The sequence below is a fragment of the Sphingobacterium multivorum genome, assembly GCF_900457465.1.
In the GTDB taxonomy this organism is placed as follows: Bacteria; Bacteroidota; Bacteroidia; order Sphingobacteriales; family Sphingobacteriaceae; genus Sphingobacterium; species Sphingobacterium multivorum.
Window position 1 is genome coordinate 115,344 of record NZ_UAUU01000002.1, and the last position, 115,343, is coordinate 230,686.

General features: G+C 39.3%; 103 protein-coding genes and 1 pseudogene (1 of these 104 only partly in view). 31 read left to right on the forward strand and 73 right to left on the reverse strand.

Annotation, left to right across the window (positions count from 1 at the left end; genetic code table 11):
* Positions 1–1,246, forward strand: the 3' portion of a protein-coding gene (tnpC, locus tag DTA23_RS00665; RefSeq protein ID WP_112373524.1) for an IS66 family transposase. The gene continues 272 nt to the left of window position 1, outside the view; 1,246 of the gene's 1,518 nt are visible here — the last part of the coding sequence; its start codon lies off the left edge, out of view; the stop codon is at positions 1,244–1,246.
* Positions 1,247–1,804: 558 nt separating this feature from the next.
* Here tnpC and DTA23_RS00670 read toward each other — a convergent pair.
* From DTA23_RS00670 to DTA23_RS00720, 11 genes are all read right to left on the reverse strand, one after another.
* Positions 1,805–2,152, reverse strand: coding sequence for a hypothetical protein (locus DTA23_RS00670; protein WP_112373525.1), 348 nt, complete (start codon positions 2,150–2,152; stop codon positions 1,805–1,807).
* 54 nt (positions 2,153–2,206) lie between these two features.
* On the reverse strand, positions 2,207–2,449 hold the full coding sequence (locus DTA23_RS00675) for a colicin E3-like toxin immunity protein (RefSeq protein ID WP_112373526.1): 243 nt from the start codon (positions 2,447–2,449) through the stop codon (positions 2,207–2,209).
* A gap of 23 nt (positions 2,450–2,472) precedes the next feature.
* The gene (locus tag DTA23_RS00680) at positions 2,473–2,991 is read right to left on the reverse strand and encodes a hypothetical protein (RefSeq protein WP_146752978.1); all 519 of its coding nucleotides are present in this window, start codon (positions 2,989–2,991) and stop codon (positions 2,473–2,475) included.
* A 376-nt stretch (positions 2,992–3,367) separates the two neighbouring features.
* Positions 3,368–3,589, reverse strand: a complete 222-nt coding sequence (locus tag DTA23_RS00685) for a DUF7336 domain-containing protein (RefSeq protein WP_112373528.1) — start codon at positions 3,587–3,589, stop codon at positions 3,368–3,370.
* Positions 3,590–3,698: 109 nt separating this feature from the next.
* The gene (locus DTA23_RS00690) at positions 3,699–4,139 is read right to left on the reverse strand and encodes a tetratricopeptide repeat protein (protein ID WP_112373529.1); all 441 of its coding nucleotides are present in this window, start codon (positions 4,137–4,139) and stop codon (positions 3,699–3,701) included.
* Between the two features lie 320 nt (positions 4,140–4,459).
* A complete protein-coding gene (locus DTA23_RS00695) occupies positions 4,460–4,939 on the reverse strand; it encodes a cupin domain-containing protein (RefSeq protein ID WP_239468731.1) in 480 nt (159 codons plus the stop codon).
* Between the two features lie 38 nt (positions 4,940–4,977).
* Positions 4,978–5,388 carry a Dabb family protein gene (locus DTA23_RS00700; protein ID WP_070565284.1) on the reverse strand — a complete coding sequence of 137 codons (411 nt, stop codon included), beginning with the start codon at positions 5,386–5,388 and terminating at the stop codon, positions 4,978–4,980.
* An 11-nt stretch (positions 5,389–5,399) separates the two neighbouring features.
* Entirely contained in the window at positions 5,400–6,725 is a 1,326-nt protein-coding gene (locus DTA23_RS00705; protein WP_112373530.1) for a hypothetical protein, read from the reverse strand.
* Between the two features lie 87 nt (positions 6,726–6,812).
* Complete coding sequence (locus DTA23_RS00710) at positions 6,813–8,192, reverse strand: sensor histidine kinase (protein WP_112373531.1); 1,380 nt, start codon at positions 8,190–8,192, stop codon at positions 6,813–6,815.
* Entirely contained in the window at positions 8,189–8,878 is a 690-nt protein-coding gene (locus DTA23_RS00715) for a response regulator transcription factor (protein ID WP_112373532.1), read from the reverse strand. Before DTA23_RS00715 ends, DTA23_RS00710 begins: the two co-directional genes overlap by 4 nt.
* A 199-nt stretch (positions 8,879–9,077) precedes the next feature.
* Entirely contained in the window at positions 9,078–9,788 is a 711-nt protein-coding gene (locus tag DTA23_RS00720; RefSeq protein ID WP_146752979.1) for an SH3 domain-containing protein, read from the reverse strand.
* Positions 9,789–10,083: 295 nt separating this feature from the next.
* On the opposite strand from DTA23_RS00720, the gene DTA23_RS00725 reads away from it, so the two are divergent.
* Positions 10,084–11,010 (forward strand): hypothetical protein, encoded by a 927-nt coding sequence (locus DTA23_RS00725; protein ID WP_112373534.1) that lies wholly within the window; start codon positions 10,084–10,086, stop codon positions 11,008–11,010.
* A gap of 226 nt (positions 11,011–11,236) precedes the next feature.
* On the opposite strand, the gene ybiA is transcribed toward DTA23_RS00725, so the two are convergent.
* The 4 genes from ybiA to DTA23_RS00745 form a co-directional block, all read right to left on the reverse strand.
* Complete coding sequence (gene ybiA / locus DTA23_RS00730) at positions 11,237–11,995, reverse strand: riboflavin biosynthesis intermediates N-glycosidase (protein WP_112373535.1); 759 nt, start codon at positions 11,993–11,995, stop codon at positions 11,237–11,239.
* A gap of 308 nt (positions 11,996–12,303) precedes the next feature.
* On the reverse strand, positions 12,304–12,576 hold the full coding sequence (locus DTA23_RS00735) for a toprim domain-containing protein (RefSeq protein WP_112373536.1): 273 nt from the start codon (positions 12,574–12,576) through the stop codon (positions 12,304–12,306).
* Positions 12,577–12,746: 170 nt separating this feature from the next.
* A complete protein-coding gene (locus tag DTA23_RS00740; protein ID WP_112373537.1) occupies positions 12,747–12,971 on the reverse strand; it encodes a hypothetical protein in 225 nt (74 codons plus the stop codon).
* A 376-nt stretch (positions 12,972–13,347) separates the two neighbouring features.
* The gene (locus DTA23_RS00745) at positions 13,348–13,794 is read right to left on the reverse strand and encodes a nuclear transport factor 2 family protein (RefSeq protein WP_112373538.1); all 447 of its coding nucleotides are present in this window, start codon (positions 13,792–13,794) and stop codon (positions 13,348–13,350) included.
* Between the two features lie 244 nt (positions 13,795–14,038).
* Here DTA23_RS00745 and DTA23_RS00750 point away from each other — a divergent pair, with 244 nt between their 5' ends.
* The gene (locus DTA23_RS00750; RefSeq protein ID WP_239468732.1) at positions 14,039–14,842 is read left to right on the forward strand and encodes a type 1 glutamine amidotransferase domain-containing protein; all 804 of its coding nucleotides are present in this window, start codon (positions 14,039–14,041) and stop codon (positions 14,840–14,842) included.
* Between the two features lie 73 nt (positions 14,843–14,915).
* Here the strand turns inward: DTA23_RS00750 and DTA23_RS00755 are convergent, their stop codons facing one another.
* The 4 genes from DTA23_RS00755 to DTA23_RS00785 all read right to left on the reverse strand — a co-directional run bounded on the left by DTA23_RS00755 (position 14,916) and on the right by DTA23_RS00785 (position 21,430).
* Entirely contained in the window at positions 14,916–15,440 is a 525-nt protein-coding gene (locus DTA23_RS00755; RefSeq protein ID WP_146752980.1) for a hypothetical protein, read from the reverse strand.
* Between the two features lie 966 nt (positions 15,441–16,406).
* A complete protein-coding gene (locus tag DTA23_RS00765; RefSeq protein ID WP_112373540.1) occupies positions 16,407–18,791 on the reverse strand; it encodes a peptidase associated/transthyretin-like domain-containing protein in 2,385 nt (794 codons plus the stop codon).
* A gap of 21 nt (positions 18,792–18,812) precedes the next feature.
* The gene (locus DTA23_RS00770) at positions 18,813–19,628 is read right to left on the reverse strand and encodes a GLPGLI family protein (protein WP_112373541.1); all 816 of its coding nucleotides are present in this window, start codon (positions 19,626–19,628) and stop codon (positions 18,813–18,815) included.
* A gap of 1,091 nt (positions 19,629–20,719) precedes the next feature.
* Positions 20,720–21,430, reverse strand: coding sequence for an SH3 domain-containing protein (locus DTA23_RS00785; protein ID WP_146752981.1), 711 nt, complete (start codon positions 21,428–21,430; stop codon positions 20,720–20,722).
* Positions 21,431–22,055: 625 nt separating this feature from the next.
* Here DTA23_RS00785 and DTA23_RS00790 point away from each other — a divergent pair.
* Together DTA23_RS00790 and DTA23_RS00795 are read left to right on the forward strand one after the other, a co-directional pair.
* Positions 22,056–22,568 (forward strand): hypothetical protein, encoded by a 513-nt coding sequence (locus tag DTA23_RS00790; RefSeq protein WP_146752982.1) that lies wholly within the window; start codon positions 22,056–22,058, stop codon positions 22,566–22,568.
* 63 nt (positions 22,569–22,631) lie between these two features.
* A complete protein-coding gene (locus DTA23_RS00795) occupies positions 22,632–23,174 on the forward strand; it encodes a hypothetical protein (protein WP_112373546.1) in 543 nt (180 codons plus the stop codon).
* Positions 23,175–23,352: 178 nt separating this feature from the next.
* On the opposite strand, the gene DTA23_RS00800 is transcribed toward DTA23_RS00795, so the two are convergent.
* The 6 genes from DTA23_RS00800 to DTA23_RS00830 form a co-directional block, all read right to left on the reverse strand.
* Positions 23,353–23,607, reverse strand: coding sequence for a hypothetical protein (locus DTA23_RS00800; protein WP_112373547.1), 255 nt, complete (start codon positions 23,605–23,607; stop codon positions 23,353–23,355).
* 61 nt (positions 23,608–23,668) lie between these two features.
* Positions 23,669–24,223: a hypothetical protein gene (locus tag DTA23_RS00805; protein ID WP_146752983.1), complete on the reverse strand. Its 555-nt coding sequence runs from the start codon at positions 24,221–24,223 to the stop codon at positions 23,669–23,671.
* 317 nt (positions 24,224–24,540) lie between these two features.
* Positions 24,541–24,825: a hypothetical protein gene (locus DTA23_RS26855; RefSeq protein ID WP_146752984.1), complete on the reverse strand. Its 285-nt coding sequence runs from the start codon at positions 24,823–24,825 to the stop codon at positions 24,541–24,543.
* A gap of 529 nt (positions 24,826–25,354) precedes the next feature.
* Positions 25,355–25,738, reverse strand: a complete 384-nt coding sequence (locus DTA23_RS00820; protein ID WP_112373551.1) for a hypothetical protein — start codon at positions 25,736–25,738, stop codon at positions 25,355–25,357.
* A gap of 189 nt (positions 25,739–25,927) precedes the next feature.
* Positions 25,928–26,308, reverse strand: coding sequence for a hypothetical protein (locus tag DTA23_RS00825; protein ID WP_112373552.1), 381 nt, complete (start codon positions 26,306–26,308; stop codon positions 25,928–25,930).
* Between the two features lie 203 nt (positions 26,309–26,511).
* Positions 26,512–26,898: a nuclear transport factor 2 family protein gene (locus DTA23_RS00830; RefSeq protein ID WP_112373553.1), complete on the reverse strand. Its 387-nt coding sequence runs from the start codon at positions 26,896–26,898 to the stop codon at positions 26,512–26,514.
* 476 nt (positions 26,899–27,374) lie between these two features.
* On the opposite strand from DTA23_RS00830, the gene DTA23_RS00835 reads away from it, so the two are divergent.
* Positions 27,375–27,716, forward strand: coding sequence for a hypothetical protein (locus tag DTA23_RS00835; protein WP_112373554.1), 342 nt, complete (start codon positions 27,375–27,377; stop codon positions 27,714–27,716).
* Positions 27,717–27,999: 283 nt separating this feature from the next.
* Here the strand turns inward: DTA23_RS00835 and DTA23_RS00840 are convergent, their stop codons facing one another.
* Complete coding sequence (locus DTA23_RS00840; RefSeq protein ID WP_112373555.1) at positions 28,000–28,650, reverse strand: hypothetical protein; 651 nt, start codon at positions 28,648–28,650, stop codon at positions 28,000–28,002.
* 420 nt (positions 28,651–29,070) lie between these two features.
* Here DTA23_RS00840 and DTA23_RS00845 point away from each other — a divergent pair, with 420 nt between their 5' ends.
* Positions 29,071–30,024, forward strand: coding sequence for a hypothetical protein (locus DTA23_RS00845; RefSeq protein ID WP_146752985.1), 954 nt, complete (start codon positions 29,071–29,073; stop codon positions 30,022–30,024).
* A 277-nt stretch (positions 30,025–30,301) separates the two neighbouring features.
* The gene (locus tag DTA23_RS00850; RefSeq protein ID WP_112373557.1) at positions 30,302–31,120 is read left to right on the forward strand and encodes a hypothetical protein; all 819 of its coding nucleotides are present in this window, start codon (positions 30,302–30,304) and stop codon (positions 31,118–31,120) included.
* Positions 31,121–31,428: 308 nt separating this feature from the next.
* Here the strand turns inward: DTA23_RS00850 and DTA23_RS00855 are convergent, their stop codons facing one another.
* The 13 genes from DTA23_RS00855 to DTA23_RS00910 all read right to left on the reverse strand — a co-directional run bounded on the left by DTA23_RS00855 (position 31,429) and on the right by DTA23_RS00910 (position 54,932).
* A complete protein-coding gene (locus DTA23_RS00855; RefSeq protein WP_239468733.1) occupies positions 31,429–32,994 on the reverse strand; it encodes a DUF4832 domain-containing protein in 1,566 nt (521 codons plus the stop codon).
* Between the two features lie 44 nt (positions 32,995–33,038).
* Positions 33,039–34,253: a SusE domain-containing protein gene (locus DTA23_RS00860; RefSeq protein ID WP_204990806.1), complete on the reverse strand. Its 1,215-nt coding sequence runs from the start codon at positions 34,251–34,253 to the stop codon at positions 33,039–33,041.
* 123 nt (positions 34,254–34,376) lie between these two features.
* On the reverse strand, positions 34,377–36,017 hold the full coding sequence (locus DTA23_RS00865) for a RagB/SusD family nutrient uptake outer membrane protein (protein ID WP_075994669.1): 1,641 nt from the start codon (positions 36,015–36,017) through the stop codon (positions 34,377–34,379).
* Positions 36,018–36,034: 17 nt separating this feature from the next.
* Positions 36,035–39,031 (reverse strand): SusC/RagA family TonB-linked outer membrane protein, encoded by a 2,997-nt coding sequence (locus DTA23_RS00870; protein WP_112373559.1) that lies wholly within the window; start codon positions 39,029–39,031, stop codon positions 36,035–36,037.
* Positions 39,032–39,314: 283 nt separating this feature from the next.
* Positions 39,315–40,493 (reverse strand): glycosyl hydrolase family 28 protein, encoded by a 1,179-nt coding sequence (locus DTA23_RS00875; protein WP_172462281.1) that lies wholly within the window; start codon positions 40,491–40,493, stop codon positions 39,315–39,317.
* Between the two features lie 129 nt (positions 40,494–40,622).
* Complete coding sequence (locus DTA23_RS00880) at positions 40,623–44,687, reverse strand: hybrid sensor histidine kinase/response regulator transcription factor (protein WP_204990807.1); 4,065 nt, start codon at positions 44,685–44,687, stop codon at positions 40,623–40,625.
* 199 nt (positions 44,688–44,886) lie between these two features.
* Positions 44,887–45,657 carry a glycoside hydrolase family 35 protein gene (locus DTA23_RS00885; RefSeq protein WP_112373562.1) on the reverse strand — a complete coding sequence of 257 codons (771 nt, stop codon included), beginning with the start codon at positions 45,655–45,657 and terminating at the stop codon, positions 44,887–44,889.
* Between the two features lie 13 nt (positions 45,658–45,670).
* A complete protein-coding gene (locus DTA23_RS27365; RefSeq protein WP_218565281.1) occupies positions 45,671–47,272 on the reverse strand; it encodes a DUF8487 domain-containing protein in 1,602 nt (533 codons plus the stop codon).
* The gene (locus tag DTA23_RS27370) at positions 47,158–48,405 is read right to left on the reverse strand and encodes a glycoside hydrolase family 2 protein (RefSeq protein ID WP_218565282.1); all 1,248 of its coding nucleotides are present in this window, start codon (positions 48,403–48,405) and stop codon (positions 47,158–47,160) included. The genes DTA23_RS27365 and DTA23_RS27370 overlap by 115 nt, the downstream gene beginning before the upstream one ends.
* A gap of 128 nt (positions 48,406–48,533) precedes the next feature.
* Positions 48,534–50,321 carry a glycoside hydrolase family 2 protein gene (locus DTA23_RS00895; protein WP_112373563.1) on the reverse strand — a complete coding sequence of 596 codons (1,788 nt, stop codon included), beginning with the start codon at positions 50,319–50,321 and terminating at the stop codon, positions 48,534–48,536.
* Between the two features lie 28 nt (positions 50,322–50,349).
* Positions 50,350–51,738: a DUF4832 domain-containing protein gene (locus tag DTA23_RS00900; RefSeq protein ID WP_174890601.1), complete on the reverse strand. Its 1,389-nt coding sequence runs from the start codon at positions 51,736–51,738 to the stop codon at positions 50,350–50,352.
* A 645-nt stretch (positions 51,739–52,383) separates the two neighbouring features.
* A complete protein-coding gene (locus DTA23_RS00905; RefSeq protein ID WP_146752986.1) occupies positions 52,384–52,695 on the reverse strand; it encodes a tetratricopeptide repeat protein in 312 nt (103 codons plus the stop codon).
* 326 nt (positions 52,696–53,021) lie between these two features.
* Positions 53,022–54,932 (reverse strand): tetratricopeptide repeat protein, encoded by a 1,911-nt coding sequence (locus DTA23_RS00910; protein ID WP_112373565.1) that lies wholly within the window; start codon positions 54,930–54,932, stop codon positions 53,022–53,024.
* A 555-nt stretch (positions 54,933–55,487) separates the two neighbouring features.
* On the opposite strand from DTA23_RS00910, the gene DTA23_RS00915 reads away from it, so the two are divergent.
* The gene (locus tag DTA23_RS00915; protein ID WP_112373566.1) at positions 55,488–56,351 is read left to right on the forward strand and encodes a DUF6624 domain-containing protein; all 864 of its coding nucleotides are present in this window, start codon (positions 55,488–55,490) and stop codon (positions 56,349–56,351) included.
* Between the two features lie 40 nt (positions 56,352–56,391).
* Here DTA23_RS00915 and DTA23_RS00920 read toward each other — a convergent pair whose 3' ends face one another.
* Together DTA23_RS00920 and DTA23_RS00925 are read right to left on the reverse strand one after the other, a co-directional pair.
* A complete protein-coding gene (locus DTA23_RS00920; RefSeq protein ID WP_146752988.1) occupies positions 56,392–56,760 on the reverse strand; it encodes a hypothetical protein in 369 nt (122 codons plus the stop codon).
* Positions 56,761–56,965: 205 nt separating this feature from the next.
* The gene (locus tag DTA23_RS00925) at positions 56,966–57,412 is read right to left on the reverse strand and encodes a nuclear transport factor 2 family protein (protein WP_112373568.1); all 447 of its coding nucleotides are present in this window, start codon (positions 57,410–57,412) and stop codon (positions 56,966–56,968) included.
* Positions 57,413–57,817: 405 nt separating this feature from the next.
* Between DTA23_RS00925 and DTA23_RS00930 the strand changes: the two genes are divergently transcribed.
* Positions 57,818–58,192: an ABC transporter permease gene (locus DTA23_RS00930; protein WP_112373569.1), complete on the forward strand. Its 375-nt coding sequence runs from the start codon at positions 57,818–57,820 to the stop codon at positions 58,190–58,192.
* Positions 58,193–58,214: 22 nt separating this feature from the next.
* Here the strand turns inward: DTA23_RS00930 and DTA23_RS00935 are convergent, their stop codons facing one another.
* The 4 genes from DTA23_RS00935 to DTA23_RS27380 all read right to left on the reverse strand — a co-directional run bounded on the left by DTA23_RS00935 (position 58,215) and on the right by DTA23_RS27380 (position 61,979).
* The gene (locus DTA23_RS00935) at positions 58,215–59,537 is read right to left on the reverse strand and encodes a BNR repeat-containing protein (protein WP_112373570.1); all 1,323 of its coding nucleotides are present in this window, start codon (positions 59,535–59,537) and stop codon (positions 58,215–58,217) included.
* Positions 59,538–59,606: 69 nt separating this feature from the next.
* Positions 59,607–60,848, reverse strand: a complete 1,242-nt coding sequence (locus tag DTA23_RS00940; RefSeq protein WP_088160522.1) for a DUF2264 domain-containing protein — start codon at positions 60,846–60,848, stop codon at positions 59,607–59,609.
* Positions 60,849–60,861: 13 nt separating this feature from the next.
* On the reverse strand, positions 60,862–61,428 hold the full coding sequence (locus DTA23_RS27375; protein WP_218565283.1) for a glycoside hydrolase family 88 protein: 567 nt from the start codon (positions 61,426–61,428) through the stop codon (positions 60,862–60,864).
* Positions 61,429–61,448: 20 nt separating this feature from the next.
* Entirely contained in the window at positions 61,449–61,979 is a 531-nt protein-coding gene (locus DTA23_RS27380) for a glycoside hydrolase family 88 protein (RefSeq protein ID WP_218565284.1), read from the reverse strand.
* 430 nt (positions 61,980–62,409) lie between these two features.
* Between DTA23_RS27380 and DTA23_RS00950 the strand changes: the two genes are divergently transcribed.
* Positions 62,410–66,363 carry a hybrid sensor histidine kinase/response regulator transcription factor gene (locus DTA23_RS00950; RefSeq protein WP_204990811.1) on the forward strand — a complete coding sequence of 1,318 codons (3,954 nt, stop codon included), beginning with the start codon at positions 62,410–62,412 and terminating at the stop codon, positions 66,361–66,363.
* Positions 66,364–66,436: 73 nt separating this feature from the next.
* Here DTA23_RS00950 and DTA23_RS00955 read toward each other — a convergent pair whose 3' ends face one another.
* The 7 genes from DTA23_RS00955 to DTA23_RS00980 form a co-directional block, all read right to left on the reverse strand.
* Positions 66,437–69,619 carry a glycoside hydrolase family 2 TIM barrel-domain containing protein gene (locus DTA23_RS00955; protein ID WP_239468735.1) on the reverse strand — a complete coding sequence of 1,061 codons (3,183 nt, stop codon included), beginning with the start codon at positions 69,617–69,619 and terminating at the stop codon, positions 66,437–66,439.
* 87 nt (positions 69,620–69,706) lie between these two features.
* Complete coding sequence (locus DTA23_RS00960) at positions 69,707–71,461, reverse strand: family 43 glycosylhydrolase (RefSeq protein WP_070565246.1); 1,755 nt, start codon at positions 71,459–71,461, stop codon at positions 69,707–69,709.
* Positions 71,462–71,617: 156 nt separating this feature from the next.
* On the reverse strand, positions 71,618–73,615 hold the full coding sequence (locus tag DTA23_RS00965; protein ID WP_070565245.1) for a RagB/SusD family nutrient uptake outer membrane protein: 1,998 nt from the start codon (positions 73,613–73,615) through the stop codon (positions 71,618–71,620).
* A gap of 109 nt (positions 73,616–73,724) precedes the next feature.
* A complete protein-coding gene (locus DTA23_RS27385; protein WP_218565285.1) occupies positions 73,725–74,579 on the reverse strand; it encodes a SusC/RagA family TonB-linked outer membrane protein in 855 nt (284 codons plus the stop codon).
* Positions 74,580–74,625: 46 nt separating this feature from the next.
* Positions 74,626–76,830 carry a SusC/RagA family TonB-linked outer membrane protein gene (locus DTA23_RS00970; protein WP_218565286.1) on the reverse strand — a complete coding sequence of 735 codons (2,205 nt, stop codon included), beginning with the start codon at positions 76,828–76,830 and terminating at the stop codon, positions 74,626–74,628.
* A 726-nt stretch (positions 76,831–77,556) separates the two neighbouring features.
* On the reverse strand, positions 77,557–78,771 hold the full coding sequence (locus tag DTA23_RS00975; RefSeq protein WP_112373572.1) for an outer membrane beta-barrel protein: 1,215 nt from the start codon (positions 78,769–78,771) through the stop codon (positions 77,557–77,559).
* On the reverse strand, positions 78,768–79,346 hold the full coding sequence (locus tag DTA23_RS00980; protein WP_236586116.1) for an RNA polymerase sigma factor: 579 nt from the start codon (positions 79,344–79,346) through the stop codon (positions 78,768–78,770). The genes DTA23_RS00975 and DTA23_RS00980 overlap by 4 nt, the downstream gene beginning before the upstream one ends.
* A 162-nt stretch (positions 79,347–79,508) precedes the next feature.
* Here DTA23_RS00980 and DTA23_RS00985 point away from each other — a divergent pair, with 162 nt between their 5' ends.
* From DTA23_RS00985 to DTA23_RS01000, 4 genes are read left to right on the forward strand one after another with little or no spacing between them, the layout of a single operon-like run.
* On the forward strand, positions 79,509–80,366 hold the full coding sequence (locus tag DTA23_RS00985) for a hypothetical protein (protein WP_112373573.1): 858 nt from the start codon (positions 79,509–79,511) through the stop codon (positions 80,364–80,366).
* Between the two features lie 23 nt (positions 80,367–80,389).
* The gene (locus tag DTA23_RS00990) at positions 80,390–80,797 is read left to right on the forward strand and encodes a c-type cytochrome (RefSeq protein WP_070565240.1); all 408 of its coding nucleotides are present in this window, start codon (positions 80,390–80,392) and stop codon (positions 80,795–80,797) included.
* A 10-nt stretch (positions 80,798–80,807) separates the two neighbouring features.
* Positions 80,808–81,320, forward strand: coding sequence for a YceI family protein (locus DTA23_RS00995; RefSeq protein WP_172462284.1), 513 nt, complete (start codon positions 80,808–80,810; stop codon positions 81,318–81,320).
* A 56-nt stretch (positions 81,321–81,376) separates the two neighbouring features.
* Positions 81,377–82,306: a DUF5777 family beta-barrel protein gene (locus DTA23_RS01000; protein WP_070565318.1), complete on the forward strand. Its 930-nt coding sequence runs from the start codon at positions 81,377–81,379 to the stop codon at positions 82,304–82,306.
* Positions 82,307–82,458: 152 nt separating this feature from the next.
* Here the strand turns inward: DTA23_RS01000 and DTA23_RS01005 are convergent, their stop codons facing one another.
* Together DTA23_RS01005 and DTA23_RS01010 are read right to left on the reverse strand one after the other, a co-directional pair.
* Positions 82,459–82,644 (reverse strand): CsbD family protein, encoded by a 186-nt coding sequence (locus DTA23_RS01005; protein WP_046672091.1) that lies wholly within the window; start codon positions 82,642–82,644, stop codon positions 82,459–82,461.
* Between the two features lie 128 nt (positions 82,645–82,772).
* Positions 82,773–83,168, reverse strand: coding sequence for a hypothetical protein (locus DTA23_RS01010; RefSeq protein ID WP_070565238.1), 396 nt, complete (start codon positions 83,166–83,168; stop codon positions 82,773–82,775).
* Positions 83,169–83,590: 422 nt separating this feature from the next.
* On the opposite strand from DTA23_RS01010, the pseudogene DTA23_RS30125 reads away from it, so the two are divergent.
* Positions 83,591–83,647 (forward strand): annotated as a pseudogene (locus DTA23_RS30125) (hypothetical protein); the annotation flags it as partial.
* Between the two features lie 131 nt (positions 83,648–83,778).
* Here the strand turns inward: DTA23_RS30125 and DTA23_RS01020 are convergent.
* The 6 genes from DTA23_RS01020 to DTA23_RS01045 form a co-directional block, all read right to left on the reverse strand.
* A complete protein-coding gene (locus DTA23_RS01020; RefSeq protein ID WP_070565233.1) occupies positions 83,779–84,270 on the reverse strand; it encodes an SRPBCC family protein in 492 nt (163 codons plus the stop codon).
* 322 nt (positions 84,271–84,592) lie between these two features.
* Complete coding sequence (locus tag DTA23_RS01025) at positions 84,593–85,498, reverse strand: AraC family transcriptional regulator (RefSeq protein WP_112373576.1); 906 nt, start codon at positions 85,496–85,498, stop codon at positions 84,593–84,595.
* Positions 85,499–85,699: 201 nt separating this feature from the next.
* Positions 85,700–86,689: a DUF5007 domain-containing protein gene (locus DTA23_RS01030; RefSeq protein WP_070565228.1), complete on the reverse strand. Its 990-nt coding sequence runs from the start codon at positions 86,687–86,689 to the stop codon at positions 85,700–85,702.
* An 8-nt stretch (positions 86,690–86,697) separates the two neighbouring features.
* Entirely contained in the window at positions 86,698–87,381 is a 684-nt protein-coding gene (locus tag DTA23_RS01035) for a hypothetical protein (RefSeq protein WP_070565225.1), read from the reverse strand.
* A gap of 17 nt (positions 87,382–87,398) precedes the next feature.
* Positions 87,399–89,012, reverse strand: coding sequence for a RagB/SusD family nutrient uptake outer membrane protein (locus tag DTA23_RS01040; protein WP_112373578.1), 1,614 nt, complete (start codon positions 89,010–89,012; stop codon positions 87,399–87,401).
* A 4-nt stretch (positions 89,013–89,016) separates the two neighbouring features.
* On the reverse strand, positions 89,017–92,154 hold the full coding sequence (locus DTA23_RS01045; protein WP_112373579.1) for a SusC/RagA family TonB-linked outer membrane protein: 3,138 nt from the start codon (positions 92,152–92,154) through the stop codon (positions 89,017–89,019).
* Positions 92,155–92,393: 239 nt separating this feature from the next.
* Here DTA23_RS01045 and DTA23_RS01050 point away from each other — a divergent pair, with 239 nt between their 5' ends.
* Both DTA23_RS01050 and DTA23_RS01055 read left to right on the forward strand, forming a co-directional pair.
* Positions 92,394–93,560 (forward strand): purple acid phosphatase family protein, encoded by a 1,167-nt coding sequence (locus DTA23_RS01050; protein WP_112373580.1) that lies wholly within the window; start codon positions 92,394–92,396, stop codon positions 93,558–93,560.
* Between the two features lie 179 nt (positions 93,561–93,739).
* Positions 93,740–94,261: a GNAT family N-acetyltransferase gene (locus DTA23_RS01055; RefSeq protein WP_112373581.1), complete on the forward strand. Its 522-nt coding sequence runs from the start codon at positions 93,740–93,742 to the stop codon at positions 94,259–94,261.
* Here DTA23_RS01055 and DTA23_RS01060 read toward each other — a convergent pair.
* Positions 94,222–95,844 carry an ISL3 family transposase gene (locus DTA23_RS01060; protein ID WP_083296114.1) on the reverse strand — a complete coding sequence of 541 codons (1,623 nt, stop codon included), beginning with the start codon at positions 95,842–95,844 and terminating at the stop codon, positions 94,222–94,224. The two genes, DTA23_RS01055 and DTA23_RS01060, sit on opposite strands and share 40 nt — an antisense overlap.
* A gap of 69 nt (positions 95,845–95,913) precedes the next feature.
* Between DTA23_RS01060 and DTA23_RS01065 the strand changes: the two genes are divergently transcribed.
* The 4 genes from DTA23_RS01065 to DTA23_RS26865 all read left to right on the forward strand — a co-directional run bounded on the left by DTA23_RS01065 (position 95,914) and on the right by DTA23_RS26865 (position 99,182).
* Positions 95,914–96,381: a helix-turn-helix domain-containing protein gene (locus DTA23_RS01065; RefSeq protein ID WP_070569990.1), complete on the forward strand. Its 468-nt coding sequence runs from the start codon at positions 95,914–95,916 to the stop codon at positions 96,379–96,381.
* Between the two features lie 265 nt (positions 96,382–96,646).
* Entirely contained in the window at positions 96,647–98,191 is a 1,545-nt protein-coding gene (gene istA / locus DTA23_RS01070) for an IS21 family transposase (protein WP_204990975.1), read from the forward strand.
* Positions 98,192–98,217: 26 nt separating this feature from the next.
* Positions 98,218–98,949 carry an IS21-like element helper ATPase IstB gene (gene istB, locus DTA23_RS01075; RefSeq protein ID WP_112373582.1) on the forward strand — a complete coding sequence of 244 codons (732 nt, stop codon included), beginning with the start codon at positions 98,218–98,220 and terminating at the stop codon, positions 98,947–98,949.
* 44 nt (positions 98,950–98,993) lie between these two features.
* The gene (locus tag DTA23_RS26865; RefSeq protein ID WP_146752989.1) at positions 98,994–99,182 is read left to right on the forward strand and encodes a GNAT family protein; all 189 of its coding nucleotides are present in this window, start codon (positions 98,994–98,996) and stop codon (positions 99,180–99,182) included.
* A gap of 22 nt (positions 99,183–99,204) precedes the next feature.
* On the opposite strand, the gene DTA23_RS01080 is transcribed toward DTA23_RS26865, so the two are convergent.
* From DTA23_RS01080 to DTA23_RS27390, 4 genes are all read right to left on the reverse strand, one after another.
* Complete coding sequence (locus DTA23_RS01080) at positions 99,205–100,050, reverse strand: alpha/beta hydrolase (protein WP_204990974.1); 846 nt, start codon at positions 100,048–100,050, stop codon at positions 99,205–99,207.
* Between the two features lie 187 nt (positions 100,051–100,237).
* On the reverse strand, positions 100,238–100,459 hold the full coding sequence (locus tag DTA23_RS01085; RefSeq protein WP_070565219.1) for a methyltransferase type 11: 222 nt from the start codon (positions 100,457–100,459) through the stop codon (positions 100,238–100,240).
* 157 nt (positions 100,460–100,616) lie between these two features.
* A complete protein-coding gene (locus DTA23_RS28280; protein ID WP_256602545.1) occupies positions 100,617–100,745 on the reverse strand; it encodes a hypothetical protein in 129 nt (42 codons plus the stop codon).
* Between the two features lie 213 nt (positions 100,746–100,958).
* Positions 100,959–101,174 (reverse strand): hypothetical protein, encoded by a 216-nt coding sequence (locus DTA23_RS27390; RefSeq protein ID WP_070565216.1) that lies wholly within the window; start codon positions 101,172–101,174, stop codon positions 100,959–100,961.
* A gap of 321 nt (positions 101,175–101,495) precedes the next feature.
* On the opposite strand from DTA23_RS27390, the gene DTA23_RS28285 reads away from it, so the two are divergent.
* Entirely contained in the window at positions 101,496–102,302 is an 807-nt protein-coding gene (locus DTA23_RS28285; RefSeq protein WP_239468811.1) for a YncE family protein, read from the forward strand.
* A gap of 15 nt (positions 102,303–102,317) precedes the next feature.
* Complete coding sequence (locus tag DTA23_RS01095; RefSeq protein ID WP_239468810.1) at positions 102,318–103,955, forward strand: bifunctional YncE family protein/alkaline phosphatase family protein; 1,638 nt, start codon at positions 102,318–102,320, stop codon at positions 103,953–103,955.
* 71 nt (positions 103,956–104,026) lie between these two features.
* Here DTA23_RS01095 and DTA23_RS01100 read toward each other — a convergent pair whose 3' ends face one another.
* The 3 genes from DTA23_RS01100 to DTA23_RS01110 all read right to left on the reverse strand — a co-directional run bounded on the left by DTA23_RS01100 (position 104,027) and on the right by DTA23_RS01110 (position 106,093).
* Entirely contained in the window at positions 104,027–104,377 is a 351-nt protein-coding gene (locus DTA23_RS01100) for an HD domain-containing protein (protein ID WP_112373583.1), read from the reverse strand.
* 9 nt (positions 104,378–104,386) lie between these two features.
* Positions 104,387–105,733, reverse strand: a complete 1,347-nt coding sequence (locus DTA23_RS28290) for an IS5 family transposase (RefSeq protein WP_112373584.1) — start codon at positions 105,731–105,733, stop codon at positions 104,387–104,389.
* A 108-nt stretch (positions 105,734–105,841) separates the two neighbouring features.
* Positions 105,842–106,093 carry an HD domain-containing protein gene (locus DTA23_RS01110; protein WP_239468808.1) on the reverse strand — a complete coding sequence of 84 codons (252 nt, stop codon included), beginning with the start codon at positions 106,091–106,093 and terminating at the stop codon, positions 105,842–105,844.
* Between the two features lie 181 nt (positions 106,094–106,274).
* On the opposite strand from DTA23_RS01110, the gene DTA23_RS01115 reads away from it, so the two are divergent.
* From DTA23_RS01115 to DTA23_RS01135, 6 genes are all read left to right on the forward strand, one after another.
* Complete coding sequence (locus tag DTA23_RS01115; RefSeq protein WP_112373585.1) at positions 106,275–107,297, forward strand: LLM class flavin-dependent oxidoreductase; 1,023 nt, start codon at positions 106,275–106,277, stop codon at positions 107,295–107,297.
* 12 nt (positions 107,298–107,309) lie between these two features.
* The gene (locus DTA23_RS01120) at positions 107,310–108,431 is read left to right on the forward strand and encodes an NAD(P)-binding domain-containing protein (RefSeq protein ID WP_112373586.1); all 1,122 of its coding nucleotides are present in this window, start codon (positions 107,310–107,312) and stop codon (positions 108,429–108,431) included.
* A gap of 347 nt (positions 108,432–108,778) precedes the next feature.
* Complete coding sequence (locus tag DTA23_RS01125) at positions 108,779–109,378, forward strand: DUF6597 domain-containing transcriptional factor (protein WP_204990973.1); 600 nt, start codon at positions 108,779–108,781, stop codon at positions 109,376–109,378.
* Between the two features lie 13 nt (positions 109,379–109,391).
* Positions 109,392–109,550, forward strand: a complete 159-nt coding sequence (locus DTA23_RS27395; protein WP_239468807.1) for a helix-turn-helix domain-containing protein — start codon at positions 109,392–109,394, stop codon at positions 109,548–109,550.
* A gap of 330 nt (positions 109,551–109,880) precedes the next feature.
* Positions 109,881–110,246 carry an anthrone oxygenase family protein gene (locus DTA23_RS30130; protein WP_370445055.1) on the forward strand — a complete coding sequence of 122 codons (366 nt, stop codon included), beginning with the start codon at positions 109,881–109,883 and terminating at the stop codon, positions 110,244–110,246.
* A 349-nt stretch (positions 110,247–110,595) separates the two neighbouring features.
* Positions 110,596–111,099: a hypothetical protein gene (locus tag DTA23_RS01135; protein ID WP_070565311.1), complete on the forward strand. Its 504-nt coding sequence runs from the start codon at positions 110,596–110,598 to the stop codon at positions 111,097–111,099.
* 525 nt (positions 111,100–111,624) lie between these two features.
* Here DTA23_RS01135 and DTA23_RS01140 read toward each other — a convergent pair.
* Complete coding sequence (locus tag DTA23_RS01140) at positions 111,625–112,431, reverse strand: hypothetical protein (protein WP_053003475.1); 807 nt, start codon at positions 112,429–112,431, stop codon at positions 111,625–111,627.
* A 349-nt stretch (positions 112,432–112,780) separates the two neighbouring features.
* Here DTA23_RS01140 and DTA23_RS01145 point away from each other — a divergent pair, with 349 nt between their 5' ends.
* Positions 112,781–113,341, forward strand: coding sequence for a hypothetical protein (locus DTA23_RS01145; RefSeq protein ID WP_204990971.1), 561 nt, complete (start codon positions 112,781–112,783; stop codon positions 113,339–113,341).
* 150 nt (positions 113,342–113,491) lie between these two features.
* Here DTA23_RS01145 and DTA23_RS01150 read toward each other — a convergent pair whose 3' ends face one another.
* Genes DTA23_RS01150 through DTA23_RS27405 form a run of 4 tightly spaced genes read right to left on the reverse strand, consistent with a single transcriptional unit; the run spans position 113,492 to position 114,823 of the window.
* On the reverse strand, positions 113,492–114,007 hold the full coding sequence (locus DTA23_RS01150) for a hypothetical protein (protein WP_112373589.1): 516 nt from the start codon (positions 114,005–114,007) through the stop codon (positions 113,492–113,494).
* The gene (locus DTA23_RS01155; protein ID WP_046671699.1) at positions 113,964–114,341 is read right to left on the reverse strand and encodes a hypothetical protein; all 378 of its coding nucleotides are present in this window, start codon (positions 114,339–114,341) and stop codon (positions 113,964–113,966) included. The genes DTA23_RS01150 and DTA23_RS01155 overlap by 44 nt, the downstream gene beginning before the upstream one ends.
* Positions 114,328–114,561, reverse strand: a complete 234-nt coding sequence (locus tag DTA23_RS27400) for an N-acetylmuramoyl-L-alanine amidase (protein WP_218565287.1) — start codon at positions 114,559–114,561, stop codon at positions 114,328–114,330. The genes DTA23_RS01155 and DTA23_RS27400 overlap by 14 nt, the downstream gene beginning before the upstream one ends.
* Positions 114,554–114,823 (reverse strand): N-acetylmuramoyl-L-alanine amidase, encoded by a 270-nt coding sequence (locus DTA23_RS27405; RefSeq protein WP_218565288.1) that lies wholly within the window; start codon positions 114,821–114,823, stop codon positions 114,554–114,556. The genes DTA23_RS27400 and DTA23_RS27405 overlap by 8 nt, the downstream gene beginning before the upstream one ends.
* Between the last annotated feature and the right edge of the window lie 520 nt (positions 114,824–115,343).

The following is a 115,343-nucleotide window of genomic DNA, read 5'->3' on the forward strand; positions in this document are numbered from 1 at the left end:
TGTCCGTAAACGTCCCAATCATAAAGGACGCGCTAAATTACCTGCCCATCTCCCTGTAGTCGAGATCGAGATACACCCTGAAGGAGACCTTTCCAAAATGGTCTGTATCGGCAAGGAAATTACCGAGGAACTGGAGTGCGAGCCTGCAAAGTTCTATATCAAACGTTACATCCGTTATAAATATGCAGCTAGAAACGGAAATGGCGTATCCATCGCCGAACTGCCTGAACGGGTCATCGATAAAGGAATTGCAGGGCCGAGCTTACTGGCGATGATATTGGTAGGTAAATATCAGGACCACCTTCCGCTATACCGGCAAAAACAGATCTTCGCAAGGGAAAACATACAGATCCCATCCTCAACCATCGAAGGATGGACCAGACAGGCCCTGGAAAAACTGGAACCATTATATGAACAGCTGGTCTTCGATACCAAATCTCAGGGCTATCTGCAGGTTGATGAGACCCCTATAAAAGTACTGGACAGCGATAAAAAAGGAGCTGCCCATCAGGGGTACTTTTGGGTCTACCATTCGCCTTTGGATAAAACGGTACTGTTCGATTATAACCCTTCCCGTGGTGGTCATGTACCTAAATCCATGCTGGATAACTTTAAAGGATATCTGCAGACGGATGGGTATGCGGCCTACGAAAAGTTTGGCAAAAAGAAAGACATCACCCATCTGGCCTGCTGGGCACACGCACGCCGTGAGTTTGAGAAGGCCCTAAAGAATGACCCGGCAAGGGCCCAAAAGGCACTGCTGATGATACAGGAACTTTATAAAGTTGAGCGAAAAGCCAAAGAAGAAAAGTTATCACCCGATAAGATCAAGGAGCTGCGGCTGAAAGAATCGCTCCCGGTTATCAACGAGCTGGGCAAATGGATCTTTGATGAAATAAAGGACACCCTGCCCAAAAGCCAGATCGGGAAGGCTATGGCCTATGCATACGTACGTTGGGACATGCTCTCGGAATATCTGCGCGACGGGAATCTGCAGATTGACAATAACCTTATCGAGAATGCCATTCGCCCTGTTGCTCTGGGACGCAAAAACTGGCTGTTCGCCGGAAGCCATGAGGCAGCACAGCGATCAGCAATGATCTACTCTTTCTTCGCTATCTGCAAAAAGCATGAGGTGAACCCATTTCTGTGGTTAAAACATACGCTAATGAATATAGCGTCAATAAACCACAAGAATATAAAAGAGCTTTACCCACAGAACTTCAAAAAATCAACTGATATGTAGTTCATAGGCCGGATACCAATAGACAATCTGTCAGCGATAGGAACCCGCTAGCCATTATAAGCGTTAACTTGCGGAATATGGGCGAACAAGAATGACATTAGAATAACCAAGATGTTCATACAGTTTAAATAAGTCAACCCAATTTATAAAAAAAAATCACTCCGATAAAACTATTTGGAAATGGCAGTTGTTCTTACAATACAAAACGGCTACAAGCTACCTTTCAAATGAAAGGTTCAACATAAAAATTGGCGTCGTACAGTGAAAATCCAATAGTCTTTAAAAACATTGGATGACGAAACAAAAAAGAGGAAACGATAGGAAACATAAAGATTACTGTACAAATAAACGCTAAGAGAAAGGGTCTGATTTAACATCAGGCCCTTTTGACGTAAAAAAGCCACATCTCCCGACCTGGCTCTACAACATATATATTTATTTGAAATCGCTCTTATTTATACGAATTTATTGATTTAGATACTTTCCAATCATTCCCCACACGCTCCAAGATAACTAAATCTGTTTTGGTAAAATCTTCAAAACAAAAAAAGACCTTGATCATAGGTCCTTTAAGTCTTTTAAGAAGAAATTTTGAAAAACACAATCCCAATCGTTAGAACCATAAACGAATAGTTCCAAATTAACTAATTTAAAATTTTCAATATTTCCAATGAACCCAATCCCGATTTCCAATCCTTCTGTTATTATGATTTTATCAACTGAGAGAATATCTTCGGAAATTGGGAGAATATCATTTTCATCATAATATTTTAAGAATACGTATTGCCCCATACCGGTACATTCTCTTTCACCTACATATATTTTATCAATATGAGTATACAAAACCGGGTATTTCTCTGCTAAGGCAAAAAGCAGAGCCATTTCAAAAACTGTCAATTTGTTCATTACAATCCTTTTTTACTAAAAGCTGATATTTCTATGTGTAAAGTCTCCTAATTATCAAGCCTGAAAACAATCAATTTGATATATATATTTATCAAATTCGAATTCAATGTCTACATATTTTTTTAGAATTTCAGATTCCGCTATATTAATATCATAAGGATTGTACATTAAAGGATCTTCAATCGGAGGTCTAAAAGTCTCCTTCAAAAGATCTAAAGGTATAAAGTCTATATTAAATTCACCAATAAGCCTCTCATCTCTTCTATCAAACCAACTAATAATACGCCCTATTTTCATAAAAAATCAATTATTTCGCAATTTCAAAGTTCTTGTACATGAGTAAAATCTCGCTCTATAAGTCTAAATTTTGAATTATCTAGCTTGTATATGGAGTGTTTATAATCCGTTGGTGATGGAAAATCTATTAGCTCTTTATTTTTGTTTAACTTCCTCCGCTTTATAAATATCTTCGAAGCTAAAGCTACTTCCGGTTTTATATCTAATAATTTCTCAGCACTTTTATGTATTCCAATAATCCTACCTTTTATTTGAACTCCGAGGATCTCTTTTGAATTGCCCAACAGATAATCGTATAATAAATCCCTTCCCATGTAGAAGATATTTAAAGTAGAATCAGCTTTCTCAAAAGAGACAACCGCATCCAAATTGAAGATACTCGAATTTACTTCAGTTATTTCTTTAAAAAAAACTTTGTCAAGTTGATCATTGTTGTGCTCAATTACTGGAAAAATAACATTGGATTGAGATTTCACCATAAAGCATGAAAAGCAAAGCAAAACTAAGATGTGGATTTTAAGGGTATATTTTATCTTTATCATATTGCGCATAAACTTGGTTATAAACTCTGAATAATTTTAAAATGGTTCGTGGAAAATATCTGCTCATTGCTTTAGAATAAACTCCTCAATTTATTGCAAAAATGACAGAATTTGAAATACTATTTTGACTTTTCTGGATATTAATATTTCCTATATTTCAACAATAAGGGAAAGCTCAAGGAAACACATTTTTTTGCAATAAGAAATAGGCCTTCCATTTTTCGGAACCTGTTTGGGACAGTAAATATTGAACAAGATACTCTTAAAATTACTGAAATGGAAGCTATATTTAAATAGGAAATTACGGAAGGCAATGCAGCATAACATTAAAACTTATGCTGGGGACGGGTTTTTATTTATACAAAAGTTATTAAGTTCATTCGGTTATAAAGCCAGAAGTCCAGTTATCCTTATCTATTTTATATTCTGATATCTCAAAACCCGCTGTATGATCCCGGAAACCTTCTACTTTGGACATTCTTACTAACGCATTTTCAGCAAGTTCCTTGGTACTGTAAACTCCTATCAATTTCACGTCTTCTCCTCCATCTAATGATTCGTCAAAGTGGGTGTGCCATAGCAAAAATACATTCTCCATATCATTGATTATTTATTTTCATCATCATTTTTATTAACTCCAATGCTCATTTTGGCAACAATCCTCTAGATTACTTACAATATCAAAAAGAAAATCTTTACTATAGAAATTATAGCCTGTACTTCCCTTGTTTTATTTCCCTTTCAAATATTTTCAAATTTGCTTTTGCAATAATTGACCCGAGTTCAGCCCCTCTTTTATATAATGCGTAACTCATCTTTAAATCTTGCTGAATCCCTTCGCCTCTTTCATAAAAATCCGCTAGGTTATTATAAGCCTCTGCATAACCACCATTGGCCGCCTTTGTATACCAATAGATACATTTCTTTGGATTGTATAATGGATTATTAACACCTAAAAAATTAATTGAATCAAACTGTTGCGCATAATCATATTGACCTTCCGGATTACCGCTATAAGCACTTTTTTTTATGTGATCAAATGCCAGCCAATATAATTTGTACTTTTCTTCGGAAGAGAGAGAAGAAGGATATTCTTGTATCTTCCGACTAATTTCCTTCGCAATTTCAAAGTTCTTGTCCTTTCTCAAAATCTATGGTTTATTTCTTATTTCCCAATGGGCTCCCTCTGGATTATCAATAAGGGGATTCCTAATTTTAGGCCAACACAATTTATAAAAAAAATCACTTTGATAAAACTATTTCAAATTGGCTATCGTTCTTACAATACAAAACGGCTACAAGCTACCTTTCAAATGAAAGGTTCAACATAAAAATTGGCGTCGTACAGTGAAAATCCAATAGTCTTTAAAAACATTGGATGACGAAACAAAAAAGAGGAAACGATAGGAAAAAAGAAAAATTACTGGCAATGTTGTGCCACAGGTCAGACTGCGGCACAACATAAATGTTAGTTATTTTTTGTTACGAAAAGATCATCAGCCCCCTCATTGATAGGGATATACAATCTTTCCCAGCTTTTTGAATGAACCATTTCCCAGCTATGCCCAGTACCTTTCAAATCTTCAGCCAAAAGAATCGTTCCAGGTTCAATTAAAAAAGTTGAACCATCGCTGACTTTAAATTTGATTTTACCTTTCAGCGTAACCACGTATTGTCTTCTTGGAGCTGGATGAGCGTTTTTCTCCCATTCTTCTGTTTTATTGCTTGTCCAAAATGTACTCGTATTGGCGTGTTTCAATGTTGGAATAAAGCCTTTTTGAAACGAGCAGGTTCCATCCGGATTGTTGATCAATCGCACTGCAGGCATTTTACCTTCGGCTTCCACGTTGACCTCCTTAATTTTTCCATGACCTTCTTGCGCTTTCACAGCGGTTAAGCTTGATGCTGCCAATACGCAAGCAATAGTTAGTTTGGATATCATTTTCATTTTGTAATGTTTGAAATTATTATTTTGTTGTTTTAATTTTAGAATTCATAAACCGTGTCGTGCACCATCATCCGTTCAAAATAAGGTTTGTATTTAGCGACAAGGGCGAGATGTCCCGGCAGTTTACCATAAGCCTCTAGTTCCTCCAATGTCGCAAATTCCATGGACGCATTGTAGGTAAACGAGTTGTCCAATACCGCTCTTGGGGAAGAAGCAGCTGGCTTGCCATAACGTACATTTTTGACATAGGGAAGCTTTTTAAGACCTTCAAAAAACTGTTTAAACTCTTCTACCTGTTCAGCAGACAAATCAGGTTTTAGCCAAAAAAGCAAATAGTGGAAATACACTTTTTTTGTTTTCGCTTTTTTCTCTTTTGCCATCAGTGAGGTGGCCGCAAAGCTCATTACGCCAGCAGTACCTAGTGTAAGGATAAAATCTTTTCTTTTCATGTTATTGCTATTTAATTAAAATCAATTCTATATTTAAGCACAAATGCCCACTTGTGATCTGTTACCACAGCTTGATCCGCAGCATTTAAATTATAGATCGGACGATTTTGCGCATCAAAAGTCAGCCGGCTGCTATTACCGTGCATCAGTAGCGAGATACCTGCATCATAAATTAGACTTTTGTCTTTCAATGCCTTGTAGTCCCCTACTTGTACAGAAACCGCTGGCTGCAGCTGTAAATTATGTTTGGATGGATTGAAATAAGGGAGTGTACCGCCGACCTGTGCGTAAAATGTATTTCCCGTGCCAGCATTTGGCAAGCTATTTCCCGCACCATTCAGGCTTGCATTGGCCGCATCGATACCTGTCGCGGGGTTGTTTGTCCCTGCAAAGCGGAGATAGTTAGGACCATAATCGCTGTGCATGGCCATACCATAGGCACTAATCGAAGTTCCTTTCTCTTTGTCGATGGGCGCGTCATAGATGATATCCGCTGCAAAATTGCGCATATCGTCATTTTTGGTCATCTGCCGTTCATCCAGATGCCAAAGGGCATTGTGCATATACTCAAATCCAGCCCCTATGCTGAGCACATCTTTTTTACCGAGGTATGTACCCGAATTGAATGGCGTTTCGTTACTTTCTTTATCGTGAAATGCGTAGCGGAAGTAACCTGACACATCTTTGCGTGCTTCATTTTTGCTGAAGGTGGCTTTATTTAATTTTGGATCAGCACTGGCGGCGGAATATGGATCAGCCAGTACCACCCGATAGTCAAATTTTCCAAGCTGCCCTTTTGCATAGATGCTCATTTCACGCACGACCATATCAGTAGCTCCAGTATTGGATGTCGCATACAGGGGCAAGTCGTAAAGCAGCGTATTGAGCGGTCCTGTTGTAAAACGGGAAAGACCGCGCCAAGTCGAACGGCCGCCACCGATCGCAAATTTGGGGCTGAAACTATATTCCGCATAGGCATCCAAGAGATCCATATACGTATTAGTCTTGCTGTTGACGTTTACGTTAGTAGGCCCCATCTGTAATACAAACAGTAAATTTTCGGTAGGCTTATAAGTCATCTTTGCCCTAATACGCCGCAAAGAAAGATCAGATACATTCGAAACGGACTCGTTGTTTACCAAGCTTCCCGGATTGAGCTGGCTATATCTCGCCCACAGCTCAGCGTATCCGCTGAAGCTGATATAACGTGTATGCTCCTTATTTAAGAAATGAGTAAGTTTTGGATTTCCAAAATCATTGGTTTGCGCCTCGGCGAGCTCTGCGCTACCTAGTCCCAAACTGAGGAACAATGCCAAGGTAAGCTGTTTTCTATTCATGATTCAACCTAATTTTGTTTTTTTGATAAGTCAAAATTAGGCTGAATATGGAGGTGATATTATTAGAAAACCATTAGAATTTTTAGCTTATTCAAGCTCCTTTGGATAGGCCAGTTTAAGTTCGACTGAAAACACAGTCCCTACATGGAGAGTTGAATTAACCGCTACGTTACCCTGATGCATCTCAATAATTCGCTGAACAATTGAGAGACCGATGCCATGTCCCTCTTTTGAAGGCGTACCCGCCACACGGTAAAACAAATCAAAGATATGCGGGATATCCTTGCTGTCTATTCCGATACCATGATCTATTACCTGCACCTTCGCTACGGTTTTATTTCTGGAGAGCAGTACCTGGGCATGCCGATCGGCACTATATTTACAAGCATTCTCGATCAGATTAGCAAAGGCCACTTTCAAGAGGTAGGCATTTGCAGATACCAAGATTTCCTCTTCGTCGATTGCAGCATTAGCATCAAAAGAGATGCTTACCCGATAGTCTTTATTTTTCTCTAAGACCACTAACTTTGCTTCAAGCAGTATTTCATCCAGTCTGATTTCTTCAAAATTTACCTGCGAACTATCGTAGTTTGCCCGGGCAAAATCCAGCAAGGCTGTCGAAAGTACCGTAGCCTCCTTCGCATCGAGCAATGCCCTATCAATAGAGTTAAAATACTCATCCACATTGGTATTCAGCTGCTGCGCCAATTCCAGTTCGGCGATCATAGCTGCCAAAGGTGTTCTAAACTCGTGTGAAATAATGGATACAAAATGGCGCTGGTTATTGAAAGATTTTTCCAACCGATTGAACGTATTGTTGAATGTTTCGATAAGTTCTGAGAGCTCATCTTTTGCATTACTATAGGAGACACGCGTGCTCAAGTTATGTTCGGACACATCCTTGATCTGATGTATAATGTAATTGATTGGCTTAAGAATATAACGTGCAAATAGAAATGAAGAGAAAAAAATAAAAAATAGGGCAACGATATAAATCGTTATCAAAATATTTTTCAGCCGTTCCATATGTGCAAAACCCGTTACATCGTACGCATGTCCGATCAAGAAAAAAGGCTTACCCTCAAATTGATAGTTTAAGCCCATATACAGTTCTTTGCCTTGCTCCCATGTAAAAAAATTAGACGTTTTGAAAGATTCCAATTTAACATCGGGATACGTCGGTTCGCCTATATCGGAAAAAACAACCCTATTCTGCTGATCGAAAACAGTAATCTGGGCTTCGTTGATCAGCTTTTTATTTTGTTCATGAATTCTTCTTATCTGATGTTCCTGCACCTGTGCATCAAAAATAAATTCTGCGCGCCAGATGATCTTATAGCGCAGCCGATCCACAAATTCTTCCTGCCGATTTAATTCCGAAAAGAAATAAACCGCATAGGCGAATAGAAACAAGATGATAGCCGAAGAGAGCGTAAATACCCAGGAAGTTCTATTGACAATCTTCATTCTTTATTGGATAAAATAAATCCATGTCCGGATTTCGTATGAATCAATTTAGGTGAAAAATCCCGGTCTATTTTTTTACGCAAATAATTGATATATACATCAATATAGTTTGTTCCGGTATCAAAGTTTTTGCTCCATACATTACGTGCTATTTCATCCTTGCTGAGCATGGTCTCACTATGTTTCAAAAAGAAGTGGAGGAGATCAAACTCTTTGGGAGTCAACTTGATAAGTTGACCCTGACTATGAACCTGCTTACTCCGGAGATCAATACTGATACGATCATAGGTCAGCATCCCCTGAATCTCTTCTTCACTGATTTCCCTGTGCCGCTTGAGCAAGACAGCGATACGTGCAAAAAGTTCACGTATTTCAAAAGGTTTCACCATATAATCATCGGCTCCCGCATCAAAACCAGATATTTTTTCATCAATACTGCCCAATGCTGTGAGCATGATGATTGGGATCCTCGGGTAAGCCGCACGCATCTGTTTACTGAGCTCAATCCCATTCATTCTTGGTAACATGATGTCTATGAGAAGTAAATCATAGTCAACAGATTTGGCTTCTTTGATCGCTGATTCCGCATCACCAAAAACATTGACCAGGTAGCCCTGACTTGCTAATCCTTTTTTCACACTCGAAGCAACGCGTTCATTGTCTTCTACGACCATTATTTTCACCATTCTAGCATGCTTGTATGTATCTACTAATACTCCTGGACAAAGTTAGTTATTTTTCAAAAAGGCTGGAGAGTTCGGTTTCAACTTATTAAATGTAACAGCAGTATAGTCAAAATCCTATGCGCTCCTCATAGTAGCGCAGCCTCCATGAACTTTAGACAACGGTCAGGAAAACTCGGTAAATTTACCGTTATCGTTATTGCTAAAATGGCATGGTTACAACTCGTGCATTATATGTACCTTTTTTAATCTCAAATAAAACTGCATACCCACCAGCCCCATCGCCGTTAACAGTACTGATATATAAAATATCATTTGAGTCATCATAGTAGCATGTTGCAAACTCGTTGTTTACATCAAATAGGCTTTCAATTTCCCTTGCCGGGATCTGGATAAATCTTCCCTTTATAGTAGCTTCAATGGAGGTATAATGGCTTGTAGGGATTTCGCCACCTGTTCCCCAGACCTGCTGCTCTCTAAATTTGTCTACAACGGTATAGCCATCATATTGAGTCGATGAAAAATCACCTTTATTTTTTTCATAATCGGAACTATCTGAATTTATTTGCACGGTTATATCTTTTGCCATAAATTTTGCTGTGCCTTCATCAGAAAATACAGTAGGGATCTGCTTATAGGATTCGATATATTTAATTCTTGAATGGTGTACATAGCCAGTGATACTCTTGTTGCTTTTGTCTGTATAATCTACAATTACCCAATCGCCGAACTGGTCATCAGGAAATGCATAAACAATTTCATCAGCAGCAATTTTTGAAACAACCGCACTATTCACTGTAGCTTGTTTCCTCACATTTACATAGCCGTCTTTATCAATGATTTTTGCAAATTGGGCCGAGGCCAATTGGCATACTGTGAGAAAAAGTAGTACTAAAAGATATCTGTGATTCATTTGGTATAAAGTTATTACTAATAATATTTTGCCCTCAGCTTAATAAGGTCTTCGATCATTTTATCTTCTTTAATTGAGGTACTGTATACAAATTTAAACTGAAAGCTGATAATTTCGTTACTTTTATTTCATTTGCTACTTTTTAATTACTCAGCTCATAGCGATAAATTTCCCTAAACTTATTACATTCAAAACCCAGCGCAGCATTACATATTATTTCACTGGCAGAAGAATTGATTTCAAAAAGTTTTGAAATAACCGTAAATTCATTTTAAAATAATAATGTTGAATTAGAATGATGAGATACTTTATATTGACAATCGCTTTTTGTGCATTCGTGTTTGTATGCTGCAGTAATGAAAAAAATGGTAAAAGTGACATTAAAAAAAATGACCAAACCGACACGGAGGGAAAACTTCCTATGAAATCTTATATGCTCAATCACGAAATAAGAAATATAGACTATGAAATATATTTAAATGATTTTCTTATTGCCCATTCACAGGAGAACAATGGTATCCCTGGCCCTTACAAGTTGAATCAGTACATTTTTTCCAGTGGAATACAGGAGGTGAAAATCAGGATCTCGTCAAATAAGAGCCAAAAATCGATAACTTCTGATATGCTCAATGAAATAAGTAGAAACACAGGGATCTACCTGCTTGAAAATAAAGATTATGGTAATATTAAGGAGATCAAAAAACTTGAATTTCCAGCGCTTGAAAAACCGCTAGATGCTTATACGCATACCTGGGATTTTGAAGCAGAAGCGCCAACTTCGGTCACAAGTCTGAACAATTCCCAGGATCTTTCAGAAATGAATCAAAATAAGCTACAGGTGGAAGTATTAGCAAAATATGATCAACTACGTAAATTTTTGCTGTCAGGACATACGGATGAGTTTCTGCGAGAAATCGCAAACGCGAAAAGTAATCTCTTTATATCCGAAGGTTTTTCGGAGGCCGAGCAGGAAGCATACAATGACAAACTTAAAAAGTACCTGTCTGCACATAGCGATCTACTTCCCGACCTTAAGGAATCTGCAATAAAATTATTCGGGCACGGAAAAGCCGTTGCACTTGAGCAAAACCTCACACTGTCATCTGGAGAAAACAAAAAGAATGACGAGCAAAATTCTAATTATATAATTTTCCACAAACCTCATGGATCTGATTCATTTGAAGTGTTTCGCTACTTTATAGCTTATTCAGGTGGAAGGTAGGTGTGGCATGCTGAAGCGGTGACAAGCTACCTTTCGAAAGAAAGGTTTAACATAAAAATTAGCGTCGTACAGTGATCCAATAAACGTTAAAAACATGGCATAACGAAACAGCAAAGTCTACCCGAATTGTTCGATTTAATTTTATGTATAATGTAATTGGCTAAATTCGGCATGTCAAAATAGCTTGATCAATCTTTTCATGAAATGGGGACATTCCTATTTTGAGCTAATAAAAATCCATCCATGAATAAGGAGGAGGATAGGTCAGTTGATATATCGTTTGTTCCCTTTCAGACAGATTATCATAATAAGTACCGAATTCGCTCAAATATTCCTCACCCAATCCCATTCTCCAAAACATATCCCTACTGTCCTTATCGGAAAACTTCGACCAAGGCGGTGGCATAGCGTTTTGAAGTGCTTGAAATTGCCCAAATTGACCTAGAAAATCTCGTACTTCCATCAATGCAAAGCCTAATAAATTTTGACCGCGCCAACAATAGATGTTTTCAATATCGACGTCATCTTGTGCAAGTCCAATACCCCATATGGCATCAACGGGGCTTGCCTCAACAAGAACTCTATTTTCTGTTTTTAACAGATATTCCGCCAACGCCCAATATTGATTAAACTTATGAATATTTCCGTTCCTAACAATCTCAAATTTGCGTTCATTCCAAATCTGATCATCATAGCCTACAACTTGCCTTCCCAACTCTTTGACCTCACCCGGTTTAATACAGTTGATGATTTTCTCAAAATTCTTCTTATCATCAAAAAGCAATGCTTTTTGGGCCATCATCCAATGTTCCGCAGTCCTATAGGTAATATTATCTACTGTAAACGGACTCTCATACCATTGACTGAAAACAAATTTTCCAACTTCCTGATTATGCTTAGCTGTATGTCCCCAAAAGAAAAGAAATTTGAAGCTATCTCCATTTTCAAATCTATCGGTTAGCCACTTGATAGTATATTTTACCATATGCTCAATTCAAAATTGATCGCCTATTATCCATCGACATACAATGATACGCAAAAAATTGAAGCCACATCTCTCGAAGTTGCTTCACAACTTATCTATTTGTTAGGGCTGGCTCTTATTTATACGAATCGATTGATTTGGAAGATTTTATAGCATACTTTGGAATGAACTGTGTATTTATTAGCACCAAAACAGCTACAATCTAAGTTAACAATTATGCTACATATTTATTTGCCATCTAAAGCCTTATACTTCACGAAATTCTACAGATTGAATATTAATGAAATCAATAGAAATTTTAGTTTCTATTAGCTTTTATGACCTTTTGAATCCTCTACATATAAATCTAGAAAAATACAGCCACTTTTATATCCGTGTTCGAGATATGGCTTATATTGAAAACTGTCTTTTCTTCCTTTAAATTTATAATCATATCTTAGTAAGGTATAATCATTATCCCAAAGATAAATTTCGATATCTGTTCTAAGAGCTCTTTTAACAGCAATATAACGATGTAACAAAAGTAAACTAATGCCCAATGTTGCTACAGCTAGATAAAATGTTAATTCATTTAAACTCATTTTTATTTTCTCTAATAATAGTATCTACAATTCAAGTAATAGCATAGTGTTCCATAAAGCATTCATAACTTGGGTATTCATTACCCAAACGCTCGCATTTTTGTTAATTTTGATAAACTCCTATGTTGCCATTTGTCATTGCAGTTGCCTGTAAAATACATAAGAAGTCTTTAATGGGGAGTTTTTCTTGTACCATTGAAGGGGGCATGTAGTAAATCGTTTTCTGTGCCAATTAGCGTATAAATGCCGTCCTTCCGTTCGATCCCAACCAAAATATCTGCTCCTAGATTATTTAAGTACTGAATTATTTCACTATGCTCATCTCTATAGTTTTCTGCCGATAACGTATCCAACATATTCCGTTTTATTCTCGCTTTTAGATTGATACGTTTCATTTTATTCTCTCATTGAACTCAGCTAAAAGTATTAAAAAAATACGCTATTAAAACTATTTGTAAACGACTATTGTTCTTACAATACAAAACGGCTACAAAATTCCTTTCGAAGGAAAGTTTAAATATAAAAATTGGCGTCGTACAGTGAAAATCCAATAGTCTTTAAAAACATTGGATGACGAAACAAAAAAGAGGAAACGATAGGAAACATAAAAATTACTGTACAAATAAACGCTAAGAGAAAGGGTCTGATGAGAATCAGGCCCTTTTGACGTAAAAAAGCCAGATTTCACGACCTGGCTTCTAAACTAAACTTAAATAGATGATTCACTAGTGGTATGTCTTTTATTATTTGTAAACCACTAGTTATTGGCTCTTATTTATACGAATTGATTGATTTGGATACTTTCCAGTCATTACCCACACGCTCCAGAGTGACAAGATCAGTCTTGGTGAAATCCTCAAATTTCAAAGTCACTTTAGCGATCATATAATCTGCGGATTCTTCTAAAATATCTGTGCTTACTGTACAGTTTAGCTTCTCTCCTTTTTGTTTTTTGAAGGATTTAACCACTTCGCTACGGCTGTTAGACAACGCATTGGTAGTTTGGATCTTTTGATTAAAATCAGCTGCAAATAACTGCTCTACGCCTGCTGATTCGCCCCCAGTCGTTACTGCAACATAGTGCTCTAAAGCGAAATCAGCGGTGGAAAGGTTAACGTTTGCTTTTGTTGCTTTTGCTCCAGGTCCTTCAGCTGCCATAGCGAAAGTAGATACTGCGATTAAAGCTGCTGCTGTGAATGTTTTTACTAATGCTTTCATAATGTCTTTATTTTATAGTGTTAGTTTTTCATCTAAATAATTTGTTCTTCAATTGTGATGAAGCTATTATGAGCATTTCCATCGATGCTCATGATGGTTTTTGTTCTTATTTGTTGACTCAAAACTACGACACAATAGGCCCCTAGCCTATCGGCTTTAGACTAACGATTAGGAAAACTCGGTGAATGGCGGAAATGGGAAGGTGAATTTTAATTATGTGATGTAGGTCACGTTAAATTACGATATGAAATCGAGAGATTTGTTCCAACAAAAAGAAAATCTCAACGATATGAAAGCAAAACAACTCTTTATACAAATAGGACTATTTTTGACTTTATTCACCCTAATAGTACCCCATTGCTATGCAACAAATCGAAAACCGAAAATTCTATTTGTAGTAACTAGTCACGATACAAAAGGTAATACAGGCGAGAAAACAGGTTATTATCTCGGGGAAGTCTCACATCCCTGGGAGGTTTTAACAGCGGCTGGATATGAGATTGATTTCCTTAGTCCACAGGGAGGGAATCCACCTGTGGATGGATTTGACCTGACTGATCCTGTTAACAAAAAATTCTGGGAGGATAAATACTACCACAATAAAATCACCCATTCCCTTAAACCTTCTCAGGTAAAACCGGAAGATTATAAAGCCATTTTCTATGCCGGAGGACATGGTGCGATGTGGGATCTGCCTTTCGATTCGACAATCGCAAAGATTGCAAGCAAGATATACGAAGCAAACGGCGTTGTCGCAGCTGTGTGTCATGGTCCTGCTGGCTTGATCAATATCAAACTGAAATCCGGTGAATATTTGATAAAAGGGAAAAAAGTCAATGGCTTTAGCAATGAAGAAGAAGAGCTTGTAAAGCTCAGCAATGTTGTTCCCTTTCTACTAGAAGATAAACTAAAAGCTATAGGTGGGATTTATGAAAAATCAGAGCCTTGGCAGTCGCATGTCACCATTGACGGCAGATTGATCACTGGCCAAAATCCTCAATCAGCCAAGGCCATAGGCATGGCCATCGTCAAGGCATTAAGTAAGTAGTAAGGTATACTTCTCAAGATAACAACATTGGCCTTTGAAAAACCATAGGGTCTTTCAATATTATTGCGGAGAATCAACTCAAGAATATTATGATACGTAATATAATTAAACCAACAACAACTAAACAGATCATAAGTGGAGCAATGATGCTTCTCTTCTTATATTTTATTCCTTTCAAATATTGATCCCAAAACCCAAACTGCAATATGGCGGCACCTATTCCATACAACAAAATACCAGTGAATCTACTCTGATCAAAATAATCTTTAAATTCATTGTATACTAAAATTAACGCTAGGGTATAACCAAATCCAAATAGGAGTGTTGCCCATGCTTCTTTTTTCTTGGATAATGTGAATAAGTTAATCGCTAACAATATAGCGCCTGTAAATAATCCGAATAGTATACTAAAATACCATATTGCTTTTTGAGAATAGAAACTGACGGAAGCTTTTTCAGCATCTTCATCAATATCCCATGTGTTAAGGGATTTGTAATCAGGTTCCTCTTTTTTCCTTGATGCTATAAGTTGATTTATCTTAACAATTTCTGTTTCGGAAAAAAAATAGCCCCTTTTTTTGAGAATGTCGAAAGCCATTTCTATAGCTTCAGGGACTGATCGGGTATCTTCTGAAGTATACCGCAACAGGTCCTTATTGGATAGTTTTTCTAAGACTGATCTTTTTACCATAAACCTAATATAACCAAACTACCAATTACAATTATCACACTTTTAAAATAAGGGTACTAAAATATTATTATCTGAAAACAAATGTTTCTTAATCATCTCGCAGTTTAGATCTAATATTCCATTGTAGCAGTAATTTCATCAAAGAAGTAAAATAACTGACAGGTGTATTAAGTTAATTTCATATAACATTGCAATAGCGATACAAAAATTAAGATATTACTGGCAATAAAACAATATACTATCCACTTAATTTTAAAGCCATAATAGAATAATCCCAATATCCATGGATTCCCAAAAAGATATATTCTAAAAATTTGAAAGCCATCAAATTTTTGCCCTAAATGAAAAAAATCAGCCAATAACTGACTAAAACATCCTTTAATTGCCTGGTGCTCTATCGCAATAAAATTCATCACGATCAAACAAACATAGGTCAGAATATAAATAGTTGGAACAACTTTTTTATTAATTTTCACTTCTTAAACATTTATTGATTTGTACGTTGTATAACTTGAAAACAGGTCCATCGACCACCTCACTGGAGATAGAAATTAGCTAAATTATCAAAGGTCATTTGAGAGCCTTAAGTTAACAAATTCTTTGGGAGTTAAACACTAGATTTTAAATCGCATTGCAATCAAAAACTGTCTTGGCCTGAGTTCGAAATAACTCTGTATAAGCTCATAATCTGAGGAAATTGCTGCAGATAGTTTTTATTATCCAAGAATTGGTTGCTGTCAGCTCTAAATCGGTACGCCAATGGCTTAGCCTGAACCGATAAGTTGCGTCCATAAAATACTGACTTTTTTGTGCCTTGACATTATTGCATATAATGAATTGGACAAGGTGATCAAATGTCGATCATGGGGCGAATTACCAGATAAAAAAATGATTGTTATATAACAGCTCATTGCGCTGCCCAGCAGCCAATCTATTGTGGGTCCGCCCCATGGCAACCCGGTAATCTCCAGAAATTAACGCTGAAGACGAATTGATCAGCTCAAGTGTGAACGACTGACTGTTTACATGTTGCTTCACCAACTGCTCATTCAGCAAATAATCTGAATTACTCCAACTGAAATTACCGTTTAACTTTGCTACAGTTTTGATACGGACAAATAGTTTGGAAAGTCCACCACTGATCCCATGCGATAAACTCTGTGCATTTTGATTAATAATACTGGTCGAGCTACGTCCCATACTGTCCAATACTGTACTGAACATATAGTCACGCCAACTTTTTCTAAAATTATAACTCAGATTGGCAAAGCTTGCCTTCAAGGTGTTTTTATACGCATAATGTATTCCTGTACGCAGCTCTTCATTCTTGAGTAAGCGTGCATCATACTTTTGGATACTGCGATACTGACTAATGATGTAACCATTGTAGAAATTGTCGAGTCCACCAAAATTTCGACCTACACTCAGATTTGTACTGATCGTATTTTTCCCGTTAAACAGATAGCTCATCGAAGCAGAGGGATTCCAACTGCTCCGCAATTCATTTTTCAGACGCTGTATGCCTTGCTGTTTGACATTATAGTAATATTGACTGAACGGTAGATTGAAACTGTATTTAAACTTGCGCACTTCTTTCCCAATTTGGAGCGCCATCCGCAGCTGCATCTGCGCGCTATTCATAGCATTGAAATAACCAGTATCCAGGACGCGAATATCATGCTGATCATGCAGCTCGATATAGCTGTTTAACGTACTGTTGTTGTAATTCAGATTGATGCTAGGTGAAAAAGTCCATGTTTTGATCTTGCGCGATAAACTCAGGCCATTTTCAAAATTAAAGCTCTTAAAACGAACGATCTGTCCCATCTGATCATAGGGCATCCCGCCGTTGAGCAACGATTCAAACTGACCGGGATTGACCGTAAGACGTTGAGGTGTACTGTGCCACTCTAAAGTAGACGTGATATTGACCAACTGCTTGCCTATAAAACGGCCGAGTGAAAAGGAATTGAGAAAGGCTTCGTCTGAGAACTTTTTGTCCTGCTGTATAGGGATGTCTTCATTAAAAAGAATATTACCGGCACTGTTGTTCCAATGTTTACGATAATTGGTACTGTTACTAAAAAAAACGTTTGACTCGTTCTTTTCGACCAGCATCCCAATATTCAACTCATCGATACCATAGCGATTGTCCACCACCTCCTGGTTGTGGATCACTTCGTTGTTTGTAAAATATTGTGTCGACGTTGTTCCTTGCAATTTTCGATTATCGTGGAAATAAGAAAAATTACCTTTGACTTCCAAACCGTTCTTTAACTTTTGAATCATATTGCTACTCATTAAAAAGATCTGGTTGTTCAACCATTTTTTCTGATCGAAACCCGGAGTGGCTACCTCCCGAATGGAGAGATAGGACGATCCATCTGAAAAGCGAGATCGCGCTGTAAAATAACCAGTACCTGAATAGAATGGTTTTAACTGCTGTGACACATCATCACCAACATTGTTCGTCTGAAATGAATTGAGCATTTGAAAGGTCTTGGCAAATGTCATTGGCGTAATATTAGCATCCCAAAGCGCAGGAGCTGCTCCAAGACCTAGTTTACCGGTACCTGTTGTGGTAAATTTCTTAAGCTGTAAATTAAGGGTGGCGCGGTTGGAAAAGACCAACTTATCCAACATTTTGATGGGTTGATGATTTTCAAGGATCTGGACTTTCATAACCGCATCTGCTGGAAGATTTTGATTGATAAGCCCGTAACGTCCGCCCATCATGTCCAATCCATTGACCCGATACTGTTGAATAGGTTCGCCTTGGTAAAAGATCTGACCGTTACGCATCTCTACGCCCGGAAGCTTTTTGATGATATCACCTATTACACGATCTTGCGTTCCTGTAAAAGAAGCTACATTATAATTGATCGTATCTTTTTTTTTGTACACTGGCACATCCGACACCTTTACCTCTTGTATTTTCCGCACCTCACTTTTTAAAATATAAGCATAGTTTGCAGTCGCATTGGCAACATGTACGCTACGTTTGGCATAACTGAGATGATTAAAATCCAACTGTAGTGAATCTACATCGCTAACTTTAACAGTAAGTTTGAAGGCTCCACTAGCGTCACTTTTTGAAAAGTTCAACAAGGCTGCAGAACCGATTTTTTTATAAGACACAGTGACATTGGCGATCGGTTTTTGATTTTCGTCGAGTAATTTGCCTGTAATAATGGTTTGCGCAAAGGAATGGCCACCTATCCAGATAAATATGATGGTGAAAAAAAGTTTAGCTAGCATAGCGTCTGTTTGCACATCTCATTATTGCCGCTCGATAGGGTTATTATCTGTTTTCATTTCTGCACGGATATTTATTTTACTTTCGTCAGATAATATAGCTCCGGTCAACAGCGCATATTCAATCATATTATCCCTTAATTTTTGCCTTTCCTTATAAAAATTAGCTTTTGTTGTCTTTTGGATAATAAGGTCTGGGCGTAATTGATCGAAAGTGGCCGATACACTGTTTACTTTGCTTATGGAGACCATATCGAATGTGAAATATTTATCCTGATCTGATATGGATAACACTAAACCGGGTAGTCCACAAAACTTATACGGACCATCTGAAATCGGTATATCCACGGTGAACCACGCGATCCATTTTCGCCCGCCCCAGTCCGTCGTCGCTTTTTGACAAACAAAATGGTGAATATGAGCAGTGTCCGGGTGTATTTCCCATTGCATATCCGTCTTATTTTCCTCGTAGTAGGACAACTCATTATTTCCACTAAACCCCACCCCGTTTATAGGATCGTAAGTGGAAATGACATCTCCCCGTTTTACAATTAAAAAATTATTGGGTGCTATACGACCATAACTGTAGAAAAGCATATTACTGCCATGTTTGAGTGCCAATGCTGAATCAGCTCTAAATTTTGACAGGGTCTGAAAATGACTTTCTTGCTCACCGATCGTCAATTGTGTAAAAATACTTTTCCGCGAAACACTGGATGTACTATCGTTCTGATAAGTAAACTTATACATGATCTTCATATCGAATGCCACCGGTTTGACCTGAGCATGAACGGTAAATTGAAATAATAAAAAAAACAGTGGGTAAAATAGTATTTTCATAATTAAAACGGATTCACTTGAAGAGGATTATAGCAGTTTTGATAGGCTGTTTTTATTTGGTCCGATGTAGGATTAACATCTATTTTAGTATACGTCACCGTAATAGGATCTAGCAAAAATGCACAAGTATAATTTAGATCACTATTTTTACCTTTAAAAAGAGCAGATTTACCCATAAATTAAGCGTTTCGTTTGGTTAAAAAATTACAAATCATACTAACTAGCGTCACCAGAATGCACATTTACACTTCAAGTTATATATACATTACCGAATATTAAAATATTAAATCAAATCAATCGATTGCGTTATTTTAAACGGAAAATAATTTACGAAAACCCCACATTCCTAGCGAGCTATTTTAGTGATCTTCTTTCTTTTCGATGTTGCAATAGTCTCCATATCTTGTACGATGCATCGTTTCGATATGGCAAAAGAAAAAAAGCCACATTTCCCAAAGTGGCACACGAGTATGTTAGCAGCGGCTGCATACACTTGCTTATAATTAAATTTTTGATTATTTTTAATTATAAAACTTTTAAAAATGAAATTTTCTTTGATATTAATAGCTTTATTTTGGCTTATTAGTTATATAGTAGTGGTCGTTCAAATAGCTAAATCAAAAGGGAGAATACCTTTTTTGAGTATTATACTAATGTTTTTATTTCCTTTTTTATGGGTGTTTTTTGCACAACAACTGTCTCGTGTCGAAGAAGTATCTAAGACTAAGAAAAAGAAATATATCTAATCGTTATAACTTCTACAACCTAATAGAACATTAGGTTGTAGAAGTTTTTTAGTTCCCTCTAATTTCCCATATGTCCAATTGCCATAAAACGAGTTCTTCTGTGAAGAACTACTTGATGGATCGCTTACTTTAGCATCGGTGGCATTGTATAGTAATAATCTTTTTTATAACGATCTACATTCACTGATGCGAAACCCACGCTATATTCAAATAATGTGAAATCAAAACGAAAAGGAATAGATTCTTCAAAAAAAACTTTAAAATCTTCATATAACGGTTGCTCTATGAAATACGATTTTGGGAGGTAAAAGCCAAACAAGAGTAATTTTACGATTATTGCTATTGCTAAAATGGCATTGTTACCACTCGTGCATTATATTGACCTTTTTTAATCTCAAATAAAACTGCATACCCACCAGCCCCATCGCCGTTAACAGTATTGATGTATAAAATATCATTTGAGTCATCATAGTAGCATGTTGCAAACTCGTTGTTTACATTAAATAGGTTCTCAATTTCCTTTGCCGGGATCTGAATAAATCTTCCCTTTATAGTAGCTTGAATAGAGGTGTAATGGCTTGTAGGGATTTCGCCATCTGTTCCCCAGATCTGCTGCCCTCTAAATTTGTCTACAACGGTATAGCCATCATATTGAGTCGATGAAAAATCACCTTTATTTTTTTCATAATCGAAACGATCTGAATTTATTTGCACGGTTATATCTTTTGCCATAAATTTTGCTGTGCCTTCATCAGAAAATACAGTAGGGATCTGCTTATAAGATTCGATATATTTAATTCTTGAATGGTGTACATACCCAGTAATGCTCTTATTTCTTTTGTCTGTATAATCAACAATTACCCAATCGCCAAACTTTTCATCAGGAAATGCATAAACAATTTCATCAGCAGCAATTTTTGAAACAACCACGCTATTCACTGTAGCTTGTTGCCTCACATTTACATAGCCGTCTTTGTCAATGATTTTTGCAAATTGGGCCGAGGCCAATTGGCATACTGTGAGAAAAAGTAGTACTAAAAGATATCTGTGATTCATTTGTCTAAAGTTATTACTGATAATATTTGCCCCCGACTAATAAGATCTTGGACCATACGATCTTTCTTACGATGACTCATAATTACGAATTTAATTGAAAGATAACAATCTCGCTACCTTTATATCATTTGTTGATTAAAAATATTTTAAAATATATGCTCGAACTAGCTATTTACGAATTTATATAATGAAGATCCTTTTACCCGTTTTCTGCTGAAAACTCGCTAGGATTAATGAATTTTTGTAGATAAATTTCATCACTAAACAATTCTAAATGTTCTTGCAGCAATCTTTATGTCGCTAGAAGTGGAAGCCGTTTTAATAACAGAACAGTATAACTTACTAATAAACGCTATTTTTTGATTTTTCGAACATACGCTTAACAAGACAAAAGCTATCATCGTAAATCTAAACATAATTAGTATTTTCATGAAGAGAATTTAAACATTAAACTACTGGAATATTCATTTCGTGGCCAGCTGTTTAAAACAGTAGTTATCACTTGATCTTTAGTAATAATAGCGTGTTCCGGCTTTGAAATCCTGGATGTACGCAGAATCTCAAAACCTTAATTAGAAGTTTGTAAGAACCAAAGGAAACCAAATTAGTTAAAAAAATGAAATTTTTGATTAGAGTAATTTTATTGACGATAATTGATTTTGTAATTATTTGGATATGGGTTAGACAGGTGAACCCTGATCCAAGCATTTCTATTGGAATTTTAATACTTATTCCGCTTGTAGTCATCTTGAATTTGATTATAGCGTTGATTTTATACTTCACGAAAAAGGAATTTGTTGCCCTTTTCATAGTTAATTCAATTATTTCTGGAATATTAATGTCATACTTATTTGGGAAAGGAATTGATAGATACCAAAATAATAGGCTTGAAAGCTGGACCTTTAAATTGAAAAATGAGACCTACACGATTACACATTGGAAGCTCGAAAACACTTTTAGTATCAGTGAAAGTAGCAGACCTGGTTCATCAAGTGAATTTTTATCGGGGAAATTCATTAAAAAAGGAGATAAATACTATCTGTCAACAGACACAACTGAGTTCATCATCAAAAAAGGATATCTGTATAAATTTAGAGATGATAGCGACAGTATAAAGTTGACTAAAATTGAAAGATAGTTACTTAAATAATAGTTATAACTATATTATCAATTTCTGTTATCTTTATAAAAACATGATGATATGGTCGACCTAGAACGCAGAAAGATGCTTGCATATCACCTAAGACATTTAGTCATCGGGCGTATTAGCAATGATGAGTTTGAAGAGGAAATGCAAGACAATGTATCTTTTGGTTATCTTCCTGAACAATATTATTCCTCAAAACAAGCGAAACTTGATGACCCTATTATAAGGCCAATGCTCGAATTAAGCTGGTGCTTATATAGCGACTTAGGAAATCATAAACTTACAGATAAACACCAACTCGCTGATGAAGAACTAAAAAACATTGCTCGGATTATTTTATTCTTAAATTCAAATTTAGAGTACGAATGGCCTTACTTTGATCGTATAAATCCACTAATACGGTTTTCATTTAAAGACTTGTTATTTACTATCCTAAGCTTGGGGCAACATTATAACGTGAAATTAAATGAATGGAAAGTACAGTTTGAAAAATTTAAGAATACAGGAGATCACGATCTATGGCCCTTCATCAGCAAAGAACAATATGAACAGCAATTGAAAAAACAACCATTTTTATGGGGGCGTAAACCTGACTGAATTTAGCAAATCATTCTTCCCTTTTGATCGTAAAAAAATCGGTGTACAGTCTTTGAAAAATGAGAATAATAAGCTTTGCAAAAATTCACTACACTTCTTAATAAAAATCACTTCGAACACTTGTAAGAATAACCAATAAATATTTCATATTTTAATCTCTTTATTTTTAATAATATGATCAAACTAAAAAGACTTTTCTTGAATATCTAATTTGGTTTTCCTTATTCAGAAAACCCTTATTCTTCTGATACAGTTCCTCATCTATAAAATAACTGACATCTTCAAATAAGAAGGTTTCAGTTGTCACCTGATCCTGAAAAAGCTCATAAAATTTTTCATAAGGAATATGAGAAACATTCATGAAGCCAAAAACGTAATCCGCTCCTCTTAAAACAATTTCTAAATAAAGTTGGTAATAATACTTTTCTGCCATAATCAATTGATCCTATTCCATTCAAACATAGCACGCTAAAGCGAAACCTGCATTAAAAAGGTTAAAATTCCTCAAAAGAAATCGTTTCTATTTGATTCTTATCCGCACGATTCATATCAACCCTTGTAGCCATAAAACAAAATCCGTCCGATATTCCCATACCAACTTGATTTTTAAGATTACGAATATATTGAGTGTTCCAGTTCTTTACCTTTTCAACAATATGAGAGGATATCTCCACATTAGCCTTTTCCAGATCAGTGTTACTAAGCAACAATTTAACAATGTGAAGTTTTTTACTACCAGCCTGCCGATGATAACTATAGGCTGCTCGATCATTCCAGATTAACCCAACATAATCTCCCCAAGCAAGATTAAATCCCTCTAAAATCGTAAAACGATCTGATGAAATCACATCGAAAGCCTCTTTTGCCAATATATTTCGACCTTGCTTTCCAAAATAGATAATACTTGCATAATCGTCCTTTTTATCCATATTATTGAAATAGATTAATTGATCCATATGAACTTTTTCCAGCACCCCGATAGCCTTTTTCGTTATAACCATATTTCCTGAGCAGGCTGTAAATAAAAAACAAATTAAACCAATTTTCAAATAATGTATCATAAGCTAAATTTTATGTTATATGCAATTCAGCGCCTAATAAGAAAGATCCTTTACCATAGAAGAAGATATCTCAATCCCTACTCTTGAATAGTGATCATCCGACTACTATAATGCTTTTGACCTAAAGCTTGAAGAGGATAAAAATCTTTTAATGATACATTGTTATAAAACCTATTGCTCTCAATTTTAAAAATAGAATCTTTTACAGACATTAACATGGAAGTAGTGTCAATACAGATAGCACATTGCTGTATCTCCTGTTTAAAAAAAAATAATTTGCCATTTTTTACAGAAATTGAATTCTTTTATATAAGGATTTTTTCTTGGCATAATACGTTATTTTTAGATGGTCTAGATCGTGAAGAATATCCGCTACCCGGCTCGCTTTCATTGTTTTTGCACGACCAATTGAAAAAATTCGAACTATCCTGGTAGAAACCGCTTAACAAATCATCCATCTGCCATGAAATATCGTTTACATAGGACGTATCCGAAGAGAAAATCATCACCTTGTCATATTGGCTATTTTCTTTACTACTGTTTCCGCAGCCCAACAATACGGGAAACAATACATATATAAGTCGTTTCATATTTTAGGTTTTTGAGACATCACAGACGGTTACCTCTTCCTTACTTAACCAGCGAAATGTAGCAGGTTCATCCGAAAGCACCTCAATTGCATTTTCTAAATTATAAATAACGAAATGTTCAATATTTTTTTCTTTCTAAAATATCATAGCTGCCCTCAATAACTGAATCCAATAAGCCGAGCATGTAGATCTTGCAAATCCCCGAAAATCGTCGTTCTCGTTAACCATCTTCATTAGCGCCAAGTCGATCGTAACTTTATACGAAACAAAATACTCAAATTTTATTTCGAGAATTTGAGTGTGATCAACTAAGTTTTTTAAAAGAATAACTATTTCACTGTATTCCACATACATTTATAAAAAAAATAAATCTTGAGGAAGGGATAAATCAATAGCCCATTTTTCATATTTATCTTTCATCGTGTAGTATCTAAATTTTGTTTCTATTACTTTTTCGTCCAAATTCAATATGGGGCCGCTGATGTTAGTCCTACAGGGCCAACCTGACTACCTATCCAAATTTTCAATTTCATTTTTTGAAATTAGCTAATAGAGAATAAAATCGAGTTTTCAATAGCTCACTTTTTCTTTTATTATCTATAACAATTTCATTAAAATAGATCGCATCAACCCAAATATTTAAATTATTAATATTCGTTTCGAGCATGAAATCATAGGCCTTTTCGATATCTGATAATTCGAAACTTGAATATATATCCTCAGATTTGGATAATTGCATAGCTCTCAATAATAGCTGACTTGACCTTGAATCCATTTTATAGCAATTATTCAATTGATCAAAATTTTCCAAAAACGACAGGTCATTACCAACTTCACGCTGAAGTTGATTTAATGCTTGGGCTAAAGAATCTTCAAAACTTTTTAACGCCAGTAGGTGCTTTTTAATATCCATTACTTATTCTTTTTTACCCCCAATAATCTAGGTAACTGATCGCTCTATTTTTTCACAATATGATCAGCCATAGTTACGAATCTTGAGGTTCTAATCCTATTTTATTTCCTGTTCATAGAAGGCTTGTCACTGAAGATTTAGAGGACAATACCAGTACCATTATCAGTTCTTATCATAAGCCCAGTCCGATTAAAGGTTAATCCAGGAAACTTCAGGATCTTGAAGAGTAATTACATCAATTATATTATCACTAGTACATACCATATAATGATACTTCAGTAAGTCATCAAAGATTCCATAACTCTCCTCATCAAACCATTCAAGAAATTTTGAAGCATCTGTTTTACAAAATGTATATATTGAGGGATTATCCAAAGTTTTCATTCGTCCTGATTCAATCACTATTCTATAGGCTAATGGATTGTTAAATTCTATTTTTAAACACCTATCAACGAGATCAGATTGTTTTAATAAGACAACCTGTTTCCCTTTTTTAAAATACATTTCATAAAAAAACGGATTATTTGGTAGATCCATTATCGGATCCCATCGCGTATACTTTTCTGTCATAATTACTATAATCTAGCAACCACACGCTATTTGCACGAAATCTCAGCATGAATGGTGAATACCTAAAGTTAATTTAAAAGTTCCATAATTGATATATCAAAAAAGCCACATCTCTCGACGCGGCTTTTAAACTAAACTTAAATAGATGATTTCAGTAGTGGCCTGTCCTCCACTCGATCTGGCAGATTACTAGCTATTAGATTTTATTTATACGAATTGATTGATTTCGAAACTTTCCAGCTGTTACCCTCGCGCTCCAAAGTAACCAGATCAGTCTTGGTAAAATTCTCAAATTTCAAAGTCACTTTAGCCACCATATAGTCTGCAGATTCCTCGATGATAGCTGTGCTTACTGTACAGTTTAGCTTTTCGCCTTTTTGTTTTTTCAAGGATTTAACCACTTCGCTACGGCTGTTAGACTGCGCACTGGTAGCTTGGATCTTTTGGTTGAAATCTTCTGCGAATAACTGCTCTACTCCTGCTGATTCTCCTTCCGTAGTTACCGCAACATAGTGCTCTAAAGCGAAATCTGCTGTGGAAAGGTTAACGTTTGTTTTTGTTGCTGTTGTTCTAGGTCCATCAGCTGCCATAGCACATGTTGATAATGCGATTAGGGCTGCTGCTGCGAATGTTTTTACTAAAGTTTTTTATCGAAATTATTTGTTTTTTATTTGATGATAAAGCTATCATGAGTGTCCTTTCAATACACTCATGATGGTTCATAATGTCTTTTTTTATTGTGTTAGTTCTGTTGTTCTTATTTGTTGACTCAAAACTACGACACAATACGCCCCTGGACTACGGTCTTTAGATCAACGTTCGGGAAAACTCGGTGAATGGCAGGAATGGGGAGGTGAAAATTTGTACGGATATTCAGTCTAATTTTTGAGCGGCTTTCAGTTTACTGGGCAAACTAAATATCAACTAAGTAAGAGCGAATATGAGATCAACTCTCACGAATACGAATCGCTCAGCCTAGTCCAATTTCTTGTGATTACTTTTATTCTCAGATAATTAAAACATGCCCAAAAGGCATACATTATTTAACAAATAAAACTTAAAAACAATGAAAAAGTTATTGATGAGTTTGGTAGCCCTAGCTGCGCTATCGACAGCGGCTTTTGCAGGCACGGACACAAAAGCACCCAAAGAAAATGCAGAAGTAAAAACAAGTACTTCGACAGCATCCGAAACCACAAACAAAGTTGAAGTTACCGAGTCAACAAAAGAAAGCAATGCAAAATTTCTAAAAAAGTGTGTTTACACGCTAACGGTCTACAATACTAGTGGCCAAGTGATTGACACCTTTACTTCGCAAACCTATGTTGAAAATTCCTGTTCAGGATTCTTCGACAACTGCAGAACGATTTACAGACATATGCTTGCCCATGGTGAATTAGGAATATAGTCTGCAACTTATATTTCATTCGAATTATAAGTACTGAAAAATAAGCGGGGCCAAGGCCCCGCTTTGCATTGATTTAAAAGGCTAGGTCAGAAATAAAACATATTTAACTTTTGTCTGAAAAAAGAATACTTTTAAACGTATTGAAAAAAACTTCGTAAGCCTGGCAATCGGGCATTTAGGTATGTTTATATAACACTTCCCAATGAGGCTGAAACTCCAAACTATTGAAGTCGAAAGTATGCAAACTTTCTTCCTTGTATAAAACCATATAGGTATCCTGAATCTAGTTTAGGAATTTCCAGTCGCCAAACTTTTCGGGCTTTCCCCATCTTCGAGTCTTGAAAATGGTAGCTTTTGAGTCTATTTTTTCAGAAAGTTCTTTAAGTATTGATTTTGAATCAATATTTAAGTTTTTCGCAACTGCAATCACCATAAAATAGCCAAACTCAATTTTATATCCATTTTGAAAACTACGTTGATTAGTTATTGTTATATAAATTTCTGGAGGCACATCTCTTCTTTCACATATTGTCCAAATTGGCGACCAAAGTTCAAACCGTTGAAAGTAATTTTCTGAGTTATCGGAAATAGTCCATTTTTCATGTGATTTTTCATCCCATTTTAGTCGTCCAACTTTAATGGGGGCATGATATATAAACGTCTCATTATTATTTTTAGATATCCTTCTTTCCAAATTGAATTTGTCTACTCTTATCCCCGTTTCATTTGAATTATTCACCTGCTTCAATAGCAAGTCAAAGTAGGGCTGAAAGTCCCGTTTCCAATTGGTCTGTATCCAAGGTGCTTTAAGCTCGTCTGTAGATCCAAAAATAAGATAAAAGTCATAGCGTCTATTTGTCCAGCTCGAATCAGCATCGCTTAAATCGTTGTACAGATTTACAATCTTTTTACCTAACCCCTTTATTAATTTCATTTTTTCTATCCCCTGCGTATTTTCAATTTTTTGTAAAATAATTATTCCTACTCATCAATTCCAGCAGCAGTCAACCCAACAAGACTACCCTCAAAATATTCTAGACATTAAGATCAGGCCTATTTTTATGATGAATTTATCAAAAAACAATCTATTAAACTACTTTAAGTCACCTAAAAACTGGTATTATAAAGTAAGTATCATACTGACTTAGATTACCTTTCTTATTTCTGTCCTCAAAGCTTGTCCCCAGACTCCATCAGACAATATCAAAATCAAAAAACACCTTCTATTGAAAGATTGATGTCGTAATTATTTTTAGACTATAAATCCGAATATAAAATGGTATTATTGGATATACACTAAAATTTAAGCCATATGGGAAGGAGCCTTTCCTTACTATTTTTTGCCAAGATACTGTTGACAATCCATGTCAGTTGTTCGGGTCAGCCGAATCAAAAAGAGACTGCTATTGATTCAATTAGAAATACAGACAAGAATTCTGATAAATTTCAGGTATTCCCTAAAAGAATAACGCTTGGAAGTCCTGTTTCCAAGGAAATAGGATTATTAAAAAAAGTAATTCTTGAGAATAAGAAAGTAAATACGAAGGAAGAATATGAAAACAACTCATTTTCAGGGGTAAGATATTTTTTCGACCCTAAAAACTATACCATTTTAAAGGTCAACACAGATTATCCAGCAATTTTATTCGAAAAATACAATTATAACGCTAACCTTGATTTGACGAAAAACTATCATCAGTTCTATCAGCATCCAATGGTTGGTTTTATGCAAAACCATCAAATTTATGTAGGCGTAAATGCAAATACTGCTTTTGAAAACCCCAGCTTGTTTCCCATCAAATTTAACGGCCATAGTCATAGTCTCGTTGAAAAAATCGATGACAGACAAGTCAATAACTACCAATTATTAGATGAAGTTGCTGTTGATAGCTTGGAATTAAAATACGGTTCCAGTAGAGTTTATTTTAACAACGACTGGAACCTTTTAAAAGAACCCAATCCAAAAAATGAATTTTATGAAAAGGTAGTGCGCTTAAAAAATTCACTTAAAGCTGCTGCTCAAAAAAAGGATATTAATCCCGAAGATATTGATTTATCCATTTCAATGGTAATCGATAAGAATGGAAAAGTTAATCATCTAGAGGCTTATATGGAATATTCAATTCCGGAAAAACAATCTGTTCGAGTAGAAGATTCGGCATTAAAATCCTTTGTAGAAACTTTAAAGATTGATCTTGTCAACAATTATTCATTTTTTATTCCAGCTCTGAACAAAGATAAAAATCCAGTGAGTGCATACTTTTTAACCCGATTAAACATTGGATTACCTTATCGAAATTTTAAATAACGAAACAAAAGAACATAAACCCGAAAAAGTCACATCGCTCGACGTGGCATTAATAGTTCAAAACGGCTACTAGCTACATTTCAAAAAGAAAGAATCAACATAAAAATTGGAATCGTACGGTGAAAATTCAATAGTCTCTAAAAAAGCAACCAGCGCTTAAGCCATGATAGGGAAAACTCGAAAAATAGCGAAAACGAGCGTTAAAAAAAACACAGTACTAAGCAATAAAAATACTATTGCCATTGATTAACTTTAGTGAATATTAACAAATTCAAAAATGAATTACTATTTTACATTATTATTTTTAGTTGCTTTGCAGTACGTTAACGCACAGGAATCCTTTGTCTTTAAATACCTTCCTCAACCACAATTAAAGTACGAGACAACGGGTATATATCAAACCAAAGCAGCAGGCAAATTGGAGGGACTATTCCCCTTTACAATGAATCTGGAAGGAAATAATAAGGTCCAATCGACCACCTCTACAGGCGCAGAAGTCAAGCAGATAATTCCCTATAAGACAGAAATACTTTTTGTAGAGACTAGCATGAAATTTAACGAGCAAATAACTCCATTAAAGGCTCCGCTAAGTGGCTCTACGATATATGGCTATTACGATGAAAATGGCAAAACAAAGATTGATTCAATAGTAAACAACACGCTAGATTCCCTGGAAAAACAACATTTAAAAACCGAAATGGAACAGAATCAGTTTGAAGATAAAACGCCAAATAAACCAATGAAAGTTGGTGATTCAGTTGAAAAAACAGAAACAGTGGCATTTCCAGTCTTAGGAGCAGATCAACAGGAATTTTTGGTAAAAACCAAATACACCCTACAAAAAATTGAAAATGGGACTGGCTATTTAGATGCTACGCAAACATTTCAATTAAAAAGTCCAAATGAGCAGATCGAAGTCCTACCCAACAGCAATGGTTCAGGAAAAGTCGAATTTAATATCAAACACACTTACGTAAGCAAAAAAGTAACAAGCGCTAATCTGTACCTCAAAGTCAAACAGGATGGATATGTCATGTCCTGTATAATTTCGTCAAATAACTCTGATATCACAACCGCCTCTTCACTGATACGATAGGCGGTCTAAATCATATTGCAAACTAGATCAAAGTTTAATCGCTATTGTTTTTTTATCAAATCTATTGAAGGTATAAAAAGAATACATTACGGAAACCATAACTTGTTGCCTCAAAATTCAGTTACATATAGGCCCATAACTCGCGACTTAGCATATAAAAATTGGATAATAAAACTAAAAAAGGGCGCAAAAGGATCATAAAAATTACTGTACAAGTACACGCTAAAATAAAAGGCCTGATCAATATCAGGCCCTTTTGACTAAAAAACTTTCGCTAATTTTGGCTTTTAAAACTTATGCGAATGATCTCACTGTACCTGCACCTCCAATAGTTTTAACCATCCGGAATCAGTTATATCGCCATTTACGGCAAGCCTTATTCCCGGCTGATTTTCATTTGTTGTATCTACAATAGCGACGGCCCAGGTATAGTTTCCAGCAGCTACATCGACATTAGCTTTCAACTCGTATGCGACTGGATTATTCTTAAGCCAGGCGGAAGGTTCTCCTTTATCATCAACAAAAACTTTTTTCACCCTGTTTTCTTCGTCCAGGAGTGCAAAAGCTACTTTATATTTATAATTCCATTGAGGAATATTATTCGGGAAATACCCCCAGCCCATATTCCGCCAGCGGTGGTTAATTGTCGTTTCAGTACCCGAATTGACTTTCTCCGGTAAATAAATACGATCGGGATATAAACGATAGCCACCTTCAGAAATAAAACGCTGGCATAAGGTAAAAGATTTGGTGAACCAGCTTTCAATTTCACCGATACGGAAATCCATCATGTTTACAGCAGCTTCCAAGGAGCTGTCAAATTCGCCCTGCCGAACATCTTCGGGATGGTCTTGCCTGTATTTACCGCTTGGATCAGTCCAGTAACGGTGTGTACCAGTCGTAATCCAACCACCTTCCATAATAATCGGGCGTTTAAAATTCCAGACCTTGGCAAAATTCTTCTCCCAGCTTTGATAATAATCGGTCATTCCAAAGGCATCCTGACGCAGGCTGTACCCTTTATTGATCATCTTATTCAATAGCTTCTCCGAATTAGGATTGGGAGCTCCATTGCCCGCAGGGTCGCCAACTAAGCGGTGATAATTGATCAGCAAGGGCACTTTTGTAAAGTTCTTGGAATACACATCTGAAATCCAATCAACAACTTCTTCTTTGATTACCTCAATATTTTGGCCGGAAGGATTATTAGGATCTTCGTAAATGACGCTATGTCCCTCCCCCCACAAACCGAGTCCATAGGCATCGACAAAGGAGGTTTTATTTAAATCATTAAAATCCTTCGCCAACTCTTCGATCAGCTTGCTATAATATTTCCGAAAAACAGGATCTTGCAGCACGGGTGTTTTTCTATCCGGAAAAGAAGCATTGGCAACATAATACTTGGCGCCTGCATCGAAAACAAACTGCGGCGTATTTGCTCCTTGATCGCGACCGTCGACGACGATACGAAAGGCGATTGGCAATCCTTTATCTTGTGCCCCTTTGATCATTTTATAGATTGCCGTGCTGGGATCCCTCCAGGCATATACGCCATCTACAGGATTAAAAGTTCGCCAGCTGGTACGGATATAACAGGCAGATGCATAGTCAATTGCTTTGACCGTTTTACCTAAGTCAGGTACATAGAATTGGGTGTCCCAATAGGAAGGAGTCCCCGAAGCTGAAGCATACATGACCCAGCCGTTTAAAGGGTTACGAAACATGGAACTGCGGTTGTAGCTGGGTTTCACCAAGGTCCCTGCTATATCTTTTTCGTTATCAGCACTATCTTTCTTGCATGAAACCGCTAGAAAGCAAAGCATGATAGCAAATGCGCTGAGGCAGGCTTTTTTATAGTTTATATTGTTTTTCACTTCCAGAAATGTTAAAGTTAATTTAAATGCTTTGATACAATTGCTTACCGTTTTAGCCCCAGAATTGTCATGTTCCTTAGATCAAAAATCAGCACATTGGTCGTGGCAGGAATGGTAAAATAAGAATTGCGGTTGGCGCCAACGGTACCTCCGCCCAATTCTGCTACTTTTCCTAAAGTAAGCGTCAGGGTCTGAGCCACACCTTCACTCGTAGGCGGAGCACTAAAAGCATAAGCCAGGTTTTTGTTATTACTGTTGTCTCCGGTCACGATAAACTTGGTGGTCCCGACTTTACCCCCGGTATAGACCAAAACCTGCGGATCCGCCAAACTTACCTGACAATCCATTTTTACCGGAGTTCCCCAGCCATTGATACTTCCGTGCATCCACAAATCCGTCACCGTGGTCGTATAAGGCTGGTCCCCTGTCCATGTCACTATTTTAGGAGCAAGTGCTTTCGCTGGAGAATAAATGGTTGCTGTCGCTTTTTGCATATTGACCACAACGCGATACTCGCCCGCAGTTGCTATTTTCCAGGAGAATACGTTTTCTCTCATTTTGATGCCAACGGCATTTCCATCGTTTAGTTCAGCGCTTCCATCGGAGGTAACAACATAATTGGTTTCACCGTTAAATTCGACCGGAATTTCCAGTTCGCCAGGCTGCAAATTCAATACATAAGCATACTGATCCAGATTTTCCAATGTTTTTGGCATCTCCACTTTGCTCCCGCCAACGGCACTTCCGCTCAAGAACACTTTATCGGCATCAAAAACAACCGTCTTGATCGGATTTACTGTAATTCTTACGGTACGTACTTCGGGTGCCTCAAAAGTAGCACCGCCCTCCCATTGTGCAACGACTCTAAACTCCAGCGTAAAGCTCTTATTTGCTGGTATGCCCCACTTTTCATTTGCCCAATTTTGTAATTGTTCGGAAGTAAAGCTTCTGCTCAATACGTTATCGTCTTCATAGTTAAATATGGCTGTACCGGTACCAAAATTGTTCCCCACCACATCTAACATCGTACTGTAGCTGACCAAATGATCATCTGATTGTACCCTAGCGGGCTTCCAGTTAAATGTGACGATATCTTTGGTCAGATTGACCTCGTCCAGCGTAATGTTTTCCGACGAAGGCTGAAGGTCCATCGTTTCATTGACTTTAGGTATATCCTGAATTTCCTGTTTGCAGGATAACTGGCAAAGTACCATGCTTAAGAAAAATAAGGTTTTGTATAAATAATTGATGATTTTCATTGATTTATATTTTTGCTAACGTTTGGATAGAATCATGCGCTTGACTAGCGCAACTGCTTTTTTGTCATCAGATGGGAAAGCTGCCGAAAATACGATTAGGATTCGGACAGCCTCCCATAACCATTAATTATAACCCGGATTCTGTGGGAACGGCGCCCCTGTATTGGCATCCCTGATCACCTGTGGAATAGGCCATAAGATATTGTTGTCCGTAATTTTATCCTTGATCGCATTATTATATTTTTTGACCCGCTCCACCAAAGTATTGGTACGCACCAGGGTAAATCTTCTGCTTTCTTCACCAACTAATTCACGGATACGCTCATCGAGCAGGAAATCCATATTCATCTGAGCGCCGGTAATTTCGGACGCTCCAGCTCTTTTCCGCACTTCATTGACGGCTTGGGCAGCTTTATCCGGCATATTTTGCCCCAAATAGGCTTCAGCAAGCAACAGATAGGTTTCAGCCAAACGGAATTTCATACGATCTTTATAACTACCGGTCAAACTTAAATTTTCAGTACGTCCGTAAAAGAATTTTGTAATCGCTGGAAATAAGCTTTTTGTCGTAAACCAGGTCTGTTCGGTAATATTGGCTTTTTTACCATATAGCGAGGTCTCATTCGCGTTGTTGTAATACCAGTTGCGTTTAATGTTATAACCTGAATTACGGATATCATTTGCTTCGAAAATACCAGCGACATTGCCTGTAGCATTGGTACCTGTGGTGCCTACCCACCACTTCATTGGCACTAATTGTGCAATACCACGGCCGCCCAATGTGTCAGCCAAAACAAATCCTGTAATCGTCGAGTAATTTGGTATCCAAGCCCTACGCGTCCAGTCATCCGAATTGGTACCACCACCGATCGTGTTAAACTGGAACTGCAATACCCAGATACTTTCTTTATTGCCACTTTTTCTATTTTGGTTATTTTCCAGAAATAAATCGCTAAATACATCGCCTGGTTTGCTGCCATTTACGCCATATCTGTTTTTCATAAGGTTATAATACCCACTATTGATGACCGCCAATGCGGCCTTTTCTGCTTCGGCATGATTGCCCTGCAATAGGTAGATTTCGCTCAGCAAATGACTTGCGGCCCATTTGGTCAGCTTTCCTTCTTTTACGTCGTCCGGATTTGTAGGCAGGTTATCCACCGCAAACTTCAGGTCGTCTACCATGTGGCCGATGACTTCGGCCTTTGGTGTACGGGTAAAATTAAGCTGAAAATCATACAGGATAGTTTCTACATAGGGTACATCGCCATAGAGATAAACCAAGGTACGGTAAGCATATGCCCGAAAGAAGCGGGCTTCAGCCTGAAAACGTGCTTTATCTTGGGGCGTATCCCAATTGGTATTTTTTTCGGAATAAACCAGCATCAGGTTTGCCGATGAAATGAGGTTGTAAGCCCAATTCCAGTAAGTACCCACAAACCGTTCTGAGGCAGTAAGTGTAAGGTTTGCAAAAGCCGTCAGTGAGCCATCGCTATTAATGGCATCGGCGATATCTGTAGATACCTGTAAAGCTTCATATGGGCAGGCACCATTATGGATGAAGGCGCCACCTTCGCCATAGGTATTGTATTCTGAACGTGTGAGTGTATACAAACCAGCGCTCCCCACCTCGAAACCGTAGGTGCTGGTATAGGTATTGGATGGCGCCAGTTCGGTTTTTAGCTCTTCTTCCAGAAACTTTTTACAGCCTCCTAAGGTGAACAATACGATAAGCCCTAAACTTGTTGTGATAATATTTTTCATTTTCATGTCCTAATCGATTAGAAGTTTACATTTAAGCCAAACATATACGAACGTGCCGTCGGATAGGAGGCCATCCAGGTGTTGTCGTAATTGAGGACCTCTCTGATATTAGAAATCGTATTCAGATTGTTGACGCTGGCGTTTATATCAATACCATTTACACCTACCTTTTTAGCAATTTTGTGTGGCAATTTATAACCAAAGGTGATGTTCTTCACCTGTACGTAGCTCACCTTTTTATAGTACCCGTGCCCCAATGGATTGAGATAGCCGGGTGAAACGATCGTCGCATTGGGATTCTCCGGTGTCCAATAATTAGCATCGTGGACGTAGTTGGTAATCCCGAAAGTCCAGGCCCCTAGATTGGCCATGTGATCATCGCGCCATACATCAAAAACCCCGGTTACCAACGCAGATGCATAAAAATTTTTGTAAGAAAACCGATTGGCTAAAGATGCTGTATAGCGTGGATTTTTAGATCCGATGACCACCCTGTCACTCGCTTCTATCTTGCCGTTACCGTCGCGGTCGTACAGCTTGGCAGCTCCGGGTGCTGCCCCATCCACAGTAATGGTTTCTCCATTTTGCCATACACCGATCATTTTATAATCGTAGAATACTCGTAATGGCTTACCAATAAACCAGTTGTTGGCAATATCATCGATACCGTCCCCCCTCAACTCGACAATTTTGTCTCGGTTTAAGGAAAACACAGCGGTCGTATTCCATTGAAAATTTTCCCCTTTCACGTTCGTCGAGTTTAAGGTGACTTCAATACCTTTATTTTGGGTGGCGCCGATATTGTCCCAAATGCGATTATACCCGTTCATGATAGGTACGGTGCGGGTCATCAGTAAATCTTTCGTTTTAGAAAGATAGGCATCGATAGTTCCTCCCAATCTGTTATTAAATAACTGAAAGTCCAGCCCCAGGTTGGTCGAATAGGTGGTTTCCCATTTCAGATTAGGGTTGCCCACACCATCACCGGCCAAATAGGCTGTCGTAACGGCAGTACCATCATCGCCCCAGATATATTTTACATTGGAGTATAAGCGGTCTAAAGTGCGGTATGGTGTAATCGCCTGGTTACCGTTGGCACCATAAGAAAGGCGGATTTTCAGCATGTCCAGCCATTTGGCGTTATCTTTCAGAAAACGTTCTTCTCCGATTTGCCATGCCGCCGCCGCGACAGGGAAAAATGCATATTTATTGTTAATACCAAATACAGAGGCTCCATCTGTACGTCCTGTCAGGGTCAATAGATACTTGCCTTTGTAGGCATAATTTATCCGGCCCATGTATGACAGCATCGCAGATTCCGATAAGGAAGCGCTGTTGGAAACAAGACGGCTGGCCGAACCGATCATAAAGTATTCGGTATCATCGGTTACAAAACCTGCACCGCTCTGGGCTGTTGACCAGCTTTTCGTTTTTTGCATACTGAATAAACCCGTCACATCAAAACGATGATCGCCGATCTGCCGCTCGTATTTGAGCAGGTTTTCCCAGGTATAATCGTTATAGTTGGAATTATTAATGGAAGCACTACCTCCGGCCTGCGTACCCTGATCCCTACCTTCAAAGGTATTGCGCCCGTAATAGGTTCCGGTAAATCCGTTCCGATAATTATAACCAAAATTTGATCGTAAGGAAAGACCCTCCACCGGCAGCAAAATATTGGCATAGCCAGAAAGAAAGAAGTTGTTATTATACCTATCCTGAATCGCATTGACGTTGCGCATCGGATTGACGATCAATGAATACTCCATGGGTTCGGGCACATACTTCCCCGATTCGTCTTTATAGCTCCCATAAGGACTTTGTTTTATGGCATGTTCCAAATTTGGCGTAATACCACCGTCGCTTTTCCGGGTATATTGCAGGCCAACACCAGTGGTTAACCATTTATTAAAAGTCTGATCCACATTTGTGGTAATATTTAGACGGGACAACTTAGAATTGTATACCACACCTTCTTGATCCAAAGCTGCAAGGGCAGCCATATATTTTGTATTCTCTGTACCACCGGAAATGCTCAGCTGATGATCCATGGTCATGGCTTTTCGAAAGACGTAATCCTGCCAATTATTTGTAATACCTTTCGCGTAGTTGCCGCGCTCTGTTACGCTAATAATATCCCCGGCGATAGGATCTAATAGCGCTCCAGTATAGCCCTGCCTAATTCGGGCAATATCTTGTTGAAAACGGATATATTCATTTGGTCCCATCACATTGATGCGTTGCATAGGCTCGGCCATACCGATCAAACCTTTATAGTTTACCTGAGCTCTACCCAGCGCCCCCCTTTTGGTTTGTATCAGAATAACCCCATTGGCCGCACGCGAACCGTAGATGGCCGAAGCCGAGGCATCTTTTAAGATCGAAAGGTTTTCGACGTTGTTGGGATCGATATCTGCCAGGGATCCGCTGTAGGGAATACCATCTAAAATAATCAACGGACTATTGTTGGCCGATATCGAATTTTCACCCCGTATCAACAAGGTCTGTGATGCTCCCGGCGCAGCCTCGCCGGTCGTAATGGAAAAACCGGCAACCTGTCCCACCAAGCGATCCATCAGGTTTGAGGTAGATACCATGCTGAGCTGCTCTTTTCCGACCACAGCCAAACCTCCTGTTAAATCTTTCTTCTTGGCTGTACCATACCCTACGACCACAACCTGATCCAGGACATTATTTCCTGACATCTTCACATTGATGATTCCTGATGGATTGACCTCTAATTCCTGGCTATTGAAACCGATGTAGGTAAAAAGTAGCGTAGCCGTGCGTGGCGCCAGAATGGTATAACGGCCATTTGCATCTGTCTGAACACCGGTTTTCGCTCCTTTAATCATGACCGAAACACCTTTAAGGCCTTCTCCTGCATCATTGGTGACCTGACCTTTGACATTTATTTGATCTGTTGCTTGCGAATAAGCATAATTAGTCGCCACCACCGATAGGGTAGCACTCATTATCCAGCTCCTGAGCCAGATATGTATCTTTTGTATCATTGATTTATAATGGTTAGTTTAAAATTTACTTGCGTTCTTTACTTTCCCTTTCTCGTAAAGAATATGAGTTTAATATAGGTCAGTTCGGATTACCCTGCGTGAGCCTAATCACGTGGTCGGGAGGAATTTTCATACACATATTTTGCTTTTTTAAAATTGGTTAAGACAAAACTATTATCATCACCAATTCGTAGGGTTCGTTTTTGTACAAAAATGGTTTGATTTTGTACAAAAGGCAAAAACATGTGTTTTTCGCTGTAAAATGGAGTTTAGGAGCGCTTTATTATTCGTTTTTTATACACATTAGATGATCTAGGATAACGGTATCGCTTGGTTGCACATCGATAGCTTCACCCTGACCTTTATATATGATATCGCGGAAACTGGCCTGCGAGATACCTTTGGCTTTTATCGGTTGATGACTGATTAAATTTCTTACAAATAAGCCCTGCACATGCTCGCCATACTCGACCACCAAACCTTGTTTTGCTAGCGGACTGATGACCATATTCTCGATAGAAACATGACTTATACGGAGCTTACCCACAGGCATAATCCGTATGGATCGGTGTGAAATTGAATAGAAGTCCTGCCAGTTCTGGAGATAAATAGTTGAAATGTTGTCGATTTCGCCCCGATATATCGAACCACTGACCACATTGACATTTTCTTCGCCTGCTCCCACTCCGGTATCTGTCAACCCTATATTAATAAAGTCGTCACCGCTTTTACCTTTGCAGTTCGCAATAATAATATTTTTACAGCCAAAACGTACGCCCATGCCGTCTTGATTCAAAATCTGTTTGTCTACTCCATCAACAGTGACGGCCTGCCTTACGTTAAAAGTAATATCGCTTACCTTACCGTTTGTACAGCGTTCCAATACCAGTCCATGCCCATGATAATCCTTTAATGTAATGCCGCTAACCTCAAATACATCAGTGTGAGCCAATATAATGGCGTGGTTCCGCCATCCACCTTTTTGGTTCTCTCGGGGCTTACCTGCATCTGTACCATAAGATTGTCCAAATCCGCTGGGATTTAAGGACAAGATTTTATTATGGTCACCGGTAGCTCTGGGATGATCAGCTCCTTCTAAAAGAACATTTCCTTTTCCGATAATCTTGATATTCTTTGTGGGTGCTATATCTTTAATTGCCAACCCTGCATTTGCCGAACGAATAAAATTATCCCGGCATTTATCCGATAGCTTAATGGTACAGTTATTCAATTCAAGTTCAAAATCGCCCGGAAGCAAAATGGCCTGATCGATGAGCCAGACACTTTTTTTCGTTACCGCATCGTATTTAGGGATCACTACTTTCCCAGTCGACTTTTTTGCTTCATTTATGGCTTTTTGTATACGTTCTGACTGGGAACCACTTTTGTATTTATTGGGGCTGATCGAAGTCTCATCTACCTTTTGGGCGACAGCCGCTGTCAGATAAATTACGTTAAACAAGCAAAAGCAATATGTAAGCAGAAACGTTTTTCTAAAAATTGTCATTTTCATGATCGTTAGGATTTCAAAAATATAGAATTGCCTTCCTCCTATCTGAAAGGGTAAATCGGTAAACTATTGGCTGTATTTTTATTTCTTTCCACTGGAAACCTTTTTCTTAAACTCTGAAGGGCTCAGTTCAAACTGTTTTTTGAAACAGACGCTAAAGTATTTGGCATTGTTAAACCCGGTTTGGTAAGCAACTTCAGCTATCGTCAAATCCGATTTTTCTAACAGATAAGCACTTCTTTTCAGTCGCATATTCAAAATAAATTCTTTGATAGACATTCCCACAATATCATGTATTTTTTGATAGAGAATGGTTCTGCCTACGTTCATATCAGCCACAAAATCTTCTACGGAATAACTTGCATTGTCAATATTTTCTTCAATGACCTGAATGGCCTTAATCAGCAGTTCCTCGTCCATGGAGGTAACGGTTACATTGGAGGGATCTACCTGAATGTGTTTGCTGTATTTTTCTTTTAGTTCCCGCTGATTTCTTAGAATGGTTTCCGTCTGTTGCAACAGGTAGTCAACATGAAACGGCTTATCAATAAAGACATTAGCGCCATATTCCAATGCTTTTATTTTATGCTGGTTGTCATCTCCCGTACCCGAAATCATAATAATAGGAATATGGCTAGTCTTAAAATTTTGTCTAAGGCTACGGCATACTTCCAAGCCATTGCGATTTGGCATGATCAAATCGGTAATAATAAGTTGCGGATAAATTTTTTCGGCTTTAATTAAACCTTCTTCGCCGTCACTTGCTGTATATACATTATATTTTTCGGCCAGACGCTGCTCCAGATAGACACGCAGCTGTTGGTCATCTTCAATGAGCAGGATATTATCTGTCTTTTTTATAGGGATCGATCTTGTTTCTGGGGCTGCAGTATCCTGCGTGATAATATCGTCGATTTCAGAAACGGTATAATCATAAACGTTAGGCTGCATATCGCCTGCCCCGGCCTGTTTTCTTAACGGTAGTGAAATGGTAAATGAAATTTTATCGGTCTTATTGACCATCCATATTTTACCCTCCAGCACATCTACCAGTTCTTTCACAATGGCAAGTCCAAGTCCTGAACTTTCTTCAAAAGTTGGCCGATGAGAAGATAAGCGGTTGAAAGAAGTGTAAAGCGTCGCGATCTGTTCTTCAGAAAAACAATCGCCGGTATTTATAACTTCAATGGAGATGTATTCGATTTCCGTTGGATTTAACGAAGGAAACCGTTCTTTTTCTTCTGCCGTTGCACTATAGATACGTACGCCCACATACCCATTATCTGGTGTATATTTTAGGGCATTGGAAAACAGATTAGTCAATATTTTTTCGATAACATCATAGTCAAAGGCCACATATAAATTGTCCTTGTACGCAGAAATATTGGTTTCAACACCTTTTTTATTGGCATAGAGTTCAAAAAGGCTAAATATATCCCTTACAAAATTGATAAAATCACCAACCTGCGGATTGAGTGTAATTTTTTGGCTTTCTATTTCGCGAAAGCGCAGTAATTGGCTAATCATCCGCTGTATTCTAGATACATTTTTCTCTATTAAATCCATGTAGACCAAAGCAGTATCGTTGGCCACAATCGTATCTTTGAGTTGCTTAAGCGGTTGTAAAACCAGGGTTAGCGGTGTTTTTAAATCATGGGAGATATTGGTAAAGAAGTCGGTACGCGCCTGGTTCAGCTCTTGCATATTCTGTTCTTTTAAACGCTCGAGTGCTAATCGCTCTTTAAACACTCTTTTATTGCTGTAATATCTCATAATGAAAAAGAGCAGAGCAGAAACAAGTGCTGCATAGCAGCAATAAGCCCACCAGGACAAGAAAAATGGTGGATCGACATGAATATATAATCGTGAAATTTGATCGCCCCATAGCCCATCATTGTTGGAAGCCTTGATTTCAAAGGTATAATCTCCGCCTGGAAGATTGAGAAACTGTACAGATTTCTGATTGGCATGACTGATTTGCCAGTCTTCACCAAGCCCCAACATCCGGTAAGCGAACTGGTTTTTCTCTGCGGATAGATAACTATTTGCCGAAAACTTAATTTCTACATTAGACTGGCTACTGGAGAGTCTTATCTTGTCTTCTTTTCGATTGGAAAGACTACCAATGTCTTTCGTTAAAACTGATGAGCCATCCGCTGGTTTCACGAGTTTATTGTTAACCAGAAATCCTGTAAAAAACACTTTCGGTTTTTGAAGATTTTTATTGAGGTACGCCGGATCGAAAAGTAGAAATCCATTGGTACCACCAAACAGCATTTCACCCCTGGAAGTTTTGTAAGCGGCATGAATATAAAATGAACCAATGTTATTTTCCTGATAAAATCTCGCTTTCTCAAATTTACTGGACTTCCAGTTGAAACAAAAAAGACCATCACTGGTACTTAACCAGATATTTTTCGTGGCAACATCTTCTAATATGCCAAATACCATTTTCGCCGGAAATCCGTTATTTACACTATAGTTGACATATGTCCCATCTCTTCTGAGTACATTTACGCCTTTACCCAATGTTCCCAACCACACTTCGCCATTTGAAGTCGCTGTATAACTACACAGGTAATTTGCTGAATAGGAAGCATCTTTGAGCACGTAGTGCTTCAATACCTTTAAGGTATGGGGATTTACAACAAAAAATCCTTGATGGCTAATTAAACAGAGCTGATCTTGGTTATTCACATATAATGCTTCGACTTCGAGTTCCATTTTTTTGCCCTGCGCATTAAGGACGCTCACCATCTCTATAGAACCCAGAGGCTTCCTTCGATATAAAAATGATTTATCGGGATCTGTCATCCACCAGGTGCCTTCCTTATCGTTTACAAAATCATAAACGGTGAGTGGTTGCTGGCTTTCCGGAGAGCGGAAATTGAAACTGCTGAAATGCTGATTGTCTACATCATAACTGCCAATACCGCCGTTATAGGCTGAAATCAACAGTTTTTTGCTCATTCGGTCAAATTTCAGGCGTTTAATCATATGGGGACTTGACGAACTACCCTGCGATTTTTCTAGGGGGGTAAACTGATCCTTTTTTCTATTCCAGTAATTCAGGCTTCCCCCCTCGGTACCGATCCATATATTTCCCAGATGATCTTCCTGAAAACTACTGACTATGGGGTGATTGAGTCCCCCTGGGCTGGGCTTGAAGTAACGCACTCGGGAATCGTAAAGCGAGCAATAAGCTATTTTACCACCGTAAGTACCTATCCAGGCCCCTTGGTCCGGGTCTGGATAAATCGTCCATATCGAGTTATTAGGTAATGAATAGGCATCGTTCAGGTTCATCCGTAAGGCACTGCTACTTTCAGTCGCGGGACCATAAAAAAATAATCCGGCCTGTGTAGCCACCCAGATTATGCCGGTTTGGTCCAGATAAAGTTTTTTGGTTAAAACAGATGAATTTCCCGCTACGCTTACCGGGATCTTCTGTTTTAAGGTACCTGTCAAATCCGTTACATGGATTCCCCCTCGTTGTGTTAAAAAGTAATATAAGCCCCCATACGCAACCGCATCGTTCACCTGATTTGTCGTACTACCAAAATCCGCAAACTGGATTAAGCGTTTTTTCGTCATTTCAACTTGATACACAACAGCGCCTTGGCTTAGAAACACGTGATCTTTAGCACTCAATATATTTTGGAAAGACTTGTTTTTGGGCAATAAAAAGCTTTCTGTCAGTTTATTTTGCGGATTATAGCGTAGTATGCTATTGTCTGACAGCATGTAAACCTGACCATCGCTATGTACACAAAGCGAACGGATCATTCCGGGAACCACGACATGAAAAGAAAACCGTTCGTAATCGAATTTTAATAAGCCTTGCCCAGAAGCTAGAAACAGATTTCCCTTTTTATCCCGAATTAAAGAACCATAACCCCATTTTTGTGCTGGTTTGATCGCAGAGACGATATCATTTAACTGATAAAAACTGTTGCCATCGTACATGAAGAGCGCATCGGGTCCCGTGTACCAAATACGTCCTAAACTATCTTTTGCGATGCTCTGTATACCGCCATAATAGGAAGTTTCGGGCATCAAATGAAATCTATACCTCGAAAGATCGATACCGAGAGCACATTGCCCCCAAAAAATGACGAAACAAATTATCAGACTGTATTTATTCATTTACCGATGCTATTAAAGCTGTTTAAATTTCAATCCAAGATTTACGCGTGCCAGTTCCAATCAAAATACCTGAAGCTAATTGTTGATCAGTGGTTCTATAAACTTCGATTATCATACTATTAGGCAAAGAGCTTCGTCGAAATTCTGGCCTTAGCTCTTTTTCAGCTGTTCAGCTCCATGCGAAGCCAACAGTACCAATTTACTTAAAAACAGGCGTTGGGGACAAACTTATCTTCTTTTGCTGATTATTTTTGAGTTCGAAGATTACAAGTTCATTTTTTCCGGGTATTAAATCCGCCGAAGGAATTAATATCGACTGCTGTTTTTCTTCCTCCCAGTAAGATCCCAAATATTTTTGATTTAACCAGACCTCGCCCATTCCCCATCCTGTCATATTAAGATACTTGTTTCCGGACAGATTGTGTTCGAACTGACCTTTGTAAAAACCGGGGCTGTCATTAGCTGGTCTTTGTTCAAAAACCAAATCCCTCAGTGGATAATTACGAACCGTCAAGGGGATCATTTTCCAGTCTTGAAGGTCGTTTTCATCTAAAGTAATGGTGCCAAATAGCCCTTTTGAATTATCTGTAATTTCTGGACCGTAAGTGATCCGACCAATATTCTCGACATAAAGTTGAAGCAAGTGTTTGCCTGGATTTGCTTTGATGGCTAGTTTTTTACTCTTATTTGTCAGGCTACCCTGTATCTTACCGTCGACATAGACCACGGCATAATCGCGTACGTTTTCCAATTCCAGCTCTTCGCTTTCGGCATCAGTGTTTATCTCGGTCTGATAAAGTACATAGCCCGATTCGATGTCCAAATCGTTAAAAGATAATGCCCTTTCTGCCTCGACAGTCTTATTATAGACCTGGTTTACGGATGCTTTCTCTTCTAACATAATTTCCTGTGCTATGAGGATCTGACCCCAAAGAAAAGTCATCATAGACAATATCATTGTTCTTATCATCGTTTAATCCTTTTTATTTCTCTAAAAATGACTGAATAAAGGTCTCTTCTACGGCCACTTGCGGCGAGAATTTCTCACTTTTTACATAATTATCGATACTGTACAACAATTGTTGGGTAGCGGGACGGTTATCCATATCATTTTTGGTATCCAATGCCAATACTAGCAGTTTCCCGCCGTTCATTTTGGCTTCGAAACCAATGCCCAATTTCTGGTTGTTGTCGTAACTGTCGATGACCTGTATAAAGGGACGCAGTTGTTGTGGTGCATGTTGCATTTCGATTACTTTTGCATGGTTTAGGATATCCCACCATTGCCAATCGGTATGGTATGAAGTAAGAAAATCCTTAAACATGGCCTGTTTATGATGGACCAGGTTGCCGATGGTCATCGGTGCCCATGCAAACATAATGGGATTCCAAAAATGATTGTGAAACAGTGATTTTCGACCTTTTACCTGGTCTGGCGAAGGATAAAGAACCACGGTTTTGCCCTGGGCCAACTGCCTTTTTGCAACATCATCGTAGACATCGGTGTACAACACATTTGCTGTAGATTGCATCAGATGTTGATGCTTTGGATATACCCAAATGTCCCAGCTATTCTTAATGCTATCGTTCACGGCAAGATGAACCGTAACTTTTTGAGTGCCGATGTTTTTCAGGGAAATCTCAAATTCACCTACCGGCGATACATTTTCGTTGGCAATGGTTTGCTTTTTCAGCGTTCCCTTTTTCAATACGTTACCAGCGGTATCAGTTAACCACCATTTAATTTTCGCATTTTCAAGTGCAGAATTGCTAAAGTTATATACCTCGGCTTTACCCTTAAATGTTTCTGTGTTGAAAAAACTGCTTTTGTTATAGCGTAGTAGAGCGACTGTTGGCGCGCAAAACTCCCTGAATTTTTCTGCCGTAACCAATCCTTTCGAATCCCAAAAAGGATCGAATATCCCCACGGGTGCGTAACCTTGTCCCGGAAAGTCGTTCATCGACAAAAGCTGAAATCCGGCAGATTTACCCGATCGTAACAGGGCTTCAATCACGGCTTTGTACTCCAGCACGGTCAGCGCACCAGATGCTCTGAAGAAATCCTTTGCCTGGTCCAGCATGCCATTTTTTTGCAATAAATCGCTAAATACTTCAAAATTACGGGCCTCTACGGGGCTGTTGGCATATTTCTTTATTTCATCAAAATTTGGATAGATACAACGTTGTCCCGACTCATGTGAAATGACGGGCACATCTACATCAGACTCCGCATTCTTGTCCCAATCAGTACCCGGTTGACCTTCGTAAACCTTTACAGCCCCTTTGTTGGTTTGCTGGGACACGTAATATTGATCTGATTTAACTCTTGTCCGTGCAGTAGAACCGCTATAAAGATGACGAGGATCAGCTTTTCTGCCTTCGGCGGTAAGTTCCTCAATAAAGTCGAAGTTCCCTGTAATTTCATTGCCGTTGCAGTACAGAACAAACGAAGGATGGTTGCCATATTCTTTCAAAATAGCTTTAATTTCACGGCGGAAGAAGTTATATCTGGCCTCATCGGGTTCGGCGTCTTTGCCCCACATAGGCATTTCCACCTCAAAATATATCCCATGTTTGTCTGCCATGCGAAAGGCCGCCGCCGGGGGCACCAAGAATGGAAACGTAAATGGTTCATGCCGTAGTCCTTCATCAGTATCATAATGCGTTCCCAAGAGGCATCATCGAGCGGAGCATGCCCTGTTTTTGGGAACACTGCATTTTCAACATTGCCTCTTAAATGGATCGGATGATTATTGAGCAGGACATGGTTTTTTCCTTGTTTTACTTCACGCATACCAAAGGTGGTCGCTTTTTCATGCTGGTAGCTATTTTTACCGTCGGAAGTATTCAGCTGGCAGTTAATCCGATAAATATTTGGGTTAAACTCATCCCACAGTTTAATCTGTTTACCTAAGGGAATTTTTGTCTCTATATACGTGACCGAATCGGTACTTAACAAAGCAATTTCATTTTTAAGACTGTAGTTTGTTCCGTCGATAGCAAAGGAAACCTTTCCCTTTACCTTTTTTTTTGTTACATTATTGATCCGTAATTTTACTTTTATGGACTGATCGGTGATATTTGGGTATACCTGAAGATCTTCCAGATAAACTGGGTCTATGGCCAACAGTTTTATTTCTCCTAGAATACCGTTCCAGTTAATCTGCGTAAATTCAGTATGCGCATGGTTCCATTTATGTGTGTTATACTGAAACCGGTTATCGATACAAATGGTAATACGATGCTTTTTTCCGGGTTTTAAGGAAGTACTCAGATCGTGATTGTGAGGCACACTCACATAATCTATGCTGCTAACTTCCTTGGTATCTACGAAAATTGAACTTAACCAGTGGGTGCGCTCAAAATATAGGAATATTTTTTTTCCCTTCCAGTCAGCAGGAATATCGATATCGCGTTGGTACCATGCCGGCCCCATGTATTCGTATTTTCGGGTCAGACGGTCAATATATTTATAAGGATTTTGATATCCTATCTGATAATCGTCGGTAATACCCGGAAGTTTAATTGTTCCTTGTAAACCGTGATTATAGCGGGGAGACAGGGAGCCCCTTCGAAAATCCATCACGTCAGTTTGGAAGCCCCAAGTACCCGATAAATCGATGACATCTTGCGCCTTTAAAAAGGTTGCTTGCACTAGAAGCCCCAGTAGGCATATTATTTTAACGTATTTGTATATACTTATCTTGTATTCGTCCATTTTGTATTTCGATTATTTATGTACTTTCATTCTCTTCACAAACCTATTCTTTGCGCGCCAGGCCGAATAGCCTTTGTCAGTGTGAAATTGTCTTTAAGGGCTGTTTTCGAAGCGCTAAGATTGAAGTTCTATTTATTCTCATAATAATTCTTCATTAGAAACCAGGCTTTCTTTCGGTAGCCTTGGTCTGAGATCAATCCTTTGCGGTTCCAGCCATCTTGGTTGGTCGGATGAAAACGGAACGGCGAAAGGAAATCAAATAGCAGCCAAGGTGAAGTTCCGCGCAGGTTTGGAATATGCTTAAACATTTCGAGGTTGTTTTTGTACAAAGTCGCTTGGTAATCTTCACTCCAAGAACTGACGACATCCTTTTCGCCCGTTTTGCCATACAGCGCCTCGCCTCCAAATTCAGAAATAATTAAAGGCTGGCCTTTTGCCACATCCCATACTGCTTTATCAGGAGAAACTGGCCAGGAGTGGTACCAACCTAAATATTTGTTAACAGCTACGACGTCCAATTCTTTCGTAAAAGGATCATCCATAACAAAGGTTTCCTTCTCCTTATTGAAACGAACAAGATCAAAAGCAGCGGTTATAAGCCTGGTCGTGTCAATGGATCTGCATGTAGCAATCAAATGCCTGATAAAAGCATTTCTAGGCTCGGATGGTTGGGTTTCATTGGCTACTCCCCAAAAAGCTAGTGCGCAACGATTTTTGTCTCGAGCAACCATTTCCCGCATCATTTTACCGGCTTTCTCTTTGGTCGATTCATTTTCAAAATCGATGCCTTGCCAAATGGGAATTTCTTCCCACAACAAGAAACCCATTTTTTCGGCCATTCTCACGATATATTCATTTTGTGGATAATGCGCCAAACGAATCATATTACAGCCCAAAGCTTTCGCTTCTGAAAGCAGCATCACTGCATCTGCCTGTGAAAAAGCACGACCTTTGCGCTGAGGTATTTCCTCATGAAATGAAATGGACTTGAGAAAAATAGCTTCGCCATTCAGGAAGATATCTTCCCCTTTTACCCAAATATTGCGAAAACCTATTTCCTCTTCTATTTGATCGTCGCGCGTTGAAATCTTCACGTTATACAGTTTGGGTGCAGTAGGCGACCAACGTTTGATTTTTCTCGATAGGAATGAAGTTTTTACTTCCCCCTGAGCATCTGTTTTAAGCGTTTGTTTTAGTTGTAGTTCCGGTATTTCGATAGTTACCGAGGAATTGGCCATCGTTTCCGAAAGTTTGACCTTCGCATTGATTTTATCGGCTTTGGTTTTGTCCAATTGCACAAAATAATCATCGATAAAAACTTTTGGCGTGCTTACCAAAAAGACATCTCGGGTAATACCGCCATAGTTCCACCAATCAAAGGCCATTGCCGGAATGGCATCAACCTGCCGGCTATTATTTACCTCAACTGCCAAAAAATTATCGTTTTCTTTAGCTGCATCTGTTATTTCAATCTGAAAGGGGGTAAAACCACCTTCATGTTGTGCAATCTCTTGTCCATTGAGATATATGCGACAACGGTAACTTACCGCAGCGAAATACAAGAACAGCCTTTCGTTATTTTCTTTCACTACATCGAACTTACGGCCATACCAGATGGTACCTTCGTAATATTTAAGTTCAGGCATTTGACTGTTCCAATCTGAAGGTACATTTAAACGGAGACCATTCTCGAAAGCGTATTCATAAAAATCAGTCTTGCTTTCGGCTTTTTTATTCAGATAGATTTGGTTTTTTCTTCCCTGGTCGTATAAGTCTACAATAGCGTCCCACTTTCCATTTAAGGATTGAGCTCGCCTACCATACACATTGGCCATATTTTGCTGTGCAACAAGGTTGGAGGTTATCAGGCTAAAAAAAAGGGACAATATCAAAGATAGATTGATCAGCTTTATCATAATAGGTGTTAGTTGTTAATAAAATTTTCTATTTTACCTGCAATGCCGAAAGCTTTATCCAACCCTGAGCCGTCAAATCTCCATCAAGGGCAAGTTGAATAGCCGGCTTATTTTCCTTGGTCGTATCAACAATGGCGACTGCCCAGCTATAAATTCCTGCAGGTACATCTACTTTTGCATTTATTTTATAACTCGCAGCAGCACCTTTCAACCAAGCAGACGGTTCACTCTGACGATCTACAAAAATCTTTTTAACATTCCCTTTGGCATCTAACAGTGCAAAAGCAACTTTATATTTGTAATTCCATTGTGGAATATTATTAGGTAAATAGCCCCAGCCCATATTCTGCCAACGATGGGAGATTTGCGCTATCTTTCCCGACTTGATATCTTGAGGGAGGTTGATTTGGTCTGGATATACACGGTACCCCCCTTCTGTAATAAACCGTTGAACCAAATCAAAGGATTTAAACCAGGATTCAGTTTCTCCCCCCGCTCTAAAGTCCATCATATTGACATGGGCTTCGGCCGACAGGTCGAACTCACCTTTCCTCACATCCTCGTCATGACCTTCTCTATATTTTCCACTGGGGTCTGTCCAATAACGGTGCTTACCTGGGGCAATAATCCAGCCTCCTTCCATAATGATAGGACGCTTAAAATTCCATTTCTTGGCAAAATCCTTTTCCCAATTCTGGTAATAGCCAGTCATGCCAAAAGCATCTTGGCGAAGGCTATACCCCTTATCAATAGCTTTATCCAATAAGCGTTCACTATTCGGGTTGACTGCGCCCCAACTTTCGGGATGACCGACCAGACGATGGTAGTTGATAACCAAAGGAACTTTTGTAAATGTGTTAGCATATAAGCTGGTCACCCAGTCCAGGGTTTCTTCCTTTATTTTTTCAGTACTTTCGGGCGTTGCCATTTTGGGGTCTTCATAGACAACATAATGTGCTTCGCCCCATTTCCCCAAGCCATAGGCATCAATAAAAGAGGTCTTTTCAGGATCATTAAATTCCTTGGCCAAAGCTGTGATAAATTTGGTATAGTATTTTCTAAATACCGCATCCTGAGGATAAGGTGTTTGCCCATCGGGATGATTTTCATTTTCCAAATAATATTTGGCTCCGAGGTCGAACACAAATTTGGGTGTATTTTGACCTTGGTCGCGACCATCTACCACAATACGGAGCGCTATGGGCAACCCTCTCGTTTGTGCGCCTTTAAGGAGCTTTCCTATTTTAGAGTTTGGATCATCCCAGGCATAAACACCGTCACTGGGATTCAGCGAAGACCAGCTCGTGCGTACATAACATGCCGAAGCATAATCAATGACCTTTACCTTTTTACCCAATGCTGGCACAAAATATTCGATATCCCAATACGTATCATCGGCATTACGGGGAGCATACATTACCCAACCATTTAAAGGATTGCGCAAGACTGAATGACCATCGTATTTTGGCTTTAATAAAATATACCCGGTGTTGCCCGAACCGCTTTTCCCTTTATTTTTTTGAGAAAAACCAAGCAATCCAGAAGTGCACAATAAAAGCGTTAAAAAAAAAATTTATTATCCAATTTGAGAATAGCTGTTTGTTTATCATTTCGTTTTTGAACATATTTTCAAGTCTATTGGTTATTTTATTCCTGTTGTGCCAGCGACTTCTATAGTTTATCATTTAGTGTGCTGATTCAACAAAACTGATTTATTGGGATACGGTACAAAATTAGCCACGACAGGCTACCGCTATGGTATTGATTTGTTCAGAAATGGTTCGTTTTTGTACAAAAATTAGGATTTAATCCGCTATGAAGGACGATGTGAATAAAATCATTCACTTATGGAGACTAAGTGATAAAGAAATAGCTCTTCTTCTTGGATTTTATACCGTTTATAACTATTAGGGAGGTTTCTTATCAGATTTATAGCAGTCTATTTAATGTAAAAAGCCCGATTGTTCTCGGGCTTTTTAGGTTCATGTTCCATACGATTCTCTTCATTCGAAAGAAATGAAAAATTCTATCACATCTGGCGTATGCCAAATTTTCAGAAGTATTACTTCAACTTCTGTAAGCGTTCTTTCGCTGCAGGCACGATATCATCGTTTTTGTCATAATTGTCAATCACACTTTTCAAGGTACTCTTCGCCTGGAAAGCATTGCCTTTGCGCGCATAGGCATCAGCAAGTACCAGGAAGCTCTTGGCAACCCAGTATTCTTGCGCTTCCCTATTGTTAATCACATCAAAGGCTGTTTCCAGCGCCTTATCATATTCCTTGTTATCGTACTGCAAAAGCGCTACGCGATACCGTGCTTCTGCGCCGATAGCCGATTGACTCTTCAGCGCAGCCAGGTTGAATTCTTTCATGGCAGACGCTACATTTTTCTCTTTCAACAAAGCTTTTCCACTGTACAAATGCGCTTTCGCTATTTCCTCCTCGGTTGCCCCCGTTGTAATTTTTGACCAGACTCACATACTTAGCCATTTGCTCCATATCGCCGAGTTCGAAGTAACACACCATCAGGTTCGTTACCGCATAGCCATAGTTCTTTTTTATATTCTTCGTTGAGCTCCAATTTCTTGAGGTGCACAATGGCTTCATTGTATTCTTTAAGATCCAATATAGCGCAGCAACCGTCAGCAAGGTATTCTCTGAATATTTACTCGTCCAGTCGTTCAGGATGATATTCAGATCATGCAGTGCTTCCTGTGGATGCCCGGTGCGGTACGAACTCACTCCACGGATATAAACGGGCGAATTTTTCTTGTCTGGGTTTTGGAAATTTATCAAAATAGGCGTTGATCGCTTCTACAGCCGCCCCATATTCTCCCCTGGCGAATAGCGACTGCGCCGCCTTGGAAGCCATGTTATCTAGCTCTGCGGGACTCAGATTACTGACATTGGTACCGACAGCGTAACGAATATAGCTCGAAGCATCCCCTTGATCGAGGTAGATGTTTTCAATGAAACGCATCGCCTGCTCCGCCTCGGCAGTTCGGGTGTATTTCTCCACCACCTTCTGGAAAGTCGCTTTCGCCGCTTCGGGCTCATCGTTATTGTACTGCACGAGTCCTATGGTCATTAAGGCGCGGGGAATATAACTACTGCGAGGGTACTTTTCGACCATTGCCTGTAACCCTTCGATCGCACGGCTATAATCACCCATCGTGAAATAAGTATAGGGAATTTCAAAGGCCGCATCATCTGCATAGTTCGAAGATGGAAATTGTTTCAACACCGACCGCAGCGTACTGAGCTTGGTTTCATTGTCGCCTTGCAGACCAAATAAAACACCACGCTGGAAGAAGGCATAATCCTGGTTTGGCGCTTTGCTATTAATCAGCTGGTCGTAGTACTTGTTTGCCCGACCATAATCGCGCAGACACAAATACGAATCACCTAGACGTGCAATAACATCATACCGAATATTTTGATCCACGGTATTTCCTCCGGCAGTCAGAAAGCGTTCAAAATATTTGGCCGCCAACTCAAAACGGTTATTTCGGTATGCCGCATACGCCAGCCCGTAATTTGCATAATTATAGACATCAGTATTCCGAGCGACGGGCAGGCTTAGAAACTCGGAGAAGTTTTCTACAGCTTCACCAAATTTGCGCACTTCATACATGGCTTCTGCTTTCCAATAGGTCGCAAGAGCCGCCATTTCAGCATTGACCGGAAACTTTTCTGATCGCATAAACATAGATATGCTATTTTCGAAAGCACGCTCATTATAAAACTCCAATCCGCGGTAGTAGGTTACCTTTTGATAGATCGCATTGACTTCCCGACCGCGCTCTTTTAACGATTCCAGCATACTGACACCAGCATGGAAATTGGTCGTCCCCCGTAGAATTTCAGCGGATAGTGTTTCCGCACTTTCCTTTCTTTTTGAACCCGGATCGACAGGTTTCACTTCCTGGGCGATATATTTCTCGAGGACTTTTTGCGCAGCCTGGGTGGAGTCCATTGCAAACAAGATTTTAGCATAGTTAAATAGCGCATCGGCCTTCACTTGCCGGTCCAAATCCAGCTTTGTAGCTTTGACAAAAGCATTTCGTGCAGCTTGCTTGTCGCCCGTCTCCAATGCGATATGACCTAAGGTCATGATCGCCCCCTGATAAAAGGCATCCGAAGGTTTTATGGCCTCCAACATACCGCTCGCCCTTTTGTATTCGCCGGCACCGTAAGCTAGGTAGCTGATGCGATAATTATCGACATTGCTTTGTGAAGCGTCTGGATGCCGTTGCATCAATTCGTGGTAATAGGCCTGTTTATATTTTTGCTGTGCTAAATAAGTGGCAGTGGCAATCTGGCGCAGTTCGGTCTCAATAGCATCACGGTTGATAAGCGTCATATCCGGGCTGCGGCGCACCTTAACGGCATCAGCCAGCATGGGCCGGTAATCACGTACGACATCAATGGAATCCATGGTTTGAACCTCACCGGCGCCACTTCGCACACTTTGCTGTTGTGGTTTCTCTTTCTTATCTTTCTGCTGTTTCCCCACTTCCTGCGCATAGCCTGTAAGCAGTAAAGCCGAAAGCGTTCCTGTAAAAAGGTATTTAAGATAGTTGTAGCTCATTCTTTCTTTCAATATCATTGTTCGTCCGTATTTCTGAGTTTTTCCAAACGTTCTTACGCCAAGGAGGCTGTAGTGCAATATTTATCTAAACAAATAGCCAAAACTAAAGAATTCTAGCCACATTCAGTAAATTATCAGCCTGAAAACAGCCGCATTAGCTAATTTTTACCTTACCGTTGTTTGATTTTTACGATTTAGAATAACATAAGCTATTCCCAATGCGTCCTCGGCAACCGAGTTGATTACAATAATGAAGCCACTTTCTATAAATCCAAGAGATAATCGCATGGGCGACCTCAACGGCCAATACTGCCCGCATCTTGGCCTAGATGTACATTTTTTCTACTTCTAAAAAATAGTTCTTTGATCGGAATAAAGTTCTGAGGCAGGGAAAAAATCAGTAAAAAAGCGAGTGTTTAATAGGGCCATTTCAATAGGTGCTTATTTTTCCAATAGGATAAATAAAAAAACATATTCTTATTATTAATGACAATATAATATATTTAGGTATATAAATATAAACATATGTTTAAGCCATTTCTTATTCTCTTCCTAATTTTCATTTCCTGCCACGTGAAAGCTCAAAAAAGCAGTTCTTATTTTTATTTAAAGAATACCGCAGATAGTTTAATTTTTGAAAAGAAGACACCTGAAGCTTATTTGTTATATCGAAAAATGGTCAAGATTAGTGATATAGATCCGTTTATTGATATAGAATTGGTAAAATTAGCACTAAAAGTAAAAGACAGTAAAACAGCGGAAAAATATTTAAAGCAATCTATTTTAAACGGTGCTTCTTTAGGGATGTTAGAGGTTGACAGTAATGTAAATAGTTTTTTAAAACATCATACCAATTGGAGAAAAACCTACGATTCACTTCGTCAAAAACATCTAAGCAAAATAGCTCATTTGGAGGACCGCACAACTTTACTTAATATGTTGGAAAAGGATCAGGCATTGCGTTCCTTATTGGGAGTTATTGAATACAAAAAAGCTGATTCTCTTATTTTCGCTAGTGACACGGCTAATATGGCCGTGATAAAGGAGATTATAGTGAGAACAGAGTTTCCAAATCTTGAAACTGTTGGCATGGATGGCGTAAACGCTATCTTTATATTATTATTACATACTTTAAACAATGGGATTGAGGATGCCAAAAATATTGAAATTTTGACACCATTGATGAAAAAAGCGGTTATAGACCTCAAGTATCCACCTTTCAACATGGCTTTAGTTATCGATAGACACCGGGCCATAATCCGTCAAAAACAGATTTATGGATCATACTGGGAAATGGGTAAACAAAACAAAAGAATTGTTACACCGATTGAGAACATTGATGAGGTAGATGTACGAAGAAAAGAAATTGGGCTACCACCGCTAAGTCTTTTAAGGAACCAAAGAGGGTATGAATTACCTGTGGATTATAAAAACTAAGTGATAATTTCAATTCAGCCAAAAAAAACATCACCTTGATTTAATCTGCCTTTTCATAAAAAAAATCGCAGGTATCATCTACAACAATGACAATACTATTTCCCCGTTTTTTTATGACTAATTCACACGAAGCAGTACCTCCAGAATAACGCAAAACCAATCGCGTATCAAATACGCCGTATGCTACATGGTATTCTCCATTGCCAAAAAAAGAACTTCGATATTTATTGTTATCCAACAAGGTTAGCTCATCATCTCTATCCGGCAGCTCTGCACCTGCAAAGCATTCGTGATATTTGAAGTCATATTTCCCTAATACCATCGAATGCGTAATCAATCTTGAATAAATAATAGCTGTAGCGATTAAAAACAAGATAAGTAAGAATGGCCAACTTCTAGTTTTCTTCATTCCTTTAAATAAAGATATTATTGTTCTTTGGATTTACGATTAAATTTAGAGTTAAAACTTAAAAGAACAAATTTACAATCATAAAAATCTGTGATCATACAAAAAGCCACATCGCAGGATGTGGCTTCTAAACTAAATTTATAAACATGTGATTCACTAGAGCTCGGCTTTTGCTATGACTGAGCTGGCCTCAAATTATGAGCTACTATTTATACGAATTGATCGATTTGGACACTTTCCAGTCATTTCCTTCACGGACAAAGGTTACTAGATCGGTCTTGGTGAAATCTTCAAATTTCAAGGTCATCCTGGCCACCATATAATCGGCTGATGTTTCAAGTATCTCCGTACTTACCCTACAGTTTAGTTTCTCACCTTTTTGTTTTTTCAATGATTTTACCACTTCACTACGGCTATTTGACTTCAACTTTGCTGTTTGAACCTTTTGATTAAAATCTTCAGCAAACAATTGTTCTACACCAGCCGATTCTCCTTCAGCCATGACAGCAACATAGTGCTCTAAAGCAAAGTCTGCGGTTGACAAGTTAACAGTTGTTTTTGCTGTTTTTGATCCTGGGCCCTCAGCTGCCATTGCACATGTTGAAATTGCGATTAAGGCTGCTGCTGCGATTGTTTTTACTAGCGTTTTCATAATATCTTTATTTTGTCGTGTAAGTTTTTCTGTTCTTATTTCTTAATTCAAAACTACGGTTCACTAGAGCTCTAACCGACAGATTTTAGACTAGTTCCCCACAAAACTCGGTGAATGACTGAGATCAAAAGGTGAACGTCAAAATACATTAAGAACATAAGATCCATTTTATTAACTCCGTGCCAAATACTATACCAGCTGTCCCTGTGCGTTCAATAACGCCCCCGATGACCTATTAAAGCACATTTCGTATCTTTTTTCAAAAAAAGTAGATGTACGGGTGCGAACAGTTTAAAACAATATCGTTCACATGCGTACACTATATTAAATGCTGGCAAAAAGATGAACTGAAGCCATAAGAGATAGATAAAAGCTACGAGCATCGATACAATAAAGCAAGGTCAAATGCTCTTAATTTTTGCCTTGTTGTCTATCGTTATTGCCTGTTTAGGGCTATTCGGTGTAACCACATTCGCTATTCAATTGCGGATAAAGGAAATTGGTATACGTAAAACATTAGGCGCAACATTAAGCAACCTCGTTTATCTACTATGCTCTGATATGGTTAAACTGGTCGGTATAGCACTGTTGATTGCACTGCCGCTCGGATGGTTATTGATGAATCAGTGGCTGCAAGAGTTCGCTTATCGCATTTCGGTCAGCTGGTGGATACTTGCTCTCGCAGGGATTATTGCACTGGTAATTGCTATTCTAACCCTATGTACCAGAGCAATAGCCGCTGCAAAAGCTAATCCGGTCGACAGCTTAAAAGTGGAGTAAGAATTTGAAAACAACCTCTTTCTCAATCACGCCATTCTACTACCCGTATTGCTGTCGCGGGAGCATCAGCGAGTCCCTCGGCATCCTTTTGCACTGTAGACTGCACAAATAAAGCAACTTTACGTTTCTTTTGCCACAACTGGGTATCATATGTAGGTTCCCAAGCCCCTACGGACTGCTCACAAAGATCAATAATATCATTTGCCTCTTGATGCATGCCATTCAACCTCAGTATCGAAGGTCGGTAACCGCGCTCTTGATCCCGAAAGACCAGCGTCAACATTGTTTTATGATCTTTTCCGCGAACCAATAGCTGCGGCCTGGCAATTGGAATATCCTTTGTTCCACCACCACTCAGCGTAAAGGGTGTTTTTCTAAAATCAAAAGACCGGATCTTCCATTCACCCTCTTGTAAATAGATGACCTTGTATTGTGGGATCTCTGATCCTGCGTCACGCCAGTAACTGGCGATAAAAGGATTCCCTTTTTCATCTGCAGCGATAGAGGTTTGATTAATCAATTCGTGCTGTTGTGGGATACGGGCTGCGTATTCAACGGTAGATTCTTTCATAGGTAGCTCGTACCGCATGCCATTACTCTTTTGCCAGGTTAATCCGCCATCGTTTGAACATGCATAAGCCATATCATGATTGCTTTCCACATTGGTACTTTCCCGCCACACCCAAGAAAGATGTATCGTTCCCCGACGATCCACATAACTTTGCCAATAGGCATTTCTCCGCCCCTCGCCATCAATCAGATTGCTATGCATCCGCTCCCACTTCTGTTGTTTACTGTCGTACCTATTAACCACAAGATTACCATGACCGGATCCGCCATCACGATATAAAAACAGCAACTCACCACTGGGCAACTTTAAGAATTCAGGATAGGTCACCTTTGATTCATTTTGTCCCAGCATGGCTTGCTCATAACCTAGCACAAGACTATTGGGGTGAAGGGTACGTGCATATCTCAACTTGCTGTCATGCTGATCCCAGCAAACGTGGAGATATCCTGCCTTATCCACCATAATACTGATCACATTATGGGCATCCTTCACATGCCCAGTATAACCCGAACGTCGCAACTTCCAGACCTTGCCAGAAAGTAACCGCAGACCTAGAACTACATATCCAGCTTCGTCATAATAAGCGATATATTGGTATTTACCATTGCTGGTTAATGAATTTTTACGAAATACGGTTGTGTTGACTGTGTTCTTTGCCCAACCATTTCCGACAAGCGTATTCTTAATTTTCTGCCCTTGTGCATTGTAAATAAACAAGAGACACGCGCAAGTGAGCATCCCCACTCTTACTAGTTGATTTAGATATTGTTTCATTGAATTTTTTATACACTTGTTGAGCCCACCAGATCCTTTTGAAAGGAGACTTATTCCCGGAATTTGGGGTTATTGAATGGCTTTACCCTGATCTTTATGCCAGTCCTGTCCTGACCAGATACGCCGTGCACTCCAGTCGCTCGCTTCACTTGTCCAAAAAGAATCTCTGTCGGGTAATCCCAAAGGCAAAAAAATTACTGAACATAAATAGGGGCTCCCCTGATTATTGTATGGATCACCCAAGCCCGGCTGATTACCATACATACCCAGCGTCAACCAGCCATTTTCATACGTATTTGGGTTTTCGGTCGATTTTTTCAATACCGCAGACAGGGCAGCCTTCACCTGTCCTTCGCTAAGTTCCCCAGGGAGTCGTCTCTTGAACGCCATATCTGCAAGATGATGGAAAGCTGCCGCGCGATAGATTACGGACCTTCCTGTCGGAGGAAAACTACCGTCGGCATTGATCAACCGCTCCTGAATAATGGCATAGCGCTCATTTCGGAGCTTGATTTTTGCAAACATCCCATCATAGTTTTTAGTTTTCAACTGTATGAAATCCATAATTCCGGCCAAGAAGGGATGGATAACATAACTATTATAGTAATCAAACGCATAATGCGGACCATCCATATACATTCCATCTCCAACATACCACTGTTCCAATTGCTGCAGCGCATAATCAACGCGCATCACATCCCAATCATCCGAATATTTCGCTAAAAAAACTTCATTCATTGCTGAAAAGAGTAACCAATTTGAATAAGCCGGTCGAAATTGGCGCGTAATTTTTATAGATGCTACCAAATTCTTTTTTGTCTGATTGTCGATATGATCCCACAACCAAGGACTACGCATAAATCCCAAAGCGATAAACGAGGCATCAACAAGCTGTTGGCCACCGAGATCAAAACGCATAAAATCACGCGCATTGCTGTCCAAAGCATTTTTAAGTGCTTGAACAGTCCATGCTCTATATTGATCGCGTAACTTTATCTCCTCAGCCGAACCGCCATCCAAGGAAAGCCAGGGTGCTATGCCTGACAATACCCTTCCCAAGACTTCAACATATTGTACTTTGATGCGCTGTTCCTTATTATCCACGTGTATAGAAGTCATTTGTGGCATAGTTAACCGCAGGCTATCATGGGCCAGACTGCGGAGAACGGGACGCAGCATATGATCCATTTCTTTAAGCCAAAAAGCTCTATCCGTCTCTTTTGTTGATGCAGGTTTCTTCTTCACGCCCTGTCCAAAGACAGTATGGCCTATCAGAAGAATAACAAAGAACAATAAAATCTTATTTTTCATTTTCAAATCCAATCTATTTTTGAGCTAAATAACGATACATTTCCGAGCCGGCTAATAAAAACGCACCTACACCAAAAGGAGCTGTAGAGTTGGTATCCACCACCTGTCCGGGGATAGCTTTTTCACCAATAGGTTGTACATACCCAATTCTGCCATCGGGTTGTAAAGCGATCTCACTAAGATATTTCCAGCCTTTAACCGCAGCATCTTTAAATTTAAAATCGCTTAGCAAGCCATTATTTATTCCCCAGAGCAACCCATAAGTAAAAAAAGCCGTTCCGCTTGTTTCCCTGCCGGGTGCATGTTCGGAATCTAACATGCTTCGAGTCCAGAATCCCTCCTGCTGTTGACAACTCATGATAGCGGCTGCCATTTCCTTAAAACGCTCCTGATAGTAGGTATAATGTTTATCCTCCTCAGGTAGATCTTGAAGAACCTTCGCAAATGCCGCGAAAACCCAGCCATCGCCCCGGGCCCAAAAATCCTTTTTGCCGTGTAAGCTCTGGTGTTTGGGGAAAACATATTTTGCATCACGGTAATACAATTTCGCTTCCTGATCAAACATGATACTATCGGCCATATTGCAAATAAGTATACATCTTATCCAGATAAAGTGAATTCCCCTGTCAATTTGTACATTTTAGTCATCACCGGCATCACCATATACAAACCATCGGCCCACCACCAATAGTCCTGTTTATTGGAGTGGATCTGATATTCCATGACTTCTTGAGCACGTGCAATCTTTTCAGGGCTTGGCGATAAATGATAGAGATCGATATAGGTTTGGAAACAGATTTGCCAATCACCAAAAAGAACGTGTTCGTCTGTTTCCCCATAGTTGTATTTCCACAGTTGCATATCGGTAGACTTGGCTCCTTTCCAATCATTGTATATCGCCCAATCCGTAGAATATTTTAAGTCTCCTGCTGATTTTGAAATCTTATAGAATTCCATATTTCCGGTATGATAAGCTGCCTGATCCCAAAACGCCCAAACTTCGGGCTTATGATGAGACTGCCAGTATTGGTTTGCCTTACTTAGCTGAGCTAGTACGGTCTTTTTGTTCAATTGCTGTCCAAATGAAAAATGTCCTACAAACAATAGACATAAGATTAAATTGATCCGCATATATTTAGATGTATCGTATTTTTTGATAAACTAGCACATAAGCTGCTTAAATTGGTTTGTACACTATTTTAATAGAGACACTTATTACTTTCATCCCGTCCTCTTTTTGCTTTATGAAGCAAAATCTTACTCGTAAAAACTGTTCGCCTTAAATAAACGTACAATATACACTTATTTTAAAAAACAATCGTATCTTTAACCATATAATCTTCAAATTGACTTTTTCTGATCACAAAAGTTGTTTTCAAGATAATAACCTATGATAAGGAAGAATCGATAAATTATCTGATATCGGAAATACCATACTAACATCGCTGCTAACATGCCTAGTTTGAACAGACTCCTACATTCACGTCAGGCCTTGATCCTGATATTCGTTCTCATCCTTGTTCACACAAGCACGCTGACCCACGCGCAATTCCCCAAGGAGATGAATAAAGATTTATCCAATAGTTCGGTGAAATCTATATTTCAGGATAGCCATGGCTTCATGTGGTTTGGTACCTACGACGGGCTAAACAGATTCGACGGTTATGATATAAAAACCTACAGAAATCAGCTAAATAACGAAAATAGCATTCCGCATAATTATATCTATTGTATAGCAGAAGACCATAATAAAAAATTATGGATAGGAACTGGTCAAGGAATTGGAGTCTACGACCGAAATTTTGATACTTTCACGCGTTTAAATTATATAGACCAAAAATCTAAACGGTCATATCATCTCAATGCCGATACGAAATCCATTCAAATCGATAGTGATAATAATATTTATATCGGCACAAACGGCTGGGGGCTATTTTACAAAAGTCATCAAGAAGCATATGCCATACAAATTGCTTTTAAAGATTATAAATCGAACCTATCCACCTTATACTACCACGTATCGGCCACGCATATTGACGCGACCGGCATGGTATGGGTTTTTATAGAGGGACGCGGTTTATACGCTTTCGACAAAAAAACTCAGCAGTTGAATCTTGTATCGAAGGCTATTACGAGTACAACCTGTATGGCTAGCACAAACAGCGGTGAACTCTTTATTGGTAATTACGAGGGGCTATTTGTTTGGAAAATCAAAGACCATATGCTTTCGTCCTTGTATCCACAGGAGCTTAAATCGAGCCAGATCAACATGCTGACGCTGGAGGGGCAAAACAAACTTTGGTTAGCCACCCAAAACAATGGCATTTTTATACTTAACCTATCTCATGGAAAAGCAGCAAATAAAAATGTTCTACAGCCCGTACAATTTTCACTGAATAGCAAAACCATTTATACGGTTTACATAGACTCCCAGCGTAAAATATGGATTGGCACCGGAAAGGGCGGCATTGAGACCATTGATAACAATGGCTATAAATTTAATTATTTACAGCAGAAACATTATGCGGGATTTAACTTAGCGCACAAATTTGTACGTTCTTTCGTTGAGTATGATAACAAGATCTGGATTGGTACCGAAGGTGATGGCCTTTATGTATGGGATAACAAGACCAATCAGGTTCAATCTTTTCAAAAAGGGCCACAGCAATTGCCAGACAATACGATAAACCATCTTTTGACCGGAACTAACGGAGATCTATGGATCGCAACCGAAAGGGGCATTGCGCGTTATGCAAAAGGTTCGGGTTTAAAATATTATGTTTGCAGGACGCCAAATGGGGTCGTAAATAACAGTGTACAATTACTTTTTAAGGATCAGGATGAGAAGATCTGGGCAGCGACATTTTCTGAGGGAAGAGTGTATACATATAATCCGACAAGCGACCAATTTGAAGTCTTCAGCGAAGACATCTATGATATCAATTGCATGATTGACGATAAACAAGGCAATATCTGGATGGGGAATTACAATGAGATCATACAGCTAAACAAGAAGACACGAAAAAGCGCCAGGTATTTAATCGGAAAACCTGTTCGTGCCATTCGGCTCGGAAAAAATAACAGACTTTGGTTAGGAACAGAAGGTAAAGGGCTCTTGGCATTTGATAGCAAATCAAAAAAGATTGTCGAAAATTATTCCACAAATGAAGGTTTGAGTAACAATGCCGTACTTAATATTTTGGAAGATAAAACCGGGAAACTATGGTTAAGTACCTTTAATGGCCTCTCGAAGTTCGATCCTTCCACTAAAAAAATTGTACGATACGAAGAAACGGATGGGCTTCAAAGCAACGAGTTTTCTTATGGAGCAGCATTTAAGCTCAAAGATGGCCATCTTCTTTTCGGAGGAAACAACGGTTTTAACATCTTTGATGCAGATAGTATCAAACTGAAAATTTATGAACCTGCCTTAGCAATCACAAGTCTTAAGATTAACAATAAAAAGATTGCCGAACTGAGCGACCGGGTCGATATTGGAAAAGATAATACTATTCACAAATTGACCCTTCCCTACAATCAATCTACTTTTTCGCTGGAGTTTGCCGCCTTGGAGTTTGATTCGCCACAAAAGATAAAATATAGATACCGCTTGGAAGGTTTAGACAAGCAATGGAACGATGCCGGGTCTACCCGATCTATCAATTACAACGGCCTGCATGAAGGAAATTATACCCTGCTTATTCAATCGACCGACTCGGAAGGCAATTGGACAAATAAGCAGATTAAGCTCGAGATTCAAATTCTCCCGCCTTGGTATAGAAGCTGGTGGGCTTACCTGCTTTACACGCTGGCTATGATCTATACGGGGCTATGGTATCTGCGCTATCGGAGGAGGCAAATCGCTTTAAATTATGAAATACAGCTTTCAAAATTCACCATCCAAAAGGAAAGAGAACTCAATGAAAAGAGGCACGCATTTTTTACCAATATATCGCATGAATTTAGAACACCGCTGACCCTAATTATTAATCCGATTAAAGATCTGCTGAAGACCAATAAAGAGTCTGAAGACAGGGCTTCCCTTCAGGTAGTACACAGGAACGCCAAAAGGCTTTTGAGCTTGGTGGACCAGCTGCTTGTATTTAGAAAAACAGAGGACGGTGCCGAACAGCTCAAAACCAGCATTTTCGACTGTCAAAGCTTTATGAAAGAAATATTTCTATATTTCGCTGCCCAGGCAAAATTACAAAAGATAAATTATCAGTTCCAGGAAAATTCCGATCCGGTCTTTGTCAATGCCGACAAAGAAAAAATTGAGATCATCTTATGCAATCTCATATCAAATGCCTTTAAATTTACGCCTTCCGATGGCGCTATTCATATTGCTCTATCGCAACAGGGTAGGGAATTAACCATTCAGATCAAGGATTCGGGAAAAGGTATCCCCGAACATCTTGGCGATAGAATATTCGACAAATATTTTTCGGATCCACTGACTGGCCCCAAAAAACAAACGGGATTCGGGATCGGCATGTATCTGGTCAAAACTTTTGTTGAAATGCACGCCGGAAAAATAAGTTATACGAGTTCAGCAACAGCGGGAACAACATTCGACCTCGTTTTGCCTATCGTGGCACAACAAATGCCGGCCGAAGAACCATTGGCAGATGTAGCGCACCGCAACGAGTCGGGGATTCAAATGCTATACGATGCACAAGTGGTGACAGAAACAGCTCCCACATTTCCAACGGCCATATCAAGCAAAAAATTCAGTATCTTATTGGTTGACGACGACGATGCGATCCGCAGCTATCTTACCGACATTTTTAAGGTAGAATATACTGTCTATGGTGCCCGTAATGGCGTTCAGGCATTAGCTATGATCAACGAAAAACAACCTGATCTGGTCATAAGTGATATTATCATGGAAGAGATGGATGGATTGTCACTCTGCAAAGCCGTAAAATCTAATGCTACGCTCAACCATATTCAAATCATCCTGCTTACTTCAAGTACTTCCGACGGCACGAAGTTAGCCGGAATTCAATATGGTGCCGATGATTATATCCACAAGCCATTTGATTCGGAAATATTGTTGCTTCGGGTCAAGACATTACTGCAGAACAAAAAGAACCTTCAGGACTTTTTCCTTAACGCTATCACATTACAGTCGAATGAGCTAAAGATATCGATCACAGACAAGCTATTCATAGAACGGTGCATTGAGATTATTGAAGAGAACCTACTGGAAGAATTGACTGTAATAAGCCTTGCCGAAAAAACGGGGATGAGTCATTCGTCACTTTATAAAAAAATTAAAACAATTTCAGGCAAATCGATCAATGAATTTATCAGGTCGGTACGACTCAAAAAAGCAGCAGAAATGCTTATTTTGACAGATTCGAAAATTAATGAAGTAGCTAACTTAACAGGTTTTTACGATCAGCGCTACTTTAGACAACAATTCAACAAATTGTTTGGCGATACACCATCCGACTATGTCAAAAAGTACCGAAAAGCATTTCAGAATGAATTCCATGTAGACCGGCCTTAGTCTGAATTGTTAAAAAGTAAAATAAGTCCTGTACAACAATCACGAGCTCTTTCTGCTGTACAGGACGCTATAATTATTCGACTGGTTTTAAAACGAAGGAGAATGAATAATCTTTGTACGGCAATGTATATTTGTGAAGCGGCCATGCTCCCCAGCTATTGATTCCGCCTACGCCCATTTGTCTGAGGTCAATATTAACTTGCGTTTGTTTCCTTTTGACAAGGTCAGCGGCATGGCGTTGTTGTCGCTTGGGACCGTCGTCCAAATCCTTATCAAAATAATGCAAAGCGCTCATACTGAAAGTAGAATCTGCCGTAAAAAACAATCCCTCACCTTGCTTATTTCTTATTTCCATCCACCTGACATCGGTCTTATTACCTGTCTCCTGTGGCATTACATAAGGAAAATACTGTTGATCGACGGTCTGTTTATAAATTCCGACATGCGATGCAAAATTACGGTCGATGTAGTTCTCCTGTGGTCCCCTACCGTAGTAATTAATGGCCTCAAAGCCAGCAGGCATGATCCATTGCATGCCGAAACGTGGCAGAACAGCAACCTTTTTTGTGGTGTCAGCCGTGAATGATTGAGAAACGCGCATTTCACCCCGTTGATTAATGCAGTATTTCATTGCTAACTGTCCATATACCTGAGGCATTTTGTAGGCCGTATAGACATAGACCAGGCTATCGATTAATTCGGATCTAATTTCAAGTAATTCAATAGAATCCGTAACCTGTTTCCAAGATTTCAGTTTTTCAGGTGTATTTGCACCGAAATCGTTATCATTCGGTGCACGCCAATAATTAGTCTTAAATAAAGCATGCTCATCCATTAAATCCCGTCCTTTGTAATGATATCTGGTCAGCCATCCTGATTTAAGGTCAAACTCCATCTGCAGCTGTTTTGCCGAGATAATCAGATTTCCATCTTTTCGCTCAGTCTTGATTTTCCCCTGTGCCACAATGGTTGTCTTAGGTTGAAAAACACCACCTAAAGACAACTGTTCGGTTGCAATAATATGCCCCATAGGAAGTAAGGGTTCGGCTTTTTTCAATCGATAAGTCAGATTCAGAAATTTCTCCCCACGTGCATCTGTTTGATAAGGGATAGACAGCACACCATATTGTTGCGGCAACACATTCAAGTGACTGATTAAACCAGATTGGGCTTTCTTTCCATCAACAATAAGCTCCCATTGAAGTTCAACATTGTCAAGTCCGGTAAAAAAACGTTCATTGTAAACCTGTATCTTTTTCTCCTTCATTAGGCTGCTATGGATATCTTGATATACTTTCTTCATTTCCCAGGCATGCGGATAGGGTGTCCTATTAGCATAAAAAATGCCTTTGGAAGCATAATTCCAGTCCGTTATGGCTTCCTTAGGCTCATAGTCTCCACCATAGGTATAAACCGTATCGCCTTTAGCGTTGATTTTAATAAAACATTGGTCCACAAAATCCCAGATATATCCGCCTTGGAATATTCCTTTATTTGCCCGAATGATGTCCCAATAATCCTTAAAATTTCCTAATGAATTTCCCATGGCATGGGCATACTCACATTGAATAAAGGGCCTTTGGGGCTTAGGGTTGCGCGCTGCATAATTTTTCATCGCCGATGGGCTTGCATACATGGGAACAATCAGATCGGTATTCCAATCAAATCTTAATTCCCCATAATTATTCACAGCCCTTTCGTATTGTACAGGGCGACTTTTATCGAGCTCTTTCATCCGGAGGTAGGCCCGATAGAAATTGTAGCCATTTCCAGCTTCGTTGCCCATGCTCCAAATAATTACGCTGGGATGATTCCGGTCGCGCTGAATAAGACGTTCAACACGGGCAACATGTGCCTTTTCCCAGGTCGGCCTATTGGCCATCGTATAAGACAGATCATAGCCCATGCCATGAGATTCGATATTAGCCTCATCAATCACATACAATCCATATTGATCACAGAGTTGCAACCAATATTCGGCATTGGGATAGTGGCTGGTACGGACAGCATTGATATTGAACTTTTTCATGAGCTGTACATCACGCAACATATTTTCTTTGGAGATCACATGCCCTGTTACAGGATCTGTTTCGTGCCTGTTTATTCCCTTGATAAGTATAGGCTGTCCATTCACGTGCAACTGACCTTCTTTGATCTCAACCCGACGGAAGCCCACTTGCTGGGGAACGACCTCGCTGAGTTTACCCTCGTGGTCTATTAGCTTAACAGTCACCTGGTATAAATTTGGCATTTCGGCCGACCATAGTGCAGGACGCTCTATGGTCTGTGCAATATCCATCTCTTGTCCCGAGACTTTAACAGTTTTAACTGACACAAGACGACCATTTCTATGTAATGAAACCTCTGCTCTTAACTCATCTTGACTGCTCTGGTTAAAAATCAGCTTAGTATTTAGCTGTCCTTCATCAAAAGAATCGTTGAGGGTCGGTGCCAACTGAATATCACGTAGATATATCGGTTGCCGTGCCAGCAGATAACAGTCTCGTGTGATTCCACTGAGGCGCCACATGTCCTGATCCTCCAAATAATTTGCAACTCCCCAACGCATGACGCGCATTGTGATTAGATTTTTTCCTTTTCTCAAATATCTTGTTACATCAAACTCGGAAGGTAATTTGCTATCCTCCCCATACCCCACATATTGACCATTTACCCAAACAGATAGATTTGATTTGGCAGCCCCAATATGGAGGATAATAGGTTTGCCCTGCCAATCCTCAGGAATGACTACCTCTCGGCGGTACACAGCCGTGGGGTTGAAATCCATCGGCACAATTGGTGGATTTGGTTTTCCGATCAAATAAGTGAATTCAAAACCGGAGGTCGTATACATCGGGAAACCGTATCCATTGAGTTCCCAGTTTGCAGGCACCTGAAAATTAGCCCAAAGATGATCATCATAAGTCAACGATTCAAAATTGGCCGGTAATTTTGACGGACTATCTGCCCATTTAAATTTCCAGGGACCATTCAAACTTAAATAAGCGGAAGATTCACGCCAATCGCTATTGACGATCTGAGACGTATTCGGAAAGGTCACAAAATCGGTATGCATGGGCAGCCGGTTTTCTTCGGTTATCGTTTCATCCAACCAAGGGATTCCTTTTCGGACAAGAGTATCTAGCTGTTGCATTTTACGCGATCCATGTGTCAAGGTAACACTGGACTGCGCATGTCCAAAATTGAATATCAAACTATAGAGTAGAATAAGCACCAATTCATTCACAAACTGCATGTTTTATTATTTAGCGATTAAGAAATCAATTCAAAAAAGAGTGGTTTGTTTCACAGAATGTAGGTTAAATACGGCCATACGGCAGGCCTAGTGAAATACACTTAAATCCCATTGATCCTTCCAATTTATCTGTACTTTTTCATTCTGGAGATCTACCGGTAGCCAGATATATCTGCTATCCATAAGATCTTTGGGGTTCCAGCGGTCGGCCATAAAGATAAAGGCATCTGTTTTTCCTGCGACAGGAAGAATAAATGTGGATTGACCGCCATAAGTCAAAGCCGAATTTGGCCCTTGCATTGGATCCCCTAGGGATTTCCAGGGGCCAAAAAGACTCTTAGCGACATGGAGCTCTGCACGATTTGGAGCCCAGCCGGTGCATCCGCTGGTGATCAGATAATACTGATCTTTATGCTTGAATAAAGCTGGGGCTTCCCGATGATTCCGGAAGAGTAAGGAATCTTTTGCTGTCACATGCAGGTAATCATCGGTTAATTGAACCAGGCGTAAGGCATAGTTTTCGTCCGATGAATAGATTTGGTAAGCCCTGCCATCGATGTCTACAAATAAACCCATATCACGTGACATATTGTTATTTGGCCGGAAGCTGTGGACAAACTGAAACGGCCCAAGCGGAGAGTCACTGGTAGCAACGGCGGCCCTGGCTGCTGCATAGCCTTGCCCTTTCAACTCAAGATGGAACCACATCACATATTTCTTCAGCTGCTCATGATAGATAACCTTTGGCCGTTCCATAATACAGCCCCAGGCAATATCGCTTGTAGAATCTGCGCTAGGTGTGAGAGCCAATCCTTCAAACTTCCAGTTATACAAATCATTGGATGAGTACACATTGACGCCCTGGGATGTCGTTCCGCCACGTTTCTCACCATACCAATAATATTTTCCATTTTGATGAAGTACGCCGCCGCCATGGGCATTGATCACATCACCGGATTGGTCTTTCCATATTTCCCCTGGCGTAAAGCTATTCATTTCAGCACGTTCTACTTTTTGATAGACCCGGATATAATCAATTTCATATTTAGCGGGAAGTAATTTATCAGCTATCGTGCCACCGTTTATTCCACCGAGGGCCAAATTTAACAGGAGATAATGTGGTTGGGTAAATGGATTGAATCCTGTACCGTCCCGATTGACCAATTGATCCATAGGGACGTGAAGCATTTCCATATCATCCACATAAAGCGTAATGGCATCTTCATCCCAAACCATGCGCCAGATATGAAATTGATCTGCCCAAGCCTTTCCGCCAAGATCTTTGACTGCTTTTGTCTTACCGAACCAATGTGCTTTCCACCGTTGGTCAGTGCCAGTTGCGATATTGGCTAATATATTGCCGCGATAATATTCCATGATATCTATTTCACCATTGGATGGCCATTCCTTGCTCGTGCCTAAAGTCCAGAATGCGGGCCAAAGGCCCTCTCCAACAGGGATACGCGCGCGGATTTCAAAAATTCCGTATTTCCAGTGCTGCTTTCCTAAAGTATTTATCGAAGCCGAAGTATAGGTTATCTTTTTACGGCTGGCAATCCAATCAGAGCTGCCCTGAATAAAACCCGGATGATTACGTTGTTCTTTTTTTGCTTCAATAACCAACAGGCCATTACGACAGGAAGCGTTTTCCTTTTGATACCACTGCTCTTCCCGGTTGCGTTTGAAACCTTCTTCGTAACTCCATTTAGTCGTGTCGGGTGCACCATTATAATCAAATTCATCCGACCAGACCAATTTATACTGCGGTAGGATGGGCTGTTGACTATAGGCGATAAAACAACTTGACAGCAAACTAAGACAGACAGATAAAAGTTTTTTCATGATTTAGTTTAAGTTTCTTTGAGTTAACTGCTCGTGATGATCAGTAAACAAAAATATCCCCCTTTTCCTACGTAGTCAAGGGGGATATTGAGTCAAAAAGAGGGATATATTCGTATTTGTGTAATAATGAGATGACACATATCCCTTTTTATATTTCTACAAGCCGGTTGGGGCAGTTCCACTGATCAGTGACCATCCTGGATTCTGATAAATAACGGAATTTTCTGCTGTTCCATCATCCGAAGCCAACTGGAAATGCTCGACGGCAATAGGTGCAAGATAATGCGCCATGGCAAATTTCACCCCAGTATAAGACAGGGCATTGCTTCGGACCTCCAATGGTCTGAGGTATTCACTCCGTGCAGGATCTGAAACGACAGATTTATCATTGGTAGCGCCATAAATCAGCTGTTCGGGTTTGTACCAATCTTTCATCGGCCCCCAGAGTTTAAAGCCTTCAAAATGGTCTGCTGTTGTAATCAGCTGGTCCATCGCACGCCAGCGCTTGAGATCCATCCAACGTAGACCTTCCGCCATGAGTTCGCTTCTGCGTTCGCGACGTATATTGTACAATGTAGGTGACACAAACTGTCCTGCAGAATACGCGCCCCAATCTTTCTTCTCTTTCTCCATTTGTGTTGCAGCAATGGTTGCATTGAAATCTTGGTCGACCTTAGCACGTGTACGCAATGAGCGCCAATAGGCCTGCGCCTTCGTATCTAAATTTTGATTCTTTTCGAAACAGGCCTCCATATAATTGAGGTAAGCTTCGGTAGCTCGGAAGGTAATACTACCCGTAAATCCCTGTCCGTTTAGCGTTTGTAAACCGTCGTATGAAATACCTTTACGTATAGTATACCCCGTTGTATAACGTCTTTCCCAATCGGTATCGTAAACAGTCGGTGTGGGTTCAATAAGGGTATAGTGCGTACCTTGTCCAATATTGACCAATACATTCTTTTGGCCGGGCTCTTTTAAAAACAATTGTAAACGACCATCGCGATTTTTCCGAACATCTGCGATGTAATCATCGCCCGCATAACCACTGCCGGAAGCGTAAATAGGCAGTCCATTGGACATCAGGAAGCTTTCAACAAGGCCGCGTGTCAAACCAACCGCATAATTGCCACGCTGTGCATATACCGGTACATTGTGTGTCACCAAACTCTGGTTGTATTGTCGCCACAAAAGTACTTCGCCATAGCTGGACATATCCACGGCACCAAACATACTGAAGTAAGGATTCTCATTGTTGGCAGATTCTATTATTCCGGTGTTGCTCACCAGCGGCACATTGTCAGCAACCGCAGCTGCCGATTCCATGGCCTGCGTTAAAAAGTAGTCGATCTCTCCGGCAATACTTCCCGTCGGAAATGCATAATTGCTATTGTATGATTTTGCCGCACCAGGCCATCCTGGTCCTTTAGGGACGAATGCGGTTCCGCTAAAGTATTTGAGCCAGGTACCTTCGTACAAAGCTACTCGGGACTTGAACAGCTGGGCTACATTTTTTGAGATCCGCTGTTTCTTGCCATCGGGAGAACTTTGGTTCAGCAAGGTAATGGCCGAATCCAAGTCTGAAAGTATAAAACGCGCGACTTCATTTCTTGGTGAACGCTTGCTCGCTTCCACTAAAATACTCTTATCCTTATCCGACATCACATTGCGAATAATCGGAAAATCGCCCAAGGCCTGCAATTTCCCAAAGTAAACATAAGCCCGTAAAAAATAGGCTTCACCGATATAATGTGCTATGTTACTGGAATTTCCGAGAATACGATTTTCCTTCCATTTGGGAACCACCGTATTGATAAAATAATTCATCTGATAAATACTTGAAAAATCCCAGTCACCGCCGTTCGATCCAACGCGCCATTGGCCTGGAATAAACTTATTATCGAGTGTTGGAGTAGCCATATTGTCTGTATTTCCGTCGATGCCGAACGTGCCAAAGGACCAGTTGCCATGCGAAGGAAACAGTCCAGCATATTGATTTACGGTATAAGCAGCAAGTTGTGATTCCTCATCCAGATACGCTTCAGGTATGATGGACGAAGGGGGTGCAATATCCAAATATTTATTGCAGGAAGCTAGGCCTACCAAAGCGACAAGGCCCAATTGCATCAATCTAAAAATAGTACTATTGAATTTCATAATGAATCGACTTAAAATGTAACACTTAAACCTGCAGACCATACTTTTGTCAATGGATAAACCGTTCCGTTGCTTCCGCCATCAATAGTTTCGGGATCAAACATTCCCGCTACACTTGAGGCCGGTCCAGATATTTTCTCCGGAAACGTATACGCGTAGACGCTCCACACCAAAAACGTTTGGTTGTTTCTTTCGGTAAGGTATAGCCTAGCTGAATATTTTTTATGCGGATATAGGCTGCATTTTGCAAAAAGCGCGTCTGCGTCTGTTGATTTTTGGAGGTTCCAAAAACAGGACGTGCGTAATACGCATCAAGATTTTCGCCCAATGGATTGTCTGCGGTACGGAAATAATCAAGATGATCGACCAAGCCCGTTGACCACCATTTTGAAGTTGCTCCCCAAAAATAATAGCCACCTTGCCAATAGTCGCGTTTCATGACACCTTGCATGAAAACACTAAAATCAAAATTTTTGTAATCCGCATTCAGATTCAATCCAAAGGAGTAACGCGGCGTGCTGTTTCCAATCACACGACGATCACCAGGATCGGCCTCTGTATTGCTTCCACCATCTATTTTTCCGTCGCCATTCAAATCCGCATACATGATATCGCCTGCCCCCCATTGTGTTCCTAATGCATTTTGTCCACCATTGGGCAAGCTCGCCAGATGTTGACTCATCTGTTCCTCTGTCTTTGCGATACCAAGGGTTTGATATCCCCATATTTCACCTAACTTTTGGCCTTCCCGATAGTTTGATAATGACCCTATTGCGTTTGGATAGCGTGTTACTGTTGTGGTATAATCCGACAGGAGAAACTTTGCTCCATATGCGAAACCACTGGCTGTACGGTCATTCCAGCCCAGTGTAGCTTCAAACCCTCTTGTTTTTAAGTCGGTATTATTTGTTTGAGGAACCTGGGTTCCTAATGTATTAGGCAACTGTGGAGCTGGGCCGACCATATTAAATGTTTTCCGTTCGAAGACCTCAAAAGACCCAGAAAGTCGGCTATTTAAAAAAAGCAAAATCGACGCCTAAGTTTTTGGTATTGATGGATTCCCAGGTCAATAAGGCACTTACCAAGCCTGGAGCCGAAGCAGAATTTGGTCGAGCATTATTAATTAGCCAAGCGCCATTGGCTGTACCCGTTGGTTGCGTGACATAAGTCGGATACCAGACATCGGTATTTTGATTACCCAGTTCTCCGTAGGAAGCTCTTAATTTCAGCATATTAATAAATGGTGCCGACTCTGCAATAAAGTTTTCTTTGGCGATGTTCCATCCTGCAGAAACTGAAGGAAACCAGCCCCAGCGGCTATCGCTGCGGAAGCGTGATGAACCGTCATAACGCAAATTAGCTTCCAATAGGTATTTTTCTGCATAATTGTAATTCAATCGGCCGAAGAAACCCGCTGTTGCCCATTTTTGATATTCGCCAGATACAGAAGGCACTACTGCTTTTCCATTGATGTCTGTGCCGGAGGTCAGATTCAATACCGGTTGATCCGGGATAATGATTCCGTCGCGTTGCACACCGAGATTGCGATAGGCCGTGTGTTCAATCTGACCACCGACCATAACTTTAACATGATGGTCGCCCCAGCTCTTATCGTAATCAGAAAAGATATTAATGTTATAGTAGTTTTCCTTTAAACCAAATTCGTACACATTGGATGAGTTTTTATACAGATACGGATCACCATTCACGTCATGGTTGTAAAGACGCTGCGAGTCCCAATGACGAAATTGAGTTGTGGTTCTATAGTTAAAATTACCAGTTGTACGCCATCCTTTAATAGGTTCGAGGATGAGTTGTAACTGTTGGTAAATGTAATCCTTACTTGATTTATCCTGTCCGCCTTCTTTCATGGCAAGTGCAGGTGAGGGAGAACTGAACAAGTATCCATTTGGATCATACAGAGGCAGCGTTGGCCAGCCCTGTCTGCCTAAATCATCATAAAAACTATTGGTCAATGCAGCCGGACGGTCGTAGTCTTCACGCACCAATCGCGCGTTGTAATTTACCTGAAAGATGTCAGATACTTTAGAATTGATTTTAGCAGCAACAGCGTAACGGTCGTAATGATCCGTATTGAAGGCCATCAACCCTTGTTGTTTCATAATATTACCTGAAAGGTAATAAGTTGTTTTTTCGGTTCCACCATTGAGGCTTAGGTTGTGCTCCTGAGCAAAAGCCTGATCCCGATACATGACATCGAACCAATCGTTGTTGTCGTTACCATAGGCATATCCTTCAGCCCAATACAATTTATTGTTTGGATCGACTATCGTCGAATTTTTCAGGCTTCCGTTTTGATAATCCAGGATGCGCTGCAGATGCTCCGCGGAGAAATGTGGTGAACCACCTGCGTTGACTTCGGCCTGATTAAAGTATTGCGCAAATGTATAAGAATCCATCATCTTCGGCATTAATGTTGGGGCATTCATACGAAAGCTATTATTATAATTTACCGATGTACGTCCAGCCTTTCCAGATTTTGTAGTAACTAAAATAACCCCAAAGGCAGCTCTAGAGCCGTAAATTGAAGCCGCTCCAGCATCTTTTAATACAGATACGCTTTCAATATCCTGTGGATTTAGTGCCGCCAAAGACCCTTCAGAACCATCGATTAAAATCAGTGGTGCCGAAGAAGAGGTTCCGATGGTGCCCGTCCCCCGGATATTAATGGATGGATTGGTTTCCATCGTTCCCGAGTTTTGGGAAATATTTAGTCCTGGTGCCAGTCCTTGCAGTGCCTGGATCGCATTTCTTACCGGCCTATTTTCTAGTTGCTTGGCATCCACCACCGCAACCGAACCGGTCAGGTTTGTTTTTTTCTGCGAACCGAAACCGACCACCACCACTTCATCCAAAACATCTCCTTCGGAAGCATCAAGTTGCACGTTAAGCTCGTAGTTCCCTTGGCTGATCTGTTTGAGCTGACTGAATTCAAAGCGCTGTTTCGCATAACCTAGAAAGGTAAATTCTAATGCCGTGACTGTGGCAGCACTGATCGTATATTTTCCCTGTGTATCTGTTTGTGCTTGCACTGTGGAACCGATATTTTTGACGGTCACTCCGGCCAGTGGCCTATTATTTTCGGTAACCTGGCCCCGTACAGTTATTGACTGCGCATAAGTCTGCTGTAAGCTTAAAAGTAAAAAGCAGATACAACAAAGCCAGCACGGTGTGAATACTATTTTTCTTTTCATAAGTAAAACTGTTTAGTAATTAAAATATTTTGATGAAGCGTAGTACGGCAATATGAGGTAGCATTATTGCGTTTCTTTGGGAATTCAAGGATCAAACAATCCACTTTTGATTGGTAAATTCATCATAATTAAACTTGGTTATTTAGCTGTTTTTGAGTTTTAGCCAGCTTACTTTTCCTACACCTATTTTTTATATGATTTGGAGCGGGTATTCAGCTAATCAGGCAAACACTCTTGGTTATTTAATATTGCCAACACCATAAAATGTCGTATTGACACTTGCAATATTATCAAAAACGTTACAACGGAAGGGGGGTAAAATCTTCTTATTTTAAGGGGCAAATTCGTCAAATCAGGCTTTTTGCCCTCAAAAAAAGCCGCATCTCCCGACGCAGCTAAACAACCTATATATTTATTTATAGTGAATGACTAAAATGAAAATTGAACTTCAAAATGCATAAAGAACATAAGATCAATTTTGTTAGCTCCGTGCCAAATACCATACCATAGGGTCCTCTAGTTCATTTATACCTTCTGAAGCGCATTATAGCCTAATTTAGGATCTGCTTCAAAAAATGAAATGTACGTATGCGAACAGTTATTATTCGAATTGTTCACATACGAACAGCACATTAGAAATGAAATAGAAGATTAGTACGCCCAGAGGCGCTCCCTGATGCGAAGCTGTACCGAACATGCCCCAAACGAAAGCCGAGCGATTCCGCATTACAAACTCATTCCCAAGGTAAACGCAACGCCTTTAGATTCCAGATCTACATTTCCGTAACCTATCCCTGTCAAAGGCATTTTAACAAAAGGTTTTACGCCAATATTAATTTTATCGTTAATTTTCTTCTCAATGGAAATCGAGAAATCGGCAACACCAAAGATATGCTGGTTCTCTCCATTCACTTCATAGACGGCACTTTTCTGAGATCCGCCATAGCTACCTCCACCTTCGTAGTCGAAGGTATATTTTTCCTTTAGCATAAAATAGCTCGAAAGTCCTGCACTGACATTGAACTTCACTTTTTTACCTTTCAAAACCGTATAACTCGCTGTCAGTGGTACATCAAGAACATCACATACAGCGCTCACATTGCTCGGCAATTGTGCCATTTCCGGTGGATTTGATGGCGCATAAAATTTATACGCTGACGTATAATTCTTTTTAGCGTAGGTAGCACCCACAGACACACGCAGTGCTTTTGTGAGGGGATAGGAATAGGCCAAACCGATATTTTCACTAAGGGAGGATTTACCTGCCCCCCGCACGCTTGTCAGATCTGGCCCGGCCAAGAAACTAACAACCGACCGCTCTCTTTCCTGCGCATTGGATCCCACACTTTCTTTAGGCTGATAAATGGCTGCCAGACGCTCCCCTGTCCCTTCAACCGGTTCTTCTCTTAAGTTGAAATGAGGCAATCTTTGATTGTTATATTCCATGGTTGGAATTGTGAATACAGTATTTAGTTTTCTTTCTTGCCCGACTATCGGATTTGCATCGGCTATCTTCTCCAAACGGATATCTTGCAGTACGATGGTTTCATTTGAAATCTGGAACACATTATTCGCACGTTTGTTCGGCTGAAATGCAATCCAATCTTGATCCCGTTTGGTTTCGTCTGGCGAATACTCCTTAGGTTGAACAGTTTTGTTCTCCGGAACCTCCTTTTCAGGCGAAATACCGGCTGTATTTATTTCACCTGGTAAATTATTGGTTTTAAATAACGCGCTATTCCAAACAAAAAAGATCGTTAAAACTGCTGCAAGTGTAGCTGCCAAGCTCGTTAAGACGACGATCTTTCGTCTCTTTACACGCCTTTCATTGTCCAATCGCGATTCTATATCTTGCCAATGTGATTCATCAAAGTCAAAGTTAGCATCACTTAAGCCCGACCTAAATAGCTCATCAATCTTATTCTTATCCTTTTCCATCATCTTTTCTCCTCCGTTTTACCAAATTTTACCCCTTGAACTTCCACCATTTCCGCCAGTCTACCACGTGCTTTATGCAGATTAGATTTTGATGTTCCAATGGCAATTCCCAGCATGCCACTAATTTCTTCGTGTCCATAACCATCGATCGCATAGAGATTGAACACTGTTCTGTAGGCAGGTGGAAGCTGCTGTACCATCGCTAATAAATCTTCATAGTTTAACTTTTGACTGATGCTATCATCCTCAATAATGGTATGCTCATACATGGATACATCTACCAAGATGCCCTGTTTAATCTTTGCCCGATAAAAATCAATTGCAGTATTTGTCATGATTTTTTTGATCCATATGGAAAAAGGCTTCTGAAAATCATATTTGTTGATATTTTTAAAAACCTTGAAAAAGCCTTCATTTAAAATACTGATAGCATCTTCCCTGTTATTAGCGTAGCGCAGACATATCCCTAAAGACATAGCGTAGTAGATGGTGTAAAGATCTTTCTGAGCCCTGCGGTCCTCATCAATACATCCTTTAATAATATGGATAGATTTTTCGTCAACTTCTGTTATCGCCACTCGATATTGCTTCTTTCTTTTGATAAATATAGTATTAAGTCTTATACGAGAGGATAATCGAAAAGGTTGCCTCCAAAAAATATTTTTTTTCAACTCAATTTCCAAGCAACCTTTTCACTGACCTGATCGTAATATCAAGACATTATTTTAAAACATACCATTATGAAATCAAACCAAAAACAAGTCAAATTAACTTTTATAGGTGGTCTATTGACCTTAACATTGTTTTCTGCATGTTCAAAAAGCGATGGTGAACCTGGCAATGTCGAAAATAAAAACAAGGGCGTGCAAATGTCTGCCAATACCCAATTTGGTAATATTCTGACCGATGCCGACGGTAAAACACTCTATTTCTTTTCGAATGATACAAAAGGAGCTTCGACCTGCAGCGGTAATTGTCTGGCCACTTGGCCGGTTTATTACAGCAGTGAAACAAGCACAGACCTAAAAATTGACAAAAGCCTGATCGGTGAAATAACACGTGAAGATGGCTCGAAACAAAACACATTTAAGGGCTGGCCGCTTTACTATTATGCAGGCGATAGTCAATCCGGTCAGGTGAAAGGAGATGCTGTCAATAAAATATGGTACGTGGCCAAACCTGATTATTTACTCATGGTTGCGAATGCGCAACTTATCGGACACGATACTAAAAACTATTTAGGCGACTATACCGAAGGAACCGGAAAAACAATTTACCTGACCGATGATAAGGGCAGAACGTTGTATGCCTTTAAACCCGACAAATTCAACAAAAACAATTATACTGCTGCAGATTTCAGTAATGATGCGATCTGGCCTATCTTTCAAAAAGAGACTGGAGCTCTGCCTTCGCTTGTTCGTACGGCTGACATCGCTGTCATTACCGTCTATGGAAAGAAACAATTAACGTTCAAAGGATGGCCCTTATATTACTTCGGCCAGGATACACAGCGTGGAGATAATAAAGGGATAAGTTTCCCACGCGTTGGCGTTTGGCCAATCGTAAACGACAACTCTACCGTTGCCCCTGCTAACTAAACCAAAACTAACTATTCAAACTTATGGCACAAAATCTAAAAACCGTAAATCCTTGCCTCAGAGCACATCGTTACCTAGTCATTTTTTTCTTTACCTTAACAGTTCTCTCCTTCTCCGCCTGTACCAAAAAGCAGGCGCAAGAACTTACGAACAATCCGGATAACGGCACTGAAACTGTGACGGTACTAAATGTGTCTTACACGAATTTTTCTAAAGCACTCTTTGAAACGAAATGTAGTTCGTGCCACGCGACAGGACGTTCGGCAAGTGGACGATGGACGTTCAGTGGTTATATCTCCGTCAAAGACAATATTGCAAAGATTAATAATGCGGTACTGGTGACCAAATCCATGCCACTAGGCAGCTCACTCTCCGCAAAAGAAATAGAACTGCTGGATGCATGGATCAAAAGGAATTCACCTGAAAACTAATGTTAGGCATATGAAAAAAATCAACATGTACATAGCGCTCTTCATGATGCTCATCGCTATGACGACCTTTGCGCAGCAAAAGGCTTCTTTTGTTTCAAAAGAGACCAGCATCACCTTTTTTAGTAATGCGCCATTGGGAGACATCGAAGCCAAAAGTACCTTAGGCGCTTCGGCGATGAACCTTCAAACCGGAGATATCATCTTTCGGGTAAAAAATACATCTTTTCAATTTGACAAAAAGCTCATGCAGGAGCATTTCAATGAAAATTACATGGAAAGTGATCAATACCCCCTATCAGAATTTAAAGGCAAAGTCGACAACGCGGACAAATTAACAAAGGATGGCAGCTATACGCTGAACGTAAGAGGCACACTTCTAATCCATGGGGTTACTAAACCTTACAGTACAAAGGCAACATTTACTGTTACAGATGGCACGATAAAGGCGGTAGCAAATTTTCAGGTCAAACTTGCAGATCATAAAATTTCTATTCCTTCCATCGTTGGAAAAAAAAATTGCTGAAGTAGTCAAAATCACCGTTGATGCGACCTACAAACCATAATACGAATTCATTACAAATGAGAAAAATACTACTTATACTCCTTTGCTTTCCTTTCGCAAAGTCATTTGCGCAGGAAGATCTCGATAAATTAATCCATATCGATGCACCCAAAAATGAAAAAGTCACGGCGACCTTTAAATCCGGCAATTTGATCAATCTCAAGACCACAGAAACAATTCATCGTAATGAAATGGACTTTAGAGTAGATCACCGCTTTGGCGATATCGCGGGCAGCGCGGGTGGAGGTAAAAATTTCTTTGGCCTCGATAATTCGACCGACATCCGAATAGGTTTTGATTATGGTTTATTCGATAACCTGAACATTGGAATCGCCCGCGCGAAGGGCGCAACGGCTGCTCGGCAGCTATTTGAGGGTAATGTGAAATACCGATTTATCGAACAAACGGTCGACAATAGCATACCTGTTTCCGTAGCTTTTTTTGGAAGCACTACCCTATCCGCGATGGAAGCTAGTACGGATAAGTCTTCAGCAGCAAGCTTTGAGAACTTCAATGACCGATTGAGTTATGTAACGCAGCTCATCATCGCCCGAAAATTCAGCTCAGATCTTTCGCTCGTTGTAGTTCCTTCTTATCTTCACCGAAATTATACGGCTTTTAATGATCAAAATGATGTATTCGCTATCGGTATCGGTGGGCGGGCTAAGGTTAGTAATCGAATTGCGCTAGTCGCAGACTATACATTGCCTTTCCGAAAAGCATCGAACAAGAAGTACCGTGAAGAAGTGGGTGGTCAACGTTACTATAATGCTTTGGGTGTCGGTCTAGAAATGGATACCGGAGGCCATATCTTCCACCTCAATTTTACCAATGCGACCGCAATACAAGAATCTCAGTTTATCAGCGAAACAAATAGCTCATGGGGCAAAGGGCAATTTCGCTGGGGATTTAGTATTGCGCGACGATTCAATTTTAACAAAAAATAAAAGGTATTGCGCTGTTGATGATTTGTAACGAAAACAATCCGTACAAGGCAATAGGAATTCAACAAGCATAAAAGTTCATTGAGGAAATTGTTATCAAATTAAAAAAGCGGATAACAATGCTGTTATCCGCTTTTTATCACACAATACTAAACCTACAAATCGTTCAACCACTTATTTACCTCATCCTGTGTTTTACCGGTCTTCTTTTGAAGCTTACCTACCAATTCGTCTTCTTTGCCCTCAGCATACAATAGATCATCGTCGGTAAGGTCTGCATATTGTTGTTTTACCTTGCCTTTGATTTCGTTCCAACGGCCTTTCCATGTTAATTCGCTCATAATTACTTTCGTTTTATTGTTTGTTAATAGAACAGTATCGCTCCGCAAATCGTTTAGAAAATAATGTTATAAAATGTTAAACTCACAACATTCACCTGGCAAACAGGCGCTTTCTATTTTTCGCAGGACTATTTCCGATTACAATTGGCCGTCCATGCCTTGCCGTCTTTTGTATAACCAATTGTCAATTTACCGGCATCAATACGGATAAATCCCGTACCTGCTGAGCCGATATTAACTAAGACGTTATCCTTTTTTTCAAAATCTACTCCATTGAGATTAGGAATGCCATTTCCAAAAGCAAAATTATAGGTATCGCCAACTTTTGTTACAGTAACCGTTCCTTCTCCCGAGGCAACATCGTTATCATTGTTGTTCATGTCATCAAAGCCAATAGTGCCTTCATATTTTCCAACAAAAAGATCGTTATCAGCCGGATCATCATCTTTGCTACATGATGTAAAGCCTACTAATACTGTTAAAATAAGCATACCTAGTCCCAGTGTTTGAATTAATTTTTTCATACGTCGATGTGTTATTGTGAATAATTTATGTATTACAGCAGGGTAAAATTCAAACTTTGTGCCAGTCCAAATACAAGATTCGAAACATACGTATCAAAACGCCCAAGAAGAGGTATAAATACAGTCTAAGGGTATTAATACAATCCGACCAAGACGAAACGCCCAATTGAGAGTCTATAACCGTACATCGAAGATCATTCAGAAAACAAATCTCATCCACTAAGAAAAGAGGCAAAATATTTTTTAAAAAACTTGGAGCGAAAGCGCATTATCGCTAAATTCATTTATTCCAAGCCTACACTATGGAAATCAATTATGCGTCTATTGTCCGAAGATTTGAGGAATACTTTGACGTATGAAGTTCCAAAGTATACCAATATGCGCTCAACAAAACCAAATCTTCTTATCTAGCCGAAGAAACTGTGCAGCGTGTATTTATCAAACTCTGGAAAAATATGCGTGACAAAAATATTGATTCCAGCATAGAATCCCAGATATTCTGTATCACCCGAACAGTAGTGATTGATTTGGTCAAAGCAGAGTATAATCGAAAGAAACTTTTGGATCACGATCAGACAATTGTCTTGCGGCATAGTCCTCATGATGATTTTTATGCCAAACAACTTTCATCCACACTCCATGAAATTGTCGATAAATTACCAAAGAAACGCAGCTGCCCTTTACCTGTTTCAATATATGCTTCTAAACTTTTCACAAATTGTCGCCATCCATCTGTACAAATATCATAGCATTCGATTTCAGGGGATAAGCCAATATGTTCAAGTTGCAACACAATCCCTTTTTCTTTTTCTGTGATGTCCCAAACGATCGTTGTGCCAATCCATTCTTTTTGATTATTCAATCCGGGAAGGGCTATCAATGAATCTTCGACATGCCAAACAACTTTTGCATTTTCATGTAAGTCTTCCACTTGCATTACTTTGTAAATAAGATCTCCAAATCGAATTGTAAATCTATCGTCCTTCTTATTGGAAGAGCCCTCAAACATGACTGTCCACCAAAATGGTATTTCATCGGTTAGTGCTTTAAAGACCCGATCCTTTGTTACACCCAACTGGATAGTTTGACTATAATTTTCCATTGCCAATTTTTTTTTAATATTAAATACGGCCTCGATTTTCCGTTATTATTAACGAATTTATAGATAGATTTTCCAATCGATCTTAGCATAAGACAAGTTTTTCTTTAGTTTTAGGGTAGTACATGACGCTTTTATAAAATTTATAGCGGATAATAGCTATATTACTTTTATACTCCAAACAACACGTTACTAATCAAATATAAAACCATCTATGAAGACTATGCTTCAAAAATTAGGATGCTTCAAAAATTAGGAATATTAGGATTTCTGATCGTACTAAATCTCTCCACATAAAAGCCACGTCTCACGACGTGGCCTTAAACTAAACATATGAAACAATTGTATTTTCTGTATAGCGCTGATCATAGCGCAAAATATACTCTTTCGGTGTGCAGCCGATAATCTGTTTAAATACGCGGTTAAAATTTGTAATGCTATTGAAGCCGCAGTTGTAAGCAATAAATGAGATATTTTCCAAATGTAAAGGATCTTTTCCCAATTGACTACAAACTTCATTAATTCGTATCCGGTTTAGATAACCAACTAAGGTGATTCCACAGTGTTTTTTGAAATAACGGCAGAATGCCTGTGGCGACAAATGTGCTCTTTCTGCTACACTTTCTAAAGTAAGCCCATGTTTAAAATGTGTATTGATATAATGACAAACCTTCTCTATGCGGTTATTTTTTCCAGTGGAACCGACTACAGTCTCCATCGGTTCGGGACAGAGCGCATCTGTTCTCTTTGAAATTTGGGCTAGTGTCCGGAGCAAATAGAAGAAATGCATCATTTTATCGATCTTTTCCGATTGTTTTAATAACAGCATACGCTTAGATACCATGTCGAAATCCACCTCCGGAATCTTAAATCCCCTGGAATCCTGACTTAAAAATTGCTCCAAGGATTCAAATTCACCCAACATAAAAAGTTGTTTCAACCTCCCTTCCGGATCAAAAAAGATCGAAATGGATCTAGCGGCATCACCAGCCTTATCCTCGGATACAGATTTAAATACATGTGCTTGGTGAGCAGCGATGAAAAATATATCGTTTTCCTTAAAGGGATGGAGGGTTTCATCCACAAGCAACACACCTTTTCCTTTCGTAATCCACATTAACTGGGCTTCTTGATGACGATGCAAATGTGGATAGAACGATTCCGAGATATCCTCCTGGACAGTGATGCTTTGTCCTTTAATTACAGGAATATTAAATTGTAACGTTTTCATAGCATGTTAGTATTAGGTTACTCAACATTGGTTTTACTAAATATAGACAACAAGCGTAACATATTGAGAAATGTCAATCGCACATCTAATAAAATGTCAAAATTTGCTCATAATTGGTTAATTTTCGCACTGTGGGCATCTAAGTTTAATATAGATCTGGGTTTAATAAAGTGTGGGGAACTTACTATGCTCCCCTAATCTTTATTGTGTAATACGCGTTACCGTTGGCAGTTTTACCTGAACCTCATAAGTACCTTCCATCAATAGCTGGAATCCAAAAACAGGGTTGACATTATTAGCACTTAAGCCGTCGATTTGGGCATACTTCATGGGGATGCGATAGTAATTGAGAAAACCCCAATCTGTTCCATCTTTTCCAATTAATTTAGCAAGCGGAAAAGGTGCAACCTCAAAATCACAGATCAACGAATTATCTGTCACTTGGACTGGATTAAACTTCACATGAGATTCAAACATCGGTCGATCCCCCCGTTTGATCACTTCTCCATTTTTAGGATTGAATGCATTTCCATTTTTATCGACGATCTTTAGGATAACACGAGCGCCATCGTTTGAAATTTTTGTACAAGTCACTTTTGGGGCTGTAATTCCGGTAAAAACTTCTGCAGCGCTCGATCCACTTGCCGCTTGATAGGTTACTTTAAACATATCATCAATCGTAGGTTCTACAATCTCGATGGTGGCCAATTTAGGGAATACACGCTCTCCTCTAGGGTTGGTCATTTTGACATCAAAATTAAAACGCCCTAAAGGTAGATTGGCAGAAGCTCGATTAAAAACCAGCTGTCCACTGACTGTATTAAATTCCATCGGGGCTTTCTTTACTGTTTCTCTCTTTTTATTGAGTAGTTCGACCGTGGTATCTGTCTCGGCATTGAACACTAAACCAGGCTTAAAGGTTAGAATGTCAAATTCTTTAAAAAAGACATCCGGTGCGGGCTGACCTGTTGCTTCATCGTTTAAGTTTAACAATTCGAATGTATAGGGGGGCGTAGAACCATCTGTATTAATACGGTCAGACATCGTTAGGGACATTCCACGTTTGCAAAAAATGGTATTATCTTTATATCGTATACCTTCGCTCAAAAAGCCGTTTTCAATTTTCTTGCAGCCAGAAGTTAGCGCAAAAGCAAATAGCAAGCTATATAAAATTTTTAAATTCGTTTTCATATCAGTCTTTAATCAGCCATTTTTCCGGCGTTAAAAAATAAACGATGTGTGTTTTGCAATACATGCAATACACCTGTCGTCGTCCTAATTCCCGAGGTTTGACAATCATAGGATTTATCAAGTTGATCTTTTGGAATCGCATTATAATCGGGTTCCTCAGCATCAAGAGTACCGATCACCTTTGTGAAATTGAGATAATCTACATAATCCAGATAATCGCTGTAGTCACGTGTTCTGCGCAATTTGATATTGAACCTGACATTGGGAATTGCACCAAGCTTGCTTACAAAATATTTGTTGTCAGGGCTGAGATTTTCTCGTGTGATCTTTCCATCGAATAGGTAGATCATCATCGAATCACGTAATTCTTTGACTGGGATGTTATTGATCCCGAACTGAATATTTTCGTTTCCCACCTCAATGATCCTTTGTTGTTTTTTGGCGGCTACATAATCCCGTACGCCATAATCGCTCGTTGCAAAGAACGTGACATCTGAATTCACAATATCTTTAATACCGGCACGGTCTATAATCTTAACCAACGAATCAAAGCTACCATGCTGCTTCAAAAAATCATAAGTTGTCTGGTTCACGTTGGCATCGCTCTTTCCACCATCGACTTTATAATTATCCTTCTTACATGCGAAAAGAAAAATTAATATTGACGCAAACAATCCTGTTATCTTTTTCATAATTCTTTTTTTAGTGCTTACACCTTTCCTCTCCAGTATGAGGTCTGTGTCAACTTGTTATTATTTTTGAATAGGGCTGGATTAATTGGCCAATAGAATCCTTCCTGACGGAAGCGGGACTCCGAGAGCCATGGAACAAAATTGCTGTATTGCCTTGTTCGCAATAGATCATAAAAAATATGCCCTTCGAGATAAAGTTCTTTTCCTCTTTCAATAATATATTCGTACATGACATCGTCTTTACTCGATGTATTATCCACGAAGGCAGATTCATCGGCGCCATTCCTTTTTCTAAATTCATTGATGATGTCTATTGCTTTGGAAACTTGATTTCTATAAAGTGCAATTTCGGCTTTCAACAAGCGCATATCCGCTAACCTAAAGACAATCAGATTATTGCTAACATAAGCATCTTGCTTTTGTGAGGGATTACGGTAGACAACACTTTGATATTTTACGCAAGTAGGTTTATCACTGTTTAGATCGGTAAAATTACGTCTACAACGAATATCACTATCGTCGAAGACCTGTGAAGGCATCGCCTTCCACTCCCACTGCTGCAAACTTGTATTCCAATACCAGTCCCAAACCTGGTCTATTTTATAAAAATGATTTGTCAGATAATCTGCATTGACATAACACCTCGAATTTGTTCCAGAAGTTGCCAGCTGCGCAGTTCTCAAAAACATATTGGCAATATGTTGATTGGTTCCTTCGCGTGTATTTTCACTCATTGCAATTTCAAAAATACCTTCACCCGAAAGTCCTTCGAAAGTCTTATAATAATTAGATGTGTCGGTCAATGAATACATACCATTATTTAAGATTTCATCGATGGCTTTATCTGCTTTGTCTACCGTTTCGAGATCAGGTTGGTTTGAATTGACATCACTCATTGTTGCCTTCCAAAGGTAGAAATGAGCTAACAATGCATTCACCGCGCCTTTATTGGCTGTGACTTTGGCGTTCCCAACAAGTGAATATTGCCAAGGCAACAATTCATGTGCCTGCAGTGCATCCTTCTCGATCTGCGCCATAACCTCTTTTTTGGTACTCCGTGCTAATTCTGGAGCAGAAATAGGGTCGTCGTATTCTTCCGTTACCACGGGCACGTCTCCCCACACGCGTAGCATCATAAAATAAGTGAACGCCCGTAAAAAATAAGCCTCTCCAAGCATCTCATTTTTGAACTTCGTTGGATTGGTCACATCGGTCAGTAAATCGTCCGCCACCTTAGGAACTCGATTAATAATGATATTGCTCATCGTAATCGCTTTATAGTACTTGGTCCAATCTCCAAAATTCTCTACATTGTATTGAAATGTAAAATCTCCATTTTGGATCCCTTCGAGTCCATCACCATTATATTGGATTGTAAAATAATTCTTGGCAATTGCATCGCCATACATAAAGTATCGTGGACTCGGATTCCAGTTACCCGAATTCATCACATCCCGTACCAAAGCATAGTTACCTGCCATAGCACTCCGTAAATCCCCTGAGCTTTTCCAATATGCGCCCGCGAAAGTCGAATTGACGGGTTCTTCCACCAAAAACTTTTTACATGACCCTAGCAAGAAAACCAGCATCAATAGCACCGCTAGTCTATAGTTTAAAAAAAATCTTTTCATCGTCTTAAAAAGTTAGTTCAAATCCTAATGTATATTTTCTTGGAATCGGATAACCACCACCGTTATACTCTCCATATGGGTTTACAGCCTCGGCATCCGGCAATTTTTTTGATTTTTGCCAACGGGCAACATTATCCACTATACCAAAGAATCTCACTTTGGAAATACTCCATTTCTTGCTGATCCGTTCAGGGAGGTTGTAAGAAAAAATCAGGTTCTTAAATCGCATATAGGAACCATTTTCTAAAAAGAAAGTCTGCGCAGAGGTGTAATAGTAACGATAGGTGCCGATATCATATTTTGCGTATTCGGCCTTGTCGCCGGGCTGTTTCCAGATATTGAGTTTGTCCAGATCCCGTATCGAATAGTAAGCAAAATTTGAAGTCGCATCGCCCGAAGTGGAGTTACTGAATTGATCTGATTCAAAAAGATTCAGTACATCCCTCCCAAAACCGTAGGTAAAAAACAAAGTAAGCGAAAAGTCTTTATAACTAAAGACGTTATTCCAGCCTCCGGTCCACTTAAAATTAGGATCTCCAATCGCCCTTTTATCTGGATTAATACCACTATTAAATACGTCTACAAAATAATCGCCATCTATATCTTCAAAATAAAAATCTCCGGGATTGAATGTTCCATTGGAATTTCGATAGCGTTCGCCTGTATATGGATTGACCGGAATATCGTCCAGGGTCGAGAAAACCCCCAGAGTTTTATAGAGATAAAATGCATTGATCGGGCTGCCCACCGAGAGGATATGAGATTTATCAAATCGATCGCCATCCATGACCATATCGCGGCCGCCATTTGGCAGATTCATGATCCGATTCTTGACATAGGAAATATTTAAATTGGACCGCCAGCTCAATGTGGAGCTACGTGGGAACATATCAACAGACAATTGAATATCGACACCTGAATTGCGGATTCCTACCGAATTTGTTTTGGCGTAATCGTATCCGGACGTGACGGGAAGCATGACGTCAAATAGCCCATCATAGTTTTCCTTATTAAATACATCTACCATAGCTGTAAAACGTCCCTTGTACAATTCCATATCGACACCTAAATTCCATTGCCTATTGCGCTCCCAGCTGAGATTTTTTTGGGCAACGCCATTATTAAAGTTTGGTGTAATAGCCACTTGGCCATTATAGGAAGTTGCTCCGGAATTACCCTGATACCCCCCATTATTGACATTATAGAGATTATACTGCAAATAGTTACTTTTAGGGAGAGATCCGGTCAATCCATAACTTCCTCTAATTTTAAGTAAGGTGAATATAGGATTGTTTTTCAGAAAATCTTCTTCAGTTAAAATCCAGCCGACAGATGCGGACGGAAAATATCCCCATTTGTTGTTTTCTCCAAATCGGGACGATCCATCCGCACGGACAGCCCCTGAAAACAGGTATTTACTATCAAAATCATAGGAAAAGCGACCGAGATAGGACAGCTGTGACCACTTTTGCAAATCGGAGTTGGCACCGATGTTATTTTGCAGAAATCCTGTAACCACTTGGATCTGATCCGATACCCCCTGACTACCCCATGCGGATACATTTTGCATTTTATTTTTTTCCGCTTCCTGACCCAGTAGTACATTTAAAGAGTGTTTTCCAAACTGTTTGATATAAGTTAAAAAGTTCGATATCCTGACTTGGCTATTCTCATAAGAATAAGCTGACGAATAATTACCGGCACCGCTCATCAAAGCTGATGGCCTATTATAAGCCCTATTGGCCATATCTTTGATATAGGCGGATTGGGAAGTAAAAGTTAATCCTGGTGCAATATTGAAAATCAGATTTAGATTGGTATTCAGATTAGAAGATTCATTGTTATCTAGACTACTATTATAGGTACCCAAAAGGTAAGTTTTTTTTGCATCTGAAAGATTAAAAAGTGATGATGGCATACTACCGGCACTCAAGGCAATTGGGCTCACGTCACTCCCGCTTCCTCGCGCTCGCTTATTATACGAATAGGCCACAATGGGATTGATCGTTAAACGTTCATTGATTGCCTTACTGGACAAATTGAGCCTTCCAGTATAGCGTTTAAATCCGGTTGCTTTAATGATTCCCGCCTCATCGTAATAGTTCCCACTAAAACGATATGAACTAATCGCTGACCCGCCGCTAACAGAAAGATCTGCACTCTTAATCTTTCCTTTTTGGTAGAATAGATCCTGCCAATCTGTATTCCCATTGAATGCAGGGTTCAACGAATCGGTAAGCATAAAGGGCAGATTTCTGAAATCGTTGGAAGAAAGCTGATTCTTTAGTATCCTCATCTTCTGCTCACGCTCGGTTCTTCCGAGTGTCACTTCACGGAGTTCGGGCCGTTGCGTTAGACCACCATATCCGGTTAACATAAAACGCGGATCTCCGTTACGCCCTTTTTTCGTCGTGATCATGATCACCCCATTTGCTGCCCTAGAACCATAAATTGCGGCGGCAGAAGCATCTCGGAGCACATCCACAGATTCGATATCATTCGGATTCAGACCTGCTAGATAATTTGTTCCTGTTCCTGTATTCGGGCCTACAAATTGTTCCGTTGGCTGCGGAACTCCGTCAATAACATAGAGTGGATTACTAATGACATTGTAATAATCGTCATTGGAGTAATTCAGGCTAACGGCCGATGTACCACGAACAGCCAATGTCGGCGAAGCACCTGGAGCGCCAGAAAAATTCTGAACGTTGACGCCGGCCAATCTTCCCTGAAGCAACATATCAAAACTGGCTGCCGGAAGATTTTCCAGATCTTTACCCGAAATACTTGAAATCGCAGCGGTCGCTTTTTTGCGGGAGGTACTCTGGTAACCGATCACTACGGCTTCATCTAGAATACTCAATGTTTCGACCAGGGTAAAGGTCATTTTGCCTGCCTCGGGAATGGGTTGACGAGCCCGCTCGTATCCGATAAAACTTGTCTCTAAGATATCTCCGGATTTACCTGAAATCTTAAAATTCCCCTGATCATCGGTCTGTGTACTGTTGGAAGTACTCGTGTTTCTCAAAGTTACTCCGGCCAATTGTTTACCATTTTTATCACGTACGGTTCCCGTGATCTGCTGGCCCAGTGCAATTAGTGAAGTTAGAAACACAGATAAAAATAAAACTATCTTTTTCATTTGTGTTTGATTAGGTGCTCTTACTTAGGTTATTCCAAATATAAGTGCCAAACACAGGTCACATTTTCTTAATTATTACCTGTTTACAGCACTTTTTTAGCAAAAAACAAAACGAGACATCTTTTAGTCTAGCAAGACTGTTACATTTCAATCCATAGCTTGTTCACACAATTTTATATCTTTAGCGCAAGAAAAAACCGATTTAGGTTCCAAAATCAATTATAGACCCAGGTAATACAATGACTAAACTAAAATGCATCATCCTATTGTTGTTCTTCAATTGTTTTATGGCAGTTGGTCAGGATGCGATCAGAATAAATCACTTACCTTTCATTCAAGGATTAACAGAGCAATCTGTTTCCATTATTTGGACGACAGACAAGCCTGCTACTGGCTGGGTTGAGCTGGCCCCAGATGACTCCAGTCACTTTTACTTTAAGGAAAGACCAAAATATTATGCGGCTGCCTATGGCTTCAAAAAAGTAGGTACGTTGCATCAAGTTACATTGAACAACCTAAAACCTGGAACACGCTATAGATATCGTGTGTATAGTCAAGAAGTCCTCAAACATGTTGGCGTCAATGTACAATATGGAAAAGTAGTAGCCAGTGATGTTTATCAAAAGGCTCCCTTATTTTTCCAAACCTTTGGCCATGCCAGCTCCACCCATTTTACAGTTGTCAATGATATTCATGAGCGCAATGAGGTACTCGATAAGCTACTGGATATCGGCAATCTAAAGACAAGTGACTTTGTGGTATTCAACGGTGATATGGTTAGTAATCTACTCAGTGAAACACAACTGTATGAGGGGTTCATGGATACCGCCATTAAAAAGTTCGCCAGTGAAAAACCAATGTTTTATGCAAGAGGCAATCATGAAACACGTGGACCTTTTGCCATTGAATATCCCAAATATTTCCCAACACCAACAGGTAAACTATATTACCAATTTAAGCATGGGAATACCGGTTTTATCGTCTTAGATTGCGGTGAAGACAAGCCCGATACCGACATTGAATATAGCGGTATTGTAGACATGGATAACTATAGAAGCGAACAAGCGGCCTGGTTAGCTCAAGCAGTTGAAAACCAGTCATTTAAAGATGCTAAATATAAGATCGTAATCTGCCATATGCCCCCTTTTGGTGGCTGGCACGGGGAACAGGAGATTTTGGAGAAATTTGTTCCTATCCTCAACAAAGCAGGGGCACAGATCATGCTCTCGGGTCATTTACACAAACACATTATCAAGGAAGCAACAAATAGCGTACAATTTCCAATTATTGTGAACTCCAACAATAATGTGCTACGCGTGGATTTAAATGATGAAAAAGGAATTTTTAGAATTCTCGACCAGCAAGGAAAAATGGTCGATCAGGTGGTCATCAAACCGTTAAAATAAGCGATATTGCTTATCGCTAATGAGAACAGCAGACAAATTCATAGCTGGTGAAACGAAATTAGGGCACTATATCCTTTATTTATTTTATTAAAATTCTATTAATTGTGGTATAATGCAGGAAACCTAATCATTAATTAGAGGATTGATATAACAATTTCAGATACACAAAGTATTAAATAATGATCAACTTAAAACCACTTTCTCTTAACGATATCTCACCATTTTATGAATGGATCAATGATGATATGTCTATTAAATATTCGCTTTCACTTTTTCAGTCATTGCACACAAAGGATCAAATCGACCATTGGTTTCATTCGGTTATCAATGACTTAACTAATTTTAACCGGGGAATTTTCCTCAACGACTCAAATAGATTGATAGGCTATGCCGGCATTTGCAATATTTCCAAAGCAAATAGATCGGGCGAGTATTTTATCTTTATAGGAGATCGTCAAGAGTGGGGAAAAGGGATAGGTTCAGAAGTCACTAGATTAATCCTCGGTATGGGATTTGAGGAACTAGGGCTCCACAGGATTATGCTCACTGTATCGGAACCAAATTATGCTGCAATAAAAGCCTATCAAAATGCAGGTGCATATTCCGCACCATACTACACCACCATTCCGCTCCAAAGTGGTTCTTCGTCAATTTTGGTGAATTATGCTGATTTTGCAAGTATCATTTTCCTCAATAGCTGAAATCCTGCCCTTCCGTACATTTTTCTTTTTATATTTTTTATTCGATTCACTTGTCCCTCAACCTGGCCGTTACTTACTGTTCTTACTACTGCATTATTCACTGCTTCATAGTCCCTTAAAAGGTTTTTAGCGAAATTTTTAAGCCCGCACTCTGATGTTGATGCCTCCTGAATCCATTTTTGTAACATTCCTTCTTTCTTGATAAGAAACAATTGTTTAAAGTCCTTTATCAACTGCTCCAGTTGTTTTATTTGAGGAAGCTTTTCAAATAATAATTCTAAAAATTCTTTATCATCTTCCTTAAGGTGTTTTGACTCCCTATAGAGCATTAAGGATAATTTGGTTGGCGACCAAGTTTTTGCTACCACCACCTGCGCCTTATATTTCATTCTACTAAGCCCCGGCATATTATAAACTTCATTCATCTTGTGGCAAAACTGGGTATACTTACCATTGAATCCCATCTGAACAATAGTGTTATGTAGTTCTCTATATGTTTTTCCGTGGTTCTCTTCGCTCAAAAGATAATTAATGAAGGATTCCAGGTTGGTGGAGTTTCTGGACTGTCTTTTCTCAAGTTTTTCCACGGATACATACCTTGCGACTGTTTTTCGATCCAGGTTTGTAATTCTGGCAATTTGTCTCAGCGTAATACCATTGGCATATAGCTCTTTAACCTTGTCGAATAGATATTGTTTATGTGCACCAATGTTTGCTGTAGAAATCGTTGCTAGAACTTCTAAATTTGCTTCAACAGGCCCGGTAACTTCCGTTAATGTAGGTTCTTTTCTTTTGGGATCATTATAAAGCTTAAATATTTCCTTCAATTCTTTTGCTTTTGATTGTAAGACTTTTTTAGCTGCTTCCCCTAAGTTCATAATTAGGTGAAAGCGGTCGGCTACCTGAATGGCATCAGGGGCCCCTGTTTTTATACCCAAAGCATATGGGCCATAGCGATCTCTGGATACTACTTTTATTTCTGGATGATTCTTCAGCCACTCTGCCAGCGTATCCGATTCACGATCCGGAAGTAAATCTATCACTTCTTTCCGTTCTAAATCCACAATAACGGTTCCGTAGGTACTTCCTTTTTTGAATGCCCAATCATCTACGCCAATTACCCCAGATGTCAAAGCCTTAGGTTGTATATCTACTCCCTGAATCACTCTTAACATAGTGGAGGAGCTAACCGGCAGTCCAACATAGCGACTAATTGCTGAACCTCTATTTCCTCCCAATTCAAGCCCCATTTTAAAAAGAAGTTCATTTGAACGAATCATTCTTCTATAATATGGCCTGATTTCACAATCGAAGCGTTCAGTAAAAACCTTTCGATGACAGACTGAATTATCACAAAAATACTTCCTAGCCCTGAGCTTGATTTTTACTAAATATCCGGAAACAGGAAGGTCTAAAAGAGTTCGGAAATATCTACTATGAACCCTATCACTCGTAATGCCACAAATAGGGCATGTTGAGTGTTTTTGATAAGCGTACGTACTAATATAAAGCTCTCCTAGAGAGGTGTACGTTGTTTCAGCTTTTAACTGTAAATTGGGAGGAAGTACAAATTCTGGAATCATAACTAAAAGTATAATATTAAATTACACATAATAATTTATATATTTGTTGTTTAGAAAAAATAAATTACAGTGGGAAAATCAGTCTTACAAATTCAGCGATCAGACGCAACAGAGATAAAGAAATTATTAAATACAAATGATGCTTATACCGTTGGTATAAGGCTATACATGGTATATCTTGTTGCATTAGGCTATTCGAGCAGACGGTTGTCTGAACTACATAATATCAGCTTCAAGCAGATAACAAATTGGGTTCATAGATTTGAAAAAGAAGGTATTGAAGGATTAAAAGATAAGAAAGGGCGCGGTAGACGGAGCAATTTATCAAACGAACAACTCGAAAGAATCAAAAACTTGGTCATAAACGAAAAACCCTCGGATCATGGATATCAATCAGTAAAGTGGACAGGCCCTCTTTTGGCTCAATGGATTGATAAAGAATATGGCTTAGCATATCAAAAGGCACAAGTCTATAACTTGCTCGAAAAGGTTGGAATTGTGTTTGAAAAGAAAAAAGGTTTAGTTTATAAAGTGTAATTATTTAACGTACTTTCACCAAAATTGACGAAGAACCTCCAAAGTACACCAGTGATTCCGCTGCAAAATACACCACTTTGGTGTAAATTTTTAGCAGTCTAATTATAGGTTGACGGTCTTTTACACTGTTCTAGAAAGACTGCCATTCCGACACAAAGTGCACCAATAATTCCGCGGCAAACTACACCACTGGATATTTAAGAAAAAAAGATTGCTAAGTTGGGCCTGTATTAGACCTAACGACATGGCAAACAGACCTCTAAATATGCAGAAGATAAGACAGATATTGCTGTTTTTGGAACGTGGCTTTTCCCAGCGTTCCATCGAAAGGGAGACCGGTATCAATAGACGTACCATCGCAGGTTATTTGCAGCGGTTTGCCGACAGCGGATTCAGTATTGCGGAACTGCTCCTTTTTTCCGATGCCGAGCTGGAGGCTTATCTTAATGCGGGCAAAGCGGAACAGATAGAAAAAGATCCCCGCCGGATACATCTTGAATCGCAGTTTTCCTATCTATTTTCCGAACTCCGTCGTGTAGGTGTTACGCGTCAGCTGTTATGGCAGGAATATATCATTGAATATCCCGATGGCTTTGGCTATTCCAGATTCTGTGAGCTTCTTCAGGAACATATCCGCAAACAGGGAGCTACCATGCGTTTTGAACATGAGCCCGGGAAGCTGCTGCAGGTAGACTTTGCTGGTGATATGCTGCATTATGTGGATACCGACAGTGGTGAACTGATAGCCTGTCCTGTTCTGGTGGCCGTATTGCCTTTTAGCGGCTATAGTTATGTGGAAGCGCTCATTAATGCATCCCTGCCGCAGGTATTGCGGGCGCTTAACAATGCCCTTGGCTATTTTGGGGGCGTACCCTTATCGGTAAAGTCGGACAATATGAAACAATGGGTCGTGCGCAGTAACCGTTACGAACCAAAGTTCGCCGATATGCTGGAGCAATGGGCCAATCATAATAACATAGCGCTTCTTGCCACACGTCCTGCAAAACCCAGGGATAAGGCATCAGTGGAAGGTGCTGTTAAAATAACCTATCAACGGATATACGCTCCACTCCGAAATGAGACCTTTAAAAGTATCAGCGAACTGAATCTGGCGATAGGTCTACAGCTTAAAGAGCACCATCAGAAAAACTTCCAGCGCAAGACTTTCAGCAGAACAGAGCTTTTTGAAAGTAGTGAGAAACCGATCTTAAATCCGTTGCCGGAAAGTTCTTTCATAATGAAACACTATACACGTGCAAAGGTGCAACGTGATTATCATGTGGTACTGGGTGAGGACTGGCACTTCTACAGCGTACCTTCCAAACATATCGGGAGCACGGTAAATATTATTTATTGTACCGATACCGTTGAAATATACATCGGAAACGTCCGTGTAGCCCTTCACAGGCGCAGCTATAAAAAACACGGTTATACGACCGACAGAAATCATGAACCACCACATCACCGCCAATTTCGCGAGCGCCTGGCCTGGAATCCCGATGACTATCTTTCAAGGGCAGAAAAATACGGTGTTGCCACCCGCGAATACTTTCAAAAGGTAATGGATAGCAAACTGATCATAGACCAATCTTATCAAGCCTGTCAGGGACTCCTCAGGCTGGCATCGCTTTATCCAGACCGCATAGAAGCCGCCTGCCAAAGAGGGCTAAAAGGCCACCGCTTTAATTATATGGCCATAAAAAATATCCTTGACAACAAGATGGACATGCTGGAAAAAGATGATCGGCACACTGCCGGTTATAGCATTCCACTACACCGGAACATCCGGGGGGCTGATGAATACAAATAAAACAGACACATAAATCAACAACAGAAATGAACACAGATCAAACTATCGAACAGCTCAGATCAATGCGCCTGACTGGCATGGCCCGCCGCTATGAAGCAGTCGCCTCCTTACCAGTACACGAAATCCAGGATGTCCATGAACTATTGGGATCCATGGTACAGGCCGAACTGGAATACCGTGACCATACCAGAACCCAGAAATATCTCAAAGCCAGCCGGCTCAGGTACAACGCTCTTCCTGAAGAGATCATCTGCAATGCAGAAAGGGGCATCACACGTGAACAGGTACTTCGACTTTCAGACGGCTCTTTTATACATCGTGGAGAAAATGTTCTTATCACAGGAGCTACAGGTTCAGGTAAAAGCTTTTTGGCCTGTGCGCTGGGAAGGTCGGCTTGTCTGCTGGGCTTTAAAACGCTATACTTCAGTATGAACCGCTTTATGGATACCGTTGTACAGACCAGGCTTGATGGTACTTATCTGAAATGGATAAAGGGAATTGCAAACCAAAAGTTACTCATATTGGATGACTTCGGGTTAAAATCAATAGACGCTGACACTCGGCTTGCACTGCTAGATATATTGGAAGACCGATATGGAAATAGCTCTGTTGTCATAACTTCTCAGCTACCGATTGAAGCATGGTACAACTTTATTGATGAGCCAACACTTGCGGATGCGATAATGGACAGATTGACAGCTTCCGCACACAGACTCTCGCTACAGGGCAAGTCGTTAAGAAAGAAAAAAAATCATTAAGTTTGAAAAGTTAATACAATCCAGTTGTAAAATAGCTCGGGTTATTGGTCACTAAATCTGGTGTACTTTCGTCCGGAACCCGTGGTGTACTTTTGTCGGAATATTCAGCAGGCTTTAAACTCGAAGGGAGAATGCGTGAAGCCTGTTTTAGAGACAATCAATTTCACGATAAACTATTCATGTCAGTTTTGGAAGAAGAGTGGAACAACGAAGTACAGCTAAGTGTAAAATGAAATTAAACACCGTATAACCAGACTACTCCTTTGAATAGACAGTTTTTGGATACAGTTTCTTAAAAGCATTGTAGACAGCTTGATGTATTACTGTTGAATGCAATTCATCAGGTATGTAATCAAATACAAAATGAGTCTTATTATTTCGTTTAAGAATCTCAGATAACGCTATAGCCTCATCATACATTCTTATGTCTTCTTCCTTGTTGGGGATACCGAGATAAACCTTTATATTTTTTTTCAAATTAGTTTGCAGAAACTTCTCCCCATGCGTCAATAAAGACTCTTCTCCCCACCATAAACTTGGACTTATAATAATATAATCATCAAATAATTCGGGTTGTTTAAATAATATTTCTGATGAAAAAAGTCCTGCCAATGATTCTCCAATTAAAGTCTGTTTTCCGTTCGATTTAAAATTGCCATTTATATAAGGGATCAATTCATTTTTCAGGAATATCCGGTATTTTTCTGAACCACCATACGAAGGAAAGCTCGCTTTTTGAAAACCTTCCTTTTCTATAAAATCTGTGTTTTCAACAGGGAAGGTAAAATCTCTCCTTCGTGTGTTTCCACCGATTCCAACAACAATACTTTGCGGGAATCTATCGATCCAGGGTTGTGTACTGAAACGTACAATACCGGCTATATGAAAAAAATCTTCATCCATACTACCATCAAGAACATATACTACTGGATAGCGAACAGAATCATTGGGGTTATAATTGTCGGGAAGATGAATGTTGATCATTCTGTCTTCAGCCAAAACTTTTGAATGCAATATCTCTGATGTGCCTATCGTTAACGGTGTTCCATTTTGTGCAAAACAGTCTGTATTAAGAATAAAGAGCATTAAAAAAATGAGCATGCTATTGCCTATCATATCCGATATATTACGCTTACCAACAATGTTTTTTTGAGTAATCTTATATTGAAATACTTGACTATTAGACATAACATCCTTAGGGACTGCCAACAGTTTTGTTCAACAAATTACCAGCGCAATTTACAACGAAAATTAATATAATAGTTAGCTTTTTATTTTTTATGAATGATTAAATGATTCTTTCGCAACGATAACCCCACTCAAACATCTTTCTAACAATGCTGTTGGTCTCAATTTCCAATTGCGAAGATTCAATTCTTAGAATACGTTCTTCATCTTCAAGATCGAAGTTAATTTTATAAGATGAAAACAGGCTGACAAGAGTTGCAACAATTTGCTGTGCATCTTTCATTCGATAAACATTGGTTTTAAATATTTCGACTCGTTTCATTAGATCTGATTAAGTTCCATTCAAGAAATACGGTATTAGTCCTATTCCGTTTACTCATTCTAAACTACAATACGGGGCGTGCAACAGCTACAAAATTTAGATAAAGACAGTAAAAAACTCGGTAAATATGGGAAATTAAACGGTGAACATCGAGTTGCTATTTAATAACTGAATTGTAACCGTTCATAAATCCCTGAATAAGTTCTGGTAGATTCAATAATAGAAATACGCAAATGACAATAGCAATAATGGCATAAAAAAACCACGACGAACTTTTCTTTTTCATAACAAGCTATTTAAGAATAATCAATTTAAAAATATAGGCTTCCCAAAGCTAGAAATTACGCTAGAGCTCTACACAAATGAACAGATGCCGTAACATACCCTTTGGATTTTTCACTATAACTCAATATACGAAATTAATCTATATAACAAAAAAGTAATTTAAAAATTATATTTTTCAAAATAAAAACAGCAGCTTCAAATAAGAAAGTTCATGTTATAAAATGGAATCTTTGCAGTCGGTATATAAATGAATCTTATCTTGCCGCATACTGTGTAAGGTATTAGGCTTTACAGTGCCATTGATTGAAGATTTATATTCTACCATCGTGTCTCCAATATTGGCCTGGGAATCTTTAGTTTTCACATTGGTAGAGAGGCTTACCAATCCTACTATAGTTAAAATTGCCAATGAATTAAAGAAGTGTATCATAAATAAAGATTGAATAGTTTATCCGCCCAATTTCAAAAAACAAACTGTAAAACACCATAATTTTTCGGTGAAAAAACAATTTTCATCGGTAAACAACAGAGTTTTACCTATTAACCGATCACCCCTTGTTATAAACGATTACAAAGAGTATTCCGTGCAAAATTTTCTGATCAGTCCTATATTACAGATTTTCAGAGGCCCTTGACCATACTAAAAAACAGCGCGTCATCACCTACACTAAGTTCGCGGTCCAATATTAAGTTTTCTTTAATTTTAAAGCTTCCTATTTAGTCTGACTACTCAATTTCGTAAATATGTCCCATGAAAAGAATAGGAACATTTATTTTGACAACGTGTATGTTTGCAACCTCACAACTCACATTCAGTCAAAACAATATACAAAATAGGATTAGTTCAATTTTGGAAAGCAATAAAGTTGGACTACCAAATGGCTGGACACTAACCCCTGTTGGGAAACAGATAGAGCTCGGAGATTTACCGCTGAACTTAGTTATCAGTCATCATAAAAAGCTTGCAGCTGTCAGCAACAATGGACAAAGTACACAAACAATAGATCTTATCGATCTCGCTTCACAACGAAAAATCGATAGTATTGCTATACCAAAATCTTGGTATGGATTGGCTTTTTCGAGCGATGATAATACACTGTATACTTCTGGGGGACATGATAACATGATCAGGATCTATAAAATCAACGGTGGAAAAATTGCATCCAAAGATTCTATTGTTCTTAGCAAGCCATGGCCCAATAAAATAGGAATAGCCGGATTGGCTGTAGATGATAAAAACAAACAACAATTATATACTGTCACCAGAGAAGATAAAAAACTATATGTCATCGACTTAAAAACCAAAGCAACGAAAGCAACTTATGATTTGGGAGCTGAGGGGTATACCTGCCAGCTAACACCTGATGCAAAACAACTCTATATCAGCGTCTGGGGCGGAGAAAAGATTTTAGTATGGGATGTTACACAAAATAAGATAACCAAAGAGATCCCTGTGGGTAGCCACCCAAATGAAATTACGTTTAGTAAAAATGGTAAATGGCTTTTTGTCGCCAACGCAAATGACAACTCGGTATCCATAATCGATACTAAAACATGAGCAGTCGTAGAAACATTGAATGCAGCATTGTATCCTAATGCTCCAAGTGGATCGACCAGCAATGGTGTTGCTTTGTCCACAGATGGTAAAACCCTTTACATAGCCAATGCAGACAACAATTGTTTAGCAGTATTCGACGTAAGCAAGCCTGGGAGATCTATTTCGAAAGGATTTATTCCAGTGGGCTGGTATCCAACGAATGTAAAAGTAGTCGATAAAACAATTCTGGTTACAAATGGTAAAGGCTTATCATCCAAAGCTAATCCACAAGGTCCCAATCCGACAGACCAAAAGGAAAAAGTCGATCGTCATGCAGGCGACCTCAACAAACCAAAAGAGATACAATATATTGCTGGTCTTTTTAGGGGAACGTTAAGCTTTATACCTGATCCTAAACCAGAAGAACTCGCCCTATATTCTCGTGCGGTATATCGGAATACGCCCTATTCGAAAGAAAAAGAGCTGCAAACAGAGGGTGAAGCCGGCAACCCTATTCCAATGAAAGTTGGAGCCCCCTCTCCGATCAAATACGTATTTTATGTCATCAAAGAAAATCGTACCTACGATCAAGTTCTAGGTGATGTTAAACAAGGAAATGGAGACGCTTCACTTTGTTTATTCGGCGAAAAAATCACGCCTAATCAACACAAAATTGTCAATGAATTTGCACTTCTAGACAATTTCTATGTCGATGCGGAAGTTAGTGCGGATGGGCACAATTGGAGTATGGGTGCTTATGCCACCGACTATCTGGAGAAAACCTGGCCATCAAGCTATGGCGGTCGCGGCGGCACTTATGGAGGAGAAGGGGAACGAGAAATAGCCAACAATAAAGGCGGATTTATTTGGGATAATGCCAAGCGACATCAGGTATCTTATCGCACCTATGGTGAATTCGCAGATAAAGGAAAACCCAACGTAAAATCTTTGGAAGGGCATGTTGCCACTGGATATACAAGTTATGACCTGAGTGTTGCCGACACCACACGTATAAGACAATGGAAAGCTGATTTTGATCAACTCATCCAAAAAGGAGAAATGCCCCAATTGACAACCATTCGAATCAGCAACGACCATACGGAAGGGATGCGTGCCGGCAAAAAGTCCCCTTATGCTCATGTAGCGGACAATGACCTCGCTGTTGGGATGTTTGTTGACCATATCAGCAAGAGTCCAATCTGGAAAGAATCTGCGATCTTTATACTGGAAGATGATGCCCAGAATGGTCCTGACCATGTGGATGCACACCGTAGTCCTGCCTATTTGATTAGCCCTTATGTAAAAAGAAGATCTGTAGATCACACCATGTATTCAACCTCAGGGATGATTAGAACGATAGAGCTGATTTTAGGGATGAAACCAATGACGCAATACGACGCTGCTGCAACACCCATGTGGCGATCGTTTAGCAATAACCCCGATTATACTCCATTTGATCATGTCGACGCAAATGTAGATCTCAATGAGCGCAATCCAAGTAAAGGGAAACTAGCTGTATGGAGTGACAAATATGATTGGTCGAAAGAAGACGCGGTACCTGATTTGGTATTCAATGAAATTCTATGGAAGGGACTTAAAGGTGAATCTGCTCCAGCTCCAAAAAGAGCCGCCTTCCTAAAGGTAAGCGAACAAAAAGAGGATGATGACGATTAATGTATATTTATAAAACCACAATGGTCAGCAATAGTATCGGGATTACTGCTGGCCATTGATGAGTATCCTACCTACTCTCCTTTTTTCAGAATCCCCCGAGCAACTCCAGCATCAATCAATTTTTCTGCATATTCCCACAATACTGCTGAGCCATCCTTAATGACAGATTTTTTTTCATAAACCTTTTCATAATTTACACCAGGTTCATTCCAGGTTCCACCATTATTGGAACTATTCTGTAAAAGTGGCTCCAATCGATCCATCGCTCGTGCGAACTGTGCTTCCGGCGTTTGACCAGCTTCAAATTCTTCCCAGATCGCAATGAGTTCCTCTGCTTGCTGCCCAGGCAAAATTCCAAAAATCCGCTGAGCTGCCAAACGCTCCGCACTTGTATTGGTATGGTTTTTTCCTGTATCATAGATAGTCGTTCCTTAACAAAACCCACTATTTAATTTATTTTTAAAAACAGGATTAGAAAACAGCATAATTTGTATCTTATAAAATAAGAAAATAATTTTCTGTTTCAGTAGTTCCATCATTTTCTTCATGTTCCAAGCGGTTGCAGCTAGTAATGCATTGATTTGTGGTCCCGTTTCTCCCATGAAGTAATTTTTTGCCAGCCTAAAATCGGTTTTTAAATGTCCGATGATAGGTTCTATTGCCGCTCTGGTTCTAAATTTTTTGCGCTTTGTCTGCTTTTGATAAGCAGTGTCTTTTTTTCTTGGAGTGCTTGGGATGGAGATTTTCACGCCCTTTATTTCTGATTTTCCTCTGCCACCTCTATCGTAAAGGAGTTCTTTTGGGAGCTTTTGACCACCGGTTTCCATCTGTTCCAAAAGTGGTTCTATGGTGTGACCATCGTAAGGAGTTTGCAAAAATGCTTTAATCCCGAGAATGATTTTCTTGCCTTTGTTGGCGGTGGTTATCAAACCTACCTTATTCCCAAATTCATACTGGCTATGCGCTTTTCCTTTGGCAATACATCGGGTAAAAGGCTTGTGAATGCTGTAAATTTTATCGGCATCGTTTCTTTTTTGTGTGACAACCTTGGTGTACAATGTCATTAAATCTTTATAAAATTCTTGCTGTTCTGCATTAAAATTCCGTTGCAATTCACGAATCAGTCTCATGGCGATGGTTTTGAGCTGTCTTTGAGATTTCCTTGCCGCTTTTGCCCGCTTGGGATGTTTTCCGTTGTAGGTGTTGCGCACCATTTGTTTGCTGACTTTTGTGTAGCGTTGTCTTTGTTTTATGCCTTCATTTCCGGCTATTTTGTTGCAATAATCGATCACTTTTTTGCACAATTTTGCATCGGTAGGAAAAGAGGTATTATTCTCCTGAACGGTAGTATCGGACAAAACAAAATTTGAGGTGTTCGTCTTGGCATCGTGCATTCTTACGCTGTAGGCAAAGATTTTTTCGATACCTTTTTCGCCAATTCTTTTTCGGAAATGAACAAAATTACTCGGGTCACAAGGAAATTCGTGTTCAAAGAAAACCCTGCCACAAAAATGCTGCATATAAGGATTCATGATCCAGGCTTTTTCCAACGTCTCATCGCCCAAATTATACAAATGTTTCAGTAGCAAACAACCCACCATAAACCGAATCGGATGGCTCGGATTGCCCACTTTGGAATACAAGGGCGAAAATTCTTTCTCAAAATAATTCCAATCTATTTTTTCTGAAAGTAGAACAAGTTCATGCTCGTGGTCAATAAAATCCACCAACATTGGGCGGAATAATTCTGGCTTCTTTTCTGGATTTTTCCCCAACATATTTGCAAGGTTTTAAAGCTCGAAGATACAAATTCTTGCAATAAAAAACAAGCTATTTTAAACCCAAAATACTAATAATCAGTAAATTATAGGTGGTTTAAGGAGAGACTAGATAAAAGTATCACCTGCATCGATTTCGACGATATCATGTATCAATACCATTTTGACTACCTTCAATAAATCCACTGATTGATTTGCATGTTCTAAAAGCACAATAGCCATTAGGGCAAGATGCCAACTGTGTTCAGCGTCATTTTCGGGACGGTCACTATTGAAAAGTTTTGTCCTGCGCTGGATATATTTAATCTTGTCGATCTCCTTAATAAACTCGATCTGTTGTAATAATTTGTCTGAAAGCATCACTCTGAATCACTTATACAATTGAATAATACATAAAATTACTCTTTTTGAGCCACAGCCTACTTGTCATTTGGCAAATTCATTCAAACCATATATTATTGACACCCATCGGACAATCCAAACTACCGATATAATCGCAACATTTATTAAATTTGATTGACATCAAATCCCATTGTGATTTATGAAAAAAATAGGCTTTTTATCTTTTGGCCATTGGTCCAAGCATCCCGCATATAGTACGCAGACCGCAAGCGATACTTTATTGCAATCCATAGATCTAGCAGTAGCTGCTGAAGAAATAGGCATAGATGGTGCATATTTCCGTGTACACCATTTTGCGAATCAGCTAGCATCTCCCTTTCCTTTATTATCGGCCATTGGAGCCAAAACCTCAAAAATTGAGATCGGCACCGGTGTCATTGATATGCGCTATGAAAACCCCCTTTATATGGTGGAAGACGCTGGAGCTGCAGATCTAATCTCCGGGGGCAGATTGCAGCTCGGCATCAGCAGAGGATCGCCTGAACAAGTAATAGATGGTTGGCGTTACTTTGGTTACAATATCAACGAGGGCGAAACAGATGCTGATATGGGAAGGCAAAAAGCATTGGAATTTTTAGAAAAACTTAAAGGAATTGGTTTCGCTGAACCAAATCCCTATCCAATGTTTCCAAACCCGCCCGGTCTGCTGAGGCTCGAACCCCATTCGGAAGGGTTACGTGATCGTATCTGGTGGGGAGCAGCATCGAACGCCACGGCTGTATGGGCTGCTCAAAACAGAATGCACCTGCAAAGTTCCACTTTGAAATATGATGAAAATGGCAAACCTTTTCATATTCAGCAGGCCGAACAAATACGTTTATATAAAGAGGCCTGGAAAGCAGCAGGGCACCCTGGTGAACCCCGCGTTTCAGTCAGTCGATCCATATTCGCTCTGGTCGATGATTTAGATCGTTATTACTTCGGGCAAGAGGCTGACAAAACAGATAAAATTGGGGTAATCGAATCGGACAAGCGGACGATTTTTGGGCGAAGTTATGCCGCAGAACCAGATCAACTCGTGAAAGAATTAGCGCAAGATGAAGCAATACAGGAAGCAGACACGCTATTATTGACCATTCCAAATACGCTAGGGGTCGACTACAATGTCCACATTCTTTCAGCCATTTTGGAACACGTAGCTCCCGAACTTGGTTGGCGTTAACTCCTCTTTCGTATGATAAAGAACATTCGCTACAAAACAAAAATTGCAGTCATTGGTGCGGGTCAGGCTGGACTTTCTGCTGCTTATCATTTGAAGAAGCTCGGACTTAAAATCGGGCCGGATTTTATCATCCTGGATGAAGCCTCTACACCAGGAGGAGCCTGGCAATTTCGCTGGGACTCCCTTACCTTAAGTACAGTCAATAAAATACACGATTTGCCCGGCATGTCGTTTGAGGAGACTTTATCAACAAAAGGGGCGGAAGTTCAAGCCAACACCGCTGTTCCCCATTATTTTAAACTTTATGAAGAAAAATTTGGACTTCAAGTATATCGACCAGCTAAAGTAGAAAAAGTCTACATGTACCAAGATCGCTTTCATATCGATACGGCAGAAACTCTTTTCTCAGCACTCGGTATTATCAACGCCACTGGAACATGGGAAAACCCCTATATTCCTACCTATCCAGGTGCAGAATTATTTCGGGGCGAGCAACTCCACACAAAGGATTTTAAAACTGCAGAGTATTTTCGTGGCAAACATGTTATTGTTGTTGGAGCCGGTATTTCTGCCATTCAGCTATTGGACCAAATTTCCCAGGTTACAACGACAACTTGGGTAACACGACGACCGCCTTTATTCAGAGAGGGGCCATTTGATGACATGGCCGGGCATAATGCGGTTGCTATGGTAGAGGAACGTGTACGATTGGGGCTTTCACCTTTGTCTGTCGTTTCCGTTACGGGCCTCCCCTATTCTACAGAAATCCAGGAGATGGAAAAACGGGGTGTCCTTCAACGTTTTCCAATGTTTCAAGAAATAACAGAAAAGGGGATCAAATGGGCCAATGGAACAGAACAACAAGCAGATGTTATACTTTGGAATACAGGCTTTAAAAGTTCATTGAGCCATCTAGACGCAGTGCTACCAAAAGAAAAACAGGGTGGCATTCAAATGGCAGGCAGACTAGCGACCATGGTCGCTAAAGAACCAAGAATTCACCTCGTGGGTTATGGTCCATCAGCATCGACAATCGGTGCAAACCGTGCAGGTAGCGCCGCAGCTAGAGAACTTCTAAAAACGCTTTCAGCTGCCGACCTGAACACAAATAAATTTAGTGGGAGCCAACTATAATGGTAGTTTCAATTTTGAGTACAATAATAAAAAGTCAAAGCAGTGGATTCGGTCGTTTTAAAAAGTGACCTGAGTCATTACAACCCTTCATTGGATTCAAATTGGATTGCCAATTATTGGCAAAATAATTATGTTAAATTACTGGAACATGCACAATTATTTCAGGTGAGAAGAAAAAAACCGCTCTACTATTTCAAATAAGTTGAATCAACGACATATACTTTAAACACTACGGGTCACAGTAAATCCACTAATCGAAATCCAACGATTATCCATATATTCTTATTTCATATTTCTGTATATTTAAAATTATAAAAAGTCGTAAAGCAAAGCCAAACAATTTATAAATGAAGCCTCAGATTATCAGTCCAGATACATCCATTGCATTATTCGTAAAGGCGATCCTAGTGTTTGAAAGTCAGACGAATGATTGCGTAAACTTACCTTTTTATGCTGATGGTTACCCTGGTTTATTGTTTCAACGATGCTATGGTGATTTTACAATCAAGCCTCATGATAAAAAAATGTCAAAGATTTTCCTCTATGGTCAGACAATAAAACCGATTTCAATCGATGTAAAAGGCCCTTTTCAGATTATCGTTTTTCAATTTTACCCATTTGTATTACGGACATTTTGGGGCATCTTGCCCGAAAGCATAAACGACGACTGTTATGATCTAGATACTCCTTCAAATACAACCTTCCACCAACTTACCGGCACATTATCCTCATCTTTAAGCACTGAAAACAGCATCCAACTATTGACACAATCGCTTCTCAGCTTTTTCGATAGCAAGAAAAATAAACTTGATTTTTCGATTCAGCGAGCAATCCTTGAAATCATCGAAAACCAGGGCCAAATCATTATTAAAGAAATTGCAAAAAGAGAAGCATTGAACATCCGAACTTTTGAAAGAAGGTTTCTCAAGGAAACTGGGATCCGCTAAACAATTCGCTAAAATGGTACAATTTCAGGCCGCTTTTAAACAGCTCAATAGCAAAGACTTCCGAAAGATAACGGAAATTGTTTATGAAAATGGATTTTCCGACCAATCGCATTTTATCCGTGTCTTTAAGACTTTCACAGGCACAACTCCAGCGTCATTTAACAAAAAATAGATTACTGTCGTTTTTATTCTATATTGACTCCCTGATTATCACAACTTTTGTATTGTCTAAGGTCGAGTGCAACGAAAGTGTGTATTTTTTTAGCCTCAACTCCTTCGAAAAATTTACGATAAGAAAACAATGCTTTGATAAATCAGAACGCTTAGACAATGAGTTCAGCAAAACATGATACATCAAAAAAATATAGACATGAAATTACAAAACATCCTTTTAGCGCTGGCAACAATATTTTCGGCTATCATATCAGGCTTATTTTTTTCGTATACCTTTTCGGTCAATTTGGGACTCCATAAACTCAACGATAAAGCCTATCTGACCGCCATGCAAAATATTAATAAAGAAATACTAAACTCAGCTTTTTACTGCTGTTTTCTGGGCGCCCCAATTTTATTATTGATGGCTACAATATTATTTTTTGATCTATCGTCACCAAAATTTTATCTAATACTAGTAGCATGCCTAAGCTATATCATTGGTGTATTTGTAGTCACAGGCACACAAAATGTCCCCTTGAACAATCAATTGGCCTCGATCGACCTATCGATATCTTCAGAAAAATCTTTAAGACTTGCACGGGATGCCTTTGAAAAACCCTGGGTATTTTGGAATAACATCCGAACTTGCTGTTCTTTACTTACGCTCACTTGTTTAATTATTAACTTGGTCTTTTTTAAATCAAGAAATTGATCATAATATGAGGTAATAGTTTAGGATCAATTTCCATATAGCCCGTTTACTGGCATTTCCACCGAAAAAAACTTGCTATTATTTACCGACCTCTTTTAGACGAAAAAAAGTCCAATGTATGCGAATTTAAATCTATTCCCCCGAATTTAAATCAAGTGCTAAAACCTCTTCCTCAATACCTTACTTTTATAAAAATTAATCGACGGATGTTATTGAATGTGAGTGTAAATCAGCATGAAGGCAGGTATATCGAAGATTCCAAAAAATCTTCGATAGATTACCAAAACATTAATAAGCAGAAGTTGTCTATCAATAAAAATAGTCTTTACAATTAATGAAATTTTTCCCCATGAAAACTAAACACTTAATTTCAACATCATTATTAGTATCTTCAGCCATAGGATTGTTCTCATCTTGCAATGGTAGTTCTGTCGATACGGTAAAAGCGATCGAATCAAACTATGACAACCAAAACAAAACTATTACGTTAACAGGTGAATTTGATGCGCCTTCTTTTACATTCTCATCAGGAAAATCAAAAACTATGGCCATGAATTTCGTAGTTAAATCTCATGCGTTTAGTTCTGAAAAGTTCACTGCATTCAGCGTTATATTACCTGTAGGGACAGAAAAGAACAATGTTTTATTTGAAATTCCTACAGATCAGAAAAATTATACGCTTAAGAACTTTTATGTATTTGACGATAAGGGAGAAAAAATCAACCTAGATTCTCATACAACATTCAAGATGACAGGAACAGTACACTACAATGAGATGGAAAAACCTGTAAATGAACGGGAAAAAGATAATTTTTCCTATAAAATAACCGATGTAAGCTTTGTCAAAGATTAAAACTAACAACAATTGATAGCATAAGAAATAAAAAAGCCAGATTTCGAAACCTGGCTTTAAAAATAAACATATGATGATTAGTAAATGGCAAGTCCATAGGTACAGCTTAGTAGATAGTTCAATTATTCGAAAATTCCTCCACCCCGCGTTGATAACCTACGCACATGTACCTATTATTTCAATTGAACGCTACGAACATGCCTGAATAATGAGCAACCAATATTCTCGTCACGTTATCAGTCTTCTTAACGTTAAATATATACTAGGAGCGCCAAGATAGGACGCAACAACATGTCCGCATACGTTCAATTTATAGCCAAATATAGAAATAAAAACTAATATAATTAGTTTTTATTTCTATATTTTTTAGTAACACCATACAAACTTGGTACGGATAACTTTCAATTAACAGTGCGCGATTGGGTTAATTTATCGCATATATAGCTGAAGCAAAAAGGTCCATCTATTAACTTTGGTATGAAAAGATGAACCGTCAAACCGAAAATAATCCGAGCTAGGCTATTCCTAAAGCGAACGGCTGATATCTACAACATTAAAAATTTGGTCAACATCATCCAAACTTACTGCAAAATCTGGGTACCTTGTTTTATCAGCGTTTAGCGAACGAAGGGTAAGAATTCCGTTATTGACATCATGATGAGCAATTTCTTTAATAATAACTCCTTCATATTTATGTACAACAACCCAATACCGATATTTGTGGGTATGAAATTTTGATTGCCATAACTCTCTTTTAATCAAACGTCCAGTCACAATATCACCGTCCAATACACTTGCGTCTGTTCCATCGGTCATACTATCACCACTAACTTCAAAAGAACGATAGGCACCTTTATGAAACTCAGTGACTGTAATAAAATGTGCCGGTAAATCGTCCATATATTCAGCATCAGAAAAGCCAGAAAGATACCCGGCTTTAGCTTTCTCTGTGACAAGTTTTGTCTGCATCAAATATCGTCCTGGGGAAACTTCAAAAAATATATTATTCTTATTTTCGTCAATAAACTTGACGTCCTCCGAAAAATATCCTATTGACTTACCATTACCAATACTAAGCATGGCTATCGTGTCGGGTTGCACTAAAGGAGCTACCTCCATTCTTTCACCTTTTCCATACAGCAACCAGTCATACTGAACATGAGGAAAAGCCGCTTGAATACGTGTTTTCATCGTAAGTCCAATAGGATACTCTCCTTTTTTAATACGCGAGTACACCTGCTCGCGTACCCCTAGTAAAGACGCGAATTCACGGTTAGTAACGCGCATCTCCAAGCGTAAAACTTCAAAGTTATTATTTGGATAAGTTTCCATAGTCGATCGGGTATTTAACAAATGTTACACAAATATATAACAATCTGACACTAAGTTACACAACTTATTAAACCTAAACAAATAGACAATCAAAATAAAACAATAATAATCTAATTATCAATATATTACAGTTAAACAAATAAGTTTACAATTTCATATAAAAAGTAAAAATTAGGTTTTAATAAACTTGCAAGATTAACAAATTTGTTTAACTTTGTTAAACAATAAAAAAATATAGACCCCTAGAATAGATAAGCCGGGCAGTAAGCAGATCAGCTATTCGTAGGATTTGCAATTTGCGAGACGAAAATCAGTTCATACTTAAAGATAAAAGAAAATGGAACAGCTCATGTCACAACAACTCAGACAACCCACTGTATACACAGTGGATTATTATCAACTACAAAAAACCAGCAATATTTTACGAAAAGAGGAAAGCAGTATAGTAACCGACAAAAATCGTTCACAACGTATGAACACATTATATTATTCATTCATCATGAGTTTCTTAAAAGAAAATCATCCCGAGATACTAAAATCCATCGATAAGATCTATGAATCTGATCTTTCCAAAATCAGCCAAGTAATTGACTGTTATTGTCAATTTGTGGGCATTTCTTCTCAGCAGATTATGGGAGAATATATCAATTACAAGGACATACAGCATCGTTACAAAGCTATCGCCGTTGTTCTACGTATCTTTCAGCCGGAAAAATTAAATAATCTGAAAACAAAAGTAAAAAGTAGCATATACAAGGAACTTGGTCCTTACTTAAAAATAAACAATGACACATTACAGAAATCTATCATCTGCGCTTGCAATCAATTTGACCTCTATCGTGATTTCAAAAAAAAGATTAAACAGATTGCCAATTATTACCTTATTGACCGGCATTTCGATGGGGATTAATATTATTTTATACAATCACAGCAGCTCTGCTCATTCAGCAACTGTATCCAGCTCTACAAAATAGTCCTTGAATTTTATACTCAAGGACTATTTCGTGTTATTTACTGAATTTTACTAAAATATAATGGTAACGATCTTTTTAATGGGTAACTACCAAATTCTGATCAACTTACGTTTATTTATCCACCAAATAATCAAGCCGACCAATATACTGCACCCCATTAAAAAATAAAGAAGACTTGACACTGCTGGTTTTGCAACCTCTTTTGATTGTTCTTTAGTTAGCTCCGTTTTCGTTTCAATTTGCTGACTACTTTTTGCTTTGTGATCTTTCCAATTGGTATTTAACCTTCTTTCAAGCTGTAGCTTTTCAGAATAATGTTCCTTTTTCGCATAGACTTTCCCCTTATGTAGCTGAACAACGCCATCCTGCATAATCTGAATCCCTTCACCTTCAATTTGCATCACATATTCATCTGTTACCAAAGCCTCTTTAGCTAATCCAACAACTTGTATATGTCCTGTCTTCTGTGCTATAGTAGCAGACTCGGTATTTTTTTCTTTGATGCCAAACTCTTGTGATGCCTTGGTTTTCTCAACCTTTTTAAACAAACCGCAGCTGCTAACCAGTAGCAGCATTGCGATTATCTGTAGTGTATTTTTCATTTTTAACGCGCTTTAATTCAATCTGTAGCCTATTATAAAGTTTCATAAGATCATCATATTTTACCTGCAAATCCGCTAAAGTCTTAGCACAAGACATACGTTCATCATTTGCCAAATGCAACCCTTCATTAAGATCTTCAATGATCGTCCGTAAATGCTCAATATCTTTTTCTAACCTATTGGCATAGCCTTCCCATTTTTCAATTACCTTTCCGGCATTCTCAACATTTGTCGCCTCCACCTCGGCTTGCTGCTTAGGCCTTCCAACAAGATACCCCCCTACAGCTGTCGCTACAGGGATAATCAATTTCTCTAAAATCTCAAGTAATTCCATTATAATTTCCTTTTGTTAACGGTTTAAATTTTTCCCAGGGAAATTGTACCCCTGGATCCTCCTTTCTTTCAGGTGCAATATCCGAATGCCCTAAAATCTCTCGAATCGGATAAGTACGGATAATTGCTTTACATACTGCTATCGCCGCATTGATCTGCTTTTCAGTGTAACTCTCCATCCCTTTATTTTGCAATTCGATTCCAATGCTACAGTTATTCAAATTTTTTTTGACCGGCCCAAGTACTAAGGCCTGCATGCCAACATTTTGTATTAAAAAGCGCCAATTGCGTTATGATACCATCACGACTAATATGAAGATGAGCGGAAACCTTGCTCCGGGAATCGGTCATCCAATCAATTGCACTTGTAGCATTGGACGCACCGTCGTAATGCATAATAATATAAACGGGTTTAATAATCCCACCTTTGTTTGGTGTTTCTCTATAAGAAACACCGATAAGTTTGTTTTCTTTAATTTCCATATCACGATTTTTTTATGAATTAATCTGTCTTACACTAAAAAACTTGTATTGAGAGAAGGGAAACACACTTTATTAGAGTTATTTAGCTTCTATTTTATACAAAGTTAAGCGTGATCCTGCGCAGTGAAGCGCACTATTAGCTGGATGTAAGCGGTAGGTTACAGATACCGAATATTGTGCAAAATTTTCATCGATGTACGTATACACCAAAAGCGAGCTTAACAGGACTTGCTCTTCATAGCACTCTCAAAAGCGAGAATAACACAACAAAATACTACTATAATTTATGGGAATATGTTGCCAAGACCGTGATATCATTGTCAAGCCATATCACAACAGACCATCCTTGAAGAGACATCAAACATTTCCTGTATTCCTTTGTTATTTGTTTGTTATAGCATAGGATGAGTTATACCGTGAAGGCTAGGAAGTTGGTTCGCCTAGCCTTTTTTTGACGAATAAAACCAACATATTTGACTGATCCGTCCATCGCAATGACGTAGCCATTTTTTACAGAAGT

Excerpts from the sequence above, each read along its gene's own strand:
- DTA23_RS00870 (WP_112373559.1), bottom strand. The coding sequence starts at position 39,031 with ATGATACAAAAGATACATATCTGGCTCAGGAGCTGGATAATGAGTGCT.
- DTA23_RS00675 (WP_112373526.1), bottom strand. The coding sequence starts at position 2,449 with ATGAAAATAGGGCGTATTATTAGTTGGTTTGATAGAAGAGATGAGAGG.
- DTA23_RS00925 (WP_112373568.1), bottom strand. The coding sequence starts at position 57,412 with ATGAAAACGCTAGTAAAAACAATCGCAGCAGCAGCCTTAATCGCAATT.
- DTA23_RS27385 (WP_218565285.1), bottom strand. The coding sequence starts at position 74,579 with ATGGTCGGCCCAGCTCCACAGTTGCCTAATACATTAGGAACCCAGGTT.
- DTA23_RS28290 (WP_112373584.1), bottom strand. The coding sequence starts at position 105,733 with ATGTTGGGGAAAAATCCAGAAAAGAAGCCAGAATTATTCCGCCCAATG.
- DTA23_RS00940 (WP_088160522.1), bottom strand. The coding sequence starts at position 60,848 with ATGAAAAATAAGATTTTATTGTTCTTTGTTATTCTTCTGATAGGCCAT.
- DTA23_RS01140 (WP_053003475.1), bottom strand. The coding sequence starts at position 112,431 with ATGGAAACTTATCCAAATAATAACTTTGAAGTTTTACGCTTGGAGATG.
- DTA23_RS27380 (WP_218565284.1), bottom strand. The coding sequence starts at position 61,979 with ATGCGGATCAATTTAATCTTATGTCTATTGTTTGTAGGACATTTTTCA.
- DTA23_RS00685 (WP_112373528.1), bottom strand. The coding sequence starts at position 3,589 with ATGGAGAATGTATTTTTGCTATGGCACACCCACTTTGACGAATCATTA.
- DTA23_RS01050 (WP_112373580.1), top strand. The coding sequence starts at position 92,394 with ATGACTAAACTAAAATGCATCATCCTATTGTTGTTCTTCAATTGTTTT.
- DTA23_RS01030 (WP_070565228.1), bottom strand. The coding sequence starts at position 86,689 with ATGAAAACGAATTTAAAAATTTTATATAGCTTGCTATTTGCTTTTGCG.
- DTA23_RS01005 (WP_046672091.1), bottom strand. The coding sequence starts at position 82,644 with ATGAGCGAATTAACATGGAAAGGCCGTTGGAACGAAATCAAAGGCAAG.
- DTA23_RS00820 (WP_112373551.1), bottom strand. The coding sequence starts at position 25,738 with ATGGATATTAAAAAGCACCTACTGGCGTTAAAAAGTTTTGAAGATTCT.
- DTA23_RS00825 (WP_112373552.1), bottom strand. The coding sequence starts at position 26,308 with ATGACAGAAAAGTATACGCGATGGGATCCGATAATGGATCTACCAAAT.
- DTA23_RS01155 (WP_046671699.1), bottom strand. The coding sequence starts at position 114,341 with ATGGAATTACTTGAGATTTTAGAGAAATTGATTATCCCTGTAGCGACA.
- DTA23_RS01115 (WP_112373585.1), top strand. The coding sequence starts at position 106,275 with ATGAAAAAAATAGGCTTTTTATCTTTTGGCCATTGGTCCAAGCATCCC.
- DTA23_RS00720 (WP_146752979.1), bottom strand. The coding sequence starts at position 9,788 with ATGAATCACAGATATCTTTTAGTACTACTTTTTCTCACAGTATGCCAA.
- DTA23_RS01045 (WP_112373579.1), bottom strand. The coding sequence starts at position 92,154 with ATGAAAAAGATAGTTTTATTTTTATCTGTGTTTCTAACTTCACTAATT.
- DTA23_RS01020 (WP_070565233.1), bottom strand. The coding sequence starts at position 84,270 with ATGGAAAATTATAGTCAAACTATCCAGTTGGGTGTAACAAAGGATCGG.
- DTA23_RS00970 (WP_218565286.1), bottom strand. The coding sequence starts at position 76,830 with ATGAAAAGAAAAATAGTATTCACACCGTGCTGGCTTTGTTGTATCTGC.
- DTA23_RS00770 (WP_112373541.1), bottom strand. The coding sequence starts at position 19,628 with ATGAAAATACTATTTTACCCACTGTTTTTTTTATTATTTCAATTTACC.
- DTA23_RS00885 (WP_112373562.1), bottom strand. The coding sequence starts at position 45,657 with ATGATAAGAACAATGATATTGTCTATGATGACTTTTCTTTGGGGTCAG.
- DTA23_RS01035 (WP_070565225.1), bottom strand. The coding sequence starts at position 87,381 with ATGAAAAAGATAACAGGATTGTTTGCGTCAATATTAATTTTTCTTTTC.
- DTA23_RS30130 (WP_370445055.1), top strand. The coding sequence starts at position 109,881 with ATGCAAAATATTAATAAAGAAATACTAAACTCAGCTTTTTACTGCTGT.
- DTA23_RS00765 (WP_112373540.1), bottom strand. The coding sequence starts at position 18,791 with ATGCTAGCTAAACTTTTTTTCACCATCATATTTATCTGGATAGGTGGC.
- DTA23_RS01125 (WP_204990973.1), top strand. The coding sequence starts at position 108,779 with ATGAAGCCTCAGATTATCAGTCCAGATACATCCATTGCATTATTCGTA.
- DTA23_RS00995 (WP_172462284.1), top strand. The coding sequence starts at position 80,808 with ATGAAAAAAATCAACATGTACATAGCGCTCTTCATGATGCTCATCGCT.
- DTA23_RS00860 (WP_204990806.1), bottom strand. The coding sequence starts at position 34,253 with ATGAAAATCATCAATTATTTATACAAAACCTTATTTTTCTTAAGCATG.
- DTA23_RS00755 (WP_146752980.1), bottom strand. The coding sequence starts at position 15,440 with ATGGCTTTCGACATTCTCAAAAAAAGGGGCTATTTTTTTTCCGAAACA.
- DTA23_RS00695 (WP_239468731.1), bottom strand. The coding sequence starts at position 4,939 with ATGAAAATGATATCCAAACTAACTATTGCTTGCGTATTGGCAGCATCA.
- DTA23_RS01025 (WP_112373576.1), bottom strand. The coding sequence starts at position 85,498 with ATGAAAACGTTACAATTTAATATTCCTGTAATTAAAGGACAAAGCATC.
- DTA23_RS00715 (WP_112373532.1), bottom strand. The coding sequence starts at position 8,878 with ATGGTGAAAATAATGGTCGTAGAAGACAATGAACGCGTTGCTTCGAGT.
- DTA23_RS00705 (WP_112373530.1), bottom strand. The coding sequence starts at position 6,725 with ATGAATAGAAAACAGCTTACCTTGGCATTGTTCCTCAGTTTGGGACTA.
- DTA23_RS01055 (WP_112373581.1), top strand. The coding sequence starts at position 93,740 with ATGATCAACTTAAAACCACTTTCTCTTAACGATATCTCACCATTTTAT.
- DTA23_RS01010 (WP_070565238.1), bottom strand. The coding sequence starts at position 83,168 with ATGAAAAAATTAATTCAAACACTGGGACTAGGTATGCTTATTTTAACA.
- DTA23_RS00865 (WP_075994669.1), bottom strand. The coding sequence starts at position 36,017 with ATGAAAAATATTATCACAACAAGTTTAGGGCTTATCGTATTGTTCACC.
- DTA23_RS01135 (WP_070565311.1), top strand. The coding sequence starts at position 110,596 with ATGAAAACTAAACACTTAATTTCAACATCATTATTAGTATCTTCAGCC.
- DTA23_RS01110 (WP_239468808.1), bottom strand. The coding sequence starts at position 106,093 with ATGCTTTCAGACAAATTATTACAACAGATCGAGTTTATTAAGGAGATC.
- DTA23_RS00975 (WP_112373572.1), bottom strand. The coding sequence starts at position 78,771 with ATGATGGAAAAGGATAAGAATAAGATTGATGAGCTATTTAGGTCGGGC.
- istB (WP_112373582.1), top strand. The coding sequence starts at position 98,218 with ATGAACACAGATCAAACTATCGAACAGCTCAGATCAATGCGCCTGACT.
- DTA23_RS00930 (WP_112373569.1), top strand. The coding sequence starts at position 57,818 with ATGCTCTTAATTTTTGCCTTGTTGTCTATCGTTATTGCCTGTTTAGGG.
- DTA23_RS00710 (WP_112373531.1), bottom strand. The coding sequence starts at position 8,192 with ATGAAGATTGTCAATAGAACTTCCTGGGTATTTACGCTCTCTTCGGCT.
- DTA23_RS00960 (WP_070565246.1), bottom strand. The coding sequence starts at position 71,461 with ATGAAAAAACTTTTATCTGTCTGTCTTAGTTTGCTGTCAAGTTGTTTT.
- DTA23_RS27405 (WP_218565288.1), bottom strand. The coding sequence starts at position 114,823 with ATGGAAATTAAAGAAAACAAACTTATCGGTGTTTCTTATAGAGAAACA.
- DTA23_RS01120 (WP_112373586.1), top strand. The coding sequence starts at position 107,310 with ATGATAAAGAACATTCGCTACAAAACAAAAATTGCAGTCATTGGTGCG.
- DTA23_RS27365 (WP_218565281.1), bottom strand. The coding sequence starts at position 47,272 with ATGGCAGACAAACATGGGATATATTTTGAGGTGGAAATGCCTATGTGG.
- DTA23_RS27390 (WP_070565216.1), bottom strand. The coding sequence starts at position 101,174 with ATGATACACTTCTTTAATTCATTGGCAATTTTAACTATAGTAGGATTG.
- DTA23_RS01080 (WP_204990974.1), bottom strand. The coding sequence starts at position 100,050 with ATGCTCATTTTTTTAATGCTCTTTATTCTTAATACAGACTGTTTTGCA.
- istA (WP_204990975.1), top strand. The coding sequence starts at position 96,647 with ATGCAGAAGATAAGACAGATATTGCTGTTTTTGGAACGTGGCTTTTCC.
- DTA23_RS00795 (WP_112373546.1), top strand. The coding sequence starts at position 22,632 with ATGGTCGACCTAGAACGCAGAAAGATGCTTGCATATCACCTAAGACAT.
- DTA23_RS00985 (WP_112373573.1), top strand. The coding sequence starts at position 79,509 with ATGAAATCAAACCAAAAACAAGTCAAATTAACTTTTATAGGTGGTCTA.
- ybiA (WP_112373535.1), bottom strand. The coding sequence starts at position 11,995 with ATGGTAAAATATACTATCAAGTGGCTAACCGATAGATTTGAAAATGGA.
- DTA23_RS00725 (WP_112373534.1), top strand. The coding sequence starts at position 10,084 with ATGATGAGATACTTTATATTGACAATCGCTTTTTGTGCATTCGTGTTT.
- DTA23_RS00880 (WP_204990807.1), bottom strand. The coding sequence starts at position 44,687 with ATGAATAAATACAGTCTGATAATTTGTTTCGTCATTTTTTGGGGGCAA.
- DTA23_RS00740 (WP_112373537.1), bottom strand. The coding sequence starts at position 12,971 with ATGAAACGTATCAATCTAAAAGCGAGAATAAAACGGAATATGTTGGAT.
- DTA23_RS28280 (WP_256602545.1), bottom strand. The coding sequence starts at position 100,745 with ATGAAAAAGAAAAGTTCGTCGTGGTTTTTTTATGCCATTATTGCTATT.
- DTA23_RS00785 (WP_146752981.1), bottom strand. The coding sequence starts at position 21,430 with ATGAATCACAGATATCTTTTAGTACTACTTTTTCTCACAGTATGCCAA.
- DTA23_RS00950 (WP_204990811.1), top strand. The coding sequence starts at position 62,410 with ATGAATAAAGATTTATCCAATAGTTCGGTGAAATCTATATTTCAGGAT.
- DTA23_RS01000 (WP_070565318.1), top strand. The coding sequence starts at position 81,377 with ATGAGAAAAATACTACTTATACTCCTTTGCTTTCCTTTCGCAAAGTCA.
- DTA23_RS00745 (WP_112373538.1), bottom strand. The coding sequence starts at position 13,794 with ATGAAAGCATTAGTAAAAACATTCACAGCAGCAGCTTTAATCGCAGTA.
- DTA23_RS00935 (WP_112373570.1), bottom strand. The coding sequence starts at position 59,537 with ATGAAACAATATCTAAATCAACTAGTAAGAGTGGGGATGCTCACTTGC.
- DTA23_RS01145 (WP_204990971.1), top strand. The coding sequence starts at position 112,781 with ATGTCACAACAACTCAGACAACCCACTGTATACACAGTGGATTATTAT.
- DTA23_RS00830 (WP_112373553.1), bottom strand. The coding sequence starts at position 26,898 with ATGGCAGCTGATGGACCTAGAACAACAGCAACAAAAACAAACGTTAAC.
- DTA23_RS00905 (WP_146752986.1), bottom strand. The coding sequence starts at position 52,695 with ATGAAAGAATTCAACCTGGCTGCGCTGAAGAGTCAATCGGCTATCGGC.
- DTA23_RS00850 (WP_112373557.1), top strand. The coding sequence starts at position 30,302 with ATGAATTACTATTTTACATTATTATTTTTAGTTGCTTTGCAGTACGTT.
- DTA23_RS01085 (WP_070565219.1), bottom strand. The coding sequence starts at position 100,459 with ATGAAACGAGTCGAAATATTTAAAACCAATGTTTATCGAATGAAAGAT.
- DTA23_RS00800 (WP_112373547.1), bottom strand. The coding sequence starts at position 23,607 with ATGGCAGAAAAGTATTATTACCAACTTTATTTAGAAATTGTTTTAAGA.
- DTA23_RS27395 (WP_239468807.1), top strand. The coding sequence starts at position 109,392 with ATGGTACAATTTCAGGCCGCTTTTAAACAGCTCAATAGCAAAGACTTC.
- DTA23_RS00920 (WP_146752988.1), bottom strand. The coding sequence starts at position 56,760 with ATGAAGAAAACTAGAAGTTGGCCATTCTTACTTATCTTGTTTTTAATC.
- DTA23_RS00680 (WP_146752978.1), bottom strand. The coding sequence starts at position 2,991 with ATGATAAAGATAAAATATACCCTTAAAATCCACATCTTAGTTTTGCTT.
- DTA23_RS27370 (WP_218565282.1), bottom strand. The coding sequence starts at position 48,405 with ATGGACGAATACAAGATAAGTATATACAAATACGTTAAAATAATATGC.
- DTA23_RS00965 (WP_070565245.1), bottom strand. The coding sequence starts at position 73,615 with ATGAAATTCAATAGTACTATTTTTAGATTGATGCAATTGGGCCTTGTC.
- DTA23_RS01060 (WP_083296114.1), bottom strand. The coding sequence starts at position 95,844 with ATGATTCCAGAATTTGTACTTCCTCCCAATTTACAGTTAAAAGCTGAA.
- DTA23_RS00895 (WP_112373563.1), bottom strand. The coding sequence starts at position 50,321 with ATGATAAAGCTGATCAATCTATCTTTGATATTGTCCCTTTTTTTTAGC.
- DTA23_RS00900 (WP_174890601.1), bottom strand. The coding sequence starts at position 51,738 with ATGTATGCTCCCCGTAATGCCGATGATACGTATTGGGATATCGAATAT.
- DTA23_RS00955 (WP_239468735.1), bottom strand. The coding sequence starts at position 69,619 with ATGCAGTTTGTGAATGAATTGGTGCTTATTCTACTCTATAGTTTGATA.
- DTA23_RS00840 (WP_112373555.1), bottom strand. The coding sequence starts at position 28,650 with ATGAAATTAATAAAGGGGTTAGGTAAAAAGATTGTAAATCTGTACAAC.
- DTA23_RS00700 (WP_070565284.1), bottom strand. The coding sequence starts at position 5,388 with ATGAAAAGAAAAGATTTTATCCTTACACTAGGTACTGCTGGCGTAATG.
- DTA23_RS00750 (WP_239468732.1), top strand. The coding sequence starts at position 14,039 with ATGAAATCGAGAGATTTGTTCCAACAAAAAGAAAATCTCAACGATATG.
- DTA23_RS00670 (WP_112373525.1), bottom strand. The coding sequence starts at position 2,152 with ATGAACAAATTGACAGTTTTTGAAATGGCTCTGCTTTTTGCCTTAGCA.
- DTA23_RS00910 (WP_112373565.1), bottom strand. The coding sequence starts at position 54,932 with ATGATATTGAAAGAAAGAATGAGCTACAACTATCTTAAATACCTTTTT.
- DTA23_RS00735 (WP_112373536.1), bottom strand. The coding sequence starts at position 12,576 with ATGAGTTTAAATGAATTAACATTTTATCTAGCTGTAGCAACATTGGGC.
- DTA23_RS01150 (WP_112373589.1), bottom strand. The coding sequence starts at position 114,007 with ATGAAAAATACACTACAGATAATCGCAATGCTGCTACTGGTTAGCAGC.
- DTA23_RS00835 (WP_112373554.1), top strand. The coding sequence starts at position 27,375 with ATGAAAAAGTTATTGATGAGTTTGGTAGCCCTAGCTGCGCTATCGACA.
- DTA23_RS27375 (WP_218565283.1), bottom strand. The coding sequence starts at position 61,428 with ATGGCCGATAGTATCATGTTTGATCAGGAAGCGAAATTGTATTACCGT.
- DTA23_RS00990 (WP_070565240.1), top strand. The coding sequence starts at position 80,390 with ATGGCACAAAATCTAAAAACCGTAAATCCTTGCCTCAGAGCACATCGT.
- DTA23_RS26855 (WP_146752984.1), bottom strand. The coding sequence starts at position 24,825 with ATGAAACGACTTATATATGTATTGTTTCCCGTATTGTTGGGCTGCGGA.
- DTA23_RS28285 (WP_239468811.1), top strand. The coding sequence starts at position 101,496 with ATGAAAAGAATAGGAACATTTATTTTGACAACGTGTATGTTTGCAACC.
- DTA23_RS01040 (WP_112373578.1), bottom strand. The coding sequence starts at position 89,012 with ATGAAAAGATTTTTTTTAAACTATAGACTAGCGGTGCTATTGATGCTG.